Origin of the sequence: Mucilaginibacter sabulilitoris, assembly GCF_034262375.1 — a bacterium.
GTDB classification, from domain to species: Bacteria; Bacteroidota; Bacteroidia; order Sphingobacteriales; family Sphingobacteriaceae; genus Mucilaginibacter; species Mucilaginibacter sabulilitoris.
Window position 1 is genome coordinate 2479875 of the sequence record NZ_CP139558.1, and the last position, 115343, is coordinate 2595217.

Below are 115343 nucleotides of genomic sequence, written 5' to 3' on the forward strand. Positions count from 1 at the left end.
TCAATCGCCAAAGAATACGGCCTTTATATTTGCCGCCAATGCGCTGAAATGCATAGTCAATTCCACATTTGGGTGCCGGCCTGTTTACTTTTTTATCCATTATATTAAAATAAAATAGTTGATATACAGCATGGTAACTTATTTGTAAGCAGGCTACTTTTTTGTGCCTACTTGATAAAGGTACGTAGCAAATATAACTTTGATATATGAAAAGAACCTTGATATTGATATTTTCTATTTTTAGCAGCCTGCCTGTTCTTGCGCAAAAAAACAATAGCTTATCGCCTAACTCCACCGCTGTGGATATTGCCGGAACATATACATTAGTTGCTGTTGATAATATATTGGCAGACGGCAGCAGAGTGCATTTGTATGGTGATAGCCCGCAAGGTTTGCTCATTTTGGATAAAAACGGTAATTATGCGCTACAGATATTTAGTGCGGACAGGGCTAAATTTGTAGCAAACGACAAAAGTAAAGGTACTGATGAGGAGAACAGGGAAGCTATAAAAGGCAGCAATGCTCATTTTGGAACTTACAACATTGACAAGTCAGCAGGCACGATCACCTTCTATATTAACCATGCTTCGTTCCCTAATTGGGAAGGCACACAGCAAAAACGCCCCTTTACATTTGCTGGCAATATTTTTAAATATATTGTCCCGGCGCCAACTACCGGAGGGGCCGTAACCGGAGAAGTGGAATGGAAACGGGTGGATTGATCAAATCATACTATTTCTGCCACCACAAAGGTGCTGCCCCCAACAAAAACCAGATCGTTATCGCCTGCATTGGCCTGCGCCGATTGCAGGGCCGCCTTTACCGAGATGTAAGTATTTCCGTGTAAACCAAATTCTTCAGCTTGCAGTTTTAAGCTTTCAGCATCCAGACCCCGGGGAATATCCGGCTTGCAAAAATAATAGGTGGCATTGGTTGGCAGCATGGCCAAAACTTTGGTGATGTCTTTATCGTTTACCATACCCATCACAAAATGTAAATGCTTATGATTAGTTGCCGCAATATTTTTTATTACTTCCTGAATGCCGTCGGGGTTATGGCCGGTATCGCAAATGGTTAGCGGCTGCATGTTTAATACCTCCCAACGGCCATGCAGCCCGGTAAGGGTTTTTACTTGCCGCAAAGCGGTTGCTATATGATTATCAGTTATCACAAAACCCTGCATACGCAGCTCATCAACTGCCGATAAAACGGTTTTTATATTTTTTTGCTGGTAGATGCCGGTAAGGTCAAGCTTTAAGTAATAGGTTGTGAGTTGCGAGCAATGGGTTATTGTAAGCTCTGTGTACTCAAATTGTGTTTTTGAGTTTTGATTTTTAACTTTTGAATCATCCCCAATCGTCCATTCGTCCGATGCAAATTTAATATTGCTGTCTTGCTGTTTAGCTTTATCAATAAAAACCGGTGCAATCTCGGGCTGGTTTTCACCTATAACAACCGGGATGCCCGGTTTAATGATGCCCGCCTTTTCGCCGGCTATGAGTTGCAGGGTGTTTCCCAGCATGTTCATATGGTCCCAGCCTATATTGGTGATTACAGAAAGGAGCGGGGTGATCACATTGGTGGAGTCGAGCCTACCGCCAAGGCCTACTTCAACAATGGCTATATCAACCTTTTCCTTTGCAAAAACATCAAAGGCCAACGCTACTGTCATTTCAAAAAACGATGGCTCTATCTCATCAAAATCAGTTTGATGACGGGCCACAAAATCAATAACGGTTTGCTCGCTGATCATTTGTCCGTTTACCCGGATACGCTCCCTGAAATCTTTTAAATGTGGTGAAGTGTACAACCCGGTTTTATACCCGGCCGTTTGTAAAATGGCAGCCAGCATGTGCGATGTAGAACCCTTACCATTGGTACCGGCAATATGAATACTTTTAAACTGATGCTGTGGGTTGCCCAGTCGCTTGCAAAGCTCAAGTGTATTGGTCAGGTCTTTTTTAAATGCAGAAGCCCCATCACGCGTAAACATGGGGAGCTGAGTATATAAATATTGGATGGTTTGCTGGTAGTTCATAGATCATGGTTGATGGTTCACAGTAATGCTATAAAGAACCATCATTAAAGCAAAGGTAATACGGATGTGTTGGAAAGAGACACTGCTAAATGTAATATTCTTTTGCAGTTAATAATTATATGCACATTTCAATTTACGCGGGCCGGTCAGCAGGGTAGCCATGGTTGCTTCTGAAAGCTTTTCTTTCGTTGGTGAAATCCCACCATTTTTTGGCACTATCAGGATGATTGGCATAGTGTACTATCAGCCGAAACTGATCTTCTAAACAAGGGTCAATCCGATGACCTATCGCTTTTTCATAATCATTCAATAAATCTGATCCTGTTTTATCCTTGAGCGAAGTCAGGTTATAGTATCCCAGCAACATCAGGTCATGAGCAAACCGGATCCCTACAGACGGGATACTTTGAAATTCAAATAATGCGGACAGCGTTTTTGCTCTTTGGGGACTGGCATTTACAACGGTCGCTATTTCGTCTATAGCAAAGTTTGAAACGCTTTTTAGCGTAATGCCTTTAGCTCTTAATAGTTGCTTTTCAGTGGCAGTAAATTCAAAATCGATATTTTTTTTAATGGCTGTCATTTCTGAAAACGCAGGACTGAACACTAATTCACTTTAAATACAAACACTACCGTACCCGTTTGCGTATCGGGTGCGGTATCAAGCGAGGTGATCCTGGCGTTTTTAACGGCATTCTCGCACTTTTCAATCAGGTTAAAATCAGATATGGTAGTGCCGCGGGTTGCCTTGGCATAGGTTACATTACCCGCTTTATCAACGTGTATTTCAATTACTATTTTACCGGTGAAACGGTTACCATCGTCAACATTGGGTTTGCTAACAAAGTTACGCGCCGACAGGTTGAGGTTACCGCCGTTACCAGAGCCCGTACCGTTATAATTATTGGTAAGTGTTGTACCTGTAGGTTTACCTTGGTTACCCGGGGTACTGCCCGTTCCGTCGCCTTCGCCGGTACCGGTTGTAGCTTTGCCTTTATATAAAGCATTTTGATTTACGGTAGGTTTTGGTTGCGTTTTTACCGGCTCAGGTGTAGCAACCGTGTTTGATGGTTTTTTTGTAGGCGCGGCAACTTCAGGCGCATCCTCTGTATTTTGCGTAACTACAGTTTTATCGCTGCTTTGCGGCGTGGGTTTTTCTTCAGTTGGTTTTTCGTGGGTGATCTTATCAGGTTTTGTATTGTTGGCTTTTTCTGCAACAGAAGGTTCCTCGGTGCTCATATAGTCGTTTCCCGTACCTTCATCAACGGTCCCGTAGTTTACAAGTATCCCCCCGGTTCCTTCCTCTTGTTTCGGCGGATTTTGAAACACAATAAAATAACAAGCAGCTATTAACACAGCCAAAATAATGCCTGTTGCCAAAAACGCTTTCGGATAGTTATTTTCTTCCCTGTATTCCATTTTATTTTAGTAGCAATATTCAGTACCAAGTAGTTAGTATCAAGTATCAAGATTTTTTTGGTATTAACCTTTTGAGGGTCGTGATACTTGATACAAATTACTTCATACTACTTAGGTTCCGTCGCCAAAACCAGTTTGATGTTTAATTTTTGTGCTATATCCATTACCTGTACCACATCTTGTATGGCTACAGTTTTATCAACATATAAAACAATGGTTAGTTCTGTTGCCAGCGTTTTATAGCCCGATAAAGTAGTTTGCAGGGCATCCACAGGAACTTCCTTTTTATCAACGTAATATCGCAGATCTTTGGTTACCGATACCGTAATTGTTTTTTTTGATACCGACTGACCGCTTGACGATTTTGGCAGTACCAATTTAATAACGTTTGGGTTGGTAACTGTAGACGCGATAAGGAAGAACAAAAGCAGGAAGAACATAATGTCGTTCATAGCCGATGTGTGTACCTCTGCCGACGCCCCCCTATGTCTTTTTCTTAAATTCATTTGCTTGGCTCCTCTAACAGATCAATAAATTCAATAGCATCGGTTTCCAGGCTTAATATCACTTTATCAACCATCATGTTTAAAATGTGATAACATACATAGGCCACAATACCCACCATAAGGCCCGCGGCCGACGTTACCATTTTTACATATAAACCGCCAGATATAACACCCATACTGATGTTATCTGTTTTTGATATATCGTAAAATATTTTAATTACACCCGCAATGGTACCCAGGAAACCGAACATGGGCGCAATACCGGCAACTATACCTAAAATACCTATATTTTTCTCCAGTTTTGATACCTCGAGTTTGCCTACGTTTTCAATGGCGCCTTCAATATCTTTTATAGGCCTGCCAATACGCAGTAAGCCTTTTTGCAGCATACGGCCAAGCGGCGAATTGTTATTTCGGCAAAGTGCTATTGCCGACTCCAGGTTGCCTGAATGAATGCTTGAACGCACTTGCAGCATCAGGTTAGCCTCGTTTTTGGAAGCCTTGCGGATAGTGAAATAACGCTCAAAAAATATCACCAGGCCCAAGACAGCTAAAATACCTATGGGCACCATTACCCAGCCGCCCTTTATTAACAGGTCGCCAAAGCGTAATTCTTCGGGTTGTGTGGTTATTGGTTGGGTGATGTGGCTGGCTGTGTCTGCAAGGTGTTTAGCGGTATCTGCTATTTGCTGTATTAATAATAACGTCATTTCTTTTGGTTAATAATTTGGGTGTAAGAGTCTTTTCTTAATTTTCCTGATTTTACTAATTTAAGTCTTAAGGTTTCGCCTTCTTTATAGGTATTAAAATGGCCAATAACTACTTTTATAAGTTTGCCGGTACCCGGGCCGTTTAGGGTTCGGGCATCAATGCCAATACTTTTATAGTTTTTAATAGCCAGATCACTTGTAGCCTGTTTTTTAAATGAGCCGGCAAATATAACATATTCAGGTACTGCTGTTGTATCAGTAGTATTTGCCGCTGTTTTATCTAACGCTGCATCAGGTTTAGAAATTGCCTTTGAAGGCGTATCCAGCACCGGAGGGGCTGTTTGGGTAGTATCGGGTATAACCGTATCGGCTTTTGTTGTTGGTTGATCTTTAGGTTGCTCGGCAGCCGTTTTGGTTGCCTGCTGATCAGCGCCAAACAAAGCAGGATTGTATTTATAAAGACCGAAAACGGCAACAGCGATCACTACTGCAACAATCAATACAATTGCCCAAACATTTACAGAGCGCTTAACTTCTTCAGGTTCTTCTTCAACATATTCCTGGGGCTGCCCTTCTTCCGTAACCAGCGTTGCAGACATTGCCACCGGCAGCGGAGGCGGAACGGCTTTTTCAGGTTCCTGGTTTAATTTTTTAATGGCGATGGGGGCATAGCCGTAAAAATCGGGCCCATCACTATGTTTTTCCTGGGGTTTAAACGCAACCTGGCCCTGATCCATATAAAACCAGCCCAGATTTGAAAATGCAACCTCGTTAAAAGCAATCTCCTGCTTTAAAGCGGTAATATATTTCTCGGTGAAATATTTAGATGATGCCAGCGAGATCTTTTTCTTTTCGGCAATATATTGTACCAGGATATCATCTTCTTCTAACAGTTCGGGATTGAACTGTATCTGATAACCCGGTGGATAAAACTTGCCCTCCGCATCATTATAATAGCCATTTACGCGAACCTGTGCAAAGTGACCAAGGCCGGGTACGCTTACTTTACCATGCCTACCTAACAGTTCACTTAAATAATTGGCTATATCCATTCGTTAAAAATACGGTTAATTATAAAACATCAAAAGGCTTAAAAAGAATACCCAACGCCGCCAAAGATATTAAATCCGTAGTTAGGATAGTATAACCAGTTTGAATAACCTGTGTTCAGAATATTGTTTGCCTGTACAAATACCGATATTTTTTTGGTTGCTTTATATTCTACGCCACCGCTTACATCAGCAAACGATGCGATAGGTTTTTGAACCATTACAGAATTGCCTCCACCTGGTGCAATAGCAAATACCCTGTCATTTGTTGCTCCGCGGAACATTAATGAACCGGTAACGCTTATTTTATCGTCAATGTGGATAGTTGTTCCGGCCGTTAACAGGAATTTTGGCAGGTTCCATGGCTGCGCTTCGGTAGCCATTTTGTAGTCCTTAACCTCTACGCGGCCAAAAATATTAAAGTCATCACTGGCTTTAAAATCAAGTTCGCCGTTAAAGCCTGTTACACGCGCTTTACCATCGTCATATATCACTTTAAACTTGTTTACCTCGGTATCAAAGTTGCTTACAAACAGCGGCATGTTCTTGATGCTGTTACGGAATACGGCTGCCTTAAAGCTTAACCCCGGTGCAAGCGTTCCTTTTAAACCGGCGCTGATATCCAGCTGGTCAACCGAGTTCTTGATATCGATATTTTGACCTATGAACGGATTGATATTAGCAAAATCGCGAAGAGAGGAACGGTTAACATCGCCTTTGGCCTCTACAAACAAGCGTACGTATTTTGGTACTACCTGCACCTCTAACTTGGCAGCCGGGAAGATGTAAAACTTGCCAAACTCACCAAACTCTTTTACAATGTTTACACCCGCGTCGATTTTATAATTAGTACCCTGGAACTTAATGTACGGGTTAAGCCTTACAATATTATTGCTTATACTGTAAAGACTGTCTTTCTGGCTATTGATATCAAGGGATGCACTTAAGCCCGCATAAAACTGCTTAACGGTTTGGTTCAAAAAGCCTGAAATTACAAAGTTGTTTTCCCTGGCCTGGTACGCGTTGCTAAAGGCGTATCCTTTTACTTTTAAGGCGTAGGTAAAATCATTCTCTACATCCTTATAGTTTTTTGCCAGTTCGGCTTCGGCACCAATGGTATTGAAATGTTGTTTGCCGGGGATAAAGCTGGCATCAGGCGCTTGAGATTGATCATAGCCATAAAAATTGGTACCCAAACGGTTATAGGTGATACGACCACTGATGTTATTATCGCCGAGTATGCTTTTGCCAAATACACCTACATCATCGCGGCTTTGGCTTTGTTTTTCTAATGACCCAGATTGTGAAAAGTGTTTCAGATAGCCGCCAACCTGCAGGGCCTCATCGCGTCCGTTGGCAAAGTACGCTTCGCCAAAAAACGTTTTTAAATTTCCTATACCTGCTTTAACATAGTTGTTTTCAAGTATAGAATCCTGTTCAGGTGGTCTTTTCATCGCTTCCAGTTGCCTGATCTCAGAATTTTGCTCCTGTCTTTTATCCAAAGGAGCGTATACCAGTGGTGCCTTAAAAGGTACTTTATCTTCCAGATCAGGGTTTCGGCGTATTTTTACCGCATCGGCCAATACCGGTTTATAAGCCGTAGTAACTACAATCTCTTCAGAAAGACTGCCGCCGCTATCGGGGTTATTGTCTTTGCCTCCGCCTTTTTTGGTGGTATCGGCAGTAGCTTTAGCCGCCGCGTCGCCTAAGTTCTTTGATGCTGCCGTAGCGGTTTTTTTTGCAGGGGCAGTTGTTTTTTTAGGAGCCGGCGTTTTGGCCGCAGGCTTCTTTACTTTTTTGGTTGCTGCTTTGGTAGTCGCTTTTTTTACCGGTTTCTTTGTTTGCGCGTGTGCAGGAACAAAGTATAATGCTATTATTAAGGTAAGCAGCGTATATATGTACTTTAATTTCATTGCTTGTCTTTTTATATTATTCTTTGCCATCCTGTTAATTTTGACCGGGGGTTTTAGTAGTATCTGCCGGGGCAGCGTTATTACCGGTGGTATCAGTTGCTGTTGTATCAGGGGCCGGTGTTTCTATTTTTATAGGTTTACCTGTTAATATCCCCATCTTTTGTTTGGCTGTAGATAATATATCGTCATTGCCTTTATAATTATCAATAATGCTCTGCAAAGTAGCTTTAGCCTGGAAATTATCTTTTAGCCTTACATAATTATCGGCCAGCAAAATATAGGTTTTGGCTACCCAGTAATCATAGTTGGGCATTTCCTTAGCCAAATCAAAACACATTTTTTGCGATGTTTTGTATCTGCCCTTTAAATATTCAATATTGGCGATATTGTATTTAGCTTCGGCGGCAGCTACGGTTTTGGTATTGGTTACGGTGTAGTCAAATTCCTTAACAGCCGCGGTAGTATCGCCTTTTTGTAGGTAAGCCTGACCAGCGTATAAACCGGTACGGAACTTGTCTTCCTGAGCCGCCTTATCATTGCTTCTTACCTGTTTAACATAGTTTAATACGTCATCAGGCATTTGCATTTGGGCATAGCAAAGCATCAGGTTGTTGATAGCATAAGAGTAATCTTCCTTAAACTCTGAGTTGGTTTCCAGTTTTTTCAGGAATACAACAGCGTCGTTATATTTTTTCTGCCCGATGTATAGCTTGGCCATGGCTACAAGCGATTTCTCTGTATAAGCACTTGTCCAATCGTTCAGGATAACGTTATAATCAACAACAGCCTCGGCAGTGCGGTTCAGGTTAGCTAAGCTTTGCGCGCGAATAAAGCGGGCCTGCTTTTCATAGATCTGTTTGCTCGGGAACTTATCAAAATAAGCATTAACAGCACCAAGAGCTCCCTGCCAGTCGCCTTTTAAGTAAAGATTGTTAGCCGCGGTGATCATAATATCTTCCTGTTGCGAAGTAGTATAATTACCAATAGGAGTGCTGGTAGCATAGTTGATAAAAGTTTGGGCATCGCCTTTATCGGTATATATTTTTTCAATTTGTTTCAGCGACTGCTTGGCCTCGTCTGTTGATGAATAATCGGCAATTACCTTTTTAAATGATTCAACGGCAAGGTCGTCATTACCTGCATTGTAGTCAATTAAGCCAATGGTAACCAGTGCACGCGGCACATAGCTGCTGTTTGGATATTTCTGGATCATGGCATTCAGATCTGTTTTTGCCCTGTCGCCATCGTTTTTAAGGAAATAGGTATAAGCTATCTCAAACGAAGCATCATCGGCATAATCTGAATTAGGGAAAGTGTTTAGCACATCATTTAGGGTGCCTATCTTGGTATCCAGTGACCCCTGCAAACCCTGTATCATACCGCGTTGAAACAAGGCGTAATCTTCACCCTGGTTGTGCATGGCAATAATGCGGTTATAATAATCAAGGGCTGTGCTGTAGCTTTTTAGCACAAAATAGCTATCGCCGAGCCTGGTAATAGCATCGTTCTGGGTATTTTGATCTATCTGGGCACCGCGTAAAAACTTTTCAAAGTAGTTAGCAGCCTTTTTATACTGTTCGCCATAAAAAGCGGCATAAGCAAGGGCATAGTTGGCGTAGTTTGACAGATCGGTTTCCTTAGCTTCGGGCATGCTCAGGAAGCGCTCAAAGTTTTCGACCGATTCGCCATACTTGCGTACCTCGTACATAGATTCAGCCATCCAATAGGTGGTTAATGCCTCGGTTTTGGGGTCAATGGGGTTTTTTAGTGAGCGCAGAAAAACACCTATGGCATTTTCAAAAGCGCGTTCATTATAAAACTCCAGCCCGCGGTAGTAAGTAACTTTCTGGTAAGCTATCTGCGCGCTTTGTGATTTATTGGGGATGGGTTCCAGTATCTCAACTGCTTCTTTATAGTTTCGCGAGTTCAACAGCTCTTCGCCAAGTAATATTTTTACCTCATCGTTACGGCGTGAGCGAGGGTAGTTTTTGAGGTACATGCGGGTTGCAGCCAGCGCTTCGGTATTAAAATCGAGTTCGTACGATAGCTTTGCGTATTCATATAAGGCGTCTTCCTGTAACTGCTTATCGTAAGTGAGTTTTGAAGCGGCTAAAAACGCATTACGGGCGCTTTGCTTGTTATTCATTTTCAGGAAAACATCGCCCAGGGTATAGTTACCGCTTTGGCTATATACGTCGCCCTGTTCAATCAGGCGCTCCAGTTCGGTAGCGGCTTTGGCGTAATTGCCCACCTTATAATAAGTGTAACCAATTTGATAGCTGTCCTGTGTGTTTTGTGTTTTACCCTGGTCGCGTGCCTGAAAACGGTCGTAATATTTAACCGCATTATCATAGTTGGCTTTGGCAAAATACGAGGCGGCAATAATGCGCAGCATTTCGGTTTCGTGCTCCTGGCGGGTGCTGTTTACAATAGGTACCGCGTAGTTCAGCACATCGTCATAGCGTTTATCCAGAAAGTAAACTGCCGAGATATAGTACGGGTAGCTTTTTTCGTATTTCTTTGAATTTTTTAACCTTTCAAAATTTGCCAGAGCCAGGTGATAGTCCTTATTTAGATAAGCTATGTAAGCAAAGTAATAGGTGGCATCCTCGGTAAATTCCGATTTTCTTGCTTTCACCTCGGCAAAAAGGAGCTGGGCATTTTTAAAATCGTTAACAGAGAAATATGCATATCCCTTGCGGAATTTGTATTCGGTATTATCATGGCCATTTAGTTCACCAGCCTGCACTTTATCAAACCAGCGCAGCGCGTCCTGGTACTTACCCTGCTTAAAGTACGACTTACCAATCTGGAAATAGGCGAGCTTGGTTAAAGGGTTTTCGGGATGTTCTTTTATAAAGCGCAAAAACATGCTTTCTGCATCGTCGTTGCCCAGGTTAAGAGCGCAAAAAGCTTCATAATACTGACAGTTTTCTTTAACTAGTGACAGCTCAGTTTCAAATTGGGGCTGAGTGCTTGTTTTAAGTCGGGATGTTTCCACAAGACGAAATTGCTCAACAGCGGCCACGTACTTCCCCTTGTCCATCAGATCAATAGCCGTGTGATAAGTACGGTAAATTTGTGAGGAAGGGTTTTGCTGGGCACGGGCTGTTGAAACAATAAATACCGGGATTAACAGGGAGATGTATTTAATTTTGATCATAAAGCGCATACTAACGATGTTGCTAAATTAGCGAAACGAAAAAGAGCGGTTAACATAAGTAATTAACAAATGTGGAAAACACCTTTACCTTAACGAAGGTAATATGTAAGATAATATGTGTGTGGAAAACTTTAAAATTATTGAACAGGGCCATAGCTGGATGGTGCCAAAGGTAATAAATTGTATTTTATAGGTACAATTTATTTAACAATTAAGCATTATATAACATGGTGTATTGTGTGCCGTTGATGTTTGTTTTAATGGGTCGCTTTTCAAAGCGGCTGCAGTTGTTTGGTATATCATGGTTATTTGTTTTTCTGTTTTTTCCAATGGCTTTAAAAGCGCAGAAAACAGCGCCGCCTATTGCTTTAAATAATGAGCGTTTGCCGGTACAACCCAGGGAATTTTACATAGCTGCGGTGATTGATGAACGGGCCGACCGCGGCGCCGTAGCCTGGCTTTTGCCAACATCAGGAACTGTCTCCACTACCCCCTTATATAGGTTAGATTTAAAAGACGGTGCACAAGCGACCGTTATGCAATTTGTTAATTATAGCATACCGCCCAACAAGACCTTACGCCCTGTTATAATCAGGATAAAAAAATTAAAACTTACCGAAAGCCTGCAAGCCGATGGACGGGTAGAAGGTAAAATGGAAGCGTTGTTATCGTTTGATTTGAAAAGGGTTTATGACAGTAATCATTTAATTGATTACCGAACCACTTCTACCTATTACCGTACCACTGCGCAACAATATGATACAGAACCATTATTTAGGAATGTGCTCCAGGCCGGGCTGGTTTATTTTAACACCTGGATAAACCGCGAGGCCAATACCAATATAAAGCTGGCGAAAGGGGTAAAAGTAACGTTTAGCGATTATACTGAGCAGCCCGAAGGTGATACTATTTATTATTCGGTTCAAAGACCTTTGCGATGGGACGATTTTAAAGCCGCGCCAATAGGGGAGAAGTACGAGGCCTCGGTTTTGCCCAGTATTGGGTACAACGAGCGGGTGGAGATTGTAAATGGAATAATAAATGTAAACCTCGCTATCAAGACATTTTTGCCCAAAAGCACCGCATGGGTACGGTCTGGCGGGAACAACACCTATAGCCTGAATCATGAACAGCGGCATTTTGATATTGTAAAAATAATTGCTGAACGTTTTAAGCAGAAGATAAGATCTGAAAAACTACCGGTTGATAATTATGATGGGTATATTAATGTATATTACCTGGAAGCGTTTCATGAAATGAACGTAATGCAGGATGAGTATGATAATGAAACCAGTCATGGCATCAACCAAATGGCGCAGCAGCAATGGAACGAAAAGATTGATAAGGAATTGGGACGTTTTAAGCCCTGAGTGCAGATTGATAGGAGAGGGTAAATTATCTTTCATTTATTTTTGAAAGTTTAAAAACTCTTTTACATTTGTACATGGAATTGGCAGAAGCAAAGTTGAAATTTATTGAAGCCTGGGGTAAGCTGGGATCGGAGTGGGGGATTAACCGTACCATGGCGCAGGTTCATGCATTGCTGCTGGTTTCGCCCGAGGCGTTAACCACCGAGGAGGTAATGGCCGAGCTTAGTATATCACGTGGTAATGCCAACATGACCCTTCGCGATCTGATTGACTGGGGCCTGGTTGAAAAGCAGCATAAAACAGGAGAGCGTAAAGAATATTTTTATGCGGAGAAAGATACCTGGATAATAGCCCGGCGTGTAGCAGAAGAACGGAAAAAACGTGAGCTTGACCCGGTCATCAAAATATTAGGTCAACTGTCGGAAGTTAAGGGAGATGAAAAAGACCCGGCTTTTAAGGCATTTAACTCATCGGTAATTAATATCAATAAGTTAGCTAATAACGTGAATAAAACATTAGAAACCATGTTGAAAGCAGAAGAGAACTGGTTTTTTGGCGCGATATTTAAAATATTTAAGAAATAACTTTTATTATAGGGGTTAATATGTTAGGCAGCAGCATTCAATTGCCGGCTTATGCTTCCCAGTAAAACATCAATATCAAAAGGTTTGGCTATATAATCATCTGGTGCCCCTATTTGGTTTAATGAATTGGAAACATCGTGGCTTGCAGATATCAGTATTACAGGAATATTGTGTGTTTCTTTATTGGTTTTGATACTTCGGCACAGATCGCGCCCATCCAAAGTTCCCAGCATAATATCAAGCAATATCAGGTCGGGTTGGTTTTCTTTTATTTTGTCAAGAAGTTGATGTCCGTTAGCGAGGGTTTCAACCTCATACCCGGAATCTTCAAGTATGTACTGTATCACTTCTAAAATGTCGCTGTCATCATCTACAGCTAATATCCGTCTCATATTGTCTATTTTAAGCTACTTCCACAAATTGCCTTTAAAATGATAATAAATGCATCTGATACACTTACACAATATTTATACCAGTTTTATTTGTTAAATGCTTAAAATTCAATTGTGTATTTTTATTTATACTTAACCAAGCGAAAATTTAAAGCTGCGGCACTGCAAAAAATAAAATAATAAATTGTTTTAGCATCATTTTAAGTACCTGTTCAAATGCTCGCTTTAATATACAGGCTGTTTATAAAGCACCTTCAGATTAATAGGATCAATTTATAAAAACATAGCTTGCTCTTTTGCACTTTGCACAGAAATATTTTCTAACAGGTAAAAAAAACAAAACTCTTTTTGTAAACCAGCTTCTTTTTAACTGAAAATGGAACGGTTCACCACATTTAGTGCAGTGATATTTCTTTCTTTTGGATTTGCTTATACTTAGGTCGCTCACTACAAATAAATAGAGGGGCACAAATTACAATACCTTCCATAATAATGAAGGACTGGAAAATTAAAACTTACCAATAAGTAAGTATTGATTAATTGAAAAGAGAAAAAATAATTAATTGATTAACGCAGTATGTATCGTTTACGCTGGCACCTGTAACAGATGTACCGTTTAATAGGAAGAAAGAATAATAAGGTTTTTACAAAAAAGCCTCTGGGTACCCTGCTATCAAGTTCTGTTTTACACCGTGGGCACAAAGGCAATTTTCTCTTTGCTGGTTTTATGGATTCATTTATAGAAATCACCATAACACGATCCGTGGAATTTATATATTATTATTTATTTAAATCAGCTACGATAACAAAAATAAAAAAATTATCAATATCTTAACCATGTATGTTAATTATTGAGTAATTGATTGAAATTTGCTCGTAATTAAATTAATAATGAAATAAAGATGGTTTTTAGCGAATGCTTTTTTAATATTTATTAATTATAATAAAATATTTACCTGTGAGCTTAACTAATTTATAGCCATTGTAAACAGCTAAGTCAGCTCTCAATAATGATATTATTATCAGCAGAACTAACTTCACGAAAATATAAATGCGGGTTTTATATTAAATTATTAACCTTTTCAACCAGTTCTGATAAATCAAATGGCTTATTGATAACGCCATCGCAACCGTAATTAAGCAAATGATTGTCGTTATTTAAATAGGCCGAAAATATAATAACCGGTGTGCTGCTAAATTGGGGGTGTAGCTTAATGCTTTTACAGATTTCGCCGCCTGTAGTACCTGCAACGCGGTAATCCAATATAACCAGGTCTGGTATAAATTGCTCCATTAAAGGTAGTACATCAACGCTATTTGAAGTGCTTTTTACCTCGAACTGTTCATAAGTGAGTGTTTCATGAACGATATCTAATATGTCCTGATTATCATCCAATACCAAAATACGTTTTGACATAAAAAATATTAAAAATGTGAAAAGGCCGAAAAGGTACTAACGTATACGCTAAACTAATATACAAGGTAATGGCAACAGCTTCGAATAAAAAACTTATCGGATAAATTAACATGCAAATTTAACTATTTTTATATTATAGAGTTACAAAAAAGGTCCATTTTTAGTAAATTTTTTGTTCTAATTAAAAACTTTGAAAAATAGTGAGCAAAATACAATGGAGGCGCAGCATATTAATGATTTAATTGTGCAGGCCCCGGTGGCTATCAGTTTTTTAAGGGGGCACGAACTTATCATTGAATCGGCCAATGAACACATGCTCGAATTATGGCGCAGGCAGCATGATATAATCGGTCAGCCGCTTGCCGTGGCTATGGCAGGACATGATAAGCAAACCTACGTTAAATTGTTGTATGATGTTTATAAAAGTCATCATATTCACTATGGTTATGAAACTAAAGTATGGCTTAACCGTAATGATCGCGACAATCTGTTTTACTTCGACTTTGTTTATAAACCGGTTAAAGATGCCGCCAATAACGTAACCGGCGTTATGATCATTGCTACCGAAGTAACCAAACAGGTGGTAGCAAGGCAACTTCTGGAAGATGCCGAGGAACGCCTGCGCCTGGCAATTGAGGCTACAGGAATTGGTACCTGGGATCTTGATATGGAAGAAGATGTTATTTTTACTTCTCCAACGCTTATCGAAATGATGGGGCTTGATCCGGAAGAGAAAGTTACCCGGCAGCAAATGTATGATATCGTTCATCCGGATGATAAGCTTATAGTATCCAGGGCCCTTGAAGAGGCCATAAAAACCGGTATTTATTTGTACGAAGCCCGTATTATATGGCCCGACGGCTCTGTACATTGGGTAAAGACCAGAGGAAAAGTGATATATAATGAGCAGCACAAGCCTTTACGCATGCTGGGCACTACCAATGATATTACCGAACGCAAGCAGGATGAGATCATGAAGAATGATTTTATAGCAATGGCGAGCCATGAGTTAAAAACACCGCTCACATCACTGAAGGCCTATATACAATTGCTGCTTGCAAGCGCAAAAAAAAGGAGCGATACTTTTTACATCAGCGCGCTTGAAAAATCTGAAAGACAGATCAATAAGATGACGAGGCTGATACATGGATTCCTCGACCTGTCAAAAATTGAATCGGGCAGGTTACGGCTTAATACCCAGGATTTTGATATCAACACACTCATTAATGAGGTAATAGCTGATAGCATGCCTGCTGCCCCGGGCCATAACATCGTATTTAATGCCGGCTCACCTATTTATATCAAGGCGGATAAAGAAAAGATATCCCAGGTACTTGGCAATCTTATAAATAACGCTGTAAAATATTCTGCAAGCGGCAGTACTATAACCCTAACCGCAAAAACAGAAGTCGAAAGTTTAAGAGTGGGCATAAAAGATCAGGGTATAGGCCTGAAACCGAAAGATCAGCAAAAAATATTTCAGCGTTTTTTTCGCGTAGACGATGAAAACACCCGTGGCCAGTCGGGTTTTGGCATAGGCCTTTACTTATCAGCCGAGATTATTAAACTTCACCATGGTTCAATTGGTGTTGAAAGTGAAGAGGGTAAGGGATCTGAATTTTACTTCTTACTGCCGTTGCAAGGGTAACCGGCTAAATTGCAATGGTTTTATCTCTAAAAATCCGAAACTCAAATATTGTTATTACTTTAGACGCATTACACATGGCTTAATTTCATAAAGCTATTTGCCCATACGTATAACAGTTTTAAAATTATGGTATTACTAATTATCCTGATTTGCATTATCCTGCTTGTTTTATTGGTAAGCTGGGGTAAGGTTAATCCGTTTATCGCGTTTCTTTTAGTATCTATTGCGGCAGGTTTAATGCTGGGTATCCCCATAAATAAGGTCACTGCCTCGGTGCAAAAAGGTATGGGCGATATTTTAGGCCAGCTGCTTATCATTATTTGTTTGGGCGCCATGCTGGGCAAACTGGTTGCCATAAGCGGCGCCGCACAAAAAATTGCCGAAGTATTGGTTAACGCGGTTGGCAAAAAACATATCCAGTGGGCATTGGTGACGGCCGGCTTTATTATAGGTATCCCCTTGTTTTATGGTATTGGTTTTGTGCTGATGGTGCCGCTCATATTTTCGGTAGTATATAAATATAAATTGCCCGCGGTGTATATAGGTTTACCCATGCTGGCATCTCTCTCTGTTACACACGGGTTTTTACCGCCGCACCCTTCGCCATCGGCGTTGGTAGTGCTGTTTCACGCCAACATGGCCACAACATTTATTTACGGACTGATGATAGCCATTCCGGCTATTGTGCTTGCCGGGCCTGTGTTTGCAAAGTTCCTGAAAAAAATACCATCCGAACCATTGGCAACCTTCAGGGCCGAAGAGCTGCATGCAGATAAGTTACCCGGCGCTTTTAATAGCTTTTTTACCGCGCTGCTGCCGGTAATGTTATTGATGCTCACTGCGTTTTTCCCCTTCCTGGGTATTAAAGATCCGGGCTTGTTGAAAATTGTGAATTTCCTCGGCGATCCGTCTATAGTAATGCTGATAGCCCTTATTGTGGCAACTTTTACATTGGGTATAAAACAAGGTCATACTATGGGCAAGCTTGCCGGCAATTTTACCGATGCCGTAAAAGATATAGCCCTCATATTGCTCATTATAGCTGGCTCCGGCGCTTTTAAGGAAGTGTTAACCGCCAGTGGTGTAAGTGATCAGATAGCTTCGCAACTACAGCAGTTTAACCTGCCGCCGCTGATTTTGGGCTGGGTAATAGCGGCTATTATCCGCATCAGTTTAGGTTCGGCTACGGTGGCCGGGTTAACAGCCGCAGGTATTGTTGTCTCGGTAGTAACGAAAAACCATGTAAACCCTAATTTAATGGTGCTGTCTATCGGTGCTGGCAGCCTTGCTTTTTCGCATGTAAATGACTCCGGTTTCTGGCTGTATAAAGAGTATTTTAACCTCAGTATAAAAGATACCATCAAATCATGGTCGGTGATGGAATCATTGGTTTCGGTAATTGGTTTAATTGGCGTATTGATCATTAATCAGTTTGTAAAGTAAATTAACCGCTATGAAAAGATATGTAGCCCCTGTAATTGCTCTGGTAATGATAGTGCTGATAAGCAATAGTACTTATGCTCAGCAGACCGGTAATTATTATGCCTCGTTTGACGGTACAAAAATATACTACGAGGTAAAAGGTGAAGGTTTCCCGGTGATACTTATACATGGCTTTTCGGGCACAGGCGAGGGTTGGAAGCGAGGTCCTCTTTATAACGATCTGCTGAACGCCGGTTACAAAGTGATTATACTTGATCAGCGGGGTAATGGCCGGTCAGACAAGCCGCACACTGATGCCGCTTACGCTAATGATGCTGAGACTAAAGATATAATAGGTTTGGCTAATAGTTTAAACCTCAAAAAATATGATATTGTAGGTTATTCGCGTGGTTCCATCATTGCTTCACGCCTGTTGGTTTTAGACAAACAGCGGGTGCAAAAAGCTGTATTGGGTGGCATGGGCGATGCTTATACCAATCCAAACTGGACAAGACGGGTACATGCTTATAAAGCACTCATGGGCGATACTTCCCTGCATGATGTGGATGATATGATGAAATACATCCACAGTAACCCTTTTGATGAACTGGCGCTTGCCCTGCAGCAAAAATACCAGCCATCTACCAGTAAACAGGAACTGGCTAAGGTACAGATCCCGGTATTGATCATTCGCGGTACGGAGGACAAAGAGAACGGATCAGAAACCGGATTAAACAAACTTATACCTCAATCAAAATTAAGTTATGTACCAGGCGATCATAATAGTGCAGGCAGAAGTGTACAGTTTTCGACAGATGTGCTTGGTTTCCTGAAGTAATTACCGGCTTAATTGCCCTTCCTTTGAACTTTTTTGTATACGGCTTGCTATTTGCGTAAGTGTAGTGAAGTACAATTTGTTAACACTTATGAAAAAGTTAATGATATATGTTTGCGTATTTGTGGCATTTCTGCTGATGCTCACATTGAATGCACAGGCGCAAACAAAAAAGAAAAAAGATATTAGTCCGCAGGGTAAAGGCGCCATTATTGGCGGCGCGGGCGGTGCTGTGGCAGGTGGTTTAATTGGCCACAATGTTAAAGGGGCACTTATTGGGGGTGCATTGGGAGCAGGCGGCGGCTATATTATAGGTAACGAAAAACGTCGCGCCGACGAGAAAAAAAGACGTGCCTGGCGCAAGGCCCATCCAAGGCATCACCATCACTATACTAAAACCACCACCACGATAACTACTAATTAGTAATGTTAAAAATGGTTAAAAAGCCTCCGGAGTATTTTATCTGTGGGCTTTTTAAATTACATTGAGTGTTTCAATATTTTATAATGTTGCGAAATGGCTGTTTTGCACGTAATATATCAGGTAATTTACAAACAGCGTGCTTTAATATTTCGTTTAATATATAATGGGTAAAAGGTTTGCGGTATTAATTTTTTGTTTATTTCCTGTTATGGTAATGGCCCAGGGGGGCGTCGCTAACATTCCTGATACCATCAGAATTAGTGACGATACATTAGTTGCCCAGCGCGATTTGATTGACATAGCAAGATCTATATTTAAAATAAAGCCGCGAAAAATATCGGCGCGCGAACAAAAAAAGGTGTACTTTTCTATTTTACCCATCTCTACTTCCGATGGTCGGAGCGGGGGCAAAGCATTGTTTACATCAACCACTGCTGCATTTTATCTTGGTGATCAGGGAACAACCAACCTCTCCAGTCTTACTTTTACTCCTTACTTTAATTTGAGAGGGCGTTATGGGTTGCCCATCAGGTCAAATATTTGGCTAAATAATAACCAATGGAATATTGTGGGCGATACCCGGGTGCTGGTTTACCCGCAGTATACCTGGGGTCTTGGTGGCAACCAGCCCGAGGCCGACCGCTTTCTGGTAGACTATAAGTATGTGCGGTTTTATCAAACCGTTCTGAAAAAAATTAAGCCCTATTTTTACGCGGGTATTGGCTATAACCTTGATTATTACATGGATATTGAGGACGATGCCGGAAAGACCCTGCATGATTTTACAGGCTATAATTATGGCACCGGAACGGGGCAGGACGTACTTGCATCGGGCGCTACGTTCAACTTGCTGTATGATACCCGTAAAAACTCCATCAATCCATTACCTGGGGCATATGCTAACGTAATTTACCGAATTAACAGCAGGGTATTAGGCAGTCATAATAACTGGCAATCATTGTATATTGATTTGCGCAAATATGTGTCGCTAACCAACGTAGGCCCTAAAAATGTACTGGCCTTTTGGGCTTATTACTGGACATCGCTCACACCCGGCACACCATATCTGAGCTTGCCCAGTCTGGGTTGGGAGCCCTACCAGCGGTCGGGCAGGGGTTTTGTGCAAAACAGGTACCGCGGCCAGCGGCTGGCTTATTTTGAAACCGAGTACCGCCGCGATATAACCCGTAACGGTTTGCTGGGCTTTGTACTGTTTGCCAATGTAAACTCTGTTACCGAAGCTAATAAACATGATTTTGTGTACTGGCACCCCGCCGGCGGCACAGGGTTGCGTTTTAAATTCAATAAAAAATCGGGCACAAACGTCAGTTTAGATTATGGGGTAAGTAAAAATTTCTCATCCCTGAACCTGAATTTGGGCGAAACCTTTTAAAACATACTATAAGAGCGCTTGTTGAAAATAAATGACAAATAAACCATAGGTGTTTATGATCTAAAACTTTATTTTTGGCGCATGTTTTTATCAGGCCAATCGTAGTTGCTACTTTTCTCTGCCTATCGCCGGTAATAATCCCATAGAATTTATGCTGTAATATTTGTTAACCCTGGTTCGGCCGAACCATCTGCCAAAATTTATATGACAAGAAAAAAATACGTATTCCTTATACTCATTTTGGGCTCACTTACAGCACTGGGCCCGTTTTCGATAGATATGTATCTACCTGGCTTTACCGCTATTGCAAAATATCTGCATACCAGTACCGATCAGGTAGCGCTTTCGTTATCCAGTTATTTTATAGGCATATCTGCAGGCCAGTTATTGTATGGCCCGCTGCTCGACAGGTTTGGCCGTAAGCGCCCTCTGTATTTCGGATTGAGTCTTTACATCGTAGCATCTGTTGGTTGTTTTTTTTCTACCTCGCTGGAAATGCTGATCATTATGCGCTTTTTCCAGGCTATAGGCAGCTGCGCGGCCAGTGTTGCGGCTATGGCCATGGTTCGCGATCTTTTCCCGGTTGAGGATAATGCCAAGGTATTTTCCCTGCTCATACTGGTACTTGGCGCATCGCCCATGCTGGCGCCAACTATTGGCAGCTATATAACCGCGGCATTTGAATGGCAGGTGATATTTCTGATACTTACCGTTATTGCGGCGCTGATACTTTTGGCTGTTATATTCGCCCTGCCCGAAAGCTATCAGCCCGATCCATCTTATTCTTTAAAACCGCGACCCATTATTGGTAACTTTTTGCAGGTGCTTAAAAACCCACAGTTTTTAACTTATTCGCTGTGCGGCGCCTTCGCGTTTGCGGGCTTGTTCGCCTATGTATCTTCATCGTCCATCATATTTATAGAAGTATTTAAGGTGAGTCAAAAAGGCTTCGGGTGGATATTTGCGGGTTTATCGGTTGGTTTTATAGGTTCGAGCCAGGTAAACAGCCTGCTCATGAAAAAATATAAAAGCGAGCAGCTTGTAAATGCATCGTTGATATGGATGGTGTTTATTTCGGCGGTATTTTTAATAGGGTCGCTTAATGGTTGGTTTGGTATCGGCGGTACTATTGCCATGATATTTGGGGTGCTATGCGGGGTAGGTATCAGTTATCCAAATACCGCTGCTTTGTCACTCGCGCCATTTACCAAAAACGCGGGCTCTGCATCCGCATTGGTGGGCGCATTTCAAATGGCCATTGGCGCATTGGCATCAATTGGTATTACGTTAATAAAAAGCCATAGCCCGCTGCCTATGGCCGGGGTAATGGCAGCATCGGCTGTCGTTGCATTATTGGTATTACTGATAGGTAAACGGTTTATTAAAGATAAGGTTGAGGCTAAGGCTGATGCCAGTGTAATGGCGCACTGATATTAAAAGCCTTACGAAGTTTTTAAAACTTCGTAAGGCCCTAAAGAAGCTTACCCTGTCATCTCTCGGAGGTACGAGGAGAGATCTTGTACAGGGTGCATGTCCACGCGTATAGGATTTCTCCCTGCAGTCGAAATGACAATTCTTTTTTCTTGAAAAAGAGGCTGATATTTGCACATCTGAAATCCATCGTCTACCCCAAAACTTCATCAATAATACCAAACTCCTTGGCTTCGCTGGCTATCATCCAGTAGTCGCGGTCTGATACATCATATACCTTTTGGTAGGGTTGTCCGCTGTGTTTGGCTATGATCTCATAGAGCTCCTGCTTCATTTTACGTATCTGAACGGATGCTATTTCAATGTCCGACGCCATACCCTGTGCTCCGCCTGATGGCTGATGCAACATTACTCGCGAGTGTTGAAGCGCCGCCCGCTTACCCGCCGCACCGGCGCATAATAATACCGAACCCATAGACAGCGCCATGCCGGTACATATAGTAGCCACATCGGGCCCTATGAAGTGCATGGTGTCATAAATACCCAGGCCGGCATAAACCGAACCACCAGGTGAGTTGATGTACATCTGTATATCCTTCTTGGCATCTGTCGATTGCAAAAAGAGCAGTTGCGCCTGGATAATGTTGGCCACATTATCGTCAACTGCCTGGCCAAGAAAAATGATACGGTCCATCATCAGTCGCGAAAACACGTCCATCTGGGCCACGCGCATCTCACGCTCTTCGGTTATATAAGGTGTTTGGGCAATTGGGAGGCTGTTTTTTTCAACCCCGGCCATGAAACTATCTACCCGCGTACCGGCAATAGCATGGTGCATGACCGCATATTTGCGGAATTCCTGTTTATCAATATTCATAAAATTGGTTGTTTTTAGGTAAGGATTTTACCTGTCGGTTTTAAAAAAAATACGGGCTATTTTTTGCCTGAAGCTCAGATGTTCGGGCTGAGTGAATAATTGCTGGTGTACAATTTCAATTTCCTGTTTCAATTGCTTGCGGCCGTATTCGTTTACCAGGCTGTAAACCTGCAGTTGCGCCGAAACATTGGCATGCAATTCCTTGTCAATCAGGGTTTTTGCCTCAAATAATAAGGCATCAGCCGGGGCCTGTTTTTTGAAGAGGCGCCTTTCTATCAGTGTTATGTTATTCAAGGAAGTCCTCATAGGTTAATGTTTTTTGTTTAACGGTTTCCCTTACTTTTTCAATGCACTTATATTTTTGTACCGTCGCCGAGCGCACGCCCGAAAAACCAAACATTGGGGCTATTTTTGCCATAGGCAGCTGGTCATAATAAAAAGCACGCAGCAATTCCATACAGCGTTTACCTGCAGTTTCTAAAAAGCTCAATAATTTGTCCTGGACAATGGGCAATGTGGTTTCAACGGCTACATCATGGACATTATCCAATGGCGTTGTCTGGCTGTTATCCTTAAATCGTTTTATCCATAAATAGCGGGCAGTGCCATAAATATACGCGCCCGCGCTGCTGTTGACTTGCACACTTGCCGACCGGCTTTTTTCATAGTAGCTTACCAGCGCATCCTGAAATACATCTTTAGCTTCGTCAAACGAGCCGCCGCATTTGGCTACATATTTGGCCACAGCCGGGAAAACCTTTTGATATAAGGTTATAAAAAGCTGTTGCCTTGCATCCTGCTCTTCTAAATTAACCGCATTCATAGTTTACTGTTTATTACTATGTGTAAATTACAACAACTATATCACCTTTTTTATGGAAAAAGGTTTTTAATTCCTCTTGTTATTCTCAAGAACGAAGGATCTTCTTCGTTATATCAGTCACCTAACAGGCACTTTACACTGTTCAAGATGGCAAAATTATTTCAGCAACGCTCTCCGGCTGCAAAATTGTTCCGGGAAATTCATCCAGGTTTTTGTAATATATCTTCGGGTCTGTACCGCTCTGCTCCATGGCCCATACCGCCATTGTATATAAAATTGGCTTCAGGCGTGAGCCCGACACTGTAAGCCGGTAAGTAACGTGCGGCGGCACTACAGGTTTGGCTTCCCTTATTACCAGGTTGTCGACCTCCAGCTGTTTCAGGTGCTGGATCAATACTTTTTCGGTAATCGCCAGTACGGCCTTCTTCAATTCGCTGTATCGTTTGTCGCCCGATAGCAGATGAAATAAAATAATGGGTTTCCAATAACCTCCTATCTTTTCCATCACGTAGGTTACCGGGCATTCCTTAAACGCCGTCTGCTTATTTTCCTGTATGGTCGAACTTTCTTTAATAGCTGTCATAGATACATACTTTAGGGTAAGTACTTGTATAAAAGTAAGTACTAAGATAGCTTTGCTGATAACAAAAACAAAATATAAAGTTATGAAAATCACCATCACAGGATCATTAGGAAATATCAGCAAACCCCTGGCTAAACTATTAATAAACGCGGGCCACAAGATAACCATCATCAGCAGCAATGCCGATAAAACAACGGACATTGAAGCCCTTGGTGCAACAGCCGCCATAGGCCTGGTTACAGATGTAGCCTTCCTTAACAAAGCATTTACAGATGCAGATGCCGTATATACCATGGTACCGCCCAATTTTGGGGCATCCAATTTTCGCGAGTATGTTGGCAGTATCGGCAAAAACTACGCGGAAGCCATTGAAAAAGCAGGAGTACGGCGCGTGGTTAACTTAAGCAGTATAGGCGCACACCTTGCCTCGGGAACCGGTCCCATCACCGGATCGCATGATGTGGAAACAGCTTTGAACAAGTTAACGAATGTTGCTGTAAAACACCTGCGCGCGCCATTCTTCTATTTTAACTTTTTTGGCAATATCGAAATGATCAAAAATGCAGGTATCATGGGCTCAAACTATCCTGGCAGTGCCAGGTTGGTAATGGTTCACCCGGAGGAAATAGCTGTCGTTGCAGCGGAGGAACTGCAGCAGCAATTTACCGGAAAAAGCGTGCGTTACCTGGTAAGCGACGACCGTACCATTGGCCAGGTAGCAACCATTTTAGGTACCGCCATTGGCAAACCCGAACTTCCGTGGATTGAGTTTACCGATGAACAGACCTTAGACGCGCTCCTGCAAGATGGCCTCCCACCCGAAATGGTCCGCAATTTTGTTGAAATGGGAACCGCAATACGCTCAGGGGTATTATGGGGAGATTATGATCAAAATAAACCTGCAATACCGGGTAAAATTAAACTGGAGGAATTTGCAAAAACCTTTGCCGACAGGTTTAACCACGCCTAATGAGCAAAATTGGGAAAGCAGCCAGTCTTGATATGATCGGGACCGGCTGCTTTTCTTTTTTACAAATATTTTAAATTATCGCTTTTACTCCTGGTATTTTCACCAGCAAATAACCCAAGGCAAATGAACCGGTTACTGCCAGCGGCGCTACAAAAAGCAGCTTAACGGCCGGATCAAGAGCCAAAGGCTTAAACATCATCGACAGCGAAATGAGCACCAACGGATGGAAAATATACACCGCGAAGGCAGCCCTCGACATATTTTTTATAAATGCCGGCTGCGCGTTCCATTTTTGTTTAGCGATACCGAGTAACGCCGTTATCATAAATATACCCGTAAACTGCTCCCAGCAGGCGTACATTAATGATTGCCAGTACCCCTTGCCGCTAAGTGTTTCAACTGGACTGTTGGTAACAACTTTTACGTAATAAATTATAGGAAAAACAACCACAATCATTATTAGAACTATCACCGCGAAGCCTTTACTCATTTTATAACTGACCTTGTTAAGCCACTGCCCGCGCGAGGCTATTATACCCAATGCAAACAGGGCTATATATTGGACAAAGTGCCCCAGTTGAAAGCCAACAGGCGCTAACACCCAACCAATTGGAAACACCGACCTTGCCAGGTAACTACCCAAAGCCAGCGTTAGCGCGAATAAAACAATATTGAACGTGCCAGGAGCTTCCCCTAAAGAGAATGGTACATTTTTTAGTAGCAGCATAGCACCTACATATACCAGGTTAAACAACAGCAAAGCAGCTACAAACCACAATACGCCAAAATCAATCCATGGATGGAAACCACTCAGGTATTGCATATACGTAATATGATGCCCCATCCCAAACCGGTAAACCAGATAACTTAACACCGGCGATAGTATAAAAGAATAAAAAACAAGCGGGATGCCGAGTCGTTTCAACCTGTCGGTCATAAAGTGGGCCGCCCCTTTTTTACGATAAGATGATTCTGTAAAATAGGCCGATATAAAAAAGAAAAAGCCCATAAAAAAAGACTGGTTGACAGCCACAAACACGGTCATGAATATTTGCGCAACCGTATGGGTAGTTTTTTCGCTGTAATACCAGCCGCCGGGCGCACCATAAGTAATAAAAGTATGGTGCAACACCACCAAAATGGTAAGTACTACTTTCAGATTATCAATATATACTATTTTACCGGCTTTAATATTGCTGCCACTAACAGTGGACGGCACAGGGATTTGTTCTGCCATTATCACAGGTTATGAAATGTAATACGATTCTATACATCTAAATGATACATAAACTCGGTATTAGTTACACCTGTGTTAATAATTAATTAACCAACTGTCCTCCTTTGCGTTTATCTGCGGGCAGTTCCTGGTATTTTTTATAGCTCTCACTTAAATATTTGGTGAGGTTAAATTTAGGGTCGGTATAGGTGGCGACGGACGGGATATATAGCACAATAAAATTATCCAGGTCTTCGCCCGTAAGCGGAACATACTTTGCTATATTTTCGTGGGTAAACACTTTGGCTATCTGATCACGCGTCCCTTCATTCTGCACAAACTGCTCTTCTTTTTCACGCTTCTTTTCGTCCTTCTTCCAGTAATTCAGTCTTAATGCTACCCCTCCTTTATAGTAACCTGTTTTTTCATCGCGCTGGTAAACCATGGTTTGCCCATGAAAATCAGGAGCAGTATAACCGCTCGCGGGCTTCTTTACTTCCATAGAGGTTACTTTCACTTCATTTAGCATGGTTTGCTTCGGAGTTAAAAAGATTTCCATTTCGCGCAAATCCGTTACTATTACTGTGTCGGGTCTGTAAAACGCCCCGGTAAATAAGAGCTTGTCGTCCGCTTTAGCATCTATACTGAATTTTCCGGCTTTATCGGTCAGCACCTGTTTGCCGTTGCGGGGGTTTTCGACCATAATATTGGGTAATACCACTCGTGTTTTGATCTCATACACGGTGCCGTTTTGTGTAGTTTGAGCATAGGTAACCGCTGTAACAAAGCAACTTATAAAAATTAAAAGCAGGTAACGAAACATGCATAAAAGTAGTGAGAAGACTCGACGTTTTTTAGCAACTGTACTTTTTTAACGAAAATTAACATTTAGTACCGAATACAACCTGTAACAGTTAAAAACATTGCTAAATCATTTTATCATTAATTAATAAATACCGAATTTAAATATATTTGAAACGGACGAGGCCAAGTTATTTTCTGAGGATAAATTGTCAATACACAACTACAAGAGACCGGACATCAGGTGAATATACAGGAATACATTGATAGCGGCATTTTAGAAACCTTTGTTTTAGGTGTTGCCTCCGAAGAAGAGGTAAAGCAATTGCTGTACATGAAAATCAAATACCCGGAGGTAAGTGAGGCGCTGCAGCAGTTAGAGCAGGATATGGAAAAACTTGCAGCCGATATGGCCATTACGCCGCCGCCAGGAACCTGGTACAAAATTGAACGGGATATAGAAGCCATCATCCCTCACCAGGAAAATGCTCCACGGTTATTAAAGAATGGCAGCGGCAACAAAAGCCGCACCCGGAAAGGCAATGACGAATACATTGAAGTAGAAGGTGAATCAAGCCATATGCGTTTGCACAAGGCCTGGCGCTGGGTATTTGCAGCAGTATTTATATTAGGCAAAATATTCCTGGGCTTTGCCATATACTTTTATCTCGAAAACAAACATACCCAGGAACAGATACGGGAATTAAAAACGGAGATCAGACAACTGAAAAGCAAATAACTGATATTAAAAGAGGCTGTCATTCGGCAGCCTTTTTAAAGTATATTTATTACCCGACATTATCCTCATTTGATTTCTGCAGCTTTTTCAGCATTTCGCTGCCTATCAAGGCATCAATAATACCGTTGCCGCCTCCGTTCTCTTTGCCACTAACCAAAATTTCTGGCACCAGTTTAATACCGTTAACAGCCAGGGCCTCGGCTACACGCACAATGGCGTATTGTTCGGTACCCATGGCGTCGGTTTTTTGTTTGGTTACCTCGGCTTCGGCCAATCCTATGGCCTTGATCTTGGTACTTTCGGCAATACCATTTACCTCGGTAGCGTTGGCGTCGGCTTTAGCATTTACGGTTTTGGCCTCAGCATCCGCCTTAGCTATGGTGATCCTCACTTCGGCATCGGCTTTGGCGTTAATGGTTTTAGCTTCGGCCTCACCACGTGAAGCGGCAACTTTTGACGCGGCCATTTGGGTATTGATTTCTACCTGACGAGTTGATTTTACTACCTCAGGCTGCATATCGGCACCGGCTCTGGCGCTTTCAAATTCCTTACGTTCAATTTGCGCGTGGCGTTGTATCTCGTAAGTTACTTTTTCCTCTTCGGCCAGTTTACGGTCGGTTAAGGTTTTCATGAGTGCGGCAGGCGGCACAATGTCACCAATCAGCGTATCAACACCAATTACGTTGTAGGTGGTTAGTACGGCACCTATATGGTCGCGGGCATCGCTTTGCCTTTGTATACGGTTGGCCAAAAAGCCTATTACATCACTCTTTTGTGCTGAGTTACGGAAGTAGTTGGCAATAGTAGGCTCCAACACCTGCGATACCAGGTTTTTCATCTTACCAAAACGGGCTATTACCTTTGGCGCTTCGTTACGTGGCACGTGGATGATCTGTGACACATCAAGATTAAAGGTAAAACCATCGCTTGACCGTACGGTAATAGTGCACAGGTTTTTATCCAGCTCATGCGCTTCGGTGCGGCTATCGGCCCAGTTGAGCACAATGTTGGTAGTTGGCACAATCTCCACCGCGTGGGTGTAAATATTAATCGGGTGCTTACCGGGATCAAGCGGGTCTTCCCAAACACCTTTTTGCCCGCGATGAACAATGTTGCCGTGTTTAAAGGCATCGCCGCTGGTATCCTTGCCTTCGGGGCCCACAAAGGAGTTCACCACACCTACGTAACCGATGGGTATATAGGTCATATCAACCTGTTCAACAATTACAAACCAGGGGTTAAGGTAATAGGTACCGGCAAGTATCACATCCTCTTGCAAGCCTTTGCGACCGCCGGCTGTAATAAAGGCTATAGGGTCCTGGTAGTTTTTATGCCCTGATACCGATTCGCCGGCAATTTCACCCTTGTCCAACGGCTCACCATCGAGGGTGGTGACTATACCTACCTTATTTTCGTGTATCTGGGTAATGGGCACCATTTCAATCTCAAACAAAAAGGTATTGATACGGTAATTACCCGGCGTAAGAAAAGCGGCCTGCGGCCCTTTTTGGCCATTGTTGTTCAGGAAGGCTATGGCATCCTGAAACTTATCGCAGTCAACCGGTTTACCCAGCACACGGCCGATATCAAGCGTAGCGCCGTCTTTGGCTTTTACCAGGCCCAACTTGTTTTGTTCAATAATGGTAAAGGGTTCCATGGTAATGCCGTACTGCCAGGGCCACATACCCCAGTACAAACCAGGTGCAAGAGCTTTGGCCTGCATACCGGCTTCGCCATCAGTGGCTATAATACGACCGTCAGGCAGGCGCGACTTACTGGATAGGGTGAATTTTTTTACCACCAGGCCAATACGGTTATCGGGCACTATCACCATGCCAAAAAACACGCGTAAAACAGATTTGTACATCAGCAAAATCAGGATGACAGGCACAGCCCACCACAACATCACAATTAGATTGTTCATTTTTTTTAAAAGATTTAAGTATTTGATTTTTTTAACGGAACCCTTAAGGTGCGGGCCCTCACAATAACTTATAGCTTAACTGGATCGGAGTACCTTGGCTATATAGTGTCATTAAGACAGTTGTAATTTGCACTTGTTACAGCTTTTTTTAAAAATATTTTTATCGCTGATTTCTGAACCCCGATTTGCCTGATTAAAGGATTTTAGGGTTTATTAATTAATTGGAAACAATGTTATTTCCGGGTAGTTATTCAGATATGTATCATTAAACTCGCAAGATTATGACTACCCCTGTAAAATCAAACAAGATCAAAACAGATATCAGCAAAAGCAAGTCATCCGGTAAAGAATTGAAAACCGAAGGCCCGCTCAGCGAAAAAGACGAGGTTAAAAAAGCCGAAGAAAAAATAAGAAAACAACTTAAAGGCGATAAGTGATCTTTAGCTGAAGTTTTATTTTTGACTGTAATTATATAGCTTAGATAAACTTTAGCGCTAACATGAAAATTCACAACTTTTTACTCGTTGCTCTTATGCTATGCTTCATGGCGGCATGCAAGCCATCTGTTAATTCAGAAACGCTTACCGGCAAATGGAAATATGTTAAGATAGAACATCCAAATGCCAATCCGCCGGATAGCATGAAAAAAGCCGAACTTGATGAGGTATCGCCCTATATTCAGTTTACACCTGAAAGAAAATGGAATATTGTATGGGGCGGTAAATACCTGGCACACGGCACTTACGCGCTTGATGGCAGTAACATAAAAGTAAATGAAAAGCTGCCCGATGGTAAAACGCGCGACTTTGTTTTCTCGGTTTCTGAACTTACCGAAACAAACCTTGTTTTTTTAACCATAGGCGAAGACGGCTCAAAAGTTACCGCAGTAAGGATGAGTAAGTTTTGAGATCCATCGTTCTCATGGTGACAAACGCTCTGTGGTGTTTGTCATGCTGAACAGAGTGAAGCATCTATTCTGCGATTGGCATGCAAAATAAGATCTCTCTACCCAGGATGACAAATTGTATCAACTATTGCGCCTTTAAGCTATCGGCTTTGGCTTTTGCTTTTTTCTTGAAAAAACCACGCAGTAAAAAATTATGCTGTACCGCTTCCAGATCGTCATTTAACTTAATTGAGCTTTGCTGCAGGTAGTTGAGTGTGCTTTGTACCTGTGTGGCACCTTTTGGGTCGTTCAGCAATACACCGATGGCATTATCGGTAGTGTTAAGCTTGTTACTGGCTTTGGTCAAATTGTCGGTTAATGTTGAAGCATTAGCTACTGTTTTTTGCAACTGATCAACCGATTGGCTTATTTTGTTGAAGGTGGCGGTATCGGTAAGCAGCTTATCGGCGAAACCGCCTTTGGTATTCATTTTACTACTGAAGCTGTTTAATTGCACAGCCATATTAGCAGCGCTTTGGGTAGCTGCTTGCAAATTGCGCATGGCGCCACGTAATTGCATGGCCATGCTACTATCGGTCATTAAAGCGCCTACGGTTCCTTTACCTTCCAGTATTTTATGGCTTAATATCTTAAAATCGTTGGTGATAGCCAGCAGGTTTTGATTATTGTCCTGTAGGGTTTTAAGCATATCATCTGTCGATAACATTTTTTCGGCCTGCAGTTCATCACCATCCTGTATTTCAGGAGCCTGCGGACTACCACCGTCAATAACGATAATCTTGTTACCTATTAATCCATCAGAGCTTACCTTGGCCCCCGCGTTGCGGTGAATATATTGCTGGGTAGCCTGGTCAATATTCATAAATACTTTAACCTGTGAGGGGCCGATAAACTTAACCTCGCTGATGGTGCCCACCTTAACCCCAGAGAACCATACGTTGTTACCTTTTTTCAACCCGGCAACATCGCTGAATGTGGAACTTATCTTTATATTTTTTACAAAGCTTTTTTGCTGGCCCCCCAGTGTAAATACACCGAGTATAAATACGATAAGACCAAGAGCTAAAAATATGCCTACTATTACTGCTTTTCTATTTTCTGATGCATCCATGATATGGTATAATATCTATTGTATAAAGTTATAGTCGTGAAATGGTTTAACGCGGTCATCATTGGTATCAAACACTTCCTCAAAAGTACCGGTACGCTGGAACTGCCCGTCGAGCAGCATGGATATCCTGTCGCCTGTTTGCTTGGCGCAGGTAAGGTCATGTGTAATGATGATGGACGAAGTGTTGTAACGCTGCTGAACTTCGTTAATGAGGTCGTTGATCTCAATGCAGGTTATCGGGTCGAGGCCAGCTGTTGGTTCGTCATACAGCATAATTTCGGGATTAAGGATGAGGGTGCGCGCAATACCAATACGTTTGCGCTGCCCGCCCGAAAGCTCGGCCGGCATCTGGTTAATGGTTTGCGAAAGACCTACTGCGTCCAGTACAGTTTCAACCGAGGTGTTGATCTCTTTTCGCGTAATTCCTTTGCGGTTACGTACCAATGGAAATTCAAGGTTTTTGCGAACCGTCATACTATCATATAAGGCGCTGTTTTGAAACGAAAAACCTATCCTGATACGCAGTTCCTGTAACTCCTTTTCGGTGATATTGTTAATGTTATGACCCAGTACGGTTATCTCCCCCTCATCGGGTTTTAACAGGCCCGATATGATCTTGATCAATACCGATTTACCCGTGCCCGAACGGCCAAGTACCACCAGGTTTTCGCCCTGGTACAAATCAAGGTCGATGCCACGCAGTACGGCGTAATCTTCAAAAGCTTTTTTCAGCCCTCTGATACTGATAACCGGGTTGTTGTAATCAACATGTGTTTTTGTTTTTTCCATATCACCTTCAATTAACGGAACCAGCTGGTTATCTGTACAATAATTACTTCTTCAATAAACACCAGGAACATCGCGGTTACCACCGCGCCGTTGGCCGCCTTACCCACACCCTCCGTACCTTTATTGGAGTTATAACCCTGGTAGCAACCCACAATACCAATGGTAAAGCCAAACACTATCGACTTAATTAATGAGGCCACAAAATCAACGAATGTTAAAGGTTCAAACACCTGCTGTATAAAGGTGCTCCAACTGGTGCCTTCATTCTGGCTTACATTCAGATATCCGCCCAATATGGCTATAAGACCGGTATAGGTTGATAAAATAGGGATAGTAAGCGTTGTGGCCAGTACCCGTGTGCATACCAAAAACTTAAAGGGTTTTGTACCCGATACCTCCATGGCATCAATTTGTTCGGTAACCCGCATGGAGCCCAGTTCGGCGCCTATACTTGAACCTACCTTGCCCGATGCTATAAGCGCGGTTACCAAAGGCGCCAGCGCGCGCATAATAGCGATAGATACCAGCGAGGGCAACCATGACTGCGCCCCAAACTCAGATAAGGACGGCCTTGACTGTTTGGTGAATATTACACCTACAATAAAGCCAGTTACTGATATTAAGGTAAAGGAGCGTACGCCCACTTCAAAACATTGACGTACTACTTCTTTAAGTTCAAAAGGGGGCACAAAGGCCTCTTTAAAAAAGCGAAGGATGAATTGATTGATCTTATACAGGTCGGTAAAAAAGTTTATAAAGCTTTGTTTAAGCTTTGAGTTTTTCTTGTATACCGCTGGCGTGCTTTCTGCTGTATCCATTAATATGATATAGTAGGTATTTGTACAATTTGATTATGGTTACTCTACAATAACTTATTGTATTTGTTTGCTGCCGGACGCATTGTCTTTTTTTTATGCCTTACATTGTAAAAACAGATTGGTATAATATTGTATACCGGGCTTTTCTGTGTAAGGTAGGCAAGCAAAATTGAACAACATGTTAAATTGAGTTTAAGTTTTTGACCATATTGGTTGAAAGTTAAAACCACAATTGCTGCAAACCTAAGAGTTAAAATTTATATAGAATAACTTAGCCTGGAAAAATATAGTTAAAAGATTGTAAAATTTAACTTTTATTGTACAAAAAGCCTTGAAAATGTTCTGAAAATACCCCAAAAACGACCCCAAAAGTGTTAATTTATTTATAATCTTGTCTTATCATGAAATGCGTTTTAAGGTACATTGCAATTTTATTTTTAATTTTCTACAATTTGCTGGCGAAGGCACAACTATATAACCCAAGCGACAAAAAAGCCACCGCTGAAACAAAGGCATTGTTTTATAGTATGCAGCGTCTGGTTGGCGCAGGTGTAATGTTTGGTCACCATGATGATACTGCTTATGGGGTAGGTTGGCGGTTTGAACCTGGTCGCTCTGACGTAAAAAGCGTTACCGGATCATACCCGGCTGTATATGGCTGGGATCTGGCCAGGGTTGAGTATGATAGTATTAATGATATTAACGGCATACCTTTTAGGCTGCAAAAACAACTGGTACAAGAAGCTTACGACCGCGGCGGTATTAATACCTACTGCTGGCACATGGATAACCCAGTGAATGGTAAAACCGCCTGGGATACAACCCAACGCACGGTAAAAGATCTGATTCCAGGTGGCGCATATCATGATGCTTATGTAACCTGGCTTGATAAAGCTGCCGCTCACATAGCCGATTTAAAAGGCTCAGGAGGCGAGGCTATACCTATACTTTTCAGGCCTTTTCATGAGCTTACGGGTAGCTGGTTCTGGTGGGGTAAAAACACCTGTACCCCCGATGAATTTAAAACATTGTGGCGCTTTACCATTGATTACCTGCGCAAAAATAAAAAGCTGCACAATTTGCTGATAGTATATTCAACAGCCGATTTTGACTCGGAAGAACAATTTATGGAGCGGTATCCCGGTGATCACTATGCCGATTTTATTGGGTTTGATAACTATTGCACCAATAGTGTGTCTGATTATCAGAGTAATATGGAGAAACGCCTCGCAATTTTAGATGTTATAGCCGCTAAGCACCATAAGTTGACCTGCCTGCCCGAAACCGGTTATGTGCAAATACCCATGGCCGACTGGTGGACTAAAATTCTGTTGCCAACGCTGTCAAACCATAAAGTGTCATACGCTATGGCCTGGCGAAACGGCAATTCAAGTCACTATTTTACCCCGTATCCGGGACAAGTCAGTGCCGATGATTTTATCAAGTTTTATAATAGTCCCCGGATCATATTTCAAAATAGGATAACACCGCTGAGCGTGTACAGCAAACCCAATAGTTCAAAATAAAAAAAGTTATGCTGACTAGGTAGGCGGAGTTTGTGGGCTAACAGTTATAAAAGCTTAAACTGCTTTAAATGATGGGTAAAATGCTTGTTATGCCACATCACCCATTCCTGGTAATTCATAGGGCCAAATCCTGCGTGAATAGAAACAATGCCGGGTTCTTTAAAATAGGCGTCAAAATCAGCCAGTTCCAACATAAGCTGATCAACAGCTGCTTCGATACTGGCGTATAAATAATTTTCTGGTAGTTCTTCTAAAAATATATTCTTCGGAATTTCGGTATTCGTGTAAATCATGATCTGTTTGGCCTGATAGGCTTCTTCGGCTGGTCTGTCACAAGTAGTTATTTTCTTCCCGTTTGTCCATTGTACCTGGTCAACCAGGTGCTCCACCATTTGCCGGGCTTTCATTTTTCCCCAAATCGGTGAGGTTCCGGCATCGAGGCTTAACAATAAACTGCGTAATTCCTTGCGGTCGGTAATATCAACGGATCGGTTCATGCTTAACAAATATTATAACTTAGGTTGTTGTCCAAATTTAAGATTTTCTCAACACCATTACCCCAAGCACACCGGCCAGCAGCGACGCTAACAAGATGCCATACTTAGCCTGGTCAATCATTTCAGCGTGTGTAAACGCAAGTCCGGATATAAATAGCGACATGGTAAAGCCCACACCCGCCAGCAGCGCCACGCCAATTATTTGTTTCCAGGTAGCCCCGGCCGGCAGTGGCGCGCCAAATTTTACCATAAGCCAGGTAGCGAGCAATACACCCGCAAACTTACCCACCAGCAAACCAATTGTCACACCCAAACTAACCGGGTTAACCAGCGACGAAAAAAAGCCCGAACCTATAACTATACCGGCATTGGCCAAGGCAAAAACCGGCATAATTACAAAGGCTACCCACGGGTGTAGCGAAAACTCCACTTTTTGCAGCGGAGTTTCGGCATCTGCGCTTAATGTTTTTATTTGCTCAATGGTATCATGTTGCTCAGGCGTAGTTAGTGTACTATTATTGGGAATGGCCTTCTCAAAATCAAATAAAAGTTTTCGGATGCTCTCTGCATAACTTTTTTCATTAATGCGGGTGCGGGCAGGTATGGTAAAAGCCACCAATACACCGGCTATTGTTGCATGTACGCCAGATAATAAAAAAGCTACCCAAACGCCAAAACCAATGATCAGATAAAAGCTGATATTCCTGATCCCCATTTTATTGCCAATGAGTAACAATACCAGCAGCCATGCCCCAACTGTTAGCGGCATTAACGCAATGTGCGAACTATAAAATATGGCTATCACCAACACCGCCCCCAGATCGTCGGCAACGGCAAGGGCTGATAAAAATACCTTTACCGATGTTGGTATATGTTTACCTGCTATCGAAAGTAGGGCCAGGGCAAAGGCAATATCAGTGGCCATAGGTATACCCCAGCCATGTTCTGCCGATGTGTCTTTGTTTATCAAAAAATAAATAAGTGCAGGTACCAGCATGCCGCCTAAAGCTGCAACCATAGGCAGAGATGCTTTTTTTACCGTGGACAACTCGCCGGCTATAAATTCCCGTTTTAACTCAAGGCCTATTACAAAAAAGAATACAGCCATCAGGCCGTCGTTTATCCATAAATGAAGGGAGTGATCAAGCATCTGCCCGCCGAAACCGATGGAGAATTTTATATCCCACAATTCGTGGTAAAAGTGCTGTAAAGGTGAGTTAACCCATATAATGGCAATAACTACACTAATAAAAAGTACAATACCGCTGGTATGTTCCTGGTGAATAAACCTGTTTACCGGTGCGGTTATTTTATCAATGGGTGATGGTTGACTCATTGTGGCCTAAATTAATGAATTATACGGATAACCGGGGATGACTTTATGGCTAAACAAAGAAATTATTTAAAACCAATTTCTCCATTTGAAGCTTTATTAATAAACTTGAATTATGAACGCTTATCAGCAAAAGTGGCTTAATGTATTGCACAACGCCCACCTGCCGGGATGGAAAATTGAAGCCAGCGGCGAAGATATATTTATTGACATGCCACACATAACCGACCTAAAGGTAATAAGGGATAACCTGCCGCAAACCTTAGGGTTAATGTCGCTGGATATTGACGTTGCTAAAGAACGGCTTAACTTTATATTTCATAACGGACATGAGCAGTTTGAATACCTGCTTAATCCTACTGAAGCCGACCTGAATAAAGAATAATGATCAGAGTTTTGCTTTGGTAGATACTACGGCCACGGAAATGCCCATAGCTGCTATCAGGATAAATGAGGCCCTTAAGGTTGCAATACCCGCAATGAACCCTATAACAGGCGGTCCTATCAAAAAGCCAAGAAAACCTATGGTAGATACGGCAGCTAACGCCACGCCCGGCTGCATGGTTTTTGATTTACCGGCCGCGCTAAAAACCATGGGTACTACAGAAGATACGCCTATACCAACCAGTAAAAAACCAGCCATAGCTGTATAAATATAAGGAAACAATACTGCTATTAACAATCCTATTGCTGTTAACGAGCCGCTAACCTGCAATATGCGTTTTAAGCCAAATTTATGTACAAAGAAGTCGGCAAAAAACCTGCTGCCGGCCATGGTGAACATAAATGCGGTAAAACCGGCACCTACCATGGCGGTTGGTGCAAGCACTACTTTTTTAAAATAGATCACGCTCCAGTCAAACATGGCGCCTTCGCATATCATCGAACAAAAGGCTATAACACCTAATTTGATCAGGGAGCGGTCGGGCATTACAAAAACGGGGCCGGTGCTGGCAACTTTATCATCTTTAAGGTAACGGGCAGATACAATAACTCCAATAAAAATAACAGCCATCATCACTAAAAAATGACGAAAAGGCGCAATGCCATTGGCTATCATATAAGTACCTACACCCGCGCCAGTGAACCCCGCCAAACTCCACAAACCATGAAACGAGGCCAATATGGGTTTTTGATATAGTTCTTCGGCAGCTACAGCTTGTGTATTAACTGATATATTAACCGCGTTACTGCTAAAACCAAAACATACCAGGCAAATAATTAACTGAAAAGCATTCTGCGCCAGGCCTAAAGTTACCAGGGCCATAGAATATACCAGTAAGGCGCTTATCAATAGTTTCCGGCTACCTATTTTAGTAATTACCCAGCCCGAGAAGGGGAGCGAACACATTAAACCCACCGGCAGCGCAAACAGTACGGCGCCTAAAGCGGCATCAGAAAGGCCGAGTTCCTGTTGTACCGTGGCAATACGTGACGCCCAGCTTGAAAAGCTTAGCCCGGCCATGAAAAACATTGCCCCAACAGCAATGCGAAGCGCTTTTTTTGATATTGGAGCAGGTAAGACGGCAGTATCGATCATTGTAAATTTTACATCTAAGTGTACAAAGTACACTATCAATATGATCTTACAAAGATATAGCAATTAATTTACAGTTTAATGCGTTAAACGTTTTTTACATTAACGTGCATTACACGGTTGCAATTTGTAATTTGCTGATGGTCTTGTTATTGTATTAGCCACAATCACCATCGGGCGAACATGTGTCTCCTTCAATAATGGTTAATGAAGGTTTGTTATTTTCGAGTTGCCACTCGGAAAATGATTTTTCAATGGTTTCCAGGAAAACCGGGACTGCCTGCGCGCCCGATATGCCATATTTATTATTCAATACAAAAAACGGAACACCCCTTATGCCCAATTGCTGTGCCTCGTTGATGTCATTTTTTACATCATCAGCATAGGCATCGGTATCAAGCACTTGCTTTATTTCAGCGGCGTCGAGGCCAATGGCTGTTCCCAGCTTAATAAGTGTATCCTGGTCATCAATATTAAGTCCATTGGTAAAATATGCGTTAAACAGCGCCTCTTCGGCCTTATCGCCAAGGCCATGTTTTTTAGCCAGGTGACTGAAACGATGAGCGTTAAAACTATTGGCTACAACAGATTTGTCGAAATTATAGGTAAGACCAACCTCTGCGGCCATTTGGGTCACATGGTCGTTCATCTGTCGGGCATAATCCAGCGTCCAGCCTTTTGCTTCGGCCAGGTACTGGTTAATATTTATAGACGGATCGGTTTTCATGTACGGGTTTAGCTGAAAGCTTTTCCATTCAACCTCTATTTCACCCTGATGTCCTGATTGCTGAAGGGCAGCTTCAAACCGGCGTTTGCCAATGTAGCAGAAAGGGCACATCACATCCGACCATATTTCTATTTTCATGTTATCTCTTTTTATGATATCCACAAAACTAAAATACGCATCCCGCATCACCGTAAGGGGAAAGTAAAATTAAGATAGATAAGGTTATAAATATTTGCATGCCTGTTTATAAAATAATTGCTTTGCAAACATTTATTATCTTCCGCTATGAAAAGAATACCCCTGTATTGTTATTTATTATTGGCAACCATCGGTTACAGTTTTACCGCTGCTGCCCAGCAAAAAACAAAGCCGGTAAATACCAATGAAAATAATTTGTTCAGCGCTGGTTTGGCTTCGGCATTTATAGGAGGGCTGTATGATGCTTATTACCCATATAAGCAGCTGAAGCAGCATGGTAATTTTGGCTTGGGGGCACCGGCAAGGCTTGATGGCGAACTGCTGGTTTTTAATGGTCACCTATACCAAACCCAATCATCTGGTAAAACCACAGAAATTGCTGATACCGGTAAAACGCCCTATGCCGTAGTTTGCTTTTTTAGACCGGTTAGGGTATTTAAACATACAGGCACGCTAAACAAAGCTGCATTTTATAGCTATCTGGATAGTTTGCTCACTAACCAAAATGGTATTTATGCCATACATGTAAGCGGCAAATTTAAACTGGTTAAAGCCCGCGCTTTTCCGCCGGTTGAGAAACCTTATTTACCGCTGGCGTCGATGCTCGACAGGCAGCACTTTTTTGATCATGCAGATATGAATGGCGACCTGATTGGTTTCCGGATTCCTAAATTGATAGAGGGCCCTCATATTGCCGGTTATCATTTTCATTTTTTATCTGCCGATAAGGCTTTTGGAGGGCATGTGGTTGACCTCACAGCAGAAGACATAACCGTTGAGATAGACCCGCTTAGCAGCTTTACCTTTGACATACCGCAAACTCCCGAATTTGATCATTTTGATTTTGCGAAAGACAGAAAAGAAGAGATTAAAAGCGTAGAGAACGGGAAGAAACAATAACTGTCATTTACTTTTGTTGCAACAAAAGTAAAATCTCATCCTTCAATAACAGCAATAATTTTACTGATATCGCCGTCGTTCATAAGTTCATCTTCGGCTATATTGGGATAGTATTTGTTCAGGATTTTTTTGATAAGCAGGTAGCTTTCCAATGATTGGATGGGCGGATTGGCCAGTTCATTGATAATGGAACCAATCATTTTGAGTTTCTTGGCCTCATACTGGTTCAGCACAAAATCTGATGTCTTTTTTTTACGGTTCGCCGCAATCAATTCGTCAAGTTTCTTGATATCTTCAATCAAGTCCATCAGCTTTAATACTTCCACTTTTTTCATTGCGGCAAAATTAAACAATTATTTGTGCCGCTAAATAACATTCAGTTAATATGTGAAAATAAATAGAGTGGTTATGATGCTTATAGGTATGTTTTTGCTTATTAAATGATGATTTAAATAATTTGTACTTAACTGATTTTTAACAAAAAACACATTATCTTAGGTAAAATAAATATTAGTTATGAAAAGAAAGATTTTTACTACTACAATGCTGGTAGGTTGCTTTATGGTTTGTTTAGCAGCCATTGCTGATCTTAATGGCAAATGGTCCGGAAAATTAGTTATGGGCGATGGTACTGAATACCCCTTGTTGTACAATTTTAAGGTTGACGGCGATAAGTTAACCGGAACCGCATTAACTCCTGATGGTGATGTGGAAATTGCCGGCGGCAAAACTGACGGTACCACTTTTTCGTTCAGTGTAACAACCAGCGGGATGGATATACCGCATACCGGTAAATTTTATGGTGATTCTACCGGCATCGACCTGGAAATTAACGGTTCAAAAATACACTCGGTATTAAAAAGACCAGAAGAAAGTAAATGATTTTCACCGGGCATTATCCGGGGATTTTTTCAGATACAATAACTACAAAAAACCTTACCAGTTGGTAAGGTTTTTTTATTTGTAAAACTTTTTAACCAGGCATTTGTATCTCCTTAACGGCAAATGATTAAATGCTGCCCGCAATGCTCCCTGCCATGAAAAAGAAGATGTTTGCAATTGCTCCGTTCTTGTTGTTTTTTGTTGTTTGCTTTGCCCCCATTTCAGACATTAATGGCAAATGGACGGGTGTTTTAAATCTTCCCGATAGCAGTACTTTTCAGCTAAATTATACCTTTAAGGTTGATAGCGGTAAACTTACGGGCACCGCACACATGCCGCAGTGCGATGCAAATATTACCGATGGCATGATAAACGGAAATGACTTTTCGTTTAATGTGCCCGTACCCGATGGCAATGCCCCGCATACCGGTAAAATTTACCCCGATTCGATCAAATTGCATATTGTATATAAAGGCCAGCACCTGAGCGCCATACTTAAACGCGGTAACTAAACTTGTTTTTTACTTTAACGGTTGATTATTTAACAAGTGTGACTTACCTTTGCGGCAACATGCTGCAACGTATAACAGCCTATTTACTCATCTTTTCGCTGGTTACAGTTAATTTCTCGCGATTTTTTATTTACGCGGGTTTTGAACTGAACAAGAATTATATTGCTACCAAGCTTTGCGAAAACCGGAACAAGCCCTGGTTGCATTGCGATGGTAAATGTTATTTTTCGAAAAAGATAAAACAGGCAGAGGAGAAGCAGGCCAGCGATGAAAGGCAATCGCAAAAAAGCCTCTTTCAGGAGGTTTATGTTATCAGTTCAACTGATATTAAATTCCACTCCAGCCTGTTGCAAGTTATTGTAACCCCGTATGATTGTACCTTGCCGCCCAAACCTGCAGGTATGGTTTTCCACCCTCCGCAGTTAGGATAATTTCCACTTTGTTTTTCCCGGATTTTTTTGGATTGATGGCTTTGCTATGTCAAGTTGTATAGATATGTCATTGCGAGGAACGAAGCAATCTCACAGGGCGTTAGCAAGTGATGCAATTTACGCAGCTATCGTTCACAATGTAAAAGAGAGACTTGTCATCCTGAGCGTGTCGAAGGATTGCGCGCAGAGGCCCACATACCATGCTTCGACAAGCTCAGTATGACAGCCATAGGTATCGTCAAAATCCGAGAACACTGATGTCCTACACTGAAATTTTATACCGGGGCTTAGGTCCCTGATACACTATTCATGAAACAATATTTAATTCTATTTATATTTTTTTTATCACTTTCACCGCTGGTTTACGGCCAGGCTACCCTGCAGGGAACCATAACTGATGCCAATACGCACGAAGCATTAGTAGGTGCATCGGTTTGTAATGCAGACGCTGTTCATGGCGAAAAACTGGCCACGACCAACGCGAAGGGACGTTTTAGCCTTAACATACAAAATATAGCCAGGCTCAAATTTGCCATGGTTGGTTACAATGCACGTATTGTTGAGGTTGCTCAGCTAAAAGGGCAAAGCCTTGATATAGCACTGGAACCGTCCACTGTAGATCTCCAACCGGTTATTGTAACCGCCAGCAGGGAAGGGCAGGCCCGGCAGGATGCGCCCATCGCTATCAGTAAAATAAACTCCACCCAAATTAAGGATACCAAAGCTACGGCGCTCTACCAGTTATTAAATAAGGTGGCCGGTGTTTACATGGTTAACTTAGGCAATGAGCAGCATACCATGGCCATTCGCCAGCCAATTACATATAATGCGCTCTATTTATATATGGAAGATGGTTTGCCCATACGCCCTACGGGTATCTTTAACCATAACTCGCTGTATGAGATTAACATGTCGGGTGTTAAGGATATCGAGGTGATCAAAGGTCCGGCTTCGTCGCTGTACGGCAGTAACTCCATTGGCGGAGCGGTAAACTTTATTACGCAGGGCCCGCCGACAGGTTATGCAGGCAATTTATCTGTTCAGGGCGATAATTACCATTACCGCCGTGTTGATGCCGATGGTGGTTTCAGCCAGGGTAAGTTTGGCCTGTACGTGGGTGGATATATAGCGCGTCAGCGCGATAGCTGGCAGGATTATTCTGACTTTGACAAGTACTCGGGCAACTTTAAAACCACGTATGATTTTAGCCCTTCCACCCGTTTAACTACATCAGCGGCCTACAATTATCTCAATACGCAAACTCCGGGCAGCTTGGATAGCGCACACTTTTATAACCGCAGTTATGGTTCCAATTCGCGTTTTACTTATCGTAAGGTAAAAGCATTCAGGGCCAGTACCCGGCTCGATCATCAGTGGGACGATAAGAACAGTACCTTTGTAACCCTGTTCTTCAGGGATAACTCAACAGCGCAGCTGCCCAGCTACTATATTTCGGATGTAAGGGATAATACCGGCAAATATCTGAGCTCAAACGGGCAGGTTAATGACCAGAAGTTTCAGAGCTATGGTGTACTTGCACAGCACCGTACCGATTTTGATTTCCTGCATTCGCGCTTAATTGCGGGTGTTTATATGGATGACAGTCCCAGCTCATACTACGCCCAGTTTCTGAACATCGACAAAGATGTACAAAACAATTACTACACCGGCTTCACCAACACGGGCAGGTATATAGACGATTACCGCATTAAGCTTTTTAATACCGCGGCTTATCTGCAATACGAGATAAAACCGGTTGAAGCCCTGCGCATAGTAGGTGGTTTGCGTTATGATCGTGTACATTATGATTTTACCAATGGTTTACCTCCGGATCAAAGCAAGTACAAACAGCAGGAAACCAACAACTTTAATATACTGGCGCCTAAATTGGGTGTTACGTATAACCTTGGCAGCAACAAGGGTTTATATGCTAATTATAGTGTGGGCTTTCAACCACCTGAGACCGGTGACCTGTATAGTTCGCGTCAGTTAACCCCACTAAAACAGGCTACTTTCGATAATTACGAGGTAGGGGGTTGGTTTTCGGCGTTTGATAAAAAACTGTACTTTGAACTGAGTCTTTTTGATCTGGAAGGGCATAACGAGATCATTAACCAACTGCTGCCAGATAACACCACACAAAACCAAAACGCAGGTGCTACCCGTCACCGGGGTGTGGAGTATGCATTGACGCTGGCTCCCGTAAAGGAACTTACCTTTAGGTTTAGTGGTACAAATGCAAGGCACACCTACCTGAAATACAGCGAAGTAACTACCAATTACAGCACCGGTGCCAATACAGTAATCAGCTATAATGGCAACCGAATGAATAATGCGCCTGCCTGGATAGCCAATTCGGAGCTTACCTATAAGCCTGTATATTTGCCTGGTTTCAGGATAGCTACCGAGTGGCAGCATATAAATCAGTATTATACCAACCCTGCCAATACCAAAACTTATAGCGGTTATGATATTTACAACCTGCGTTTAGGTTATGATATTAAAAGCAGCGTACTCAAGGGAGCGGGCATTTGGTTTAATGTGCTCAATTTAACCAATAAGTTGTATGCCACAACAGTAACCAGTAACCAGTATGGCGATACTTACAACGCCGCGCCGCCGCGTACATACACTTTAGGCATCAGTTATTCATTTTCAAAATATTGATTATGGCACCATCAGCAGTAAAAAGTAAATTTTATAAATGGCACCGCATACTGGGGCTGATAGCGCTGGTACCGGTAATCTTCTGGACGCTGAGCGGCTTGTCGCACCCGTTTATGTCAAACTGGTTCAGGCCCCAGATTGCCCGGGAGGTGTTTAAACCCTTGTCGCAAAACCAAATGAAGCCCGCTTTATCTATTCAGCAGGTAATGGATAAGAATAACCTGCAGGAGCTGCGGAATTTTAATCTTGTCCATTTTACTAAGGGCACGTTTTACCAAGTATTAGGAAAGGATAGCACTTACAATTATTATTCGGCCACCGATGGAGTATTACTGCCAAACGGCGATGTACAATATGCAGAATACCTTGCCCGCTTTTTTACACAAGACTCTACATCTACCATGAAAAGTATTGTGCTGCAAACCAATTTCGATGGCGAGTATCAACCTATTAACCGGCTGCTGCCTGTTTGGAAGGTTTCTTTTAACCGCCCCGACGGAATGGATGTTTATATCGAAACAGGCCAGAGTCGCATGGGAACCTTTAACAATAACACCCGCAAAGCGTTTTTGTGGGTGTTTGAGCAGTTCCATACCTGGCAGTTTTTGGCCGATATAGCCGGCGATACTTTTCGTAACGCGTTTTTACTGGTGATTGTAAGTATTATGCTCTTTACCCTCCTAAGCGGATTAACCATATATGGTTTACTATGGAAAAAGTTCAAAACTATCAGGCAAAACCAAAAAGTAAAGGGAACAGAGGCTAATCGGGTTACGCATCGTTATCACCGACAGATAGGTATCATTGTTTCCTTTGTGATGTTCACATTTGTTATCAGTGGCGCGTTCCATTTGTTTGTGAAGCTGTATAATAATGAACCCTTTAAGGCAGATTACGGACAGGTGATTAACCGCAAACAGTTAGGTTTTTCAAACCTGGAACTACCCCTGGCCGATAGCACAATTAAAAAGACAGGAGTGGCGAGTTTTTACGATAATACCTATTACCAGGTGGTAGACAATAAAAGACAGGTGCTTTATTTTAATACCCTGACCGGCAAAGAGCAGGAACTTGGCGACGAAGATTACGCGCGTTTTTTAAGCACCTACTATCATACCACTGCGTCGGGTTTAAAAACCTTTAAAGGCAGGGTTAAGGTAGATGTAATTAAACAGTTTGATGAAGAATACGGATTTATCAATAAGCGCCTGCCGGTTGAACGGGTAGGCTACCCTAACGGCGACAACTGGTACATAGAAACAACTACCTCTAAACTGGCCACCAAAGTTGCCGGTATTGACAGGGCCGAGGGCCTGTCGTTTATTTTTCTGCACAAATATTTTGGCATGACCTGGGCCGGTAAAGACGTTCGGGATATAGTAAGTATGTTGGCCGCCTTAGGTGTGCTGGTTGTATCACTGTTTGGCTTTGCTTCCTTTATTAACAATAAATGACCATGAAAAAATCAATCATAATCTGGTGCCTGGCTGCTTTATCATTAGTTGCTGTAATAGCTTGCAATGGCGGGGGACACTCAACTGAAAAGCAGCAAAAGAAGGGTAAATATACCTGCACCATGCACCCCGGCGTAAGTGTCGATAAGCCCGGCGTTTGCCCCAAATGCGGCATGGAACTGGTAGAGCGGGATACTACGGAAGATAAGTAGCAATATCAAAAAATTCTGAAGCCTCACCCAACCCTCTCCAAAGGAGAGGGCTTTAAAAAAAGCTTTTAAAGTCTCCCCCTTTGGGGAGACTTAGAGGGGGCTCTCTCATTCCTTATATCCCTTAAGCCTACTTCTTCCGCATCAGCACAGTATGTGCCTTGCTGCCATTGGCCGCTATGTCAACACTGATAGAATCATCATATATTTTACCGGTATGTTCAATCTCCAGTTCCCCTAGGGTTACGGTAAATTTAAAGTCGGTACCGGTTATTTTACCATCGTCAATGGGCAGGTCGCCTTTAGGGGTTTTGGCTGTTCCGGTTAGTTTATCACCATCTACTTTAAAGTTATAAAGCAGTGGATATACTTCGCCCGAATCAGTTTTTAAAGTGCCGGTCCACATGCCAGAAAAATCGGCTACAGTGGCAAAGCTGGCTAAAAAGCAGCAAATTAACAGGGTAGTTGTTAAGAATTTCCTTTTCATGGATCTTGTTTTTCAATAATCAAAATTAAAGACCACATTAAAAGTAATCATGAACTACAGGTTAAGTTTTACTGGTTCATGATAAAACCATTGAATTATTACACAGGGATTTTATAGGCGCGTTTTACGGTTGTTAACTAACTATACACCACACGCAAGCAATTGATATTTTCTTAAATAAGAATAATTGTTAAGCATACATTTTATTTACGAATAATGTATCTTAGCTTCTCCGGTTCGCCCGGAAAACAAAACCGTTATACCTAAATAATTACCTGAATGAGAAAACTACTTGTACTGATAGTACTTGCCGCGTGTTTTTTAAACGCTTCGGCTCAAAACATTTCATTAACCACCGGGTGGAAGCTGGCCGTAGGTGATTCTACGCAATGGGCATCACCAACTTTTAACGATCAGCATTGGGCAGCCGTTAACGTGGCCCATAGCTGGGAGCAGGAAGGGCACCCCAATTATAATGGTTTTGGCTGGTACCGTATACATGTGGTTATCCCTTCATCACTAAAAGAAAAAGCATTCTTAAAGGACAGCTTGCGTATAAACCTGGGTAGTGTTGATGACAATGATGAGGTTTATTTGAACGGCAAGCTGATAGGCAAGTTCGGAGGCAAAACCGGCGATATTATGAAAGGAGCTTTTTATGGTCCGCGGAGCTACACTATTGCCGCAAATAATCCTGCTATCTTATGGGATAAAGAGAACGTTTTGGCTGTACGTATTTATGATACCGGCGGCGACGGCGGTATATATGGCACCAACTTTAGTATTGCCATGGCCGATGTGATGGACCATGTAAATGTTGATACCGAAGCCGATTTTAATTACGGCGAACGTAACAGCCTGAGCAAAGCCGTTAAACTGGTTACCACCAATCATTACGATTACAAAGGTAAACTGGCATTTAAAGTAACCGATCCCGAAACCAACACGGTTTTGTATGAAAAAACAAACGATGCCGCCTTTACCATTGGTAAACCGTTTACCTATACATTTGAAATAGCTCGTTTAGCAAGAAAATCATATACCATTAATTATACTTTCACCGACGAAAAATCGGGTAAGGTATTAACGCAAACCGAAACAACACCATACCTGCTTACACCATATCCTTCGGCTAAACCCAAAATAAACGGTGCCGAGGTTTTTGGCGTCCGTCCGGGTAACCCATTCCTGTATCTGATACCCGCGACCGGCCGCAAGCCGCTTACCTATAAAGCGGAAGGCTTGCCAGAAGGTTTAAAGCTGGATGCCTCAACAGGTATCATCACCGGAACGGTAGCACAAAAAGGTTCGTACCCGGTAACATTTACAGTGAGCAACAGGCTGGGCCGCAAAACTAAAGAGTTTACTATTGTTATCGGCGATAATATCGGCTTAACACCAGCACTTGGCTGGAACAGCTGGAACGCCTGGGGTTTAAGCGTTGATGATAAAAAAGTACGCACATCGGCCAAGGCTATGGCCGACAGATTAAGTGCACATGGCTGGGCTTATATCAATATAGATGATGGCTGGGAGGCCGAACAGCGCCAACCCGACGGAAAGATTGTTGCCAACAGTAAATTTCCGGATATGAAAGGGCTGAGCGATTATGTGCATAGTCTGGGTTTACGCATGGGCATTTACTCATCGCCGGGACCGCGTACCTGCGGCGGCTTTTTAGGGAGCTGGCAGCATGAAGATCAGGACGCGCAAACTTATGGCGACTGGGGAATTGATTATTTAAAATACGATTGGTGCGCCTATTCAGAAATCGACCCCAAACCAGATTTGGCAGGCCTCAAAAAACCTTACCAGGTAATGCGTACCTCACTTAATAAAATAAATCGTGATATTATGTACAGCCTTTGTCAATACGGCTGGGGTAACGTATGGGAGTGGGGCGCTGAAGTGGGCGGCAATAGCTGGCGTACTACCGGCGATATACAAGACACCTGGAGAAGCATGTCGTCAATTGGGTTTAACCAGGACAAGGCCGCACCGTTTTCGCAGCCCGGGCATTTTAACGATCCCGATATGCTGGTTGTAGGAAAAGTAGGATGGGGGCCGAGCCTGCATAATACCGGCCTTACTTATGATGAGCAATACACACATATCAGCTTATGGAGCCTGCTTTCGTCGCCATTACTTATTGGTTGCGATATGAGCCATTTGGATAGCTTTACTCTTAATTTGCTCACCAATGATGAGGTGCTGGCCATTGACCAGGACGCGTTGGGCAAAGGAGCAAATAAGTATGTTAAAAGCGACAACTACCAGATATGGGTAAAGGATTTGAAAGATGGCGGCAAAGCCATAGGGCTATTTAACCTGTCTGACAAATATCAAACCATCAGTCTTAATAAAAATGATCCTGTATTAAAGGATTATACTAAGTTCAGGGATGTATGGCAGCAGAAATATATTGTAACAACCGGTAAAACATTCAGCGCTAAAGTAGCGCCGCATGGTGTTATGCTGGTTAAGGTAAGTAAATAATATGTGCATGACAGATTGAAAATAGGCTATCACCCGTCGTAAGGCACGAGGAGAAATCTTATAAGCGCATACACTGCTTTTATAAGATTTCTCCCTTTGGTCGATGACAATTGAAAATAGTAAAACCAGTTTATTCTGGTGTTTCGTAGTAGTAAATGGGGGCAAATACGCCTTCGCTGGTGGTATAGTACCCTTTGCCATCGGGTGTAAACCCAATCGCTTCACCCTGTTTTTCTGCTTTGTAATGTAGCTCCTCCGGTTTTCTTACCATAGTTTCCCAGATGTGCTCATGAGGCTGGCGGTGCCAGTAGTAAACCTTTTCATAGCTCTTTAACAAAACCTGCTGCCCGTCTTTTGATATATCCCCGGCAGTTATCCATTTAAACGGACTGAACCCCGGGAAAAAGAGTTTTGCGCGTTTGGTGAGGGTGAGGGTATCATGCGCGGCTGATTTTAGCGGGGCGGTATACACATTTACGGTGTCGCCACGTTTTGTTACAATGTAAAAAAGCTTCTCAACCGGGTCAACCATCAATGTCTCTGCATCTTTTGCACCATCAGGGTACTTCAGGTTAATGGCAGTGGCGGTAACATTAGTTAAACTATCCGTTGCCCATGATTTTTTTTCAGGGATGCGGTAAATAGTAATATAGGGCCACACGTTATTGTTATCGCCAATATCGCCTATATAAACATAACTTTTGCCTCTAACAGGCCCTGGGCCTACTGCTATATCTTCGCAGTCGCGCACGCCTAAAGAACTATTCAGGCCGTTATAATAAATGGTAGTTTTTAATTTACCGTTGGGGGTTATCGCAAAAAAGCGGCTGGTATCGCCGCTGTCATTATGTACGTAATAAATATCAGGGTTGATGGATGATGCCGCTATTCCGGATGTTTCACCCATTTGTTTGCTGCTGAGCGTACCAGATTGCGTCGCTTTGTCAAATAGCCTGTGCTTGGCAAAGGCCCCCACAAAGATCAGGATGACTAACGGCACTATTAATTTTAATTTTTTTGATCTGCTCATTATTTGTTGCAAATAATAACGCAAATTAACCAAAATATTATGAAGATCGCATTAATTAAATGCGCCTAAGGGATAAACAATGAGGGAATTGATTAACTGAAAAGGTAAAATTGAGGGTTGTCGGCCACCAGTCTTCAGGCAGATTCAAACGCATGCAAAAGCGTATTATGCTGAAAGATCTCTGTTACCGACCTGTAATCGGCAAGATCAAGTTCCTGTACATATCTGCAATTGCAGGGATGGCCAGGAGCTATAAAAACCGGCATATCAAATCCCGATTGCTGATAATAAGGTGTTATAAATGCCTGAACGGGCAGGCTGTTTGCAACGGTGATAATATCAGGAGTTAATTTATTCAGCGGCTTTAGCAGCAACTTTATTTCGCAAACTTTAAAATCGTCGTAAAGCGGCAGCCAGCGGTTTACACCTTTGATACTAACTAATATGCCGTTTTGCTTAACTCCCATAAGGGTGCCAAAGGATATTTCATTATTTAAAAGGCTGTTGATCATTACCTGTTGCCCAATATAGCGGCTAAATATAATGAGCTGGTCTGCTGTGCTAATTAAATCCATATTGCTAAAAATATTAGCAATTATAATAAATTTTATATTGATTTTTATAAGTGTTGATTGATTTTTGAACAGGAAACATTGCCAATTAAAAGTCTTTTAAAAGGAAAGTCATCAAGTTTAAGTGATATAGTAACATTATCAAGGGAAATTTATTTTTAAAAAATATTTGCGTAACTCAGAAGTTACATTTACATTTGAGTAACTTAAAAGTTACCTATTATGGCAAAGATTATTAAACACCAATTTTCCTTCTCTCATCCGGTTGAAATGGTTTGGGAGTACCTCACGAAATCTGAACTGATGGAGCAATGGCTCATGAAAAATAATTTTCAACCCATCATCGGGTTTGACTTTCAATTTAGAACCGGGCCCATACCCAGCCTGGATTTCGATGGTATCTTTTACTGCAAAGTATTAGAGATAGTACCATTTAAAAAACTTTCCTACTCCTGGAGGAGCGGTCCCGGTGGGGGTGAAATTTCGCTTGATTCTGTAGTGATATGGAAATTGGAGCCGAAGGATAAAGGCACTGAGCTTTTCCTGGAGCATAGCGGTTTCGCCAAAAAAGAAAACCTGGATTTTTACAATGGTTTGCTCCAGGGCTGGGTGGAAAAGCTCGAAAATATTAATAAACTTTTAAACGCCAAACAACATGGCCATACCAACGCTTGATGTATTCCAAGTGATCGGGGATCCCAGCAGGAGAAAGATGCTGATGATGCTGTCGGCTAATAGTCTTACAATCAATAGCCTTGCAGCTAATTTCGATATGAGCCGACCTGCCGTATCAAAGCACATTAAGATATTGGAAACAGCCGGGTTTATTTCCATCCAGGATATGGGCCGGGAGCGATATTGCACGCTGAAAAAGGAAGGCTTCGAAGAACTGCAGGCCTGGCTCTCGTATTTTGATGAGTTCTGGGCATCGAAACTGAAAAAGTTAGAAACCTTATTAAATAACAAATTACCTAACTAAAAAAAACAAAAAAAATGACTACACCAGATTTTAACACTACATTTTCGGTAGATAACACCCCTAAAGAAGTATTTAATGCGGTGAATAATGTACGCGGGTGGTGGTCCGAAAGGATTGATGGCGGTACAGAGCAACTCAACGATGAGTTTACCTACCAGCGTTGGGAGCTTCATAAATGCACCATGAAATTAATAGAAGTAATACCCGACAAAAAAGTAGTTTGGCAGGTACTGGACAACTATTTCAGTTTCACGGAAGACAAAACAGAGTGGATAGGTACAAAGATCAGCTTTGATATTTCTGAAAAGGACGGAAAAACGCAGCTCCTTTTCACCCACTGGGGGCTGGTTCCGGCATATGAATGTTATGATGTTTGCTTTGATGCGTGGAGCAGCTATATTAAGGGTAGTTTGCAAAACCTTATCACTACAGGTAAAGGCGAACCTAATCCCAGGGTAGAATAAATAAAATACAGGTATAACATCCTTTAAAACAAAAAAACCGGATCACGATCCGGTTTTTTTGTTTTAAGCTTTCAAGGCCTTAACTTAATGGCCTTGCCTTTAAAAGAACCTCTTTATCCAATTTTTTTTATTTGACAATTGGTTCAAGCGCGGGTTTTAAAGAATCGGTTTTAACCAGATCTATATCGGGCTTTGATATATCAGTAAGCGCAACCCGCCCGCGGTCTTTACGCAGGATGCGGTTAAATAATGAAATTTCACGATCAAACAGGAAACGTAAAAATAGCTTGGTCCATGAGGTATGATAGTAAAGTGTATCATAATACTCGGGCGCTGTTTTCTTTATTTGTGGAAGTTTATTCCAGGGGATAGAAGGAAAATCATGATGCTCATTATGAAAGCCCACGTTAAAGGCTACTACGTTAAAATTGCCATAATAGCTGTATGTTTCCTGCTCCACACTGTGGGTGAGGTAATGTTCCTGAACCCAGCGGGCACCAAGCGGGTGCAGGCCAACCGAAAAAGAGAAACTTAACAGTAAAAACGCCACGGCCGGCCAACCCATAAAATACCATATAGCAGTTGTAAATACAGCTTGCAGTACAAAGTTGGTAACTATCCAGCCATCAATAGGGTGAATTTCTCTGAGCCTTGATAAGCGGAAAATTTGAAAAACAGGGAAAAACAGCAGCCAAAGCGCTTTGCCAAAAAACGAATTATTGATCAGTTTGGCTTCCCATTTGTTCGGTAAATCTGCGTCAAGTTCATGTACTCCCTGAAAAGAGTGGTGTTTGATATGATATTTTTCAAAGGATATGGCGCTTGGCAATATCTGCGGTAAATTGGCAAACATAGAAGCCCAGCGGTTGGCGTTACGATTTTTGAACAACAACTGGTGGGTACACTCATGTATCATTACAAACAAAGCATGATCGGCAAAGGCACCTAATAAGTAAGCTGCACCAAAAATCAGCCACCATGATTGGTCGCGCAGAAACCAGGCTAAAACTACCTGGAAAGCCACTAAACCTATAATTGCAAATATGGTATTGGGGTTTTTACCTATCAGCTTTCTGAGCTCGGGAAATTGCTTTAAGATTTTTTTAGTACGAATGCGATGAGGTTCAGACTCCTGGGAATAAACAAAATCAGTTTTCTTAGTCATATAAATTGTAAACGTTAAAGATAACAATAACGTGTTGAAAATATCATTTTTTAGTAAAAAATTATCATACAAAGCAAAAACTTCATAAACATTTCACGAATATTTTATATAAAAATGCTTATGGATACTTGAAAACCAATACCTTAAAATTGTTTGGGAGGGGTTTTCGGGTGCCTTGTTCAAACTGTGCCGAACTTAAATAAATTTTATGAGATTATAATTTTCCATCACTGAACTATGGGCAGCCTGGACTAATTTAGCAGCACAAGACAATAAATTTAAAAGTTGAGCTGAACCGAATAATTAAGCCAAAACAGATTTACTACAGAATAGGTAAGCAAATTAGCACGTTAATTGTACAATTATAGCATCAGTTATTAATTTAAAATCAGCGAAACTATGTGGTGGATATACGCCTTACTATCAGCACTTTTTGCTGCACTTACCGCAATATTTGCCAAAGTAGGCATAAAGGGGGTGGATACCGATCTGGCTACTGCTGTCCGTGCCGTGGTGATATTGATACTGGCCTGGGCCATTGTATTGTTTAAAGGTAATAACAACGGTATAAGTGGCTTAACCAAAACCAATTGGACATTCCTTATACTCTCGGGCTGTGCCACCGGGCTTTCATGGATATGCTATTTTAAAGCGCTGCAATTGGGGAAAGTGTCGCAGGTGGCACCGGTTGATAAATTGAGCGTGGCGATAGCTATAGTGTTGTCGGTTTTGTTTCTGGGAGAGCCACTTACCTTCAAAACCGCGTCGGGAGCCCTGCTCATTATCGCAGGTACTATAGTGCTTATATTTTAATATTATGGCAATCGTTATGCTAATTTATTAACCTTTTTGTAACAAATACACAACAATTCATAAAATTCAATATTTATCCAATCTTTCTTTTCAAATTCGCAGCTTAAAGCCCTGTTGAATCAATGAAAGCCATTTATATCCTGTTTCTGTTTACTTTTTTTACTGTATGCGTACAAGCTCAGGTTAATCCCGCCGCCAAGGGTAAAATAAGCGGTAAGGTTACTGATGCTGCTACCAAACAGCCTGTAGACTATGCAACAGTATCTGTCTATAAGCAAGGTAGTACATCGCCTTTTAATGGCATCAGTACCGATCCTAAGGGACGTTTTACAGTGGATAATATACCAGACGGAGAATATAAGGTTACGGCCGATTTTTTAGGTTATCAGCGTAGCATCATTGAGCATGTAATTGTTAAAAATGGCGCCAGCACAGTAATAGGTGAAATACTGCTGGCTCCTGTACCGCACCAGTTAAAAGGTGTAACTATAGTTGCTAAAACCCCAACTGTTGAAAACAGGATAGACAAAATGGTTTATAACCCTCAAAATGACCTGAGCGCGCAGGGTGGGGTGGCTATTGATATCTTAAAAAAAGTACCGCAGATAACCGTTGACATTGACGGCAATGTGGAACTGCAGGGTAATTCCAATATTCGGTTTTTAATAAACGGAAAGCCCTCCAGTATTTTTGGGGCCAGCCTTGCTGATGCACTTCAGAGCATACCGGCCAGTCAGATCAAGAGCATAGAAGTAATTACAAGTCCTGGGGCCAAGTATGATGCGGCCGGAACCGGTGGTATTGTGAACATTATTTTAAAGGATAGCCGGGTAGAGGGGGTAAACGGAAGTGTTAACCTATCGGCAGGTACCCGCCGTGAAAACGGCTCGTTTAACCTCAATGTGCGTAAGGGAAATTTTGGCGTAAACGCTTTTTTTAGCGGTAATGCCCAGCTTAACAGTAACTCGCCAAACACGCGTAACCGTACTTCAACAGATTCAGCGCATAATACCACAACCCTATTTCAACAGGGCAGCAGTAATTTTACCCGCAACGGGTATGAATCGGGCTTAAACCTTACCTGGAATATCAGCAAGCATGATGATCTTACCGGCTCTATCGGGTTTAATCATTTCGGTAATCATGGCAATGGCATTACCAACCAGGATCAAAGACAAGTAAACGCGCTCGGTGAGGAAATATCCGACTTTAAAAGCATCCGTAACTCAAGCAGTAAGTTTAACGGTACATCAACAGATGTAAGCTTAAATTATAAAAAGACATTTGAAAAAGAGGGGCAGGAGCTTAATGTGTTGTACACCGAAAGTTTTGGCCGCAATACTTTCAGCTCTTTTCAGCAGCAGGATTATTTAAACGCAGACATACCATCGTCAGGTATATCAAATAATAACCCCGGTAAAGACAGGGAAACCAATATTTCTGTCGATTATACTCACCCTGTAAGTAAAAGCTTTACCATTGAAACCGGCGCCAAGCTCGACTTTAATAACATTAACAACAATATTATAACCGACACTTTACAAGACGGCGTGTTTGTGCCTAATGCCAATCAAACTTATGGCTTTTCATATCACCGTAAAATATATGCCTATTATTTGTCGGCCACCACATCGGTGTTTAATAACTTTCTGGATATAAAGGCCGGTTTGAGGGATGAGTACACCACCACTAAAGCTGATTTTGAGGGTACAAACATCCCCAATTATAATATACTGGCGCCATCATTGGTTTTATCTCATAAGTTGGGAAACAGCCAGTCTATCAAAATAAGCTATACCCGGCGTGTGCAGCGCCCCGATTATGGCGACCTGAACCCCTTTTTAAATATCAGCGATCCGCATAACATCAATACCGGTAACCCTAACCTTAAGCCCGAGCTTGGCAATAATTTTGAACTCGGTTACAATAAATCATTTGATAAAGGAGCAAACATTAATATAGCCGCGTTTTACCGCCACAACACCAATGATATACAGCAGTTCACCACTTTTTATGATTCGCTTGTAGTAAATGGTGTTACTTATTCGCAGGTATCATTAAGCCAGCGGTATAACCTGGGATCACAAACACGCGAAGGCATTAACCTGTATGGTTCAGTACCTATTACGGACAAGTTGAGCGTACGCTCAAATATGTTCTTTTCTGCGCGTACCAGCAATAATCCGGGCAGCAAGAGCGTAACCGGTTTTTCTTACCGTATTAACATGAATGTGCAGTATAATTTTGGGCATGACCTGAGCGCCGAGTTTTTTGGTAACTACAGGTCATCGCAAAAAGACATTCAGGGAACCGACCCTAAATTTGTGTTCTACAACATTGCTATGCGTAAAATGATCCTGAATAAAAAATTCAGCTTTGGGCTTACGGCGTCAAATCCGTTTGCCAATTTTGTTGGCCAGCGTTCAACAACATTTGGCAGCAACTTTAACCAGGTAAACATCAGGCAGGTACCTATACGTTCATTTGGTATAAGCCTGAGCTACAAATTTGGCAAGCTCGACTTTAAGAAGGATGACAGAGATAACAGGGACAATAAAGACGACGATACGAATAACAGCCCCGATACACCTCCTTTAGAAAAACCTAAAGACAATGCAGGCAGCAATGGCGGCGGTAAAAGTAAATAATAAAAAAGCGATGCTGAAATAGTTCAGCATCGCTTTTTTATTTGGCAGATGATAAAATGGATTTATACTATTAACCGTTTTTTATCAGGATGCTTTCAATAATAAGCGTGGCATCTTCGCAGCTGTCTGTAGCGGTTTCCATCGCCATAAAAACATCGGTATATTTTATAAGCTGTATGGCATCGGTTTCATTGGCCAGCAGATCGGCAAAAGCTTCGTTATAAACGGTATCAGCCTGATACTCCAGTTTTTTGATGCTGCTGCAAAGCTCAAATATATGAGCCGAGTTACCCAGGTTGTTCATGGCATTGATGGCCTTTTGCAATTCGGTACTTGTTCGGAGTATGAGGCTTGCCAGGCTAATAATAGGTGGGGTTATCTGTGGCACATCGTACAGGTGTATTCTGCGCGAGGCCATGGCAATACTATCGGCAACATCATCAATGGCGGCAGCCAGGTCGCACATGTCCTTGCGCTGAAATGGAGATACCAGTTGTTTACCCGACTCTGAATAAACCTGGTGAGTAACCTCGTAACTCTTGATCTTTAATTTATCAATATGGGTAAAATTGTACTTTTGCTCAAAAATATCCTTAGAGTTTACGGCAGTATTTAACAGAGTTGCCATTTCAACAACATTGGCCGCAATCCTGTTAAACAAATCATAAAAAATTTTATTAGAGTTAGGGAGTATCGACATAGTTAAATCTTTATGATCCTGTTCTTTAAATATTGGTGTAATTAAAATACTGTATATTAGTTTCTTAACTTAATTAAACCATTGATTGTATCGCCGATAAATGTAGATATTAATTTGCTGTTAAAAGTCACGCTATTGTTAATGTAGTGTTAATTAAATATTATCAAATGGTTGGCTTATCTTTGCTGCATGTCTAAACACCATTTGCCTACTTATGCTATTGTTGAATTATTGATAAGGCTATCGCAATATAATTACCTCATTGGCGACTATAAAAACCATAGTATTTTTGATAAAGGTGTTATGGTTAAAACATCGGGAGGGAGCATTAATTTCCCTGCGAATATAATTATGAAGCAATTTGAAAATCCCGAGTCAATTACTGATAACGAACTTGCAGACATGGCATTGCTTTTTAAAGCATGCTAACCAGGTTCATCCCAGATATATTTCTCTTAAAATTCTGTGTAACATTTAAGTCTGGATAAAACAATATGCCCGTCCTTGTTATTATAGTTACACAAGCTCATTATACATGAAACCCGCTGATAGACATTATAAATTTATAAACAGTAAAACTGGTTATGTAATTTATTATCACTCCATAAGCAGTGAACGTTCTGCCGGGGAGATCAGGGCCGAATTGCAGGAAGTAAAAAACAAGGTAGCTATTCAAAATGGCATTTATTGCGAAACCATTTACTGGGAAGAGATCAGAGAAAATGCTGATCAGCAATAGTGCATACTTGCAAAAAAATAAAAAACCCCTGCCTTGCGGCAAGGGTTAAAAAAAACCACAACAATTGTTTAACCTTAAGGCTATGAAACCCTAAGGTCAATTCCTAACTGCAATGTGGCTTTCTTATAATATAACGCTTCTGTATATCAATTAGTTTCAATTGTCTGGAATATTTATTTTCTGATGTGTTAAATTCACTTTTATTTATCATGACAGTGGATAATCAAATAAATTTCATCTTATATTTATACAATAAAATATGAAAAATATGAGAAGAGTATTTCAACTAAAAGCAGCAATGCTTGTAGCAGTTGCGCTTTTAACAGCAACTTTTGCGCAAGCACAAAACAAAAAGCCGGCAAGCCCGCATGATAGCACAACTGCGGTGGTAGCAGGTTCAACCATTAAAATTAAATACGGCAGTCCTTACGTAAAGGGCCGTAAAGTATTAGGCGAACTGGTGCCTTTTGATAAGGTATGGCGTGCCGGTGCAGATTCGGCTACCAGCATTACTACCAGCAAAGCCATAAAGGTAGAAGGTAAACCGCTTCCGGCAGGTAGATATGCATTTTTTGTTATCCCGTCTGCAAGCGGCACATGGACACTTATTTTCGACAAAAATCCGAAGCAATGGGGCGCATATACCTACAAAGAAAGCAACGACCAGCTAAGGGTTACTGTTAAAGGAAAAACCGCTCCAAAACAGGAAAGCCTTACCTATGCTATCAATAAAACAGGTTTCAATTTAAGATGGGATACATTTGAAGTACCTGTTTCTATCAAGTAAAGATTTTTTAATTAACCTGATCGCATTAAAGCCCCCTGAATTGGGGGCTTTTTTTATAATGAAGAATCATTACTGCTATTAGCGGGAGTATTATTTTAACAAACAACTATTACTTCTATATTTACGCAACCAATGCGTTATAACCCCGCTACAAAAATTTTATTAAAACGAATAGCTGCCATATTATTATTAACACTGGCTGTTTTTATGCTGATGCAATGGGCAAATTACCCGTCATCTGTTGAGCGGTATTACTCCGGCGGTTTTTATATATTCATTTGCAGTGTATTTCATCCTGTTTTAAACTTATTTCCGTTTAGTATTGGCGATGTGTTATACATCGCGGTTATAGCTTATTTAATTTATAAGATGGTTGGGCTTTTTAAACTGCTTTTTAAAAAACAGTTTAAAATAATAGGGATGCAATTATTAGGACTGGTTATAGGCGTTGAGGTAGGCATATTAGCTTTTTATCTTTTCTGGGGTATGAATTATTTCAGGCCATCAGCTGCCGAACGATTAAATTTGAGAGATACCTCCTTTACCACTGCCGATCTGAGAGCCGTAACCAAACTGCTTATTGATAGTGCTAATATTACCAGGGCACGCGTTACTCATGCCGATATGGCCCAAACAAACAGTACTATTTATCAAACTGCCGTACAGGCTGTAAAATCGCTCTCAACAGATTCTGTTAGTTTTCGTTCGTATCATCCCGATATTAAGCCTTCGCTGCTAACATTTTTGCTCAACTATATTGGTACATCGGGATATTATAATCCTTTTACCTCCGAAGCGCAGATCAATTACCAGATGCCGGTTTTTAACCGGCCGTTTGTGGCCTGCCACGAAATGTCGCACCAGATGGGGTACGGAGCCGAGGATGAAGCTGATTTTGCTGGTTTTATAGTGGCGGTTAATTCTCGCGACAGGTTGCTGCGTTATTCGGCATACCACCTGGCAGTTAGCGAGTTTATGTACTCATTAGGCCGGCGCGATACTATAGCTTATAAAGAATTAAAAGCCGGCATTTCAAAAAATGTACGCCATGATTTTAAAATAGAGCACGACTACTGGCTATCATACCAGAACAAGCTGAGCGCCATAAGCAGCGTTTTTTATGATAATTTTTTGAAGGCCAACAACCAACCCGGTGGACTTGAAACATATAACCGCATGGTATTGCTGGTAATGGCCCTTGAACGGAAGTACTGGGTTAATTAGAGAACGCGTTATACAGAAGTTGAGTAGCAGCCAATAAACTAAAATAAAAAATGCGTTCCGTATCTCACCCCGGAACGCATTGCAATACCATCTCAAACGATATTGTATCAACTAAATCTCAGATATCATGCTTATGAGTACCCAAGCTCTTCTATATTTACCGATGAACAGCATCCGTAAACAAATTTTTTATCTTGTACCTGTATAGCTATATTGAGTTTAATCAGTCAACTCAAACTTCAATTATGAATAATTGAATAGGAACGCAGGTCTGTTATAAATATTATCTGATTAAGCGTCAAATTTACTGTTATTATTAAAATGCTATTTACTTTTCACATCCAAAAGGCCTGTTTAACAGGTAAAAATATTGTTACCGGGCGATAGTGCTAAGATTTTTTTCCGTTTAACGCCTCGCAATTGAAATATTTTTAATTACCCAACCTGTGAAAAAACTTTCACATGGCGGTAGTTAGGAATACCCCGGCCTTTTTATCGGAGAGTTAAAAATGTGATAGAAGTGGCGTTAAGACATGGTAAATACGGCCCCGGAATGGTTATTATGCCGGATGCTTTGCCCGTGGCATCAGGTTTGATTTACTTAATAAACAAAGTGTACTCATAGTATAAAATGAAAAAATATCTTCTGATCGCCTTGCTGGCTTTTTGTTGTGCCAATTTGTTTGGTCAAAGTATCACTATTAATGATCTTACCAACATATCCAATCTCCCAAATGACGAAGCGCATAACTATCTGGTATTAGGCAAAGGTTTCAAAAAGGAGTACCTGCAGGATGTAAACGGCAATACCCTGGAGTACCTGCACAAGATTGGCACCAATAAAAAAGAAGAAACCGTAATTATAGGCGTGGGCACCAAACTCAGCAATGGCAGTACACTGCGCACGGTTACCTATAAATCACAAACCACGCAGCATTTATTTAACTTAATAACCCAGGCAAAAAGCGCAGGGTTAAAAATGAATATCCAGGGAGCCGATGCCATCAATAACATTTACCTGTTTGACAATAACTTTTTTCATATCAGCATTTTTGTGAACCGCGATAATACATTTGGTTCGGTAGAAGTAAAACAAAAGGAGTTTTTAGGTTTTGATTAACCTATAGGCGATAATTGACCTGTACTTTCTCATTAAAATGCAGCAGGGCTTTATTATATTGCATAACCAATTTATAAAGCTTATGAAAACCATTAGCCGGAAAAAATTTCTGACTACTGCCGCGCTTGCCACTGCCGGCATTCCGTTTGGTCTGAACGCCATGGGTAAGGATACCACTAACCCACTAACGCTAAACGGTAGAGGAGTTAACAATTCTACTCCTGCCGAAAAAATTAAGGTTAGCATATTCTCCAAACACCTGCACTGGCTTAATTATACCGATATGGCCGCGTTGGCGGCCGAAATGGGCTTTGATGGGGTTGACCTTACCGTACGTCCGGATGGCCATGTGCTGCCTGAAAATGTTGCCATCGATTTACCCAAAGCGGTTGCAGCTGTTGACAAGGCCGGCTTAAAAGTGTACTCCATAGTAACCAATATTAAGCAACCCGATGAAAAACACACGGTGGATATTTTAAAAGCTGCATCGGCATTGGGTATAAAATATTACCGCACCGCCTGGTTCAATTATAACAATGCCATCAGTGTGCCCGAAAATTTGCAGGTTATCAGCAAACAACTATCGGGTTTGTCAGCCTTAAATAAGCAATACCATATTCATGGCGCATACCAAAACCATTCCGGTAATCTTTTCGGGGCATCCATATGGGATCTGTGGCTGGCACTGAAGGATCTTGATCCGGCTTTTATTGGCTGCCAGTACGATATAAGACATGCTACAACCGAAGGGGCGGATACCTGGGCTACCTCCATACAACCGCTGATACCTTATATTAAAACTACCAACGTCAAAGATTTTTATTGGGAGAAAAAAGATGGAAAATGGGAGGTAAAGAGCGTTCCGCTGGGCGGTGGAATGGTTGATTTTAAAAAGTATTTCGGAGTTATAAAGCAAAATAATATAGGAGGTCCGCTTAGTTTACATTGCGAATATGATGCCCTGGGTGGTGCGCAGGATGGCGCTAAGCAGATCTCCATCAGCAAGCAAGCGTTTACGGCTGTAGTTCAAAAAGATCTGGCTACCTTAAGAGGTTGGCTAAAAGATAACGGGTTGTGATTTTATATAATTTATTCCTTTCTAAAGCCGGTGTGTCATTGCTTCATACCTCACCCACACAATTATCTATTTTTTGATTGCAAAACAAACAATTTGCATTTATAACAAGTTTGTTACTATATTTAGTAAAAGTAATGCAGCCGCTTTTATCCCCAATAAAACCCCTGCGTACCTTAACCAATTAACCTTTAAAAAAAAGAAAGGAGAAAGTAATGAACTTAGTTCATAAAATTGAAAACTGGGGCGATACCCATCACCCTAAAATTCTTGATTTTGTGCGTATAGCACTTGGTGTATTTTTGCTGCTGAAAGGTGTAGCTTTTATGGAGAATACCTCATACCTTAAAAGCCTTATTGACAGTCAGGATGTAGTAGATCTCTCGCCTTTGGTATTAATGATCCTGGTGTATTATGTAACCTTTGCCCATATGGTAGGGGGGATACTGATAGCTTTAGGCATATTAACCCGGCTGGCATCTATTATTCAGATACCGATAGTTTTAGGAGCGGTATTTTTAACCGGTATTTTCCAGGAGCCCATTAATGCCATGGCCTGGCCATCTGTTACAGCGCTTATACTATTGGTGCTTTTTACTATTATAGGTTCGGGACCAATATCGCTGGATAAATATCTTTCAGAGTAAGGATTGTGAGTGAAACTCACAATCCTATGTTAATATCCTATAGCCTGCTCATCTATATAACACCATAACCAGCGTTCGCCGGGTTCGGCCGATATAACTACCGGGTGGTTGCTCGCCTCAAAATGTTTGGTCATGTGTGTATTGGGCGAACTATCACAGCAAAGTGTAACCCCGCAGGTTTGACACGTGCGCAGGTGCATCCACGAGGAATGTGTTTTTACACACTCCTCGCAAACGTATTCTCTTGGCTGTTTGATATTGGTAACGGCAGCTAAATGCCCGCATACTTCTTCTTCCGTCATGTTAAACTTCTGCTAAATATTTATGTACAAAACTAATGGCCATGGAGCCTTCGCCTACAGCAGATGCAACACGGTTCATGGCTCCTGCACGTACATCGCCAGCGGCAAATACGCCCGAGCAACTGGTTTCTAATAAAAACGGATCGCGTTTAAGCTTCCATATCTTACCGAAACCTTCGTAGCTGCGCAGCTCGCGCCCGGTTTCGATAAAGTCTTTATTGTTTTTTATAATATCAAGCTTTATCCAGTCGGTGTAGGGTTTAGCACCAATAAAAATGTACAGAGCGTTAGCCACTTTTTTTTCCGTTTCCTTGGTTTTACAATTTAACAATGTAAGTTCCTCAAGGCAATTAGTACCACCAGCTTCAATTATTTCAGTATCGGGTACAACTTGAATATTAGGTGTATCTGCTATCTGGTTAATGAGGTAAGCAGACATGGTAGATACCAGGTTTTCTTTCCGGATAACAATATATACTTTTTTGGCAAATTTAGACAGGTGCATGGCAGCTTGCCCGGCAGAGTTGCCCCCGCCAATTACATATACCTCTTTACCGGTACAGGCTGTAGCCTCGGTAGTTGCAGCGCCGTAATAAATACCGGCACCGGTATAGTTTTCAACGCCCTTAACTTCCAGCTTGCGGTAGTCAACGCCGGTAGTTATGACCACGGTACGGCTAATAATTTCAGGGCCGTCATCCAGTATAATGGTTTTATAACCATCTTTTTGTTTGATGTCGCTTACCGATTGCGGCGATAAAAATTCGGCCCCTAAACGCATGGCCTGGCTAATGGCACGGCGGGTAAGATCGGCGCCGCTTAAACCTGCCGGGAAACCCAGGTAGTTTTCAATACGTGAACTGGTTCCTGCCTGCCCGCCTGGTGCTTTACGCTCAATGAGTAAAGTTTTTAAACCTTCTGACGCACCGTAAACGGCAGCGGCCAGCCCGGCAGGGCCAGCACCAATAATTACCACATCGTAAACATCGGTTAGCGGTTGCGGGCTTTTGTCAAGCTTTTCGGCTATGGCCCTTATGGTTGGTTTGGCAATATGGCTTCCATCTTCAAATATTACAAGTGGCAGGTCATCGGTTGTTAGTTTATTAAGCGCCAAAAGGCTTCCTGCATCAATGTTCTTTTCAATATCGAGCCAGCGGTAAGGGATCAGGTTACCAGCTAAATAATCCTTGATCACGTGCGACTGCGGATTAAATTGGTAGCCTACAAGCTTAATGCCCACAAATTCAGGCACATAATTATTTTGCCAGTCTGCAAGTAGGTCGTTTATTACCGGGAAAAGTTTTTCTTCTGGCGGATCCCAGGGCTTCATGAGGTAATAATCAAGCTGCACATCGTTAATTGCTTTTATGGCAGCTTCGGTATCCGAATAAGCGGTAAGCAATACACGTTTAGCATCGGGGTATATTTTTTTGGCTTTTTCTAAAAACTTAACCCCTTCCATTTCGGGCATACGCTGGTCGCACAGGAACAGGGCAATCACATCCGAGCTGTTTTTAAGTTCGGTAAGACTTTCAAGGGCCTCATTTGCTGATGTTGTACTCAATATTTTGTACTCTTTCCCATACTGCGATCTTAAATCGCGGCTTATGGACCGCAGTACTTGCGGGTCATCGTCAATGGAAAATATTATAGGGCGGCTCATAGGGGTGTTTTTCTAAAGGTAAAATTATTAATATTTTATCAAGTATCGAGTAGTTAGTATCACGTATCGGGATTTCCTGAGGGCTATTAATGCAACTTTAGAAGGCTGTCCTCATACCTGATACTCACTACTTGATACTCCTGCTATCCGTCAATCAGAAAACAAACGCTGAATACGGTGTGGCCCGGTTCTGATTTTACTTTGATAGAGCCCCGATGTTGCTTTACAATCCGTTGTACAACCTCAAGGCCCATGCCAGTACCCTTGCCCATTTCTTTTGTTGTAAAAAACGGATCAAATATCAGGCTTTGGATATCTGCCGGAACACCGGGACCGTCGTCTACTATAAAAACTTCCACAAACTCACGGTCGCGGCGGGTTTTAATAGTTAAGGTACCTTTGCCGTTAGCATCCATGGCATCAATAGCGTTATCAATAAGGTTGGTCCATACCTGATTAAGTTCGCCAATAAGGGCCTTTACTTCGGGCAGGGTCTCATCAAAGTCTTCAATAACGTTAATGTTTCCTTTCCTGATCTTGTAACCCAGCATAGTTAACGTGTTGCGTATGCCAATATGTATGTCGGCATATTGTTTATCCTGCGCGCGGTCCATGTGGGTAAAGGTTTTAACAGAGCTTACTAATTCGGCAATGCGCCTTGCTGATTCCTGTATATCACGAACCATTTTTTCGGTTATTAGCATGTCGCTTATCCAGTTTAATACATGGGTTAAGTTTTCGCCCGGTATAATTTCACTGAATTTTTCAAGGGTTTCAACAGTAAAGCTAAAATCAACAAAGCTTTCGGCAATATCATAACTGTTTTCTATTTCATGCTCCTCAAGCCACTCAATTATCTGGTCTTCGCGCTGCGTACGCTGTTTAAGGCTAAGCCGGGTTGAGTTTTTATCGTCAAGTATTTCAAACAGGAGCTTGGTAACATCGGTTATCTGCTGCGGCTCAATTTTCATGGTAAATATCGCTTTGATACTTTCAGGCTCCTGTTCAAGGTGCTTTTTAAGTGTAAGCGAATCGCGTACAATAGCCGATGCCGGGTTATTCAATTCATGGGCAAGCCCTGCCGAAAGTTTACCCAATGCCATCATTTTTTCGTTTTGCTGTTGATAAGCCGTAAAATCGCGAACGCGGGTGGTCATAATATTTACCAGGGCTTGTGTAAGCTCATAATGGTTGCGTATCATTTCGGGTATCAGCTCGGTATTAAAGCTGCGTATTTGCAAGTGACCGATGGCTTGTGCATACCCCTTTGAAATTTTGCCCCTTGAAAAGGGCAGGTAGCCGGTAATATTGCCCGGGCCAACAACTACAAATTCGCGCCTGAAACCGCTTTGCATCATAAAAAAACGCATGCTGCCCTCAACCATAATATGCGGACCGCTCATGGGCTCGCCGGGTTCCATCAGGAAGTCTCCATCTTCAAATACATTATCGATACTATTTTCTAACAGCCATTGCAGCTGATCTTCAGGTACATTATTAAAGGCTTCGAGCGATTGCAGCCAGGACGCGGTTATCTTTTGCATGTATTAAAGTTAGCTATGTTATTCAATAGTTTTTATGCGTATCAATGTGCCCGTATTAAACGGGTAAATTGTACATGCTAAAATACGCATGATTTTTAAATTGGATAAGTAAACAGGACATAAGTTACATTAACGCGTAAATCGTAGCCATTCTTTTCAAATTTATTTAATTTAATCAGTAACGTTTTATGGGTAATTGCGTCTGATAATTATACAGATACCTGTAAATGGTCACCAAAAAACAAACTGCAGGCAAAACTGGGCTGCCAATGGTATGCAATAACATGAATATAGCCATTGTTATTGATGCTGAAATTGCTATGCCCGTGAGCTGCGGTTTTTTCAATAACCAGCTGGATATCAACATAAAAAATAAAATATTAAAACAAAACGGGGGGATGCCCCGTTTACCGTTAATATATGTATTTAGCCAGGCTACAGGTTATATAGGGTTCAAAAAATGGCAATTATTTGACACCAGCCAATTTTGGAGGCATTATTTACCTCCCCCTTAAATTTAAATCACAAAAAAATTGCCGCGGAGAAAACGGTGAACCACCTCTGGTGGCGGCCCCGCAGAACCGCCACCGTTTTTGAAAGATAAAGCCCTAATGTATTAAGACCTTACCATCCCTGAGAAAGATGGTGAGAAAGATCAAACATGAGATTGATCTGGATTTAGTTGATGTTATTGATTTGGTCAATAACCGGGCGTTCCGGGGGTGAGATACCGGGACGCTTTCTTATTTAGTTGATATACGTAGATTTCACTATTTAAGTTTTATAAAAAATAGTTATTTCAGGTTAAGTGTGTATTGAACACTAAACAAATATAATTAATTGAAAACTAAATGCTCAATCGATTGCAAAAAAAATATCTTTTTATTTCTATCAGCTAAGGTGGGGTTATATGCTTAAAAATTATAGTTAATACCCGCTCTTAAACTGGTTAAATTTATAGAGTAGTTATTGATATTTTTTGCGTCGTTGTTCGCATTATCGGTAATGGAGGTTTTAAAAGCATACGATATTGAAATATCAAATTTCTTATTTATAACAAAGCCAGCTTTAACGGGGTAAGTTATCCAATAAGTGTTCAGGGAAAGATAATTGCTTGCAGATTCGCCCGTGAAATTATTATGAAAATCATTACCTGTGTTTTTTGAAAGATTAAACGCCAGGCCCATATCTAAATAAAATTTAAGTTCACTGGTATTGTAAATATTATACAGAATCTGCGGATAGAGTACTGCTATGTATTGGTCAAACTGGTAGTTGCTTTTAGGTTTTTCGGGTTGGTTATAATAAACATCAACTATGCTTTTATAGGCATTTTTTGTGAAAAGGAACTCAACTCTGAAAGCAAATTGCCTCACGTTTGCATTGGGATAAATATTTGCACCTACCGAAAGGGTTGGCCATACTGATGTTTTATTTGGTGCATTATAAAATGGGAAAGTACCTGTGAGTTTCAAGGAGTTAATGCTGACACCAGCACCAGCAAAAAACTCTATGGCACTACCCGTTCCATAATTCCTGGTATCGGCACTCATTTTGTTTATTTTTTCAGCTATCTTTTTTAGCTCAGGACCATTATACTGTGCTTTTTCAATGCTTAACTTAAGCTCATCAGAGGTGGGGTTATACTTTTGTGCTAACCCATATAACTGCGACACAAATACATTTTCGCTGTGCGTTTCAACACCGCGGTCTGGTGTATGATATATCCTGTAAATTAGTTCGTAGGGCTGGTTGTTTTGGCTTTCGGCAATAAAATACCGCGGCTTCAGATTGTCAACATATGAGTACAGCGTTACATTAGGACCTTTTTGTATTACTTTTAAAAATGTGGCATCTTGTTTATAACCGGTATCGCGCCCGGTAGAAAGTCTTGAAATATTGGTTTCATCTGTACTTATAGGGCCTATGTATTGATCGTAAGTTACATTTGTAGAACCGAAAGCTTTGATCTCCTTTGCAGTGTAATTCTTAACATCTGTTTCACTTTTGAAGTAAACGTTGCTCGGGTTATTTTCCCATTCCTTTAAATCAATAGAGCCTTTTAATGTATCTCCTTTGGATGTAACTATATAACCTGGTTTATAGTTGCTTTGTGCGTAAGAAAAAATAGGTAATAGTAATAGTGCAGCAAATAATAGTTTGTAAAAGTGTTTCATGAATACCGGTTTAGGTTTAATCGGGGGCAATATATTAAAAATATTATTATCCGAAATCATAATAGCAACAATTATTTTACAGAATCTGCTGTAGTTAAAAATGAGCTATTTTTACATTTTTTATATACATTTACCCCGTCAATTGTAAATTAAGTTGAATGAAACCGCTTTTATTAAAAGTTTCTTCGGGACCCGCGCATTCATTTAGTGTTAGGCACGATGTGTTGCCCGATATAAATAACAGGTGGCATTGCCATCCTGAGCTTGAGCTGATATACTTTAAAAAAGGCAGCGGAACCCAGTTTATTGGCGACAGCATTAAACAGTTTAAAGCAGGAGATATGGTGCTGGTAGGTTCAAACCTGCCGCATTACTGGCGTTTTGACGATGCTTATTTTCATCATGATGAAAATATAAAAGTTGAAATGATTGTAGTGCATTTTTGCGAAAACTTTTGGGGCGACCAGTTTTTACAACTCCCCGAAAACAAACTAATAAAAGTTTTACTGGAACGCTCCAAGCGAGGGTTGCAGATAAGCGGGAGCACCAAAGAGAAGATGGCGGCTTTACTTGCCGCCATGCTCAACACCGATGGCGCCGACAGGATTATTATGCTGCTTACCGCCCTCAATACCTTAGCCACCAGTAACCCGGTGAATTACTTAACATCAATTGGCTTTAAGTACGATCATAATGAATCTGAAAACGACAGGCTGAATAACATTTATGAATACTCGGTTCGTAACTTCCGGAAAAAAATATACCTGGATGAGATTGCTGAAATTGCCGGTGTAAGTTCCAATTCCTTTTGCCGGTATTTTAAATCAAAAACCCGTAAAACCTATTCGCAGTTTATTATCGAAATAAAAGTGGGTTATGCCTGCAAACTGTTAATTGAAAACAAGCTGAATATTAAGCAACTATGTTATGATAGCGGGTTTAATAATTTTTCTACTTTTCATAAACACTTTAAACAGGTAACGGGTAAAAGTCCGCTGATGTATCAAAAGGAATTTACCAAGAACTAAGCTGTAGGGAGAATAAACCCGACCACCCTCTCTTCACCTTCGGCGCAAAGAGGATGGTCGAGCGAAGCGACGACCGGGGGAGTCGATCCGAATTTGCCTTCATCTCTCAAATCACTTATTTTTAAGCGCTATGATCCATATCCAAATAAAGCCTTTGCAAAACATACCGCAAATTCGCGCAGAGCTAAGCGGGATGCTGATTGAGGTAGTGGCTAATGGAGGTTCGGTTGGTTTTATGCACCCCTTGTCATTAAGCGATGCCAATGCTTTTTGGGACAGCGCGCTGGCTGCGGCCTTCCGTAGTGAGCGGATAATTCTGGGCGCTTTTGATGGAGACAAACTTGTGGGTACAGTAACATTGCTGCTCAATCTTCCGCCCAACCAGCCGCACCGCGCCGAAATTGCTAAAATGATGACCCGCGTAAGCCATAGGGGCAGGGGCATTGCTAAAGCACTATTGCAAACGGCCGAAAGCTTGGCTATTGAACAGGGAAAAAACTTGCTGGTGTTGGATACCGCACAGGAAGAAGGTGCATCCGGATTGTATGAAAAACTTGGCTTTACTTTAACCGGCATAATTCCCGATTATGCGCTAAAGCCGCACGGAGGTTTAACAGCCACCATGATCTATTGGAAAAGGATAGGATGATAAATAAGGTAATTAATTGAACTTGTCATGCTGCAAAGTGAAGCATCTATATCTGCAATAAGCATATTGAAGAAAATCCTTCGTACCTACCCATGACATAATAATTTAAGCAGGCACAAGTTTCATATTTAATTCAAGGGCGAGTCTTTCTAATCGCCTTTGTTTCTGTTCTTTAAGAATGTTCTCATACGAGTGAAGGCCCTTCTCTACAAAGTCGGCGCCTTTTACGATTAAACGCCAGTATTGAGCAGCCAGTTTTCTGGCTGTAGCTTTAATAGCTATCGCGGGGCCTTTTCTACCCCTTAATCTTCTTGCAAATGAACCCCAGCCGATATACTTGCTGTTCAATAATCCATGGGCCATCTGTTTGAATATTTGCCCAACGGTCGGCTTACCCTTGCTTTTACTTTTGTTTTTCTTTCCTGAACGGTCATGCCCCGGCGATAAACCAAGCCAACTGGTGAAATGTTTTTCACTTGGCCATCGGCTAAGATCCGAACCTACCTCTGTGTATAACTGTAACCAGTTGTAATCTGTAATACCCGGGAGTTTGGTCGCGTCTTTACCATCAAATATTTTCAACAAGTGATCCCCCAGATTATCGATATTAGGTTTGTTGTGACGGATCGCTTTGCGTTTCCCGCCGCTTATTCCCGGCGGTAGGCTCTTGTCCCTGTTGATCCGCTGTAAAACACGATCAATCTGACTGTCGCATTCCTGTATCTGACCCTGATAAAAACCATAGCCCTTATAGGCCTGACCCAAGGCAAAAAGCCCCTGGGCTGTATAATGGCCCTGCAAGGCCTTCAATACTTCTTCTCCTTTATTCTCCCTGATCTTTTTATGGCACAGTGAAAACAACTTAGCAGGATCACGCTCACCCTGCAGTATCGCATCGATCAACGCCATGCCGCTTACTCCATGGACCTGGCTTAATACCTCCGGCAAACGGATATTCATTTCTATCAGTGCCTTCTGCATGTGTTGAACATGCATGGCCGCACTCCGAAGGTGATCCTCCCGAAGACGCTGATAACTACGCAATTCTTTGATATGCCCCTCTGAAACATAACAGCGGTTCAGTAAACCATAGCTATGCAACTGCTGTATCCACTGGCAATCCTTTACATCTGTTTTTCTGCCTGGTAACTGCCGTGTCTGCCGCCCGTCAACAAGCCACACATCTAATCCCGCATCCAAAAGAATATCATAAAGCACATACCAGTAAACTCCTGTCGCTTCCATGGCTACCGTACTTACTTTATGCTCCAATAAATAATGCTTAAGTGATTCCAGATCACTGGTGAAAGTTTCAAACGAACGAACCGGCTGACTTTCAAGCCCCACGAATAGCTTACGGGCGCCTATATCTATGCCCGCTGCATGAAAATGCATCTTTTCCATCCTTATATCCTTTTTTAAGAAGCCGTGCCCGAAGGAGTTTAAAGAAAAGACAGGCTACCCATCGGACAAATCACTCTTGTAAGGATCGTACCATACCTTCAGACTCTATACTTCAGAACCATACTCAGCAACAGGCAATAAGCACTATAACTTGATCTGACACACTGCACGGCTCAGCAAAGCTATGTCATTTCTCCTTCAGAGGCCAAGGATTTAATCACTCAGCATGACAATAAATTAAAATCAACCGTGTTATTTTAACTCGCTCTCCTCTGGAAATGGTCGGGGTGAGCTCCATGCCAAAAAAGCTTAACACTTTGACGATTTCAGAATAACTATTTTACGGCAAACTTTATTTCTTTGTACTACCAGTATAACCTGATTTGTAACATATTTATGGGCCACAGATATTGTTTAACACTTGACTTGGTTGATGACGAAACCTTAATTACCGAATACGAAAAATATCACGAGGCTATATGGCCCGAAATACAGGAAAGCATTGTAGGTTCGGGCGTTACCAACATGGAAATATACCGTTTTGGCGTGCGTTTGTGCATGATCATGGAAACCAATGATAGTTTCAGCTTTGAAAAAAAGGCCGCTGCTGATGCTACCAATAAAAAAGTGCAGGAGTGGGAAACCCTGATGTGGAAATACCAGCAGCCGGTAAAGGGCGCGCTTAAAGGCGAGAAGTGGGTTCTGATGGATAAAATATTTGCTTTGTAACCAATTACCAACTAAATAAAATTATGCTTAGAAGAACTCAATTACTATTAGCACTGGCGCTGTTGATCGTCTCACCGGTACTGGCTCAAAAAATGATAGGCAACGAAACCGATGCACAAAAAGAAAAACGTATGGAGTGGTGGAAAGACGACCGCTTTGGCATGTTCATTCACTGGGGATTGTATTCAGGCGCGGCGCGGCACGAGTGGGTAAAGCATAATGAAAAAATAGATAACGCGGGTTACCAGAAATATTTCGACCAGTTTAACCCCGATTTGTTCGATCCGCAAAAATGGGCAGCGCAAGCCAAGGCAGCGGGGATGAAGTACGCGGTATTAACCACCAAGCACCATGAAGGTTTTTGCCTGTTCGACTCTAAATATACCGATTACAAAGCGCCCAACACCCAAGCCAAACGTGATCTGGTGCGCGAGTATGTAAATGCTTTCCGTGCACAGGGCTTAAAAATTGGGTTTTATTATTCACTGCTCGACTGGCACCACCCTGATTATACCATCGATGAAATTCACCCGCAGTCGCCTAAAGATAAAAGCGATGCCTCTTATGCAGCATTGAACAAGAACCGCGATATGGCCAAGTACCGCCAGTACATGCGCGATCAGATCACCGAACTGTTAACCAAGTACGGTAAAATAGATATCCTTTGGCTTGATTTTTCATTTCCCCGTGCAGATGGTCATGGAAAAGGAAAGGACGAATGGGGTTCTGTTGAATTGCTAAAACTGATCAGGAAATTGCAGCCCGGTATCATTGTAGATAACCGTCTTAACCTGGAAGAATATAAAGACGGCGCTGATTTTGAAACCCCCGAGCAGGTAAGTACAAAGGAGTTGTTAAAATACCGGGGCAAAACCTGGGAAACTTGTCAGACGTTTTCAGGCTCATGGGGCTACTATCGCGACGAGAATACCTGGAAAACACACCGCCAGCTGCTCGATCTGTTAATTACATCAACAAGTAATGGCGGCAACCTGATACTAAATGTTGGACCAACGGCACGAGGTGAGTTTGACTACAGGGCAACCCGCGCGCTGGACAGCCTTAGCCATTGGATGCATGCTAACAGCACAGCCATTTATAACTGTACTTATGCACCCGATACTTACAAGGCACCGGATAGTTCAAAGCTTACTTATAACCAAACTACAAAGCGCTTATATGTACACCTGTATAATTACCCTAACACCGGCAAACTAATTTTACCCGGATACAATGGTAAAATTAGTTACGCGCAGTTTTTGAATGATCATTCAGAACTTTTGTATAAGCCATCGGCTTCAAATACCGAAGATCTGGTGCTAACGCTGCCGGCCAAAAAGCCCGATTACGAGATACCGGTAATTGAGCTAACACTTACAAATTAGCATAAAACGAATATAGATAATAAGGACTTATAAATAATGTCAGCACAAAAGGAAACGTTTTTAAGGATACACCCGCATGATAACGTGCTGGTAGCCCTTCAAGATTTGGAACAGGGAACAGTGATCAATTTTGAGGGTAATACTTTTACCCTGGTCGATCGCATAGCCGCCAAGCATAAATTCGCCATAAACGAATTAAAAACCGGGCAGGAGATATACATGTACGGGGTACTGGTAGGTAAAACAACCAGCACTATACCACGGGGCGGCCTGCTGAGCACACAAAATGTACACCATGCATCAGATGGTTTTCATTTAGGCGAACGTAAGCTCAACTGGCATCAGCCCGATACTGCAAACTTCGAAAGTAAAACATTCAATGGCTATCACCGGGCTGATGGGTCGGTAGGAACGGCAAATTACTGGATTGTAGTGCCGCTTGTATTTTGCGAAAACCGTAACATCAATGTGCTGAAAGAAGCCCTAGTTGATAAGCTTGGCTACAAAAAAGCTAAAAGTTACGAGGGCGATGTAGAGCAATTGGTAGAGCTCTACCAGGCGGGCAAATCGGTAGAAGAGATATTGAATGCCGATATCCAGGCTTCGGCAGAAAAGGCGGATTCAAAACGCCTATTTAAAAACATAGATGGTATTAAGTTTCTAAACCACAGCATGGGCTGTGGCGGAACCAAAGACGATTCTGACGCGCTTTGCGGTTTAATTGCTGGCTACATTACACACCCCAACGTAGCGGGGGCGACCGTATTAAGTTTAGGCTGCCAGCATGCGCAGGTGAGTATTTTACAGGCCGAGATTGCCAAACGTGACCCGTCTTTCAATAAACCTATGGTGGTGCTGGAACAGCAAAAGGTAGGCACCGAAAGCGAACTGCTAAAACAGGCCCTTAAACAAACCTTTGCAGGTCTGGTACAAGCCAACCAAAACCAGCGCCAGCCTGCACCTTTGTCAAAACTTTGCATTGGTATGGAGTGCGGTGGCTCTGACGGTTTTTCGGGTATTTCGGCAAACCCGGCTTTGGGGTATGTGTCTGACCTGTTGGTAACCATGGGTGGCTCAGTAATTCTGGCAGAGTTTCCGGAACTGTGCGGTGTAGAACAGGAACTGAGCGATCGTTGTATTGACGAGGAAACCGCTAATCGCTTTATGCATTTAATGACCACCTATAATGCCAAAGCTGAGGCCGATGGTTCCGGCTTTTACGCTAATCCATCACCTGGCAATATCAGGGATGGTTTAATTACAGATGCCATTAAATCGGCAGGCGCGGCAAAAAAGGGTGGTAACTCGCCTGTAGCTGCTGTATTGGATTATCCCGAAAAGGTAACCAAACCAGGCCTTAACCTGCTTTGCACACCCGGCAGCGATGTAGAAAGCACTACCGCCGAGGTAGGCTCCGGCGCTAACATAGTTTTGTTTACCACAGGTTTGGGTACGCCAACAGGTAATCCTATTACTCCGGTAGTAAAATTATCAACTAATACTGCTATGTTTGAGCGCATGCCCGACATTATCGATATCAATTGCGGTACCATTATAGAGGGCAGCGAAACAATTCAGCAGGCCGGTGAACGTATTTTGAATTATGTGATACAACTGGCCAGTGGCGAAGTTGAACCCAAAGCGGTAAAATTAGGCCAGGATGATTTTATACCCTGGAAGCGGGGGGTATCGTTATAAAAAAGAGTAACTGTAAAAACAGGGTGTCATGCTGAGCCTGTCGAAGCATGGTGGGCAATAACCTCTCCGCGCAAGTCTTCGACAAGCTCAGACTGACTACCCCTCTTTTAACAGTCAAGTATATAATTCCTCTTTCCGGCGCAGCCGGAGAGCGGGGTGTCAGGCGAAGCGATGACAAGGTGAGTCGATTTACCGAACGAAACGAAATAAATAGAAGCTAACATGTTTAAATTAACCAATAAGTCGGTAGTGATTACAGGCGGAGGCAGCGGGATAGGCAAGGCCATGTCTGTATTGTTCGCGCAGCAGGGCGCTACCGTAAATATCATCGAACTAAACGATAAAGCAGCGGCTGAAACTGTAAGTGAAATTGAAGCAGCCGGCGGCAAAGCGACAGGTTATGCCTGTGATGTAAGCAACCAGCAACAGGTTATTGATACTTTTAATAAGATAGGTAAAATTGATATCCTGATCAACAACGCGGGCATAGCCCACATTGGTAGGGCCGATAACACCAGCACCGAGGATTTTGAACGGGTGTTTAATGTGAACGTAAAAGGCGCTTATAACTGTCTCTTCGCGGTTATTCCAATATTTAAAACTAACGGCGGTGGGGTAATATTAAATACAGCATCCATTGCGGCAAGCGTTGGTATTACCGACAGGTTTGCCTACTCAACCAGCAAGGGCGCTATTCATGCCATGACACTTTCGGTGGCTCGCGATTACCTGCATGATAACATCAGGTGTAACAGCATTTCGCCGGCACGCATCCACACGCCGTTTGTTGATGGGTTTATTGCCAAAAACTATGCCGGTCAGGAAGCTGAGATATTTGATAAACTATCCAAAAGCCAGCCGATTGGCCGTATGGGTAAATCTGAAGAGGTAGCTGCCCTGGCGCTGTACCTATGCTCAGACGAAGCCGGGTTTATCACCGGCACTGATTACCCTATTGATGGCGGATTTATCACATTAAACAACTAAGTAAATTGTACGTTTTACGTTATAGGTTGTACGTTTAAATGATATAACTATACCAAAACAACAAAAACGTATTACGTACCACGTAAAACATATCACCTAAAAAACAACACTACGCAATATGAAACTTATACGATTTGGAGCTAACGGACAGGAAAAACCAGGAGTGGTCCTTAACGATAAAAAATATGATGTATCTGCCTTTGGCGAAGACTATACTGAACAGTTTTTTGAAACTGATGGCGTAGCACGCCTGGCAGCTTTTATTAAAGACAAACAACTGCCTGAAGTTGCTGATGACGTACGTTTAGGAAGCCCTATCGTTCGTCCTTCAAAAATTGTGTGCATCGGTTTAAACTATGCCGATCACGCTAAGGAAACCAATGCACCCCTGCCACCTGAGCCGGTAATATTTATGAAGGCCTCCACCGCAATTGTTGGCCCGAATGATAATATCGTAATCCCTAAAAATTCAGTTAAAACTGATTGGGAAGTGGAGCTGGCCGTAGTGATAGGCAAAAAAGCATCTTATGTTGATGAAGCTACCGCTATGGATTACGTAGCCGGCTATGTATTGCATAATGACGTGTCAGAGCGCGAATTTCAGCTGGAACGTAATGGTACCTGGGATAAGGGAAAAGGTTGTGATACTTTTGCTCCGCTTGGTCCGTTTTTGGCTACACCCGATGAAATTGCCGATCCACATAACCTGCGCTTGTGGCTTAAGGTAAACGGGCAACTTTTGCAGGATGGTACCACCGCCAACTTTATTTTTAACCTGCCGCATTTAATATCATATACCAGCCAGTTCATGACCTTGCTGCCCGGCGACATTATTTCTACAGGTACGCCTGCCGGTGTTGGTTTGGGTATGAAACCTCCATTTTATTTGAAACCGGGCGATGTGGTTGAATTGGGCATCGATGGTCTGGGCGAATCGAAACAAAACGTTGTAGCTTATGCCTAAAATTGATGCGCACCAGCATTTCTGGATATTTGATCCGGTTCGCGACAGCTGGATCAATGATGATATGCTGGCCATAAAACGTGACTTTTCGCCTGCCGACCTGTTACCTGTATTGCAGCAAAACGGCATCGATGGCTGCGTGTCTGTACAGGCCAGTCAGTCGGACGAGGAAACTTTGTTTTTACTGGAGCACGCCGCTCAAAACGCTTTTATTAAGGGAGTGGTAGGCTGGGTTGATCTTAAAGCCGATGATCTGGAAGCGCAGCTGGAGCAGTATAAACAATACAGCAAGCTTAAAGGGTTCAGGCATGTATTACAGTCGGAGCCTGATGATCAGTATATGCTGCAGCCACAGTTTAAAAAAGGCATAGCCAGTTTACAAAAATATGGTTATACCTATGATATACTGATCTATCCGCAACATTTGCCTTATGCCGAGGTATTGGTTGGGGCATTTCCCGATCAGAAATTTGTGGTCGATCATTTGGCAAAACCACACATTAAAGATCAGCAAATAAGCCAGTGGCAAAAAGATATGGAAACATTGGCCAAACATCCGAATGTATGTTGCAAAATATCGGGTATGCTTACCGAGGCCGACTGGAAGGCCTGGAAAAGAGACGACTTTACGCCTTATCTGGACGTGGTATTCAACGCCTTTGGTATTAACCGGGTAATGTTTGGGTCCGACTGGCCCGTATGTCTGGTGGCCGGAGGCTATGAAGGCACCATGCAGGTAGTGAATAATTACTGCTCAAAGTTATCGGCCACAGAACAGGAATTGTTTTGGGGTAATAATGCTACAATTTTTTATAATTTATAATTTGCAGTATCTCAATATGATAGCATTTGCTATCGTATTGAGATTTTTAATAAATTCTCGTATAACGCAAAAATTCAGGCTCCGCGTTAAAAAGATTTAGCCTATCCATACTTATCGGTTAGTTTTAACCGGAACCCGCTTTTGTTCCTCGTAGTTTGCATTACTTTTGAAACCCGCTGCCGGCACATCCCCTTCAGCTAACAGGCGGATTATTTATGATTCAGATCATAATATAAATAATAAATTAACGTCAATATAAATTATGGCACGTATTTAGCTACATCATTTATGATGGCTGTTTAGTAACATATGCCGGGTGTTAAAATGCTCTGTTTGTTACTGTTAATGCCTTCATTTAAATTTATCAAAAAAAGTCATGTATATTATTTTATTAGAAATTACCGCCCTGCTTGCTGTAATTCTTCTGCCTGTGTTAGTAGTAAAGAAAAAATTCAGGAAAAGATCAAAACCGGCTTATAAGATTGATACCAATACTGAATATGCCCGTTATGCGATAAACGAAGATGGGTTTCTGGAAGAAATTAATGTAAGCAACTTATCAAAACACAAACATTAGTATAGTGTGTTTTAAAAAGCCATTGCGTGAAAGGTCAGGCAATGGCTTTTGTGTTTTTATATTTTGTGTTTTTAAAAAGACCCCTCGTCGGCAGTTGGTCCGTAGCTCGGTGGGAGAGGGATATTAAGCAGGCGTAAATAAACTCCCATTTGTGCCCGGTGATGTACAGTTTGTGAATAAGCCATCCTGATGATTTCGGCTTTGGACGACACACTGATAACATGATCGCCGTTGCGTAAGGTCCATTCTTTTTTCAGCTCATCATCGTTGGTTTGCGCTAAATGCGATCTTCCCTTCTCTAACGTTTCTTCAAAATATTTCAGCAGCTCGGCAGTATTATCAATGGTTGTTCCTACATAAGGGTTACTGGCAAAATCAAGTTCACTGGTGGTAAGCGCCATGGCTACCCAGCCGGGCAATTCGGCAATATGATTGGCAAGTCGCTGCACGGTCATACTTTTTTCATGCGGCTGCCATTGGTATTTATCATTAGGGATACGCTCAAGCATTTTACGGGTGGTTTGAGCTTCCTGCTCCATTTCTTTTAATAACATTGGGATAATTGACATGACTTTATTGTTTAAGTGTTACTGTTTTTGTTTACAATTCAAAGAAACAAACAGCTGGTGACAGCCCTATGTCAGCAGGATTTTATAAATGGAAAAATAATAGAAAAGACTCACCCCGGCGTCGCTTCGCTTGCCGACCCTCTATACGCCTGCGGCGCAAAGAGGGTGCAGGGTTTTTATTTTATTTGTGTTGCATTGATTATTCAGTATTCATTCCTCTTTCCCCAACCCTCTTTGCGGCGAAGCCGTAGGAGGGTGATCCAGCGAAGCGCAGATCGGGTGAGTCGAAGGGCGTGCGTAGCGCCTCGCCCGTCATGCTTCGACAAGCTCCTGCATGACAGCCCGCGCTCAACATTATTTCTCCCGTCAGCAGATAAGCTTCGGGCGAAAGCAGGCAGAACATAGTGGTTGTCATCGTACCTCGCCGACAGTAAGTAAACCGATTTATTTTAACAACGGGCTATTTAACCTCATTACCATAACCTATATTAGTAGCAGTATAAGCCTGGTGTATTGCAACCGACAGATGGGGTTGCCACAACAAAACACAATAGATATATTACTTTTTCAATTATAAACCATAATATGAAAGGCCTCTTTCTTTACATCTTATTTGCTATACCAGCTATGTGCCTGGCGCAGACACCGGCTGTTGATAATTTAACATGCGAATACCTCTTCAACCCGGTTGGGATTGACCAGGTACAACCACGCCTGAGCTGGAAAATAAATAGCGCGCAAAGAAATACCCTGCAGCAGGCTTATCATATCAGGGTAGCCACAGATGCATCTTTTTCATCATCAAAAACGGTCTGGAACACCGGTAAGATCAGTTCAGATTCATCTATACTGATCACCTATCAGGGGGCACCGTTAAAATCGGCCACGCGTTATTACTGGCAGGTGAAAATCTGGGACAACCACGGCCACATATCAGCCTGGAGCAAAACCGCTTATTTTGAAACCGGGCTGCTTTCGCCTGCCGACTGGACTGCCAGCTGGATAGTTCCGCAGCAGGATTCGCTGCGTAAAATAGCCGCGCCTATGCTCCGCAAACAGTTCACCTTATCAAAAAAAATTGTATCGGCCAGGGCTTATGTTACTGCGCATGGCCTGTATGAATTGTACCTGAACGGTAAAAAGGTGGGCGACCAGGAACTTACCCCCGGCTGGACGGAGTATAAAAAACGCCTCCAATATCAGGTATATGATATAACTACTATGCTGCAACAGGGCGATAATGTGGTGGGTGCCATGATAGGCGATGGCTGGTTTCGCGGCACAACGGGTATTAATCAATGGGCTTTTTGGGGCAGAAAACTGGCTCTGTTATGCCAGCTGCAAATTACGTATGCGGATGGTACGGTACAGCATATTAACTCCGATGGATCATGGAAAGGGTTTAAAAGCAGCCCTGTAACGCTCAATGGTATTTATGACGGTGAAAATTATGACGCCCGCAAAGAAATACCCGGCTGGGATAGTAAGGGCTTTAATGATGCCGGTTGGGTACCGGTAGATACGGCTGTTTATGATAAAAAGATGCTGGTAGGGGTAGAGAGCGTTCCCGTTCATAAAATTCAGGAAATTAAACCCATTGGCATATTTAAAAGCCCTAAAGGGACACAGATTATTGATTTTGGGCAAAACCTTACCGGTTGGGTTCGTTTAAAGGTGAGCGGACCGGCGGGACAAACCATTAATATTCGCCACGCTGAGGTGCTTGATAAATTCGGTGAGTTTTATACGGCTAATCTGCGCAAGGCAACGGCAACTATCAATTATACGCTCAAGGGAGGCGGTGCCGAAGTGCATGAACCTCATTTTACCTTTTTTGGTTTCAGGTATATTGCGGTAACCGGTTTCCCAGGCGAAATTAAACCGGAGAATTTTACCGCCGTAGTGGTGCATTCTGCTATGCCGGTTACCGGAGAGTTTACCTGCTCCGATACCATGATCAATAAACTGCAGCACAATATCATGTGGGGACAGAAAGGCAATTTTGTTGATATCCCTACAGATTGCCCGCAGCGCGACGAGCGCCTGGGCTGGACAGGCGATGCACAAGTGTTTTCGCGCACGGCCGCATTTAACATGCAGGTTGCACCTTTTTTTGCCAAATGGATGAAGGATGTAGCAGCCGACCAGTATCCGAACGGCGGGATACCTTTTGTGGTGCCCGATAATTTGCTTACCAACCAGGCCACCTCAGCAGGCTGGGGCGATGTGTCTGTTATTGTTCCGTGGACCATGTACCAGGTGTATGCTGATAAACGCATTTTGCAAACCCAGTACCCAAGCATGAAAGCCTACGTTGACTATATTGTTAAAAAGTCGGGCAGCAGGTATATATGGCATGGGGGCAGCTTGTTTGGCGATTGGCTGTTTTACCGCCCGGGTATTTATGACTTTTCGGAGCCTAACGGTTATACCAGTCCCGATTTGATAGCTACCGCTTTTTATGCTTATTCGTCAAAACTGTTGAGCCAGGCGGCCGGTGTACTGGGTAATACTGCCGATGAAAAGAAATACGGCGATATATACGAGCACGTAAAAAAGGCGTTTATCCACAATTATATTACGCCAACCGGCCGTGTATTTGCCGACTCACAAACCGGCTATGTGCTGGCCCTGAAGTTTGGATTAATGCCCGACAGTTTGAAGGCCAAAGCCGCTGCTTATCTGGTTGATGACGTGCGCAGTCGTAACAATCACCTGTCTACAGGATTTTTAGGTACGCCATATTTGTGCCAGGTGCTGTCGCAAAATGGGCATAGTAATGTGGCTTATGATCTATTGCTGCAAAAAACATATCCATCGTGGTTATACCCTGTTAAAATGGGCGCCACAACCATTTGGGAACGCTGGGATGGTATAAAAACCGACAGTACTTTCCAGGATAAAACGATGAACTCCTTTAACCATTATTCATACGGAGCAGTAGGCGACTGGATGTACCAGCAAATGGCCGGCTTGCAGATGGATGCGCCAGGTTACAAGCACATCATCATAAAACCTGAACCGCACCGCAAGTTCAGCTTTGTAAAAGCAAGTTTAGAGAGTATGTACGGGCAGGTATTGTCGTCATGGGCAGCAAAAGATGGTACTATGCAGGTACATGTTAAAATACCACCCAACACGACCGCTGATGTGATCTTGCCGGAAACAGACGGCCAGGAAATAAAACAGGACGGCAAACCGGTTACCGGAACCGCCGAAGAAAACAACACCGCCATCAAGGTGGGCTCCGGCGAATACACGTTCAGTTATCATTGGGTACCTAAAAAGGAAGCAAAAAAAACAGATAAGCGTATGGCTTCAACTGATTAACGAGGAAGTTAATCTCCTTTGTGTTGTTAATACGAAATAGTCCAAAGTGCAGCAGAGCGGCGCATTCACTGCCTGTATATTAATTAGCAATAAATCAATATATTGTCGTGTTCGCACTTTCAAAAAACGAACACCTGACAAAGGCTTAACCTACCAGTTGTTCAAACAGCTTCGTTAGGGTTAATTCCGCATCGAGGCACAGGCCCGGGTGTACTTTGGAGGGCTGTACCACCGTACTGCGGGTAGCCGTAAGCCAGCGGAAACGGGAAGCCATGTCCAATCTGGCAATAGCACCCGCATGTTTATCGCCATTGCAGATGCGCTCAAACGAGCTGATGTTATCCTTCAGACAATCTATATCAAGTTCAGAGCAAAACGCAGCCATGCGAGCCACATCAAGCTTAAACCGGGCCTGTAAAAACGCTTGCTTAGGGCAGTACAGGATAACCCCTATGTTTATAAACTCCTCGCGCTCCACCCTCGGCACAACGCGGATCACGGCGTACTCAAATAAGTGCTGCTCTTGCATATTGTGCTTCTTTTACAAATATTTCAGACGCGGCTACGCGTGTGGTTAAAAAACGGGTGTAAACGTCGCGACGTTCTTCCGGCGTACCATTTTCCGAATCGTCAGTAAGCCAGTCATCCGGAATCAGGTCGACAATAGCGCGTATACGCTCATCGGTCAGTATGGAACAAAACTCGGCGTCAACCTCATCCAGCATAGTGGCCTGCGGCAATAGTACATGGTCCTTAACCTGTACAAACGGGCGTATGGCCTGCTCATCCCAATTATACCAGGAATGGTGAAAATACAGGGCTGCGCCGTGGTCAATAAGCCATAGTTCTTTGTGCCACATCAGCATGTTGGTATTGCGAGGAGTACGGTCAACATTGGTAAGCAGACAATCAAGCCACACTATCTGCGAGGCAAGTTTGGCATCAAGCGTATTCACCACCGCATCATAAGTTATAGCGCCTGAAAGATAGTGCAGCGCAAGGTTAAGTCCAACGCTAAACTTAAGCAGGTCTTGTATCTCCTCATCCGCCTCCGAACGGCCGAAAGCCGGGTCAAGATTGGCAAAAACCAGTTCGGGTACTTTTAAACCCAGCAGGCGGGCAATTTCACCGCCAATAAGTTCTGCAATAAGTGCTTTTACGCCCTGCCCGGCGCCCCTAAACTTAAGTACATATAAAAACTCATCATCACCCTCGGCAATAGCCGGCATAGAACCACCCTCGCGCAAAGGGGTTACATAGCGTATCACATTAATTGTTCTGAGTTGTGGTTCAGCGTAATTCATAATGGATATTAAAAGTTTAAACACCATCTCTGTTAACCGGGTAAGCCCGCAAGATAGGCGCCCTGAAAATTAGATCAAATTTCTGAGAAATTAGCAAGATTAATCCTAATCGTTATATTTCTGCCTTAATGGTAGTTTTACCCTGGCATATTTGCACAAACAAAAACAAGGAATTAATTTACGATATTGCAATCACTATAATCTTATTAACAGATTAATAGGTTCCCCTTATGCCATTGAAACCGAAAACACGGAAGCTTTTCTTATTGAGTATAATGGCTTGTGTTTTTTGGTTTACGGGATATGGGCAAACACTGCCGCTGGTTAACTATACCATACAAAATGGCCTACCCGAAGCTACTGTTTACGCTGCTTATACGGATGTTTCAGGGTATTTATGGGTTGGCACACAAGGCGGTGCTGCGGCGTTTGACGGCCGTCAGTTCAGGGTGTTTGATTCGCAACTGGGCCTGCCCGATAATCATGTTACAGCTATAACCGGAGATGGCAGCCGTGTATATTTTGGCCACCGCTCCGGGGCAATATCGTTTTATAGTAACAATAGCGTAAACCAATTCACGCATAAGGATTTTGTGAATAAGTCGGCCATTAATGCTATGTTATGGCAAAACCAATCCCTATATCTTGCCACTCAGGGCAACGGGCTTTTTTGCATTACCTTTTCAAATAAAGGGAATAGCGTTAAACATTTCACAACAAAACAGCACCTTGTTTCAGATACCATTAATAAGCTAATAGTCAAAACTACCGGCGAAATATGGATGGCTACTACAAAAGGCCTGTCTGTATTTAATACTTTTACTGAGCAGGTAACTGCGGCTCTGCCGGCGACGGTAAATCAAAATATCCTATCGGTTTATCAACAGCCAAACGGTGTGCTATGGTGCGGTACAGCTTCAGGGGCTTTGTATTTTGATCCGGACAAACCCAATGTTCCCGTTAAAAAAATAACGCTTTCGCAGGGTCTTGTTGATGATTATATCAACATGATCCGGGGCGACAAAAAGGGTAATATTTGGCTGGCTACCAATAACGGGGTAGCTAAAATTACCAACGATATAATTAAATGTTTTACCAGGGCCAACGGTCTGCTTAGCGAGCAAGTTTATGATATAGCCGAAGACAGGGAGCACAATATTTGGTTGGCGCAGGACGATGGCATATCCAGCTATAAGGAATCGCCTTTTGAACTTTATACCACACACGATGGCCTGGTATATAATGAAGTGTACTCGATTATTGAAGATGATAAGCACAATTACTGGGTGGGTACCTCGCAGGGGATAACCGTATTTAATCCTCAAACTACCCCGGCTAAACATATCATGACCTTTACCCAAAAGAATGGCTTGCCCGATGATTTTGTTTATAAGGTTTTTATGGACAGTCGCAAAAATATATGGATTGCCTGCACAAATAAGGGCGCGGTATGCTACCTGCCGGATAAAAAAAGATTTCTTGTGTTTGACAGGTCAAACGGTTTGGCAGGCAAGGAGGTAGTGAGTATTAATGAGGATAAAAGGGGCCGGATATGGCTGGCTACGCTTGATAGCGGCATAGCGGTTTATAATTATGATAAAAAACAAATGCAGAGTTATAAGAGCGGCCACGGTTTTGTAAGCAATTCGGTGTGGACTGTATATCGTGACCCGAAAGGAGAGATGTGGCTTGGCAGCAGGGATAAGGGCCTGATACATTTTGATACCCAGACAGATAAATTCACGATAGTACCAGGACAGGAAAAACTCACGAATCGTGATTTTGGTTCGATAAGCAGTGATAGTAAAGGTAATATATGGATAGCCAGCATTGGTGGCGGGATTTTTAAATATGATGGAAAAAGCTTTAAACAATATGGTATCAGGCAGGGTATAAGATCAAATAACCCATATTTTATATTTTGCGACCGGGCCGACCGCATATGGTTGGGGACTAATCAGGGTATAGACCTGTTTGATCCGGGCACCTTAACCACACGTAATTTTGGACGGAACGATGGTTTTATGGGTATTGAAACAAATCAGAACGCCATATACCAATCACGTAATAATGATTTGTGGATAGGTACGGTAAATGGGCTGATGCGTTACCGGTTTACAAATGCTGAAGAAAACATTATAGCGCCGATAGTATATATCACCAAAAAACACCTGCTTTTTGATGATCAGGATCTTCACCGGGATAGGCTTACCTATAAGGAAAATCATATAACGTTTGACTATCTGGGCATAAGCCTCAGTAATGCCGATAAAATACGCTATAGTTACCTCCTTGACGGGTTTGACGCTAAATGGTCGCCCTTGTCAACCGAATCGCGGGTTAGTTATGCAAACTTACCGCCAGGTAAATACGCCTTTATGGTTAAGGCAGGATATAAAGGGGGCAACTGGAGCGCACCGGTAAGCTATAGTTTTGTAATATCACCTCCTTTTTTTAAAACATGGTGGTTTATTGTGCTGGTTTGTGTGGCTGTTTATGGTATTGCATCTACATTATACCGTTACCGGGTAAACCAGTTATTAACGCTGGAGAAGATGCGCAACAAAATAGCAAGTGATCTGCACGATGATATTGGATCGGCGTTAAGCAGCATCTCTATTTTTAGCGAAGTAGCCGATCAGCAATTAAAACAAGAGTCGCCGCATGAACGTACAAGAGAGGTTATAGGCCATATATCATATCACTCCCGGGCCATGCTGGAAGCAATGGACGATATTGTTTGGGCAGTAAATCCTAAAAATGATCATTTTAATGATCTCGCAGTACGCATGCGCGAGTTTGCAATCCCTTTACTGGAAGCACGCAATATAACTTTTGATATCAATATCAATCCCGATATTCAGAATACCCGCATCCAGATGGAAGCCCGTAAAAATATATTCCTGGTTTTTAAAGAATGTATCAATAACATTATTAAGCATTCGCATTGTACGCACATGTGGGTATCTGTAAATAAGCTGAATAACCAGCTGGAGTTTGTGGTTATTGATAATGGCAGGGGCTTTGACCAAAACCAGAAAAATAATCGTAATGGTTTGGGTAATATGCAAAAGCGCGCAGCTGAAATGAAGGGGGTGTTACAAATTAACAGCCGGCCCGGCAATGGTACCATGATCAAGCTACTGGTTAATATTTAGTAGAATAATTGAAGCTATCAGTATTCTTAATGTTAATAAAAACTCCTCGGTTAATATATTTTAATTGTTATGATAACATAAATTTTACATTGTATAATTTTATCTGCATGTAAAAAAAGAGAACTTGGCTATAAAATTTCTCAAGAAAAATATCATCTGTAATTATGGAGTCCAGACGGGAGTTTATTAAAAAGTCATTATTATTATCGGGAGCTGCGGGGCTTTACACCATGCTCCCTGCATCGGTACAGCGCGCCTTCGCCATTGACCCAAAGGCAGGCAGCACCTTTTTAGATGCGGAGCATATTGTAATCCTGATGCAGGAAAACAGGTCATTTGACCATTGTTTTGGCACATTGCAAGGCGTGAGGGGCTTTAATGATCCGCGGGCGATAAACCTGCCAGATAAAAAACCAGTATGGATGCAAACCAATGCGGTAGGCGAAACTTATGCGCCATTCCGTTTAAATATTAAAGATTCAAAAGTTACCTGGATAGGTTCATTGCCACATTCGAGGGCGAGCCAGGTTGATGCATATAATAACGGTAAGTATGACCAGTGGCTGCAGGCAAAACCATCGGGCAATAAAAAGTACGCCGGTATGCCGCTTACTCTTGGTCACTATACCCGCGAAGATCTGCCCTTTCATTACGCCATGGCCGATGCCTTTACCGTTTGCGATCAAAGCTTTTGTTCGGCCATGACCAGTACAACGCCTAACAGGGCTTTTTTCTGGACAGGAAAAACCAGTTATGAGCTTGATGGCCTTACAAAAGTAAATATCCGCAATGACGACTTTGATCATGCAAAATTACCCTGGAAAACATTTCCGGAATTATTGGAAGACAATGACATTTTCTGGAAGTTTTACCAGAATGAACTGGATTGTGCCGGCGGGTTTAAAGGTGAAGAAAGATCATGGCTCTCCAATTTTGGCTGTAATAACTTAGAGTTCTATGCGGCATACAATGTTAAATTTACGCCCCGGTACATAGAAAGTCTGCATCATCAGCTAAATACACTTCCGGCTCAGATCAGCAGCCTGAAAGAATCAGCTTCATCAGGCGACGAAAAAGTGCAAGCGAGCATAAAAGCTAAGCAAGCTGTATTGGATAAGGCAAACTATGAACTGAAAAAGTACAGTAAGGAAGCATTTGATAAATTATCTCCAAGAGAAAAAAGTTTATACAATCGGGCTTTTGTAATTAATTCTGGCGATGCTGATTACCGGAGTGTTACTACGCTTAGTTATGACGATGGGGGGACAAAACGCGATGTAACAGTACCTAAAGGCGATGTACTGCACCAGTTTAGAGAAGATGTTAATACAGGCAAATTACCTGCGGTTTCATGGCTTGCGGGCCCTCAGAATTTTTCAGACCACCCAAGCGCCCCCTGGTATGGTGCATGGTACGTTTCTGAAATTTTGGATATATTGACCAAAAATCCCGAAGTATGGAAAAAAACTATTTTCATCAGCACCTATGATGAAAATGACGGCTATTTTGACCATGTTCGACCATTTTCCATCCCTGATGAAGAAATACCGGGAACCGGCAAAGTATCAAAAGGTATAACTACCGAAGTGGAACATGTAAGGTTGGCAAATGAACTTAAACAGGGAGTTCCTAAAAAGGCGGCACGTGAGGCGCCTATAGGACTTGGTTTCAGGGTGCCAACAGTTATTGCATCGCCATGGAGCAGAGGAGGGAAGGTTTGTTCTGAACTGTTTGACCACACCTCAACTATACAATTCCTCGAAACCTTCTTCAATCAAAAATTAAAGAAAAATATAAAGAACGAAAATATCAGCCAATGGCGACGGACGATATGTGGTGACCTTACCTCGGTATTTAGCCCTTTCGATGACAATAAACCAGACAAGATCGACTTCCTGAACCGCGATAATTTTGTGGAGACAATTTATAATGCGAAATTTAAAGAAGACCCTGCGGGTTTCAAACAGATATCAGATGCTGACGTAGCCAATTTTGCTAAAAACCCACTTGCAGGCGATATTGTTCCATTGCAGGAAAAGGGTATCCGCCCATCGTGCGCTTTACCTTATGAACTTTATTCACATGGGGCTTTAAGCGCCGATAAAAAGAGCTTTGAACTAAAACTTGAGGCAGGTAGTAAAGTTTTTGGCAGCCGCTCTGCAGGTTCACCTTTTACCGTTAGCGCGCCAGGTAAGTTTCATGATACAGCGGAGGAGAATAGTGCAGCCGACGTGTGTCGTAACTGGTCATTTGCAGTAGCTGTTGGCGATACGCTGACCTATAACTGGCCGGTTAAAGCTTTTGAAGGCGACAAATATCATTTGAAGGTGAATGGGCCAAATGGCTTTTACCGCGAATTTGCCGGTACCGCTAATGACCCGCTGTTGAACATCCATGCGGAGTACGAACGCGGGCAGGATGGGAAATTAACGGGAAATGTAGCGTTAAAAATTGCTAATTCCAGTCCGTCAAAAAGCTACGCTGTGACCATTAAAGATACGGGATATCATAAAAATGATGTTAAAAAGCAAATAAGTGCAGGCGGAACACAAATTATATCTCTTGATCTGAAACAGCATCATGGGTGGTATGATTTCAGCGTGAGCGTAGATGGTGCAGATCATTTTGAGCAGCGATATGCGGGCCGGGTTGAAACCGGAGCAGAAAGCTTTACAGACCCGCTTATGGGTGGAATTGTATAAATCCAATAACTGCAACGGTAAAACGGGGATGGCGCTCAAACGCTATCCCCGTTTTTACTTTAAGCTATTGATTGAAAAGTGTTTATTCTGGTCTCGCAAGCTTCAATTAAAACTTTTATATAAAAATATTGTAATCTATCTGTGTATTTAACCTTATGCAGATAGTATGACCCCAAACCAAAAACATCCAACCGAAAGCGAAACGCAAAAAGAACTCACATACATACAAAAGGTATGGCATACGGTTGCCATAGTAGCTTTATTGGTAGTAGTTATCCTGATAGCGCGCGTTGCCTTTAATGTGTTGTTGATGGTATTGGCTGGCATCCTGATATCCGTTTACTTTCATGGTTTTGGCGATTTGATACAGCGCCGGACAAAATGGCCACGGCGGACTTGTATGCTTATTTCTGTTGGTGGGTCCTTTGTAATACTGGGGGTTTTGTTTTGGTTTATGGGTACAAAAATATCAAACCAGATAGCTATATTGAGCGATACGCTCCCTCATACAATCAGCACCGCCAAACTCAAAATGTCCGAAACGCCTTTAGGCAAAAAAGCGCTTGAATATTTATCAGATGATAATTCTGACGAGTTATTTGCCACCGCCAGGAAGTTTTTTAGTACCAGTTTTGGCGTTCTGGGCGATTTGTATATTATCATGTTCCTGGCTATTTTTTTTACCACAAGCCCCAATTTATATAAAGACGGCATTATAAAATTGATTCCCGGCGATAAAAGGGAACTGGCCCATTGCGTTATTGACCGTATAAGTGTTACGCTCAAAGGATGGTTAAAAAGCATGATGCTCTCCATGGTGCTGGTATTTATTTTACTTACCGTTGGCTTAAGCATTATGAGCATACCTGTGGCGCTCGTACTGGCCTTATTTACGGGTTTGCTGAAACTCATTCCCAACTTTGGTTCGGCAGCTGCAATGGTGCCTGGTGTACTGCTGGCACTTACTATAAGCACAAATACGGCTATAATAGTGGCCCTTATTTATATTGTAACCCAAACCATTGTAAGCTATATCGTAACGCCGCTTATACAAAAGAAAATGATCGATCTGCCACCTGCCCTCACCATATTGGCACAGGTATTAATGGGTACCTTATCGGGTGTTTTGGGCGTTGTGTTGGCCGTACCACTATTGGCTATTATCATGATATTAGTTGATGAATTGTATGTGAAAAAGATTGATAAGGTAGTTTGAGAATGTGTAAAATTCTTTAATATCTTAGGGTAGCAGAAATAGTTTATCAATCAAATGGATCAAATAAAAGTTGGCGTAGGAGTTATCATATGGAACGATAACAAGGTATTGTTAGGCAAACGACTTGGGGCACACGGCCACGCCGAATGGTCATTCCCCGGCGGCCATGTAGAGTTTGGCGAAACACCTGAATACGCTGCCATACGCGAAGTTGAAGAAGAAACCGCCTTACTTGTGGGGAAATTAAATAAGTTTCATTTTACAAGTGATGTGTTTGATAGTGGCAGGCATTATATCACCTTGTTTTTTGTAGCCGAATCCTGGAGCGGAGAGGTAATAAATATGGAACCTGAAAAATGCGCAGAATGGAACTGGTTTACCCCTGAAAACTTACCCCAGCCATTGTTTAAACCTATTATAACTCTGTTAAAAGAGGTCAGGTTAGCAAAACGTTAAAATCTGTTTAACATACGTCAGTAAAGTGTAATGAATAAAACTTAATAGGCATATCGGGAAAATCCGATGTATATTTGCTTTATGAATCACCTGGAAATTTTTAAAGCGCTTTCTAATCCCACTCGTTTACAAATACTCAGCTGGCTTAAAACCCCCGAGAAGTATTTCCCTGATCAACTGGAGCCATTCTCCACAGGCATTTGTGTTGGCCAGATTCAAAGAAAGAGCGGTATGACACAATCTACCATTTCCGAAAATCTGTCGGTCATGCAGCGTGCAGGCTTAGTTACATCTATCCGTAAAGGTCAGTGGACATACTATAAACGTAACGAAGAAATATTTACAAAACTGAGTTTATCAGTAGCGTCTGAAATTTAATATAACACAACATGAGCGACACAATACAACAGCAGTCCGTAGCTGAGTTTTCACCGATAGAAAAGGTTCTTCATTTCTGGAACAACGTTTGGAGCCATCCTTATAATTTAAACCTGATTGATGAGTTGATGGTTGAGGATTTTATGATCACAACCGGAGGGGTAGAGATCAAAGGTCGTGAGCAGTTTAAGCAATGGGTAGCCGCGTTTCAGAGTACAGTACATGAAGGTAATTTAGAGAACCTGGACATTTTTGAAAGTAAGGATGGATCTAAGGTAGTATCAAGGTGGAGATTTACCGGCTTTCATAATGGAATGTTCGGATTAGAACCCAACCGTCAGCCTATAAACCTTACCGGGACTTCTATATGGGAAATTCGCGATGGTAAACTGGCGCATAACCGGGTGGAAAGAAGCGCCTGGGAAGTATATCAGGAACTGATAAAAGAAAATTTAAATAGATAATAATATCGGAATTTTACGATATATCGATATGGTGAAATGCAAATAAATTATATAAACATGAAATACAGAATATTAGGAAATACAAATGAAAAGCTGTCTGCAATAGGCTTGGGCTGTATGAGCATGAGTTCTGCTTATGGTACACCAGATGATAAAGAATCAATAGCTGCTTTAGAACTTGCTATTGATCTGGGAATCAATTTTTGGGATACTGCCGATGTGTATGGTAACGGAGTAAACGAGGAACTTTTGGCTCCGCTTTTAAAATCACAGCGTGATAAAATATTCATAGCTACTAAATTCGGCTTTAAATCAAACCCTGGAGAAAAGGGGATACAATTTGATGCGTCGCCGGCTTACATTAAAATAGCGGTTGAAAAAAGTTTAAAAAGATTAGGCGTAGATGAGATCGATCTCTATTACGCGCACCGTATTGACCCCAATGTACCGGTTGAAGAAACCGTTGGCGCTATGGCCGAACTGGTAAAAGAAGGTAAGGTGCGTTATCTTGGCCTTTCCGAGGCTTCGACTACATCAATAAAAAAAGCACACGCCGTGCACCCCATAAGCGCCCTGCAAAGTGAATACTCTGTACTTACCCGCGATGTGGAACAAAATGTTTTGCCGCTTACCAAAGAATTGGGCATTTCTTTTGTCCCGTTTAGTCCGCTGGCAAGAGGACTAATGACCAACACACTGGATGTAAGTACGCTTGCAGACGGTGATTTCCGGAAGGCGCTACCCCGTTACCAACAGGAATACCAGGACAATAATATCAGACTGGCACAAGGTTTCGCGGAAATTGCTGCGGGTAAAAATAGTACAGCGGCCCAGTTGGCATTAGCCTGGGTTTTGGCACAGGGTGATCATATTATCCCGATTCCCGGCACCAAGAAAAGAAAATACCTTGAACAAAATGCCGCTGCCGTTGATTTGGAACTAAATACATCAGATATGGCAGCAATTGAGGCCCTGCTGGCGAAATACCCTAATACCGGCCCCCGATATAATGATGATCTGAATAAGCTGGTAGATAAAGATTAAATGATAAAGAATTTTCCAATAATTAAGGCCACCCTTTCAAGGGTGGCCTTAATTATTGGTCATCTCAAATTCTGTGATTGAAGAGGCCTGAATACCTGAAATTACTACCTTTACCTAATGACATTTGCTTTTAAAGATCTGCCGGAAATTGATTTAACTAAATTAAACGCTATTGCCAAACAGGCTGGTGCTGAAATATTGACCGTCTATAACTTGTCATCCGAAAACATGAAGGTGACCCAGAAGGAAGATCAGTCGCCGCTTACGGTTGCAGATAGTTTGTCGCATGATGTTATTTTTAAAAGCCTGAGTGCCTTAACACCGCATATCCCCATCATTTCTGAAGAAGGGAAGGATATTCCTTACGGTACCCGTAAAAACTGGGAGTATTTCTGGTGCGTTGACCCATTGGATGGTACCAAAGAATTTATTAAGCACAATGGCGAGTTTACCGTCAACATCGCACTTATTTATAAAAATACGCCTGTCCTGGGTATCATATACGTCCCCGTTACCGGCGAATTATACTATGGAGGGATAAACATCGGAAGCTGGAAAGAAACTCCCGATGGCGTAATAAAACAATTACATGCCGAGGTAAATAGCGTTAACTGGACAGCCGTAGGCAGCCGGTCGCATGCCTCGCCAGAAGAAACAGCGATACTAAGCCAATACCCGGTAACGGAAACCATAACTGCCGGCAGCTCGCTCAAATTTTGTTTGATAGCCGAAGGTAAAGCCCACATTTATTATCGACATGGCCCAACCATGGAGTGGGATACCGCAGCAGGGCAAGCTATAGCAGTTTTTAGTGGCGCAACCATGACCACGCCTGATGGTGAATCTTTTATGTATAATAAAGTTTCCCTGCTCAACGGGGGCTTTTTGTGCAAGGTGAAATAATTTCACACATGCTATCGCCATTTAAGATTAACTGGTTTTTAAGTATTTGAGATTTTAACAAACGTTTGCGTAGTATTATTTATTAAGCAGGCGTGAGTTAATTGTTAATTTCAAGAAAACTTTTAACCAGACGACTATAAATGGATGGGGCAGCACCAGTTAGTATAACTTCATGTCAAACAACACAGGTAAACCTCAGATACCTGTTTTTTACCTTCCTTAAAATAGGGTGCGTAAGTTTTGGTGGTTATATGGCCCTGGTTGTACTGGTACAAAAAATCATGGTTGACAAGGATGAGGTTCTTGATAACGACGTAATATTAGATAGTGTTACCGTTGCAAGCCTGTTGCCTGGTCCTCTGGCCGTAAACATTGTGGCCTACATTGGTTATCACCTTAAAGGCAAAGCAGGCGCTTTAATTAGTATGCTGGGTGTTTTGTTGCCGGCCTGCACGCTCATGCTTTTATTATCATGGCTGTATTTTTCATATTCTTATAGAATAGAATGGGCGCTTATTATGCAGTATGTTGCGGCAACAGTGAGCGCCATCATACTCTCTGCAGGGCTGCAATTATTCAAAAAGGAAATCTCAAAAAACTATGTAAAGGCATTGTTGTGCGTATGTACCATAGTAATTGTTTCGTTGATAAATAGTTACCTCGTTACCATTTTGCTCATTCTGGTTGGAGCAATAGCCGGACTTTTTATAGGCGACGGTAAGCAAAAGGGCGTATCAAAGTTTAATATTTTTAAATCAAAGCTCAGATTTAACGTCAATACAACATCGGTATTAATTAGCCTGCTGTTAATTAACGAAGGCTTGTTTATAAGCGGGATATTTAAAAACCTGAATAATGTATTGTTAAAAATAGGTGTAGTTTTCTCCGGTATCAGTATTTCGTTATTTGGAGGTGGTTATGTGATGATACCCATTATGCAGTCCTTATTTGTGAATGAGCTGCATTGGCTTAGCGCACAGGAGTTTATTGACACCATTGCTTTTAGCCAGGCTACGCCGGGGCCAATTTTGGTAAGCTCTACCTTTATTGGTTATAAACTGGCAGGAGTTTTTGGAGCCATACTGGCAACAATAGCCATGTTCGCACCATCAGCTATTTTAATGATTGTGGTTTCTAAACTCTTTAAAAAGAACAAAAATCACGCTGTTGTTAAAGCTATGATAGGCGGAATTAAAGTGGTAGTGATAGGGCTTATTATATCCTCAGCATTCAAGATCCTGTTGCAGCAGCACATTACCTGGGTATTCGGCATCATAGCCGTGGTATCATTAATATTAAGCTTTAAATATAAAGTTAACCCGGTTTATTTAATCATAGCATCCATAACGCTTGGCGTAATCACAAAACTGTATTTAATATGAAAAATCCACAGGGCATTCAAATTATCGGTACACAACGGTCGGGCTCTAATTTATTACGAGTGATATTGGATCAGTCTGAAGCTATAGCGTCGCCGCACCCGCCGCATATACTGGTTACTTTTGTGCCTTTATTGAAGTTTTATGGCCCGTTGGATGATTATGCCTACAAAATATTGATAAATGATGTGGCTGACTACGTAGAAGCCAACCCCGTACCCTGGGATGGTGTCAGGATTAACAAAGACTGGATATTTGAAAACTCAAGGGTACACAGCATTTATGAAATAAACAGGTTAATTTATGAGCAGGCAGCTATAGCTAAGGGCGCAAAATATTGGTGCTGCAAAAGCATGGCAAACGTGCATTATGCCGATGACCTGGAAAGCTATAATCCCGGGTTAAAATACATTTACCTGTATCGTGATGGCAGGGATGTGGCCGTATCATTCAAAAAAGCTATCGTTGGCGAGAAGCATATTTACCACCTGGCCCAGCAGTGGGCATATGATCAGGCAGCTTGTATAAAATTAGCGGAACGCATAGGAGAGGAGCGTTTCTTCGCCCTTAATTATGAAACCCTGATAACACAACCCGAAATGCTAATCAGGAAGCTGTGTAAGTTTCTGGAAATTGATTACGACGATAACATGCTGAGTTTCTATAATTCAAACGAATCAAAAGCTACTGCCGCTGCCGGCGAAATGTGGCAGAACCTGGAAAAACCCATCATGAACAATAACAAGGGCAAGTTTCATAAGGAGCTAACTCCTGCCGAAATAGAAATATTTGAACTGGTTAGTTATGATGTTTTGCAAAAGCTTAATTATCCGGTGTTTACCTCGTTAACCAATACGCAATTTATCTCTCCCGATGCTATTGAAGCATATGGTTCCGATAACGAAATGCTTAAAAAACAAACACTGAACAACGCCCGGCAGTCTGATCTTGACCGCAGGGAATTACAGCTACAAATAGTGCGCGATATTAAAAGCAAAGTTTTAGAGAATACCGTTCTTTAAACGTCATTTTTTAATCTGTTATCAAACGTTTGCGTTAAGGTATGTCACTTTTAGCTATATAAAGCAGGTATCTTTCATTGTGGCTAAGGTGCCTTATTCAAACAATTAAGAGATAATGATAAAGTTTAAACAGATTAATTTTTGGCTTTTTACAATTGCCATGATGCCATTGCTGGCTGGTGCTCAACCAAAGCCAGCTTATAACGAACTTCAGGTATTTGACCATTCGTTTTTTACCTATAATGGTAACGACCTGCGAAGCGCAAACGGCGCCCCCGGGCCCAAATACTGGCAAAACAAAGCCAATTATCTTATACATGCCTCGCTGATTGAAAAAGACACTTTAATAAAAGGCGATGTTAGCATTGGCTATACCAATAACAGTCCCGACACACTTAATTATCTGTGGCTGCAGCTTGATCAAAACTTGTTCCGGGCAGATTCACGGGGTGCTGCCACCACGCCAGTTGGCGGCGATCGTTTTGATGTAAAGGGATATCATAAAGGCGGATACCAAATTGAATCGGTTTCGGTTACTTATATGGGTAAAAACTACCTGGTTAAACCTGTTATTAACGATACGCGCATGCAGGTTCGTTTGCCTTTTGCTATCAAACCTCATGGTGACCAGATTACAGTTAAGGTAAATTACAATTTTAACATACCTAACTATGGTGCAGATCGTATGGGGAAACTCTCTGTTAAAGATGGTATGATATACCAGCTGGCCCAATGGTACCCGCGTATGTGTGTTTATGATGATGTAAATGGCTGGGATACTTTACCTTATATCGGTACCGGTGAATTTTACTGTGAATATGGCAATTACGATTATTATATTACCGTACCTGCAGGTATGATAGTTGCAGCATCAGGCGATCTGCAAAACCCGCGGCAGGTTTTAACGGCTGTGCAAAATAAACGCCTCGCTATGGCTGCTCAGAGCGACAGCTCAGTAAACATTATAAAAGAGGCCGAAGTGGGCTTACCCGGCTCAAGACCCACTCAATCAGGTACATTAACCTGGCATTATAAAATGCGTAATACGCGCGATATATCCTGGTCGGCTTCACAGGCATTTATATGGGACGCGGCACGTGTTAACCTGCCATCGGGTAAAAAGGGAATGGCCAGCGCCGTATACCCGGTTGAAAGTAAGGGGAACGAGCGGTATGGTCGTGCTGCCCAGTACTTAAAACATAGTATTGAGTTTTATTCTAAAAATTATTTTGAATATCCCTGGCATTCGGCTTTTGTGGTTGCGGGCGTAGCATTGGGTATGGAATATCCTGGTATTGTGTTCTGTAGTTATAAAATAAAAGGCGATGACCTGTGGCATGATGTTACGCACGAAATGGGCCACAACTGGTTCCCGATGATTGTAGGCAGTAACGAAAGGCGCTTTATGTGGATGGATGAAGGCATGAACACTTTTATCAATGGTTATGCTTCCAACTGGTTTAACCACGGCGAATACGCCGATACCAGCAGCGCCGCCGTAAGGATGACCCGCAGCCTGCTGAAAGAAAGAGATCCATTGATGACCGCTCCCGAGGTAATGGTTGACGGAGGCCAGTATTACTATAAAACCGCACTGGCTTTAAATATACTGAGGAATGTTGTTTTGGGTGCAGACAGGTTTGACTATGCATTCAACATGTATATCAAACGATGGGCCTATAAACATCCTTTGCCTGCCGATTTTTTCCGTACTATGAATGACGCTGCCGGCGAAGATCTGAATTGGTTCTGGAAAGAATGGTTTTATACCACCTGGAAGCTTGACCAGGCGGTTACCGGTGTAAAATACGTAAAAAACGACCCGGCCGCAGGTGCATTTATCACCATTGAAAACTTAGGAGAAATGGCGCTGCCTGTTAGCGTAAAAATCACCGAGCAGAATGGAGCTACACAGCAAATAAAACTCCCGGTTGAGGTTTGGCAGCGCGGTGCAAAATGGACTTTTAAATGTAATTCTACATCCAAACTTACGGCTGTTATTATTGATCCTGACAGGCAACTGCCTGATATTGATCGTGGTAATAATGTCTTTAAAGTGTCTGAATAACAAGATGTTCTGCTAAATTTGAATTAAGGGCGTTTTCAGTGGACTTTAACGTGAATAAAAAAGGCTTACTCTCACAAAAAGGATTGGTTGTTTGGCTGTTCGGTTTATCCGGATCGGGTAAAACAACCATATCCTCATTGTTACAGGAAAAATTGCAGGAAGAGGGCTTTTTTGTCATGTCGCTTGATGGGGATGTGCTGCGGGCCGGTATTAACAGCGATCTTTCGTTTACAGAAATAGACCGTGAAGAAAACATCAGGCGGGCAGCCGAAATTGCGAAGATCATGCTGCAGAATGATATTGTTACCATTTGCTCCTTTATAACCCCGCTCAAAAAGCACAGGGCTCAGGCGGCAAATATTATTGGTGAATGTTACCTGGAAGTTTTTGTTGACTGCCCTATTAGTGTATGCGAGTCGAGAGATGTTAAAGGTTTGTATAAAAAAGCGCAATCCAGGCAAATAACAAATTTTACAGGTATCAGCTCAGGTTTTGAAGCTCCTGTTCATCCCCAGCTCACCATTCATACCGATATCGAATCACCGGAAGAAAGCATGGAAAAGGTTTACCGGTACATAATCTCTTTTATAAAGGCTTAAGTACCACTAAATTCACCCAGATTGTTTGTACTTACATCCAGGTGAATTACTTCATCAATTGCTCTATCTTCATCCCTCCAAAATCAAAAAAATTACACTGTTTTGTTAAAACAGGCAACTTTAGGCTTATAGTTTCAGAATTATAATCTCCCGAAGGCTTAAAGTCGCTCATTTGCACCCCCATCTCGCGAAAAAAGCATTGTGCTTTGCCGTTTATCAAACGTTTGCGTTGCTTAAGTTTTTGTAAAACAAACGTTTGCGTTGTGTTTGCTGGCCTGCAGTTTTGCTTTGCTTAAGCCTTATATCTAATTTCCAATATCCAAAATCATTATAAAACAAACCAAACTAATTGATTAATTAATACTAACACCAACAATGTATGATTAAAGTTTACACACAAACCGGTCCGGGTTTCAGCGGGCGTATTTTTTCAAAAGGAGGCAGGTTCTGCAACGCCTTTTTTAAAATAACATGCTGTTTCCTGCTGATACTATTACCCATATGGGCAAGTGCTCAAACGGTAATAAATGGTACCGTAAAAGATAGCAAAGGCGAAGCTGCCATTGGCGCTACGGTAACTGAAAAAGGAATTAAAAACAGTTCTGTTACCGATATAAACGGCAAGTTTAAGCTTACACTTAAAGGTAAGTCGGGTGTATTGGTGGTAACCTATGTAGGGTATAAAACCCAGGAGGTTGCCATCGGCGGCTCATCTGAAATAGCAATCATCTTACAGGAAGATTTGAATAAGCTGAATGAGGTAGTGGTAGTAGGTTATGGTTCTGTGAAAAAAAGCGACCTCACCGGTTCAGTAAGCTCGGTTAAAAGTGATGACCTGATATTGGGTGGTACTACTTCAAATCTGGGCCAGGCCATACAGGGTAAGGCGGCAGGTGTTCAGGTGCAGCAATCGAGTTTTGCACCGGGTGGAGCTATTTCTATTACGGTAAGGGGCGGTAACTCTATAAATACCAGCAATTCGCCCTTGTATGTTGTTGATGGCTTTATCACCGACAACGGCAACCTGATCAGTCCTAATGATATTGACGATATTCAAATATTAAAAGACGCATCGGCAACGGCTATATATGGTTCACGCGGCGCCAATGGTGTAATTTTGATCACCACTAAAAAAGGTAAGATCGGAAAGGTATCTATTGATGCGGATGTGTCAAACGGTACACAGTATTTAACTTATAAACCCAGTTTATTAACTGGTCCCCAGTACACGGCCATTCAAAACGCCACCGCTATCGAAGACGGTAACCCGCCTATTTTTCCGCCCAGTTTTCCGGTTACTAATACCAATTGGTTAAAAGTCGCCACACGTAACGCTACGGTTCAAAACAGGAGCCTAAGTATCAGCAGTGGTGATAAAAATTCAAAAATTTATGTATCTGGCAATTACATAAAACAAGTTGGTGTATTAAAAAACACAGATCTGCAAAGGTACAGTGCAAGGATAGGAGCCGAAAAAACGCTTAATGAGAATATTAAATTAAGCGCTAATTTTTACGGAGCAAGCACAAATCAAAACCAACAGTCGTATTCGGGCGATATTACAGCGCCTTTGTTTAGTCTCTTGACAGCGCTGCCTAATATTCCTGTTTATAACCCCGATGGTACTTACTATACTTACCAGGGCAAAAATAATGCGCTGGCCAATCTTGTGGAGCCAACCAATACCAGCGGTAACAAATTAATCAACGGAAATATAGCCTTGGATTATCAGATCATAAAAAACCTAACCTATCACCTGGGTGCTGGGAGTGAGTATAACCAAACTACCGCAGGCCAATACACGCCAACAACATTAGTAAATGGGGCCAAAAACGGAGGTTTAGCAAGCGAGCAAATGTACACCTCTTTCAGGTGGCTGGTTGAAAACTATTTTACCTACAAATTTGAACTCAAAGACCATGTCTTTACTTTACTGGTAGGTAATTCTAATCAAAAAGATGTTAATGAGTCATTAAACGCCGGTGCAAAAGGTTTTTCAACTGATGCTTTCTTGTTTTATAACTTAAATGCCGGTTCTACCGCATACGCCAGTAATGGTTATAGTGCATACAATAGTTTCAGGGAAGAAACTAAACTTACAGATTACTATGGAAGACTTAATTATTCCTATAAAGATAAAATTTTGGCAACATTTACTTTAAGGGATGATGCTTCATCTAAGTTTGGAGCTAACTTTCGTCATGGTATTTTCCCATCTGGCGCTATAGCATATAAGTTTACTGATGAGGATTTCATTAAAAACCTGAACACCTTTTCTAATTTAAAACTTAGGGTAAGTTATGGTGTAACGGGTAACGACCGTATTCCGAATAACCGATTCCAGACCATATTTGGTATTTATAGCACGGTGCTTAATGATGGTGGACCGCTTCAGGTAGGTATTGAACCTTCATTGCTGCCTAACCCTAACCTGAAATGGGAAAGCACCGCGCAGTTTGATGCAGGTTTGGATATGGGATTCGCCGATGGACGGATAAACGCGACTATTGATATATATAGAAAAAAAACCAACGACCTTTTGCTAAATGTTCCGGTTGGCCAATATTTTGGATTTAACACTCAATTGCTGAATATCGGTTCTGTTGAAAACAAGGGTATAGAATTATCAGTAAGTTCAAATAATATCAGAACAAAGAATTTTTCATGGAATACCAACTTTAACATAGCTTATAACAAACAAAAAACACTGAAATTAGCGGAGAACGTTCCGCAGATAATCACCAATACCGCCAACCCGAGTGGTGTTGTTTCTGGCCAGCCGTTTACAAAGCTGGTACCGGGTGTGGAACTTGGAGAACTTTATGGCTATGTTTACGAGGGTGTTCTAAAAACCGGCGAAACTTATGCCCCGCAGCCAAATTCAAAACCAGGCGATCCTAAATACAAGGATGTGAATGGTGATGGTAAAATTACCCCTGATGATCAAACTTATTTAGGTAATTCAAATCCGCATTATACTGCCGGTTTAGGAAATGATTTTCATTATAAAGGTTTTGACCTGAATATTTTTATCCAGGGAGCGTTTGGGTATTCTCTTTACAATATGAATAGACTGGTACTGGAATCAACAACCGGTGCCGATGCCTTGAACAGGTTTGTGGCCGGCAAAAATGAAAATACGGATATACCCCGCGAAGGTTATTTTTTAACTACTTACGGAAGCTATGTTAATTCAAGATTTGTAGAAAACGCATCGTTCGCTCGTTTAAAATCGGTTTCTCTGGGTTATAGTTTCCCTTCTTCCTTATTCCGTAATATGAAAATTCTTCAGGGGATAAGGATTTATGCTGAAGCTCAGAATTTGCTGACAGTTACCAGTTATAAAGGTACCGATCCGGAAGCTAACGTTCATGCTGCCGCTGTTGATGTAAAAACGCAAAATGTTGGTAGCATCAATAATCTGGCAGGTGGCCTCGATTTTGGTGGTTTCCCGGCTTTCAGGACCATAACATTCGGCATAAAAGCTTCTATTCATTAATAATAACATCCCTTTTTGGGGGGCAACATAAAATTTAAAAGAGATGAAAAAATATTATATCCTTTTGATGACTTTGGCGGTCGCTATACAGTTCTCCTGTAATAAGAACCTTGATACCAAGATTTCGAGCAGCCTTACCAGCAGTAATGCTTTTAAAACCAAGTCGGACGCTATTGCCGCTGTTAACGCTGTTTACGCGCGGTTAAAGGGCCCGGCTGTTGGCGACAACTTTGATTATTGGACAGTTAGGCACTTTGCCCTTACCGATCTTACTACCGATGTTGGCCATTGCAGCTATGGGGGTGACCCCGGCCAGCTTTCATTAGTGCAATGGAACTCAGCTAACGGATTACTTGCAGAAGACTGGAGACAGATTTACAAACTGATAGCCAACGCCAATAATGCCATATTAAATATTTCGCCTATGACTACTATCACGGCGGAGCAAAAAAATCAGTTTCTTTCTGAAATTAAATTTTTACGGGCTTTAGCTTATATGGATCTTACTGACGCATGGGGACCAGTGGTATTACTTACCGAAAAAGATCTTGCTAATCCTAACTATACCGAAAAGCAGCCTGTTACACCAGTTGAGCAAATCGACGCTTTATTAATAGCTGACCTTACAGCTGCCGCAAATACACTTCCGGTTGATTATAATAGCAATGCCATTTATTCAACCAATGATGTTGGTCGGGCTACTAAAGGTTCTGCGCTTACTTTACTGGCCAAACTTTACCTGCGCGAAAAGCAATGGCAAAAAGTGGTTGATTTAACCAAGCAGGTAATGGACTTGAATGTTTACCAGCTTTTCCCAACTTATTCAGGATTATTTGCCGAAAATAATAAATGGTGCTCTGAAAATATTTTCTCGGTATTGAGTGATGCCAACGTTAACGGTACAGAACTATTGAACCACTTCGGTCCCTTGCAACACCCGGTTTTAACCGACAGGTGGCAATATTACGCTGTAACGTGGGATTTTTATAATAGTTATGGCAATGAGGATGACCGTAAAAAAATGTTCTTCCCTTCATATAAAGGGGTTGATGACCTTATTCATCAGCAAGCACCTTCAATAGGGGCCACCCCTCCCGACGGTGTATTTTATATGCCCGATGTTGCTACCATGAAATATGCAGATCCTAATGGAGCCAATACTTATTATGACGGCCATAGTGTTGATATTTTACGTTATGCCGATGTACTGCTAAGTAGGGCCGAAGCGCTGAATGAATTAAGTGGCCCCTCTGCAGAGAGTATTTCCTTAATAAACCAGGTAAAAGCAAGATCTCATGCTAAGCAACTGGTGGCGGGAGCCTATTCGCAATCTACTCTGCGTGATGCGCTGTTACAGGAACGTGGTTGGGAGTTATATTATGAAGGGAAAAGAAGATCGGACCTGATCAGAATGGGTAAATATGCCGAAGTAGTGAACGCCTATCTGAAACGTACCGGCCAAACCCCAACTGTTCAAATGCCGCGCGATCAGTATTTCCCGTATCCTTTAAATCAGGTTACTATCAACCCTAACTTAAACAACGCTGGCAGACAACAGTAACAAAGCCTTTACACTAAGCAAAAGAATATACAGCGATTAAAGGTTGTATATTCTTTTATATTTAAAACAAATGGTACAAAACCCGCACAGTGTTGTAAATAGAAAGATGAGGTGTTTCTTAATATGTTTGGCCGTATTGGTTTTTACAGTTGTTTTTGCGAGCTGTAACAACAGCAACGCCATCAAAGAAATAAAGGTAGGTCTGCATAACAACAATGAGCTGAAAATTCAGGTTGATGTGCTTACCGCTTCACCGGCCGACGTTTATGCCGAATACTGGGAGGATGAAGGTGCCGATACTACTAAACAGGTTTCGCCGGTATCAAAAAACACCGACCGGCACAGGCTTGTGCTTTGTAATATCGCTCCCAAAACAAATTATGCTTATCATATCATCACGGTAACAAATGGGGTTAAAAATATCAGCAAAACCTATACTTTCAGTTCGTATGACCTGCCCATGTTTCTGCAGGATCAGTTTACAGCGAAAAGTGCTTCCGAAAAACATATACCTGCTGAGTTTAAGGATGGCTTAATGCTCATCAATAAACGTTATGCCCCAGGCGTGGCTTACCTGGTTGATTATAAGGGACGAATAAGATGGTATCACATGATTGATGACCTGGGTTTTAAGGTTATCAATTTCACTAAAGACCATACACTGCTCTCTATTTTGGGCCGCAATGATGAGCCTACCAGCTACGGCAGCGAAATACTGGAAATTAATCTTTTAGGCGATACGCTATTGCACTTAAAAAAGGGACAACGTGATTTTAAACAAACCATTCACCACGAAATTTTAAAGAACAAAGAGGGCAACCTGGTAACCCTTTTTGTTGATCAAAAAATCATGGATCTGACCGCCATTGGCGGCAGCAAGCAGGATACAGTAAATGGTGACGGTATCATGATAATGGATAACACAGGCAAACAGCTTTACAAATGGAGCGTGTTTGATGTAATGGATCCGCTAAAAGATCGTAACCTGCTCAAAACAAAAAAAGACTGGATGCATGCCAACAGCTTGAATTACGATAGGGATGGCAATTACCTGATGTCTTTCTACAACAATGGTCAGATCTGGAAGATTGATGCCCACACCGGCAAAGTGATTTACAAGTTTGGTAAGGGGGGAACCATAACCATGCCTGCCGAGTGCAACTTTACCCAGGCACATGCGGCCCACATTAATGCCAATGGCAATTTGATGTTTTTTGATAACGGAGTGGAGAAACACCAGTCGGGCGTATTTGCTATGAAGTTGGATGAACAGCGAAAAGCTTCAAAGATCGATCTGCATATTCAATTGCCTAAAGAAGTATTTAACGGCCGTATGGGTAGCGCTTACATGATCAATGATACAAGTGTGCTGGTATGCTGTTCAAAACGGCATATTATTGTTTTAACAGATCGTAAAGGTGTACTGCTATGGACTATGGAAACATCGGTACCCACTTACCGGGCGGGATTTATAACAAGTAAAGAACTTAGTCCTTATTTGAAACCATGAATAAACGGTATCAATATATAATCTGGTTTATAATGGCTTTCATCCTTGCAGATGTGACGCAACTCACCTCCTGCAATGAAGACCGGGCTGCAGTTTTAAAAACCACAGTAGCTAATGATAACCTGGTTACCGTTGATACCATGAAAATACCGCATGATAAACTTGGCGATGCCGTTCGGTACGGTCGTCAGTTAATGCTGTATACAGCTTACTATATTGGCCCCAATGGAATTAACGGACATTACACCGGCAATAAAATGAATTGTACCAATTGCCACCGTGATGCCGGTACCCGGCCTTACGCCTTTAATCTGGTAACGGTTTTTCGCAATTACCCGCAATACAGAGCTCGGGAGGGAAGGGTACTTTCACTCGCCGAAAGAATAAATAACTGTGTAATGCGCCCGAACTTGGGTAGACCGTTGCCGCTTGACGGCCGTGAGATGATCTCGATTATGGCCTACTTAAAATGGCTCAGCGATTCGGCCAATGTTAATAGTCAAACCAAAGGGTTAAAGAATATGGGAGTGGCTTTTCCTGATACTGCTGCCTCATCTGCCAATGGCGAACGTTTATATGCCATAAATTGCACACGGTGCCATGGCGCTAACGGTGAGGGACAAATGCGGTTTGATGAAGTAACGTATACTTATCCGCCATTGTGGGGAGCAAAAGCCTACCGCCAAGGCTCAAGCATGCATCGTATTGTTAAACTGGCGCAATGGCTGATAGCCAATATGCCCTATGATAAGGTAACTCATTACAAACCATACCTAAGCGATGCCGAAGCGCTTGATATAGCCGCTTTTATCAATGATGACAAAAAGCACCCCCGCCCGTCAAAAGGAATAACCGAAATACAATATCCTCATGCCGAAGAAAAGGCGATTGATTATGATAAAGGGCCTTTTATCGATTCTTTTTCTGAAACACAGCACAAATTTGGCCCATATAAACCAATAGCTCAATATTGGGAAAGTAAGGGCCTTAAACCAACCTATTAATTTATACCACTGAATAATGATTATGAAAAAACAACTCCTTGCTTTTGCCTTCCTGTTACCCGGTGTTGCAGCTTTTGCTCAAAAAATACCTTATACCAACTGTAAAAACTGCTGGGTTGTCGATTCATTAGGAAATCACAGGGTGGTTTTAACATTCAACGGTACAGGTAAAGCGGCCAAGGCTGTTATTCCCTGGCGAAGAAGGGATACCGACCCAGAGAATAAGCGGATCATTATTCAGGATGCTAAAACCAAACAAAAAATAACCAATATTAAACTCGGAACCATAAACCGCGAAAGCGGCGAACTGGTATTTGAACCAACATCGGGTAAAGGCACTTATTATGTGTATTACATGCCTTATAAAAATGAGGGCAGGTCCAACTACCCTAAAGGCGTGTATTTAAAACCGGAGAATTTGGCTTCAGAAACCTGGCTGAACGGATTGGGTGCAAATATCCCGGCGGCATCGGTAAAAGAGTTTCAGTCTATCGATGCTTTCAATAGCTTTTACCCGATGGAGGTCATTGCCACAAAAAGTGAAACCGATGCGCTAACCGGCAAACACAAAGGCGAAAAGTTCATGCTCTTCCCTGAAGACAGGCTGAATTCTATCCGCATGACCAAAGATCTGCCACAACGCTGGATAGAACGTGGTCCGCAAAATAAATACGCGGCAACAGCACAACGCGGTGAAAATTTCTCTTTTCAGCTGGGTGTATATGCCCTGCAAAATCTGGATGATATAAAGATTACTTTCAGCGATCTTAAAACCGCATCAGGCAAAACTATCCCGGCATCGGCCATTTTTTGTATCAATACCGGCGGCACGGCCTATGACGGATCGCCACTTAACAAAACGGTAAATGTGGCGGCCGGTGATATTCAGGCGTTGTGGTGCGGTGTTGATGTGCCTGCAAATGCTGTTCCAGCTATCTATAATGGTAAGGCCTCTATCAGTATAAATGGTAAACCGGCCAAAGAAATTCAGCTGGCTATTACGGTAAATAAAACACTGGCTAAAAATGGCGGTGTTGATGAGCCCTGGAAAATGACCCGTCTCGGATGGCTCAACTCTACCATGGCACAAAAGAATACGGTAATAGCACCCTATACGCCACTACAGGTGAAAAACAATACTATTGATCTATTGGGCCGCAAAGTAGAGGTAAACGCGGATGGTTTCCCTAAACAGATCCAAACATTTTTTACGCCCGAAATGACGGAGGTAACCAGTGAACCTAACAACCTGTTAACCGAAGCCCTGCATTTCCATTTTATAAAGCCCGATGGTAAAAATATTAAGCTAAAAAGCCAGGGCCTGCAATTTACCAAACAGGAGCCCGGTACCGTTCAATGGAAAGCCATAAGCGCCAATGATTCCCTACTAATGGAGGTAAGCGCCTCGCTGGAATTTGATGGCTTTATGGCATATACTGTAAAGATAAAAGCACTGCAGGATATCAGCTTCAAAGACATTACCATGCACATCCCCTTTAAAAGGAATGTGGCAAAATACATGATGGGCCTGGGGCAAAAAGGGGGCTACCGCCCCGAGAATTTTGAATGGAAATGGGATGTAGCTCATAAAAACCAGGACGGCGCCTGGATAGGGAACGTAAATGCCGGTTTGCAATATTCCCTGCGCGACGAGAAATATGTGCGCCCGCTTAACACTAACTTTTATTTGCAAAAACCATTGATCCTGCCATCGTCATGGGGTAATGGCGACAAGGGCGGTATCAAGGTTATTGACGATGGCAAGGCAGTACTTGCCAACAATTACAGCGGCGAAAGAAAGCTAAGCAAAGGCGATGAACTGTATTATAATTTTACCCTGCTCATCACGCCGTTCCATACTATTAACACCGATTTTCAGTGGGCTACCCGGTTCTATCACTCCTACAGACCTATTGATACTATTAAAAAAGCCGGTGCAACGGTAATTAATATCCATCATGCAACGGCTATTAACCCCAATATCAACTATCCCTTCATCGCCTGGAAATCGATGAAAGCTTATGATGATTCGGCACATGCCGCGGGCCTAAAGGTTAAAATATACAATACCATACGTGAGCTGTCAAACCACGCTTATGAAACCTTTGCTTTGAGGAGTTTGGGTCACGAAATTTATTCGTCGGGCAAGGGTGGAGGTTTTAGCTGGTTGCAGGAGCATGTGGGCGACGATTATATTGCGGCCTGGTTTGTGCCTGAAATTAAGGATGCGGCCATTATTAATAGCGGCATGAACCGCTGGCACAACTATTATGTAGAAGGCATGAACTGGCTTACGCAGAACGTTGGTATCGACGGCATTTATCTGGACGATGTTGCGTTTGACCGGGTTACCATGAAACGTGTAAAACGGGTGCTGACCAAAGACGGCCATCCCGGTATTATCGATCTTCATTCGGCTAACCAATACAATAAGAGCGATGGTTTTAACAACAGCGCCAACCTGTACATGGAACACTTTCCGTACCTGAACCGTTTGTGGTTTGGTGAATATTTTGATTACGAAAAAAATAATCCCGATTTCTTCCTGACCGAAGTGAGTGGTGTCCCATTTGGCCTGATGGGCGAAATGCTTCAGGGCGGCGGTAACAAATGGCGCGGTATGGTTTACGGCATGACAAACCGTATGCCTTGGAGTGATGGCGCCGACCCGCGCCCGATTTGGAGAGCCTGGGACGATTTTGGCATGAAGGGCACCAAAATGATTGGCTATTGGGTTGATGACAACCCGGTAAAAACCGACCATGAAAAGGTACTGGCCACCGTTTATAAAAAAGATGGCGCAGCTATGGTTTCTATAGCCAGTTGGGAAGATACAGATACAGAGATCCAGCTAAAGATAGACTGGAAAAAATTGGGTATCGACCCTGCAAAGGCGACTATTACAGCGCCGGAGATCAGGACCTTTCAGCCAGCCAAAACGTTTGGGCTGAATGATAAAATCCCTGTTGAAAAAGCCAAGGGCTGGTTATTGATCATTAGATAAGTTTGATGATATGAGGAAAAAATGGCTGATATGTTTGGGGATATGCTTATCGGTATGGCATATTCAGGCACAAGAAAACGCGAGTTTTAAGGAGTATGACAAAATCATTACTACTTACCCGTTCTCTGACCCTAACCCTATACCGGCATTTACGAATATATATCCGTATTTCAGGTACGATGGTTTTACAGATAAGCCCATGCAAAAAAGCTGGAAGGTGGTGGAATTGCACAATGCTTACATCAGGCTAACCATATTGCCCGAAATAGGCGGCAAGATCTGGTCGGCCGAAGAGTTGTCGACTGGCAAACCTTTTATTTATGAAAACCATGTAGTAAAATTCAGGGATATTGCCATGCGCGGCCCGTGGACAAGCGGCGGTATTGAACCCAACTACGGTATCATTGGTCATACCCCAAATTCGGTTACGCCGGTTGATTATATCGTACGCAAAAATGACGACGGCAGCGTAAGCTGTGTTATCAGTGTGCTTGATCTGCTTACCCGAACCACCTGGACAATGGAGGTTAACCTGCCAAAGGATAAAGCGTATTTTACCACAAAATCAACGTGGTACAACTCCAGCAAGTTAGATGAACCCTATTACCACTGGATGAATACCGGCATAAAAACCAAAGGTAACTTGCAGTATATTTTCCCTGGTAACAGCTATTTAGGCCATCAGGGCGAACATGGCGACTGGCCCATCAATAAGCAAAACGGTAAGGACGTTTCTTTTTATAACAACAACAACTTTGACGGTTATAAATCATACCATGTATTTGGTAAATACACCGACTTTTTTGGCGCGTACTGGCATGATGATGATATGGGCATGGCCCGTTATTCGGGCCGTGATGATAAAGCGGGCAAGAAAATATGGATATGGGGATTATCAGACCAGGGTATGATCTGGGAGAAGTTGCTTACCGATACGGATGGGCAATACTCAGAAATTCAATCTGGCAGGCTATTCAACCAAACCTCACCCGAGAGTACATTTACTCCATTTAAACACAAAGGCTTTGCCCCGGGCGAGGCTGATGTATGGACGGAGTACTGGTACCCGGTATTAAAAACCAAAGGCTTTGTACAGGCCAACAATTATGGCGCGTTGAATGTACGGGCAGAAAACGGCTGGTTAAAAATAGCATTCAGCCCAGTACAGAAAATAACTGATAGCCTGATCGTCAAGCAAGGTACAACTGTTGTTTATAATAAAAAAATTGAACTATCTCCGCTGAAAACTTTTACCGATTCCATTAAAATGGATAAGAGCAGTGGCGATTTGACGGTTACATTGGGCGGCGACAAAATGGTATATGAGTCGAAGCCCGACGCCGGTAACCTGAGCCGGCCGCTTAATTCGCCTAAGGACTTTAACCGGAACACTGCCTATGGCTTGTACATCCAGGGTAAGGAACTGATGGATGAAAAGGCCTATCCGCAGGCCGAAGAAAAATTGCAGGCGGCCTTAAAACAGGATCATAACTTTTTACCTGCACTGGTAAAAATGGCCGAACTGATGTACCGTAACATGCGTTACACAGAAGCGTTGGAACTTGCCAAAAGGGCCTTAAGTTTGGATAGCTATGATGGCGGCGCTAATTACTATTACGGTATCATTAACGCGAAGCTTGGCCATGTGACCGACGCGAAAGATGGCTTTGATATAGCCGCGCTTTCTGTTGAATATAGGAGCGCGGCGTATAACGCTCTGGGCAGTTTGTATCTGCAGGAAAAAAATTATGATAAGGCGCTTGAATACGTTACCAAGGCTATTGACTACAATCGTTATGATCTTTCGGCTTTACAGGTGCAGGTGATAGCTTACCGTTATCAAAATAATCGTAAAGCTGCCGAGCAGGTGTTGAGTTCTATACAAGCTTTTAATCCGTTGGATGATTTTGCCCGGTTTGAAAAATATCTGTGGGATCCATCTACAGAAAATAAAACGGCGTTCACTTCATTAATTATCAACGAACAGCCTATTGAAAGCTACCTGGAACTTACCAATGCTTACTACAAAAACGGATGTCTGGACGAATGCCGGAAGATATTGGAGCTTTCGCCCCGGAACGCGCTGGTAAATTACTGGCAAGCCTGGTTACAGCATAAAGCCGGACAGCCATTTTCGCAAACGTTAAGTAAAGCCAATGATGCTACGCCGGAGTTTGTGTTCCCTTTCCGGTCGGATGATGAGCAGGTACTTAACTGGGCCATGCAACAAAGCAACAGCTGGAAACCAAAATACTACCTGGCCCTGTTGTATAAAGACAGGAACCGTATAGCCGAAAGTAAAAAGCTGTTTACCCAATGCGGTAACCAGCCCGATTTCGCGCCGTTTTACGCGGCCCGTGCCGCTATGCAAATGGGAGCTTCTGATCTCAACGATCTGAAAAGGGCGGTATCCCTTGATCCACAGGGATGGCGCTATACTAAACTCCTGGGCGAATATTACATAAGTCAGGGGCGATATCAGAATGCCTTAACCACGGTTGAACCATTTTACAAACAGCACCAGGAAAACTACATTATAGGCATGCTGTATGCAAAAACGCTACTGCTCAATAAACGCTATGACGAGTGTGCGAAGCTACTGTCAGGCATTAACATTCTGCCGTTTGAAGGTGCCACCATTGGCCGTGACCTGTACCGCGAGGCCAAGCTCATGCTGGCTATCGGGAAACTTGAAAAAGCAGACTATACAGGGGCATTAAGCTTTATTAACGATGCTAAACAATGGCCCCTTAATTTGGGTGTTGGTAAACCATATCCCGAAAATATTGACGAAAGACTGGAGAACTGGATGAGTTATCTCTGCCATACTAAACAGGGAAAAGCAAATGAAGCACAGGACTATTTAAAAAGAATTATCGCATTTACTCCGAAGACCGATAATACGGTAAAGAATTTTTTGCCTGCTAATAACCTGGTAACCGCATGGACCCTGACAAAACTGAAAAGCAAAGCTGCAGCTTCCGCATGGTTAAATGAACAGGTTAAGCAATATCCTGATGATCCGATTTTGCAATGGTGCAAGCAGGTATTTGAAAATAAGCAACCTACCGGAAGCAGCATTAACGATCCCGGTGTGCGTTTACTGAACAGATTAATGAGTTTAAAATAATTGATTAAAATCGCTTTCATCTGCATGAATACACGTATAAAAAAGGCTATTGGTAAAATATTTACTGCTTTGGCGATCTGTCTGCTTTTGCAGTTGAGCAGCCATGCAACGGTCATCCCGGCAGATTCTGTAATAACCGTACCGCTTGGAGGTAATGCCTGGGTAAGCAATGGGGCCAAAGCCCGTATTGATAGTGCGGGCCTGGTTAATTGGAGTGGTGCTGCGGATGTAATATCTGTTTATGTCAGGGCAGAATCGGAAGGTAGTTTAAATATTGATTTAAAATTATTTGTGCCGGATGGTTCGGCAAAAATTAAGGTAACCGCGGGTGAAACGGTTTTAACCAAAACAATATCTAATCACAAACCGGCCATCATCAATTTTGGGAAGGCAATCATCAAAGCGACAGGGTATGTACAGATAAAATTGCAGGGACTACAAAAAAGCGGTAAGGTTTACGCAAACGTGAGCGATCTGCTATTAAGCGGCAGCGCACTTGCAAAAGGCGCTGTATATGTGAAAGATAATCACGGTAATTATTTTCACTGGGGGCGAAGAGGGCCTTCGGTACACTTAAATTACAGACTACCGGTCGAGACTCAGGATAACGTAGAATGGTTTTACAACGAGGTTACTGTACCTGTAGGTAATGATGTAATTGGCTCTTATTTTATGGCCGATGGTTTTAACGCCGGGTATTTTGGTATGCAGGTAAATTCATCAACAGAACGCCGGGTGCTATTTTCTATCTGGAGCCCTTTTGAAACCGACGATCCGAAAAGCATTCCTGACAGCCTGAAAATTAATTTATTGAAAAAGGGCGAGGGTGTTCATGCGGGTGAATTTGGCGGCGAAGGTTCCGGTGGGCAAAGCTACATGGTTTACCCGTGGGTGGCAGGTAAAACCTACGCCTTCCTGGTACATGCCCAGGCCGATGTGGCATCAAAAACAACCATTTTAACCGCTTATTTTAAACCCGTTGATCAAAGTTCATGGCAATTGATAGCAAGTTTTAAACGTCCTAAATCGGGTCTCTATTTAAAGAACCTTTACTCTTTTCTGGAGAATTTTGAGCCCGATATGGGCAACGTGCAGCGTAAAGTGTTTTTTGGGAACGGCTGGGTTGCAGATACTACAGGCAAATGGTACCCGCTTACCAAAGCCTTGTTCACCGGTGATGCAACGGCCAATATCAACTATCGTAAAGACTATGGCGGCGGTGTAAAGGGCGATCAGTTCTTTCTGCGCAATTGTGGTTTCTTTAATGATTTTTCACTGCTTAAGGTTGAGCTTATGAGACAACAATCAGCTAATAAGCATCCTGAAATAAATTTTAATAAACTACCTTGATTAACATGAAAACATTAGAAATTAAGGAGTGGGGAACAATTGCCGGTCAGCAGGTTTTTCTGTACACGTTGTCAAACAAAAACGGAACACGTGTGGTGCTGTCAAATATCGGCGCGGCTATCCAGTCAGTTTTTGTGAAGGATAAAAACGGGAATTTTGTAGATGTGGTGCTGGGCTACGATACGATTGAAGGTTATGCTAACGACCCTTTTTACATAGGCACTGTTGTTGGCCGTTATGCCAACCGTATTGCAGGTGCAAAAGTCGATATTGATGGTACGATATGGCAGCTTACCGCAAAAGAAGGGGGCTTTCATCATCACGGTGGAAGAGAGGGATTTAACAAAAAGGTATGGACACCTATCGCTTTTGATAAAACGCAAGGGATAGGATTAATGTTTAGCCTTTTAAGCCCGGATGGAGATGAAGGTTTTCCCGGCAATTTGCAGGTAAAGGTTAAATATACCCTGAATGATGATGATCGGCTAATAGTGGAATACGAATGTCATACTGATAAAAGCACAGTGATTAATTTAACGCAGCATACTTATTTTAACCTGGCTGGTCACAATCAAGGTTCAATAACCGGACATTATCTTAAAGTTAATGCAGCGCAATATCTACCGGTAAACGATATGATTGTACCCAATGGCAATCTTGCAGATGTAATCG

General features: G+C 42.3%; 105 protein-coding genes (2 of these 105 cut by a window edge). 66 read left to right on the plus strand and 39 right to left on the minus strand.

Translation table 11 applies throughout. The annotated features are described in order from the left end of the window. Nucleotides 1-100, minus strand: partial view of a winged helix-turn-helix transcriptional regulator gene (locus SNE25_RS10675; protein WP_321565085.1) — the start only. 257 nt of this gene lie to the left of the window's left edge; 100 of the gene's 357 nt are visible here — the first part of the coding sequence; its start codon is at nucleotides 98-100; its stop codon lies beyond the left edge, outside the window. Nucleotides 101-206: 106 nt separating this feature from the next. Here SNE25_RS10675 and SNE25_RS10680 point away from each other — a divergent pair, with 106 nt between their 5' ends. Then, entirely contained in the window at nucleotides 207-722 is a 516-nt protein-coding gene (locus SNE25_RS10680) for a lipocalin-like domain-containing protein (RefSeq protein ID WP_321565086.1), read from the plus strand. A gap of 5 nt (nucleotides 723-727) precedes the next feature. Here the strand turns inward: SNE25_RS10680 and SNE25_RS10685 are convergent, their stop codons facing one another. From SNE25_RS10685 to SNE25_RS10720, 8 genes are all read right to left on the minus strand, one after another. Then, nucleotides 728-2038, minus strand: coding sequence for a bifunctional folylpolyglutamate synthase/dihydrofolate synthase (locus tag SNE25_RS10685; RefSeq protein WP_321565087.1), 1311 nt, complete (start codon nucleotides 2036-2038; stop codon nucleotides 728-730). Nucleotides 2039-2171: 133 nt separating this feature from the next. After that, nucleotides 2172-2621, minus strand: coding sequence for a helix-hairpin-helix domain-containing protein (locus SNE25_RS10690; RefSeq protein WP_321565088.1), 450 nt, complete (start codon nucleotides 2619-2621; stop codon nucleotides 2172-2174). A 23-nt stretch (nucleotides 2622-2644) separates the two neighbouring features. Then, entirely contained in the window at nucleotides 2645-3457 is an 813-nt protein-coding gene (locus SNE25_RS10695; protein WP_321565089.1) for an energy transducer TonB, read from the minus strand. 107 nt (nucleotides 3458-3564) lie between these two features. Continuing rightward, nucleotides 3565-3963 (minus strand): ExbD/TolR family protein, encoded by a 399-nt coding sequence (locus SNE25_RS10700; protein WP_321565090.1) that lies wholly within the window; start codon nucleotides 3961-3963, stop codon nucleotides 3565-3567. Next, nucleotides 3960-4673, minus strand: coding sequence for a MotA/TolQ/ExbB proton channel family protein (locus SNE25_RS10705; protein WP_321565091.1), 714 nt, complete (start codon nucleotides 4671-4673; stop codon nucleotides 3960-3962). The genes SNE25_RS10700 and SNE25_RS10705 overlap by 4 nt, the downstream gene beginning before the upstream one ends. Next, nucleotides 4670-5725, minus strand: a complete 1056-nt coding sequence (locus SNE25_RS10710; RefSeq protein ID WP_321565092.1) for an HU domain-containing protein — start codon at nucleotides 5723-5725, stop codon at nucleotides 4670-4672. Before SNE25_RS10710 ends, SNE25_RS10705 begins: the two co-directional genes overlap by 4 nt. Before the next feature lie 38 nt (nucleotides 5726-5763). Next, complete coding sequence (locus SNE25_RS10715) at nucleotides 5764-7635, minus strand: porin family protein (RefSeq protein ID WP_321565093.1); 1872 nt, start codon at nucleotides 7633-7635, stop codon at nucleotides 5764-5766. Between the two features lie 34 nt (nucleotides 7636-7669). Then, nucleotides 7670-10798: a tetratricopeptide repeat protein gene (locus SNE25_RS10720; protein ID WP_321565094.1), complete on the minus strand. Its 3129-nt coding sequence runs from the start codon at nucleotides 10796-10798 to the stop codon at nucleotides 7670-7672. Between the two features lie 227 nt (nucleotides 10799-11025). Here SNE25_RS10720 and SNE25_RS10725 point away from each other — a divergent pair, with 227 nt between their 5' ends. Both SNE25_RS10725 and SNE25_RS10730 read left to right on the plus strand, forming a co-directional pair. Continuing rightward, complete coding sequence (locus SNE25_RS10725; protein ID WP_321565095.1) at nucleotides 11026-12168, plus strand: hypothetical protein; 1143 nt, start codon at nucleotides 11026-11028, stop codon at nucleotides 12166-12168. 74 nt (nucleotides 12169-12242) lie between these two features. Then, on the plus strand, nucleotides 12243-12752 hold the full coding sequence (locus SNE25_RS10730) for a GbsR/MarR family transcriptional regulator (protein WP_321565096.1): 510 nt from the start codon (nucleotides 12243-12245) through the stop codon (nucleotides 12750-12752). A 23-nt stretch (nucleotides 12753-12775) separates the two neighbouring features. On the opposite strand, the gene SNE25_RS10735 is transcribed toward SNE25_RS10730, so the two are convergent. Beyond that, nucleotides 12776-13144: a response regulator gene (locus SNE25_RS10735; RefSeq protein ID WP_321565097.1), complete on the minus strand. Its 369-nt coding sequence runs from the start codon at nucleotides 13142-13144 to the stop codon at nucleotides 12776-12778. Nucleotides 13145-14204: 1060 nt separating this feature from the next. Further along, nucleotides 14205-14561: a response regulator transcription factor gene (locus SNE25_RS10740; RefSeq protein WP_321565098.1), complete on the minus strand. Its 357-nt coding sequence runs from the start codon at nucleotides 14559-14561 to the stop codon at nucleotides 14205-14207. A 190-nt stretch (nucleotides 14562-14751) separates the two neighbouring features. Here SNE25_RS10740 and SNE25_RS10745 point away from each other — a divergent pair, with 190 nt between their 5' ends. From SNE25_RS10745 to SNE25_RS10770, 6 genes are all read left to right on the plus strand, one after another. After that, complete coding sequence (locus tag SNE25_RS10745; protein WP_321565099.1) at nucleotides 14752-16209, plus strand: sensor histidine kinase; 1458 nt, start codon at nucleotides 14752-14754, stop codon at nucleotides 16207-16209. A gap of 126 nt (nucleotides 16210-16335) precedes the next feature. Continuing rightward, entirely contained in the window at nucleotides 16336-17652 is a 1317-nt protein-coding gene (locus tag SNE25_RS10750; protein WP_321565100.1) for a gluconate:H+ symporter, read from the plus strand. 10 nt (nucleotides 17653-17662) lie between these two features. Further along, nucleotides 17663-18469 (plus strand): alpha/beta fold hydrolase, encoded by an 807-nt coding sequence (locus tag SNE25_RS10755; protein WP_321565101.1) that lies wholly within the window; start codon nucleotides 17663-17665, stop codon nucleotides 18467-18469. Nucleotides 18470-18557: 88 nt separating this feature from the next. Then, entirely contained in the window at nucleotides 18558-18890 is a 333-nt protein-coding gene (locus SNE25_RS10760; RefSeq protein WP_321565102.1) for a YMGG-like glycine zipper-containing protein, read from the plus strand. A 163-nt stretch (nucleotides 18891-19053) separates the two neighbouring features. Next, on the plus strand, nucleotides 19054-20283 hold the full coding sequence (locus SNE25_RS10765) for a BamA/TamA family outer membrane protein (RefSeq protein ID WP_321565103.1): 1230 nt from the start codon (nucleotides 19054-19056) through the stop codon (nucleotides 20281-20283). A 204-nt stretch (nucleotides 20284-20487) separates the two neighbouring features. After that, the gene (locus SNE25_RS10770; RefSeq protein WP_321565104.1) at nucleotides 20488-21714 is read left to right on the plus strand and encodes a multidrug effflux MFS transporter; all 1227 of its coding nucleotides are present in this window, start codon (nucleotides 20488-20490) and stop codon (nucleotides 21712-21714) included. A 193-nt stretch (nucleotides 21715-21907) separates the two neighbouring features. On the opposite strand, the gene SNE25_RS10775 is transcribed toward SNE25_RS10770, so the two are convergent. From SNE25_RS10775 to SNE25_RS10790, 4 genes are all read right to left on the minus strand, one after another. Beyond that, entirely contained in the window at nucleotides 21908-22591 is a 684-nt protein-coding gene (locus SNE25_RS10775; RefSeq protein ID WP_321565105.1) for an ATP-dependent Clp protease proteolytic subunit, read from the minus strand. Nucleotides 22592-22618: 27 nt separating this feature from the next. Beyond that, a complete protein-coding gene (locus tag SNE25_RS10780) occupies nucleotides 22619-22897 on the minus strand; it encodes a hypothetical protein (RefSeq protein WP_321565106.1) in 279 nt (92 codons plus the stop codon). Beyond that, nucleotides 22878-23414, minus strand: a complete 537-nt coding sequence (locus tag SNE25_RS10785) for an RNA polymerase sigma factor (protein ID WP_321565107.1) — start codon at nucleotides 23412-23414, stop codon at nucleotides 22878-22880. Before SNE25_RS10785 ends, SNE25_RS10780 begins: the two co-directional genes overlap by 20 nt. Nucleotides 23415-23556: 142 nt before the next feature. Next, a complete protein-coding gene (locus SNE25_RS10790; protein ID WP_321565108.1) occupies nucleotides 23557-23997 on the minus strand; it encodes a winged helix-turn-helix transcriptional regulator in 441 nt (146 codons plus the stop codon). A gap of 82 nt (nucleotides 23998-24079) precedes the next feature. Here SNE25_RS10790 and SNE25_RS10795 point away from each other — a divergent pair, with 82 nt between their 5' ends. Then, nucleotides 24080-24967 (plus strand): NAD(P)H-binding protein, encoded by an 888-nt coding sequence (locus tag SNE25_RS10795; protein WP_321565109.1) that lies wholly within the window; start codon nucleotides 24080-24082, stop codon nucleotides 24965-24967. A 70-nt stretch (nucleotides 24968-25037) separates the two neighbouring features. Here SNE25_RS10795 and SNE25_RS10800 read toward each other — a convergent pair whose 3' ends face one another. Further along, on the minus strand, nucleotides 25038-26204 hold the full coding sequence (locus tag SNE25_RS10800; protein ID WP_321565110.1) for an acyltransferase family protein: 1167 nt from the start codon (nucleotides 26202-26204) through the stop codon (nucleotides 25038-25040). Between the two features lie 82 nt (nucleotides 26205-26286). After that, on the minus strand, nucleotides 26287-27006 hold the full coding sequence (locus tag SNE25_RS10805) for a hypothetical protein (protein ID WP_321565111.1): 720 nt from the start codon (nucleotides 27004-27006) through the stop codon (nucleotides 26287-26289). Between the two features lie 222 nt (nucleotides 27007-27228). On the opposite strand from SNE25_RS10805, the gene SNE25_RS10810 reads away from it, so the two are divergent. Continuing rightward, nucleotides 27229-27723: a hypothetical protein gene (locus SNE25_RS10810; RefSeq protein WP_321565112.1), complete on the plus strand. Its 495-nt coding sequence runs from the start codon at nucleotides 27229-27231 to the stop codon at nucleotides 27721-27723. Between the two features lie 49 nt (nucleotides 27724-27772). Here the strand turns inward: SNE25_RS10810 and SNE25_RS10815 are convergent, their stop codons facing one another. Next, a complete protein-coding gene (locus tag SNE25_RS10815; protein WP_321565113.1) occupies nucleotides 27773-29647 on the minus strand; it encodes an SPFH domain-containing protein in 1875 nt (624 codons plus the stop codon). A 281-nt stretch (nucleotides 29648-29928) separates the two neighbouring features. Between SNE25_RS10815 and SNE25_RS10820 the strand changes: the two genes are divergently transcribed. Then, on the plus strand, nucleotides 29929-30084 hold the full coding sequence (locus SNE25_RS10820) for a hypothetical protein (RefSeq protein ID WP_321565114.1): 156 nt from the start codon (nucleotides 29929-29931) through the stop codon (nucleotides 30082-30084). Nucleotides 30085-30146: 62 nt separating this feature from the next. Further along, nucleotides 30147-30554 carry a hypothetical protein gene (locus tag SNE25_RS10825; protein ID WP_321565115.1) on the plus strand — a complete coding sequence of 136 codons (408 nt, stop codon included), beginning with the start codon at nucleotides 30147-30149 and terminating at the stop codon, nucleotides 30552-30554. Nucleotides 30555-30678: 124 nt separating this feature from the next. Here the strand turns inward: SNE25_RS10825 and SNE25_RS10830 are convergent, their stop codons facing one another. From SNE25_RS10830 to SNE25_RS10840, 3 genes are read right to left on the minus strand one after another with little or no spacing between them, the layout of a single operon-like run. Beyond that, complete coding sequence (locus SNE25_RS10830; RefSeq protein WP_321565116.1) at nucleotides 30679-31665, minus strand: MlaD family protein; 987 nt, start codon at nucleotides 31663-31665, stop codon at nucleotides 30679-30681. 15 nt (nucleotides 31666-31680) lie between these two features. Next, complete coding sequence (locus SNE25_RS10835; protein ID WP_321565117.1) at nucleotides 31681-32454, minus strand: ABC transporter ATP-binding protein; 774 nt, start codon at nucleotides 32452-32454, stop codon at nucleotides 31681-31683. Nucleotides 32455-32465: 11 nt separating this feature from the next. Then, on the minus strand, nucleotides 32466-33272 hold the full coding sequence (locus SNE25_RS10840) for an MlaE family ABC transporter permease (protein WP_321565118.1): 807 nt from the start codon (nucleotides 33270-33272) through the stop codon (nucleotides 32466-32468). A 401-nt stretch (nucleotides 33273-33673) separates the two neighbouring features. On the opposite strand from SNE25_RS10840, the gene SNE25_RS10845 reads away from it, so the two are divergent. Next, on the plus strand, nucleotides 33674-34798 hold the full coding sequence (locus SNE25_RS10845; RefSeq protein WP_321565119.1) for a glycoside hydrolase family 26 protein: 1125 nt from the start codon (nucleotides 33674-33676) through the stop codon (nucleotides 34796-34798). A gap of 44 nt (nucleotides 34799-34842) precedes the next feature. On the opposite strand, the gene SNE25_RS10850 is transcribed toward SNE25_RS10845, so the two are convergent. Next, entirely contained in the window at nucleotides 34843-35295 is a 453-nt protein-coding gene (locus SNE25_RS10850; RefSeq protein WP_321565120.1) for a hypothetical protein, read from the minus strand. Between the two features lie 37 nt (nucleotides 35296-35332). After that, nucleotides 35333-36631: a Na+/H+ antiporter NhaA gene (nhaA, locus tag SNE25_RS10855; RefSeq protein WP_321565121.1), complete on the minus strand. Its 1299-nt coding sequence runs from the start codon at nucleotides 36629-36631 to the stop codon at nucleotides 35333-35335. A 112-nt stretch (nucleotides 36632-36743) separates the two neighbouring features. On the opposite strand from nhaA, the gene SNE25_RS10860 reads away from it, so the two are divergent. Next, the gene (locus SNE25_RS10860; RefSeq protein ID WP_321565122.1) at nucleotides 36744-37013 is read left to right on the plus strand and encodes a hypothetical protein; all 270 of its coding nucleotides are present in this window, start codon (nucleotides 36744-36746) and stop codon (nucleotides 37011-37013) included. A gap of 3 nt (nucleotides 37014-37016) precedes the next feature. On the opposite strand, the gene SNE25_RS10865 is transcribed toward SNE25_RS10860, so the two are convergent. Both SNE25_RS10865 and SNE25_RS10870 read right to left on the minus strand, forming a co-directional pair. Further along, nucleotides 37017-38168, minus strand: a complete 1152-nt coding sequence (locus tag SNE25_RS10865; RefSeq protein WP_321565123.1) for an MFS transporter — start codon at nucleotides 38166-38168, stop codon at nucleotides 37017-37019. 154 nt (nucleotides 38169-38322) lie between these two features. Then, nucleotides 38323-39030, minus strand: a complete 708-nt coding sequence (locus tag SNE25_RS10870; RefSeq protein WP_321565124.1) for a DsbA family oxidoreductase — start codon at nucleotides 39028-39030, stop codon at nucleotides 38323-38325. Nucleotides 39031-39177: 147 nt separating this feature from the next. Here SNE25_RS10870 and budA point away from each other — a divergent pair, with 147 nt between their 5' ends. After that, on the plus strand, nucleotides 39178-39990 hold the full coding sequence (gene budA / locus SNE25_RS10875; RefSeq protein ID WP_321565125.1) for an acetolactate decarboxylase: 813 nt from the start codon (nucleotides 39178-39180) through the stop codon (nucleotides 39988-39990). Between the two features lie 35 nt (nucleotides 39991-40025). Here budA and SNE25_RS10880 read toward each other — a convergent pair whose 3' ends face one another. Further along, a complete protein-coding gene (locus SNE25_RS10880; RefSeq protein WP_321565126.1) occupies nucleotides 40026-40325 on the minus strand; it encodes a hypothetical protein in 300 nt (99 codons plus the stop codon). 181 nt (nucleotides 40326-40506) lie between these two features. Here SNE25_RS10880 and SNE25_RS10885 point away from each other — a divergent pair, with 181 nt between their 5' ends. From SNE25_RS10885 to SNE25_RS10910, 6 genes are all read left to right on the plus strand, one after another. Beyond that, a complete protein-coding gene (locus SNE25_RS10885) occupies nucleotides 40507-40872 on the plus strand; it encodes a hypothetical protein (protein ID WP_321565127.1) in 366 nt (121 codons plus the stop codon). Between the two features lie 155 nt (nucleotides 40873-41027). Then, nucleotides 41028-41384 carry a hypothetical protein gene (locus SNE25_RS10890; protein ID WP_321565128.1) on the plus strand — a complete coding sequence of 119 codons (357 nt, stop codon included), beginning with the start codon at nucleotides 41028-41030 and terminating at the stop codon, nucleotides 41382-41384. 59 nt (nucleotides 41385-41443) lie between these two features. Continuing rightward, nucleotides 41444-41815, plus strand: a complete 372-nt coding sequence (locus tag SNE25_RS10895; protein ID WP_321565129.1) for a hypothetical protein — start codon at nucleotides 41444-41446, stop codon at nucleotides 41813-41815. A 309-nt stretch (nucleotides 41816-42124) separates the two neighbouring features. After that, a complete protein-coding gene (locus SNE25_RS10900; RefSeq protein ID WP_321565130.1) occupies nucleotides 42125-44482 on the plus strand; it encodes a TonB-dependent receptor in 2358 nt (785 codons plus the stop codon). Nucleotides 44483-44484: 2 nt separating this feature from the next. Continuing rightward, nucleotides 44485-45936 (plus strand): PepSY domain-containing protein, encoded by a 1452-nt coding sequence (locus SNE25_RS10905; RefSeq protein WP_321565131.1) that lies wholly within the window; start codon nucleotides 44485-44487, stop codon nucleotides 45934-45936. Nucleotides 45937-45938: 2 nt separating this feature from the next. Continuing rightward, nucleotides 45939-46148 (plus strand): heavy metal-binding domain-containing protein, encoded by a 210-nt coding sequence (locus SNE25_RS10910; protein WP_321565132.1) that lies wholly within the window; start codon nucleotides 45939-45941, stop codon nucleotides 46146-46148. Nucleotides 46149-46275: 127 nt separating this feature from the next. Here SNE25_RS10910 and SNE25_RS10915 read toward each other — a convergent pair whose 3' ends face one another. Continuing rightward, the gene (locus tag SNE25_RS10915) at nucleotides 46276-46632 is read right to left on the minus strand and encodes a hypothetical protein (RefSeq protein WP_321565133.1); all 357 of its coding nucleotides are present in this window, start codon (nucleotides 46630-46632) and stop codon (nucleotides 46276-46278) included. A 279-nt stretch (nucleotides 46633-46911) separates the two neighbouring features. On the opposite strand from SNE25_RS10915, the gene SNE25_RS10920 reads away from it, so the two are divergent. After that, nucleotides 46912-49128 (plus strand): putative Ig domain-containing protein, encoded by a 2217-nt coding sequence (locus SNE25_RS10920; RefSeq protein ID WP_321565134.1) that lies wholly within the window; start codon nucleotides 46912-46914, stop codon nucleotides 49126-49128. A 130-nt stretch (nucleotides 49129-49258) separates the two neighbouring features. On the opposite strand, the gene SNE25_RS10925 is transcribed toward SNE25_RS10920, so the two are convergent. Both SNE25_RS10925 and SNE25_RS10930 read right to left on the minus strand, forming a co-directional pair. Continuing rightward, nucleotides 49259-50158: a hypothetical protein gene (locus tag SNE25_RS10925; RefSeq protein ID WP_321565135.1), complete on the minus strand. Its 900-nt coding sequence runs from the start codon at nucleotides 50156-50158 to the stop codon at nucleotides 49259-49261. Between the two features lie 134 nt (nucleotides 50159-50292). Then, complete coding sequence (locus SNE25_RS10930; RefSeq protein WP_321565136.1) at nucleotides 50293-50733, minus strand: hypothetical protein; 441 nt, start codon at nucleotides 50731-50733, stop codon at nucleotides 50293-50295. 219 nt (nucleotides 50734-50952) lie between these two features. Between SNE25_RS10930 and SNE25_RS10935 the strand changes: the two genes are divergently transcribed. Genes SNE25_RS10935 through SNE25_RS10945 form a run of 3 tightly spaced genes read left to right on the plus strand, consistent with a single transcriptional unit; the run spans nucleotide 50953 to nucleotide 52173 of the window. Continuing rightward, complete coding sequence (locus SNE25_RS10935) at nucleotides 50953-51405, plus strand: SRPBCC family protein (RefSeq protein WP_321565137.1); 453 nt, start codon at nucleotides 50953-50955, stop codon at nucleotides 51403-51405. Then, nucleotides 51386-51709 (plus strand): ArsR/SmtB family transcription factor, encoded by a 324-nt coding sequence (locus SNE25_RS10940; protein ID WP_321565138.1) that lies wholly within the window; start codon nucleotides 51386-51388, stop codon nucleotides 51707-51709. Before SNE25_RS10935 ends, SNE25_RS10940 begins: the two co-directional genes overlap by 20 nt. A gap of 14 nt (nucleotides 51710-51723) precedes the next feature. Then, nucleotides 51724-52173, plus strand: a complete 450-nt coding sequence (locus SNE25_RS10945) for an SRPBCC family protein (protein WP_321565139.1) — start codon at nucleotides 51724-51726, stop codon at nucleotides 52171-52173. 127 nt (nucleotides 52174-52300) lie between these two features. Here the strand turns inward: SNE25_RS10945 and SNE25_RS10950 are convergent, their stop codons facing one another. Then, on the minus strand, nucleotides 52301-53338 hold the full coding sequence (locus SNE25_RS10950) for a fatty acid desaturase (protein ID WP_321565140.1): 1038 nt from the start codon (nucleotides 53336-53338) through the stop codon (nucleotides 52301-52303). Between the two features lie 399 nt (nucleotides 53339-53737). On the opposite strand from SNE25_RS10950, the gene SNE25_RS10955 reads away from it, so the two are divergent. Together SNE25_RS10955 and SNE25_RS10960 are read left to right on the plus strand one after the other, a co-directional pair. Further along, entirely contained in the window at nucleotides 53738-54151 is a 414-nt protein-coding gene (locus tag SNE25_RS10955; protein WP_321565141.1) for an EamA family transporter, read from the plus strand. Between the two features lie 122 nt (nucleotides 54152-54273). Beyond that, nucleotides 54274-56799, plus strand: a complete 2526-nt coding sequence (locus tag SNE25_RS10960; protein WP_321565142.1) for a TonB-dependent receptor domain-containing protein — start codon at nucleotides 54274-54276, stop codon at nucleotides 56797-56799. Between the two features lie 70 nt (nucleotides 56800-56869). On the opposite strand, the gene SNE25_RS10965 is transcribed toward SNE25_RS10960, so the two are convergent. Next, on the minus strand, nucleotides 56870-57499 hold the full coding sequence (locus tag SNE25_RS10965; protein WP_321565143.1) for a DUF47 domain-containing protein: 630 nt from the start codon (nucleotides 57497-57499) through the stop codon (nucleotides 56870-56872). 189 nt (nucleotides 57500-57688) lie between these two features. On the opposite strand from SNE25_RS10965, the gene SNE25_RS10970 reads away from it, so the two are divergent. From SNE25_RS10970 to SNE25_RS11000, 7 genes are all read left to right on the plus strand, one after another. Then, nucleotides 57689-57928 carry a hypothetical protein gene (locus SNE25_RS10970; RefSeq protein WP_321565144.1) on the plus strand — a complete coding sequence of 80 codons (240 nt, stop codon included), beginning with the start codon at nucleotides 57689-57691 and terminating at the stop codon, nucleotides 57926-57928. Between the two features lie 106 nt (nucleotides 57929-58034). Then, nucleotides 58035-58238 carry a hypothetical protein gene (locus SNE25_RS10975; RefSeq protein WP_321565145.1) on the plus strand — a complete coding sequence of 68 codons (204 nt, stop codon included), beginning with the start codon at nucleotides 58035-58037 and terminating at the stop codon, nucleotides 58236-58238. Between the two features lie 268 nt (nucleotides 58239-58506). Beyond that, entirely contained in the window at nucleotides 58507-59025 is a 519-nt protein-coding gene (locus tag SNE25_RS10980) for a DUF2911 domain-containing protein (protein ID WP_321565146.1), read from the plus strand. Between the two features lie 132 nt (nucleotides 59026-59157). Then, nucleotides 59158-60249 (plus strand): DUF3810 domain-containing protein, encoded by a 1092-nt coding sequence (locus SNE25_RS10985; RefSeq protein WP_321565147.1) that lies wholly within the window; start codon nucleotides 59158-59160, stop codon nucleotides 60247-60249. Between the two features lie 631 nt (nucleotides 60250-60880). Beyond that, the gene (locus tag SNE25_RS10990; RefSeq protein ID WP_321565148.1) at nucleotides 60881-61369 is read left to right on the plus strand and encodes a hypothetical protein; all 489 of its coding nucleotides are present in this window, start codon (nucleotides 60881-60883) and stop codon (nucleotides 61367-61369) included. 82 nt (nucleotides 61370-61451) lie between these two features. Then, nucleotides 61452-62447 carry a sugar phosphate isomerase/epimerase family protein gene (locus SNE25_RS10995; RefSeq protein ID WP_321565149.1) on the plus strand — a complete coding sequence of 332 codons (996 nt, stop codon included), beginning with the start codon at nucleotides 61452-61454 and terminating at the stop codon, nucleotides 62445-62447. A 212-nt stretch (nucleotides 62448-62659) separates the two neighbouring features. Next, on the plus strand, nucleotides 62660-63091 hold the full coding sequence (locus SNE25_RS11000; RefSeq protein WP_321565150.1) for a DoxX family protein: 432 nt from the start codon (nucleotides 62660-62662) through the stop codon (nucleotides 63089-63091). A 29-nt stretch (nucleotides 63092-63120) separates the two neighbouring features. Here the strand turns inward: SNE25_RS11000 and SNE25_RS11005 are convergent, their stop codons facing one another. The 3 genes from SNE25_RS11005 to SNE25_RS11015 all read right to left on the minus strand — a co-directional run bounded on the left by SNE25_RS11005 (nucleotide 63121) and on the right by SNE25_RS11015 (nucleotide 66600). Then, nucleotides 63121-63393, minus strand: coding sequence for a UBP-type zinc finger domain-containing protein (locus SNE25_RS11005; protein ID WP_321565151.1), 273 nt, complete (start codon nucleotides 63391-63393; stop codon nucleotides 63121-63123). A gap of 1 nt (nucleotide 63394) precedes the next feature. Then, the gene (locus tag SNE25_RS11010; protein ID WP_321565152.1) at nucleotides 63395-65056 is read right to left on the minus strand and encodes an FAD-dependent oxidoreductase; all 1662 of its coding nucleotides are present in this window, start codon (nucleotides 65054-65056) and stop codon (nucleotides 63395-63397) included. A 143-nt stretch (nucleotides 65057-65199) separates the two neighbouring features. Beyond that, nucleotides 65200-66600, minus strand: a complete 1401-nt coding sequence (locus tag SNE25_RS11015; protein WP_321565153.1) for an ATP-binding protein — start codon at nucleotides 66598-66600, stop codon at nucleotides 65200-65202. Nucleotides 66601-66827: 227 nt separating this feature from the next. Between SNE25_RS11015 and SNE25_RS11020 the strand changes: the two genes are divergently transcribed. After that, nucleotides 66828-67115 (plus strand): hypothetical protein, encoded by a 288-nt coding sequence (locus tag SNE25_RS11020; protein ID WP_321565154.1) that lies wholly within the window; start codon nucleotides 66828-66830, stop codon nucleotides 67113-67115. A 399-nt stretch (nucleotides 67116-67514) separates the two neighbouring features. Here SNE25_RS11020 and SNE25_RS11025 read toward each other — a convergent pair whose 3' ends face one another. Beyond that, on the minus strand, nucleotides 67515-68777 hold the full coding sequence (locus SNE25_RS11025) for a hypothetical protein (protein WP_321565155.1): 1263 nt from the start codon (nucleotides 68775-68777) through the stop codon (nucleotides 67515-67517). A 158-nt stretch (nucleotides 68778-68935) separates the two neighbouring features. Here SNE25_RS11025 and SNE25_RS11030 point away from each other — a divergent pair, with 158 nt between their 5' ends. After that, nucleotides 68936-69805 (plus strand): AraC family transcriptional regulator, encoded by an 870-nt coding sequence (locus tag SNE25_RS11030; RefSeq protein WP_321565156.1) that lies wholly within the window; start codon nucleotides 68936-68938, stop codon nucleotides 69803-69805. A 130-nt stretch (nucleotides 69806-69935) separates the two neighbouring features. Then, nucleotides 69936-70454, plus strand: coding sequence for a GNAT family N-acetyltransferase (locus SNE25_RS11035; RefSeq protein ID WP_321565157.1), 519 nt, complete (start codon nucleotides 69936-69938; stop codon nucleotides 70452-70454). A gap of 105 nt (nucleotides 70455-70559) precedes the next feature. On the opposite strand, the gene SNE25_RS11040 is transcribed toward SNE25_RS11035, so the two are convergent. Further along, a complete protein-coding gene (locus SNE25_RS11040) occupies nucleotides 70560-71858 on the minus strand; it encodes an IS110 family RNA-guided transposase (protein ID WP_321565158.1) in 1299 nt (432 codons plus the stop codon). A gap of 396 nt (nucleotides 71859-72254) precedes the next feature. Between SNE25_RS11040 and SNE25_RS11045 the strand changes: the two genes are divergently transcribed. The 7 genes from SNE25_RS11045 (at nucleotide 72255) to SNE25_RS11075 (ending at nucleotide 79021) form a co-directional block, all read left to right on the plus strand. After that, entirely contained in the window at nucleotides 72255-72587 is a 333-nt protein-coding gene (locus tag SNE25_RS11045) for an L-rhamnose mutarotase (RefSeq protein WP_321565159.1), read from the plus strand. Between the two features lie 23 nt (nucleotides 72588-72610). Next, nucleotides 72611-73972, plus strand: coding sequence for an alpha-L-fucosidase (locus tag SNE25_RS11050; RefSeq protein ID WP_321565160.1), 1362 nt, complete (start codon nucleotides 72611-72613; stop codon nucleotides 73970-73972). A 36-nt stretch (nucleotides 73973-74008) separates the two neighbouring features. After that, on the plus strand, nucleotides 74009-75670 hold the full coding sequence (locus SNE25_RS11055; protein ID WP_321565161.1) for a UxaA family hydrolase: 1662 nt from the start codon (nucleotides 74009-74011) through the stop codon (nucleotides 75668-75670). A gap of 222 nt (nucleotides 75671-75892) precedes the next feature. Beyond that, nucleotides 75893-76657 (plus strand): SDR family NAD(P)-dependent oxidoreductase, encoded by a 765-nt coding sequence (locus SNE25_RS11060; protein ID WP_321565162.1) that lies wholly within the window; start codon nucleotides 75893-75895, stop codon nucleotides 76655-76657. Nucleotides 76658-76775: 118 nt separating this feature from the next. Further along, nucleotides 76776-77621: a fumarylacetoacetate hydrolase family protein gene (locus tag SNE25_RS11065; protein WP_321565163.1), complete on the plus strand. Its 846-nt coding sequence runs from the start codon at nucleotides 76776-76778 to the stop codon at nucleotides 77619-77621. Beyond that, nucleotides 77614-78444 carry an amidohydrolase family protein gene (locus SNE25_RS11070; protein WP_321565164.1) on the plus strand — a complete coding sequence of 277 codons (831 nt, stop codon included), beginning with the start codon at nucleotides 77614-77616 and terminating at the stop codon, nucleotides 78442-78444. Before SNE25_RS11065 ends, SNE25_RS11070 begins: the two co-directional genes overlap by 8 nt. Before the next feature lie 376 nt (nucleotides 78445-78820). Next, nucleotides 78821-79021 carry a hypothetical protein gene (locus tag SNE25_RS11075; RefSeq protein ID WP_321565165.1) on the plus strand — a complete coding sequence of 67 codons (201 nt, stop codon included), beginning with the start codon at nucleotides 78821-78823 and terminating at the stop codon, nucleotides 79019-79021. 71 nt (nucleotides 79022-79092) lie between these two features. Here SNE25_RS11075 and SNE25_RS11080 read toward each other — a convergent pair whose 3' ends face one another. After that, nucleotides 79093-79590 (minus strand): DinB family protein, encoded by a 498-nt coding sequence (locus tag SNE25_RS11080; protein WP_321565166.1) that lies wholly within the window; start codon nucleotides 79588-79590, stop codon nucleotides 79093-79095. A 585-nt stretch (nucleotides 79591-80175) separates the two neighbouring features. On the opposite strand from SNE25_RS11080, the gene SNE25_RS11085 reads away from it, so the two are divergent. Beyond that, entirely contained in the window at nucleotides 80176-82920 is a 2745-nt protein-coding gene (locus tag SNE25_RS11085; RefSeq protein ID WP_321565167.1) for a glycoside hydrolase family 78 protein, read from the plus strand. A gap of 145 nt (nucleotides 82921-83065) precedes the next feature. Here SNE25_RS11085 and SNE25_RS11090 read toward each other — a convergent pair whose 3' ends face one another. Together SNE25_RS11090 and SNE25_RS11095 are read right to left on the minus strand one after the other, a co-directional pair. Beyond that, entirely contained in the window at nucleotides 83066-83449 is a 384-nt protein-coding gene (locus SNE25_RS11090; protein WP_321565168.1) for a DUF3037 domain-containing protein, read from the minus strand. Beyond that, a complete protein-coding gene (locus tag SNE25_RS11095; protein ID WP_321565169.1) occupies nucleotides 83427-84224 on the minus strand; it encodes a HipA family kinase in 798 nt (265 codons plus the stop codon). The genes SNE25_RS11090 and SNE25_RS11095 overlap by 23 nt, the downstream gene beginning before the upstream one ends. 230 nt (nucleotides 84225-84454) lie before the next feature. Here SNE25_RS11095 and SNE25_RS11100 point away from each other — a divergent pair, with 230 nt between their 5' ends. From SNE25_RS11100 to SNE25_RS11195, 20 genes are all read left to right on the plus strand, one after another. Continuing rightward, nucleotides 84455-87382: a ligand-binding sensor domain-containing protein gene (locus SNE25_RS11100; RefSeq protein ID WP_321565170.1), complete on the plus strand. Its 2928-nt coding sequence runs from the start codon at nucleotides 84455-84457 to the stop codon at nucleotides 87380-87382. Between the two features lie 164 nt (nucleotides 87383-87546). Then, complete coding sequence (locus SNE25_RS11105) at nucleotides 87547-90084, plus strand: phosphocholine-specific phospholipase C (protein ID WP_321565171.1); 2538 nt, start codon at nucleotides 87547-87549, stop codon at nucleotides 90082-90084. 166 nt (nucleotides 90085-90250) lie between these two features. Then, on the plus strand, nucleotides 90251-91300 hold the full coding sequence (locus SNE25_RS11110) for an AI-2E family transporter (protein WP_321565172.1): 1050 nt from the start codon (nucleotides 90251-90253) through the stop codon (nucleotides 91298-91300). Between the two features lie 54 nt (nucleotides 91301-91354). Then, the gene (locus SNE25_RS11115; protein WP_321565173.1) at nucleotides 91355-91756 is read left to right on the plus strand and encodes a nucleotide triphosphate diphosphatase NUDT15; all 402 of its coding nucleotides are present in this window, start codon (nucleotides 91355-91357) and stop codon (nucleotides 91754-91756) included. Between the two features lie 81 nt (nucleotides 91757-91837). Further along, nucleotides 91838-92134 carry an ArsR/SmtB family transcription factor gene (locus SNE25_RS11120; protein ID WP_321565174.1) on the plus strand — a complete coding sequence of 99 codons (297 nt, stop codon included), beginning with the start codon at nucleotides 91838-91840 and terminating at the stop codon, nucleotides 92132-92134. Between the two features lie 11 nt (nucleotides 92135-92145). Continuing rightward, a complete protein-coding gene (locus SNE25_RS11125) occupies nucleotides 92146-92598 on the plus strand; it encodes an ester cyclase (RefSeq protein WP_321565175.1) in 453 nt (150 codons plus the stop codon). A gap of 57 nt (nucleotides 92599-92655) precedes the next feature. Next, the gene (locus SNE25_RS11130; protein ID WP_321565176.1) at nucleotides 92656-93642 is read left to right on the plus strand and encodes an aldo/keto reductase; all 987 of its coding nucleotides are present in this window, start codon (nucleotides 92656-92658) and stop codon (nucleotides 93640-93642) included. A gap of 117 nt (nucleotides 93643-93759) precedes the next feature. After that, nucleotides 93760-94545: a 3'(2'),5'-bisphosphate nucleotidase CysQ gene (gene cysQ, locus SNE25_RS11135; protein ID WP_321565177.1), complete on the plus strand. Its 786-nt coding sequence runs from the start codon at nucleotides 93760-93762 to the stop codon at nucleotides 94543-94545. 140 nt (nucleotides 94546-94685) lie between these two features. Beyond that, a complete protein-coding gene (gene chrA, locus SNE25_RS11140; protein ID WP_321565178.1) occupies nucleotides 94686-95927 on the plus strand; it encodes a chromate efflux transporter in 1242 nt (413 codons plus the stop codon). Beyond that, nucleotides 95924-96946 (plus strand): sulfotransferase family protein, encoded by a 1023-nt coding sequence (locus SNE25_RS11145; RefSeq protein WP_321565179.1) that lies wholly within the window; start codon nucleotides 95924-95926, stop codon nucleotides 96944-96946. The genes chrA and SNE25_RS11145 overlap by 4 nt, the downstream gene beginning before the upstream one ends. A 115-nt stretch (nucleotides 96947-97061) precedes the next feature. After that, nucleotides 97062-99014 (plus strand): M1 family metallopeptidase, encoded by a 1953-nt coding sequence (locus SNE25_RS11150; RefSeq protein ID WP_321565180.1) that lies wholly within the window; start codon nucleotides 97062-97064, stop codon nucleotides 99012-99014. 50 nt (nucleotides 99015-99064) lie between these two features. Continuing rightward, nucleotides 99065-99613 (plus strand): adenylyl-sulfate kinase, encoded by a 549-nt coding sequence (cysC, locus tag SNE25_RS11155; RefSeq protein WP_321565181.1) that lies wholly within the window; start codon nucleotides 99065-99067, stop codon nucleotides 99611-99613. Nucleotides 99614-99992: 379 nt separating this feature from the next. Beyond that, nucleotides 99993-103112: a SusC/RagA family TonB-linked outer membrane protein gene (locus SNE25_RS11160; protein WP_321565182.1), complete on the plus strand. Its 3120-nt coding sequence runs from the start codon at nucleotides 99993-99995 to the stop codon at nucleotides 103110-103112. Between the two features lie 43 nt (nucleotides 103113-103155). Continuing rightward, nucleotides 103156-104673, plus strand: a complete 1518-nt coding sequence (locus SNE25_RS11165) for a RagB/SusD family nutrient uptake outer membrane protein (protein WP_321565183.1) — start codon at nucleotides 103156-103158, stop codon at nucleotides 104671-104673. 70 nt (nucleotides 104674-104743) lie between these two features. Continuing rightward, on the plus strand, nucleotides 104744-106183 hold the full coding sequence (locus tag SNE25_RS11170) for an aryl-sulfate sulfotransferase (protein WP_321565184.1): 1440 nt from the start codon (nucleotides 104744-104746) through the stop codon (nucleotides 106181-106183). 32 nt (nucleotides 106184-106215) lie between these two features. Continuing rightward, entirely contained in the window at nucleotides 106216-107187 is a 972-nt protein-coding gene (locus SNE25_RS11175) for a c-type cytochrome (protein WP_321565185.1), read from the plus strand. A 22-nt stretch (nucleotides 107188-107209) separates the two neighbouring features. Next, nucleotides 107210-110191, plus strand: coding sequence for a glycoside hydrolase domain-containing protein (locus SNE25_RS11180; RefSeq protein ID WP_321565186.1), 2982 nt, complete (start codon nucleotides 107210-107212; stop codon nucleotides 110189-110191). Nucleotides 110192-110201: 10 nt separating this feature from the next. Then, complete coding sequence (locus tag SNE25_RS11185) at nucleotides 110202-113321, plus strand: DUF5107 domain-containing protein (protein WP_321565187.1); 3120 nt, start codon at nucleotides 110202-110204, stop codon at nucleotides 113319-113321. 24 nt (nucleotides 113322-113345) lie between these two features. Then, nucleotides 113346-114671, plus strand: coding sequence for a DUF3472 domain-containing protein (locus SNE25_RS11190; protein ID WP_321565188.1), 1326 nt, complete (start codon nucleotides 113346-113348; stop codon nucleotides 114669-114671). Between the two features lie 5 nt (nucleotides 114672-114676). After that, nucleotides 114677-115343, plus strand: the 5' portion of a protein-coding gene (locus tag SNE25_RS11195) for an aldose epimerase family protein (protein ID WP_321565189.1). Its footprint extends 395 nt past the window's final position; 667 of the gene's 1062 nt are visible here — the first part of the coding sequence; the start codon lies at nucleotides 114677-114679; its stop codon lies off the right edge, out of view.

Excerpts from the sequence above, each read along its gene's own strand:
- SNE25_RS10680 (WP_321565086.1), top strand. The coding sequence starts at position 207 with ATGAAAAGAACCTTGATATTGATATTTTCTATTTTTAGCAGCCTGCCT.
- SNE25_RS10685 (WP_321565087.1), bottom strand. The coding sequence starts at position 2,038 with ATGAACTACCAGCAAACCATCCAATATTTATATACTCAGCTCCCCATG.
- SNE25_RS10690 (WP_321565088.1), bottom strand. The coding sequence starts at position 2,621 with ATGACAGCCATTAAAAAAAATATCGATTTTGAATTTACTGCCACTGAA.
- SNE25_RS10695 (WP_321565089.1), bottom strand. The coding sequence starts at position 3,457 with ATGGAATACAGGGAAGAAAATAACTATCCGAAAGCGTTTTTGGCAACA.
- SNE25_RS10700 (WP_321565090.1), bottom strand. The coding sequence starts at position 3,963 with ATGAATTTAAGAAAAAGACATAGGGGGGCGTCGGCAGAGGTACACACA.
- SNE25_RS10705 (WP_321565091.1), bottom strand. The coding sequence starts at position 4,673 with ATGACGTTATTATTAATACAGCAAATAGCAGATACCGCTAAACACCTT.
- SNE25_RS10710 (WP_321565092.1), bottom strand. The coding sequence starts at position 5,725 with ATGGATATAGCCAATTATTTAAGTGAACTGTTAGGTAGGCATGGTAAA.
- SNE25_RS10715 (WP_321565093.1), bottom strand. The coding sequence starts at position 7,635 with ATGAAATTAAAGTACATATATACGCTGCTTACCTTAATAATAGCATTA.
- SNE25_RS10720 (WP_321565094.1), bottom strand. The coding sequence starts at position 10,798 with ATGATCAAAATTAAATACATCTCCCTGTTAATCCCGGTATTTATTGTT.
- SNE25_RS10725 (WP_321565095.1), top strand. The coding sequence starts at position 11,026 with ATGGTGTATTGTGTGCCGTTGATGTTTGTTTTAATGGGTCGCTTTTCA.
- SNE25_RS10730 (WP_321565096.1), top strand. The coding sequence starts at position 12,243 with ATGGAATTGGCAGAAGCAAAGTTGAAATTTATTGAAGCCTGGGGTAAG.
- SNE25_RS10735 (WP_321565097.1), bottom strand. The coding sequence starts at position 13,144 with ATGAGACGGATATTAGCTGTAGATGATGACAGCGACATTTTAGAAGTG.
- SNE25_RS10740 (WP_321565098.1), bottom strand. The coding sequence starts at position 14,561 with ATGTCAAAACGTATTTTGGTATTGGATGATAATCAGGACATATTAGAT.
- SNE25_RS10750 (WP_321565100.1), top strand. The coding sequence starts at position 16,336 with ATGGTATTACTAATTATCCTGATTTGCATTATCCTGCTTGTTTTATTG.
- SNE25_RS10755 (WP_321565101.1), top strand. The coding sequence starts at position 17,663 with ATGAAAAGATATGTAGCCCCTGTAATTGCTCTGGTAATGATAGTGCTG.
- SNE25_RS10760 (WP_321565102.1), top strand. The coding sequence starts at position 18,558 with ATGAAAAAGTTAATGATATATGTTTGCGTATTTGTGGCATTTCTGCTG.
- SNE25_RS10765 (WP_321565103.1), top strand. The coding sequence starts at position 19,054 with ATGGGTAAAAGGTTTGCGGTATTAATTTTTTGTTTATTTCCTGTTATG.
- SNE25_RS10770 (WP_321565104.1), top strand. The coding sequence starts at position 20,488 with ATGACAAGAAAAAAATACGTATTCCTTATACTCATTTTGGGCTCACTT.
- SNE25_RS10775 (WP_321565105.1), bottom strand. The coding sequence starts at position 22,591 with ATGAATATTGATAAACAGGAATTCCGCAAATATGCGGTCATGCACCAT.
- SNE25_RS10780 (WP_321565106.1), bottom strand. The coding sequence starts at position 22,897 with ATGAGGACTTCCTTGAATAACATAACACTGATAGAAAGGCGCCTCTTC.
- SNE25_RS10785 (WP_321565107.1), bottom strand. The coding sequence starts at position 23,414 with ATGAATGCGGTTAATTTAGAAGAGCAGGATGCAAGGCAACAGCTTTTT.
- SNE25_RS10790 (WP_321565108.1), bottom strand. The coding sequence starts at position 23,997 with ATGACAGCTATTAAAGAAAGTTCGACCATACAGGAAAATAAGCAGACG.
- SNE25_RS10795 (WP_321565109.1), top strand. The coding sequence starts at position 24,080 with ATGAAAATCACCATCACAGGATCATTAGGAAATATCAGCAAACCCCTG.
- SNE25_RS10800 (WP_321565110.1), bottom strand. The coding sequence starts at position 26,204 with ATGGCAGAACAAATCCCTGTGCCGTCCACTGTTAGTGGCAGCAATATT.
- SNE25_RS10805 (WP_321565111.1), bottom strand. The coding sequence starts at position 27,006 with ATGTTTCGTTACCTGCTTTTAATTTTTATAAGTTGCTTTGTTACAGCG.
- SNE25_RS10815 (WP_321565113.1), bottom strand. The coding sequence starts at position 29,647 with ATGAACAATCTAATTGTGATGTTGTGGTGGGCTGTGCCTGTCATCCTG.
- SNE25_RS10820 (WP_321565114.1), top strand. The coding sequence starts at position 29,929 with ATGACTACCCCTGTAAAATCAAACAAGATCAAAACAGATATCAGCAAA.
- SNE25_RS10825 (WP_321565115.1), top strand. The coding sequence starts at position 30,147 with ATGAAAATTCACAACTTTTTACTCGTTGCTCTTATGCTATGCTTCATG.
- SNE25_RS10830 (WP_321565116.1), bottom strand. The coding sequence starts at position 31,665 with ATGGATGCATCAGAAAATAGAAAAGCAGTAATAGTAGGCATATTTTTA.
- SNE25_RS10835 (WP_321565117.1), bottom strand. The coding sequence starts at position 32,454 with ATGGAAAAAACAAAAACACATGTTGATTACAACAACCCGGTTATCAGT.
- SNE25_RS10840 (WP_321565118.1), bottom strand. The coding sequence starts at position 33,272 with ATGGATACAGCAGAAAGCACGCCAGCGGTATACAAGAAAAACTCAAAG.
- SNE25_RS10845 (WP_321565119.1), top strand. The coding sequence starts at position 33,674 with ATGAAATGCGTTTTAAGGTACATTGCAATTTTATTTTTAATTTTCTAC.
- SNE25_RS10850 (WP_321565120.1), bottom strand. The coding sequence starts at position 35,295 with ATGAACCGATCCGTTGATATTACCGACCGCAAGGAATTACGCAGTTTA.
- nhaA (WP_321565121.1), bottom strand. The coding sequence starts at position 36,631 with ATGAGTCAACCATCACCCATTGATAAAATAACCGCACCGGTAAACAGG.
- SNE25_RS10860 (WP_321565122.1), top strand. The coding sequence starts at position 36,744 with ATGAACGCTTATCAGCAAAAGTGGCTTAATGTATTGCACAACGCCCAC.
- SNE25_RS10865 (WP_321565123.1), bottom strand. The coding sequence starts at position 38,168 with ATGATCGATACTGCCGTCTTACCTGCTCCAATATCAAAAAAAGCGCTT.
- SNE25_RS10870 (WP_321565124.1), bottom strand. The coding sequence starts at position 39,030 with ATGAAAATAGAAATATGGTCGGATGTGATGTGCCCTTTCTGCTACATT.
- budA (WP_321565125.1), top strand. The coding sequence starts at position 39,178 with ATGAAAAGAATACCCCTGTATTGTTATTTATTATTGGCAACCATCGGT.
- SNE25_RS10880 (WP_321565126.1), bottom strand. The coding sequence starts at position 40,325 with ATGAAAAAAGTGGAAGTATTAAAGCTGATGGACTTGATTGAAGATATC.
- SNE25_RS10885 (WP_321565127.1), top strand. The coding sequence starts at position 40,507 with ATGAAAAGAAAGATTTTTACTACTACAATGCTGGTAGGTTGCTTTATG.
- SNE25_RS10890 (WP_321565128.1), top strand. The coding sequence starts at position 41,028 with ATGAAAAAGAAGATGTTTGCAATTGCTCCGTTCTTGTTGTTTTTTGTT.
- SNE25_RS10895 (WP_321565129.1), top strand. The coding sequence starts at position 41,444 with ATGCTGCAACGTATAACAGCCTATTTACTCATCTTTTCGCTGGTTACA.
- SNE25_RS10900 (WP_321565130.1), top strand. The coding sequence starts at position 42,125 with ATGAAACAATATTTAATTCTATTTATATTTTTTTTATCACTTTCACCG.
- SNE25_RS10905 (WP_321565131.1), top strand. The coding sequence starts at position 44,485 with ATGGCACCATCAGCAGTAAAAAGTAAATTTTATAAATGGCACCGCATA.
- SNE25_RS10910 (WP_321565132.1), top strand. The coding sequence starts at position 45,939 with ATGAAAAAATCAATCATAATCTGGTGCCTGGCTGCTTTATCATTAGTT.
- SNE25_RS10915 (WP_321565133.1), bottom strand. The coding sequence starts at position 46,632 with ATGAAAAGGAAATTCTTAACAACTACCCTGTTAATTTGCTGCTTTTTA.
- SNE25_RS10920 (WP_321565134.1), top strand. The coding sequence starts at position 46,912 with ATGAGAAAACTACTTGTACTGATAGTACTTGCCGCGTGTTTTTTAAAC.
- SNE25_RS10925 (WP_321565135.1), bottom strand. The coding sequence starts at position 50,158 with ATGAGCAGATCAAAAAAATTAAAATTAATAGTGCCGTTAGTCATCCTG.
- SNE25_RS10930 (WP_321565136.1), bottom strand. The coding sequence starts at position 50,733 with ATGGATTTAATTAGCACAGCAGACCAGCTCATTATATTTAGCCGCTAT.
- SNE25_RS10935 (WP_321565137.1), top strand. The coding sequence starts at position 50,953 with ATGGCAAAGATTATTAAACACCAATTTTCCTTCTCTCATCCGGTTGAA.
- SNE25_RS10940 (WP_321565138.1), top strand. The coding sequence starts at position 51,386 with ATGGCCATACCAACGCTTGATGTATTCCAAGTGATCGGGGATCCCAGC.
- SNE25_RS10945 (WP_321565139.1), top strand. The coding sequence starts at position 51,724 with ATGACTACACCAGATTTTAACACTACATTTTCGGTAGATAACACCCCT.
- SNE25_RS10950 (WP_321565140.1), bottom strand. The coding sequence starts at position 53,338 with ATGACTAAGAAAACTGATTTTGTTTATTCCCAGGAGTCTGAACCTCAT.
- SNE25_RS10955 (WP_321565141.1), top strand. The coding sequence starts at position 53,738 with ATGTGGTGGATATACGCCTTACTATCAGCACTTTTTGCTGCACTTACC.
- SNE25_RS10960 (WP_321565142.1), top strand. The coding sequence starts at position 54,274 with ATGAAAGCCATTTATATCCTGTTTCTGTTTACTTTTTTTACTGTATGC.
- SNE25_RS10965 (WP_321565143.1), bottom strand. The coding sequence starts at position 57,499 with ATGTCGATACTCCCTAACTCTAATAAAATTTTTTATGATTTGTTTAAC.
- SNE25_RS10970 (WP_321565144.1), top strand. The coding sequence starts at position 57,689 with ATGTCTAAACACCATTTGCCTACTTATGCTATTGTTGAATTATTGATA.
- SNE25_RS10975 (WP_321565145.1), top strand. The coding sequence starts at position 58,035 with ATGAAACCCGCTGATAGACATTATAAATTTATAAACAGTAAAACTGGT.
- SNE25_RS10980 (WP_321565146.1), top strand. The coding sequence starts at position 58,507 with ATGAGAAGAGTATTTCAACTAAAAGCAGCAATGCTTGTAGCAGTTGCG.
- SNE25_RS10985 (WP_321565147.1), top strand. The coding sequence starts at position 59,158 with ATGCGTTATAACCCCGCTACAAAAATTTTATTAAAACGAATAGCTGCC.
- SNE25_RS10990 (WP_321565148.1), top strand. The coding sequence starts at position 60,881 with ATGAAAAAATATCTTCTGATCGCCTTGCTGGCTTTTTGTTGTGCCAAT.
- SNE25_RS10995 (WP_321565149.1), top strand. The coding sequence starts at position 61,452 with ATGAAAACCATTAGCCGGAAAAAATTTCTGACTACTGCCGCGCTTGCC.
- SNE25_RS11000 (WP_321565150.1), top strand. The coding sequence starts at position 62,660 with ATGAACTTAGTTCATAAAATTGAAAACTGGGGCGATACCCATCACCCT.
- SNE25_RS11005 (WP_321565151.1), bottom strand. The coding sequence starts at position 63,393 with ATGACGGAAGAAGAAGTATGCGGGCATTTAGCTGCCGTTACCAATATC.
- SNE25_RS11010 (WP_321565152.1), bottom strand. The coding sequence starts at position 65,056 with ATGAGCCGCCCTATAATATTTTCCATTGACGATGACCCGCAAGTACTG.
- SNE25_RS11015 (WP_321565153.1), bottom strand. The coding sequence starts at position 66,600 with ATGCAAAAGATAACCGCGTCCTGGCTGCAATCGCTCGAAGCCTTTAAT.
- SNE25_RS11020 (WP_321565154.1), top strand. The coding sequence starts at position 66,828 with ATGGTCACCAAAAAACAAACTGCAGGCAAAACTGGGCTGCCAATGGTA.
- SNE25_RS11025 (WP_321565155.1), bottom strand. The coding sequence starts at position 68,777 with ATGAAACACTTTTACAAACTATTATTTGCTGCACTATTACTATTACCT.
- SNE25_RS11030 (WP_321565156.1), top strand. The coding sequence starts at position 68,936 with ATGAAACCGCTTTTATTAAAAGTTTCTTCGGGACCCGCGCATTCATTT.
- SNE25_RS11035 (WP_321565157.1), top strand. The coding sequence starts at position 69,936 with ATGATCCATATCCAAATAAAGCCTTTGCAAAACATACCGCAAATTCGC.
- SNE25_RS11040 (WP_321565158.1), bottom strand. The coding sequence starts at position 71,858 with ATGGAAAAGATGCATTTTCATGCAGCGGGCATAGATATAGGCGCCCGT.
- SNE25_RS11045 (WP_321565159.1), top strand. The coding sequence starts at position 72,255 with ATGGGCCACAGATATTGTTTAACACTTGACTTGGTTGATGACGAAACC.
- SNE25_RS11050 (WP_321565160.1), top strand. The coding sequence starts at position 72,611 with ATGCTTAGAAGAACTCAATTACTATTAGCACTGGCGCTGTTGATCGTC.
- SNE25_RS11055 (WP_321565161.1), top strand. The coding sequence starts at position 74,009 with ATGTCAGCACAAAAGGAAACGTTTTTAAGGATACACCCGCATGATAAC.
- SNE25_RS11060 (WP_321565162.1), top strand. The coding sequence starts at position 75,893 with ATGTTTAAATTAACCAATAAGTCGGTAGTGATTACAGGCGGAGGCAGC.
- SNE25_RS11065 (WP_321565163.1), top strand. The coding sequence starts at position 76,776 with ATGAAACTTATACGATTTGGAGCTAACGGACAGGAAAAACCAGGAGTG.
- SNE25_RS11070 (WP_321565164.1), top strand. The coding sequence starts at position 77,614 with ATGCCTAAAATTGATGCGCACCAGCATTTCTGGATATTTGATCCGGTT.
- SNE25_RS11075 (WP_321565165.1), top strand. The coding sequence starts at position 78,821 with ATGTATATTATTTTATTAGAAATTACCGCCCTGCTTGCTGTAATTCTT.
- SNE25_RS11080 (WP_321565166.1), bottom strand. The coding sequence starts at position 79,590 with ATGTCAATTATCCCAATGTTATTAAAAGAAATGGAGCAGGAAGCTCAA.
- SNE25_RS11085 (WP_321565167.1), top strand. The coding sequence starts at position 80,176 with ATGAAAGGCCTCTTTCTTTACATCTTATTTGCTATACCAGCTATGTGC.
- SNE25_RS11090 (WP_321565168.1), bottom strand. The coding sequence starts at position 83,449 with ATGCAAGAGCAGCACTTATTTGAGTACGCCGTGATCCGCGTTGTGCCG.
- SNE25_RS11095 (WP_321565169.1), bottom strand. The coding sequence starts at position 84,224 with ATGAATTACGCTGAACCACAACTCAGAACAATTAATGTGATACGCTAT.
- SNE25_RS11100 (WP_321565170.1), top strand. The coding sequence starts at position 84,455 with ATGCCATTGAAACCGAAAACACGGAAGCTTTTCTTATTGAGTATAATG.
- SNE25_RS11105 (WP_321565171.1), top strand. The coding sequence starts at position 87,547 with ATGGAGTCCAGACGGGAGTTTATTAAAAAGTCATTATTATTATCGGGA.
- SNE25_RS11110 (WP_321565172.1), top strand. The coding sequence starts at position 90,251 with ATGACCCCAAACCAAAAACATCCAACCGAAAGCGAAACGCAAAAAGAA.
- SNE25_RS11115 (WP_321565173.1), top strand. The coding sequence starts at position 91,355 with ATGGATCAAATAAAAGTTGGCGTAGGAGTTATCATATGGAACGATAAC.
- SNE25_RS11120 (WP_321565174.1), top strand. The coding sequence starts at position 91,838 with ATGAATCACCTGGAAATTTTTAAAGCGCTTTCTAATCCCACTCGTTTA.
- SNE25_RS11125 (WP_321565175.1), top strand. The coding sequence starts at position 92,146 with ATGAGCGACACAATACAACAGCAGTCCGTAGCTGAGTTTTCACCGATA.
- SNE25_RS11130 (WP_321565176.1), top strand. The coding sequence starts at position 92,656 with ATGAAATACAGAATATTAGGAAATACAAATGAAAAGCTGTCTGCAATA.
- cysQ (WP_321565177.1), top strand. The coding sequence starts at position 93,760 with ATGACATTTGCTTTTAAAGATCTGCCGGAAATTGATTTAACTAAATTA.
- chrA (WP_321565178.1), top strand. The coding sequence starts at position 94,686 with ATGGATGGGGCAGCACCAGTTAGTATAACTTCATGTCAAACAACACAG.
- SNE25_RS11145 (WP_321565179.1), top strand. The coding sequence starts at position 95,924 with ATGAAAAATCCACAGGGCATTCAAATTATCGGTACACAACGGTCGGGC.
- SNE25_RS11150 (WP_321565180.1), top strand. The coding sequence starts at position 97,062 with ATGATAAAGTTTAAACAGATTAATTTTTGGCTTTTTACAATTGCCATG.
- SNE25_RS11160 (WP_321565182.1), top strand. The coding sequence starts at position 99,993 with ATGATTAAAGTTTACACACAAACCGGTCCGGGTTTCAGCGGGCGTATT.
- SNE25_RS11165 (WP_321565183.1), top strand. The coding sequence starts at position 103,156 with ATGAAAAAATATTATATCCTTTTGATGACTTTGGCGGTCGCTATACAG.
- SNE25_RS11170 (WP_321565184.1), top strand. The coding sequence starts at position 104,744 with ATGGTACAAAACCCGCACAGTGTTGTAAATAGAAAGATGAGGTGTTTC.
- SNE25_RS11175 (WP_321565185.1), top strand. The coding sequence starts at position 106,216 with ATGGCTTTCATCCTTGCAGATGTGACGCAACTCACCTCCTGCAATGAA.
- SNE25_RS11180 (WP_321565186.1), top strand. The coding sequence starts at position 107,210 with ATGAAAAAACAACTCCTTGCTTTTGCCTTCCTGTTACCCGGTGTTGCA.
- SNE25_RS11185 (WP_321565187.1), top strand. The coding sequence starts at position 110,202 with ATGAGGAAAAAATGGCTGATATGTTTGGGGATATGCTTATCGGTATGG.
- SNE25_RS11190 (WP_321565188.1), top strand. The coding sequence starts at position 113,346 with ATGAATACACGTATAAAAAAGGCTATTGGTAAAATATTTACTGCTTTG.